Below are 114,535 nucleotides of genomic sequence, written 5' to 3' on the forward strand. Positions count from 1 at the left end.
AATGATGAAATTGTAGCGATTTATTGCCTCTGTGACGATATTCTCCGAGCGATGAATCATCAAGGTGATATACAGCAACAGATGAGTGATGCCGAAGTAATGACTACAGCTATAGTTGCAGTTGTATATTTTTGTGGAAATTTCGAGAAGGCAAGAAAACAGCTGTCAGAGTCACAATACATGCCAAATATGCTGAGTCGGAGTCGGTTCAATCGCAGACTCTATAGAGTTGAACTTGATGTTGTTTGAAGCTTTGGGACAAGCATGGAAACAACTGAACACCGAATCGGTTTACAGCATTGATAGTTTTCCGATCCCCGTTTGTGACAATATTCGCATATCAAGGTCAAAAATCTATGATGGAAATGAAGAGTATCGAGGCTATCAAGCCAGCAAGAAACGGTACTTTTAGAGACTGTCAAGTAAAATGTGTAAAGTCTAGAAGCTAGACGTGGAGACGATCCTCGAAGAGGATGGCAAAGCGATTAAGAGCAGGTTTCCAATCACGAATCGGCATCGTCCACTTCTTCGAGATATTCCGCATTGCTAAATAAACGAGCTTGAAAGCAGCATCATCAGAGGGAAAAATCTGTTGGGATTTAATCACCTTCCGCAAACTACTGTTCATCGACTCAATCGCATTGGTGGTATAAATCGCCCTGCGAATCTCGGTCGGGAAAGCAAAGAAGGGGATAATGTTTGCCCAATGACTGCGCCAAGACTTGGAGATTGATGGATATTGCTTGTCCCACTTTTCAGCAAAGAGTTCGAGATTAAACTCAGCCTCCGATTCCGTCGCCGCGCTATAAATAGCCTTGAGGTCAGCACAAACTTGCTTGCGTTGTTGCCAAGGTACAAAAGCGACCGAGTTTCTGACCATGTGGACAATGCATAACTGCACCTGAGTTTTAGGAAATACCGTCTCAATCGCATTAGGGAAACCAGTCAAGCCATCGACACAGGCAATCAAAATATCTTTGACCCCACGGTTGTGAATTTCGGTGAGTACTGACAACCAGAATTTCGCACCTTCATTCGGAGAAATCCACATACCCAGTAATTCCTTGTACCCGTCCATATTCACGCCCAAGGCAAAGTACAAGGATTTGTTAATCACTCTGCCATTGTCTCGGACTTTGATGACTAGACAGTCCAGAAAGACGATTGGATAGACTGCTTCAAGGGGACGGTTTTGCCATTGCTTCACCTCGTCAATTACTGCATCTGTAACATTGGAAATAAGTGTTGGTGATACTTCAACACCATACATTTCTTGCAACTGGGCTTGAATATCCCTGACACTCATACCTCGTGCGTAGAGAGCAATGATCTTTTCATCTAGTCCTGACAAGCGACTTTGTCCTTTCTTCACCATCTGCGGTTCAAACTCCCCTTGCCGATCTCGGGGGACTGCGATTTCGGCTACGCCAAAGTCACCTTGCACTTTTTTCTGGCTATAGCCATTGCGACTGTTAGTTTGTCCTTCTGGTCTTGGTTCATGTTTTCCGTAGCCCAGATGCATGGATAGTTCTGCTTCCAATGCTCGCTCCACTAATGCGGTCGTCAGTTGCTTCAGAATGCCTCCTTCTCCGAATAGGTCAGGTGGTGTTTTACATTCTTGCAGCAATTCGTCGAGCAATTCTTTGCGTATATTCATCAGTTTTAGTGTTGGTAATTGTGTGTCTAGATCATCTCTCTGTATATATCCCAGACTTTACACACTTCACTTTACACTCTCTACTTTTACGGTATTAAAATTCATTTGATGGCGACAGAGTCGGGAGAACCTGTGGAGTTTTTTCTAACTTCAGGCTCATTTGCTGATGTTAGAGGGTTGAAAGTATTTCCATTTGCTTTACCTGAAGGCTCTGTAGTCTATGCAGATAAAGCTTACAACGATTATGAAGTGGAAGATTTATTGCTTGAAGCCGAGAATATCCAGCTCTCAGCTATGCGAAAACGCAATTCAAAACGACCTGTACCTGCCTATGTTCAATTTCTCCAGCACCATAAGCGCAAAGTAATTGAAACCACTGGCAGTTTGATATCACAACTTTTACCTAAATCGATTCATGCTGTTACTGCCAAGGGATTTGAGCTTAAAGTCATGCTCTTTGTCCTTGCTCTTAGCGTTAATCTATGGGTAGCAACTTAGGTTAAATTAACAACTAATCACTAAATGGATATTAAAACATTCGTATTTCCCGCGATCGCTACCATCGGCGCATTGCTCGTTTATTTTGGATTAGGTATTGGTGTTGGCGTTGCCCGTGTTAAATACAAAATTTCACCACCACAAACCACAGGTAATGAAGACTTCGAGCGGGTTTATCGTGCCCACCAAAATACCCTTGAGCAGATTGTGATCTTTTTGCCATCCCTATGGCTATTCAGTATTTATGTAAATCCCAACTGGGGCGCAATTTTAGGTGCTGCTTGGATTGTGGGGCGAATTCTCTATGCTTGGGGCTATTACATTGAAGCCAGTAAACGCGCCCCCGGAAATGCGATCGCCTCTTTAGCTACCCTTGCTTTGATCTTTGGCACACTCTTTAATCTGGTACGCGGATTACTTTTTGCCAATTAGCCCAACTCAATTGTTATTTCGCTCACTACCCCGACGAAATAACAATTGATCTTACGTGGAAGGCTGTAAAGCCCTCACCCCTAGCCCCTCTCCCGCAGGAGAGGGAAGAAAATAATATCGGTCTTACTCCCCTTCTCCTGCGGGAGAAGGGGTTGGGGGATGAGGGTTCCACGTAAAATCAGTAACAATTAAGCCTTGCCATAACGTGAAATCAAAGTATTAACAACAAACCTCTTCAACTTGATGGATAGAAGTCTAGAGAATGAAAATGTCATAATCGACTGTGTATTAATACTCAGCGAAATTTGTAATACCAATTATGTCTAAACTTGTCGCGATCGCCGCGAGCTTATATTTTGTTACTCTTGCTTATTTCGGATTTGTTCCTGCGGCTTCGGCAAATTCCCTTACCCATACCCTAAATTCTGCGATCGCAACACCTATGGCACTTTTTTCCTTTTCTGGCACACGCCCCACTAATCTCGGCGTGACAAATGGCAAGCTTCTTGATTGCCCTAATTCCCCTAACTGTGTATCGAGCCAAAGCACCGATGCCGAACACAAAATCGCACCCTTGACCTATACAGGCGATCCCGCCAAAGCCTTGGCTGATCTCAAGGCAGTGATCGAGAGCTTGCCCCGCACCAAAATTATTACCGCCGAAGGTAATTATATTTATGCGGAGTTTACGAGCAAGCTTATGGGCTATGTCGATGACGTGGAGTTTTACTTAAATGCTGACAAGGGCATCATTGAGGTGCGCTCCGCCTCACGTCTTGGTCAATCGGATCTAGGCGTAAACCGCGATCGCATTGAAACCATTCGCACCAAATTTGCATAATAAATCCCACATTTGTGAGGGGCTGCGCTTCGCGCAGCCCCTCACAAATAGAGTAATTTGTGTGCTGTTTATTTTTTGTTATCGCGCAAATAACTGATACATATCATTCAATCGATACCATTGAGATTTATGATTGTGATTGGTAAAAAATCTAGAGAAAGTTTATGGGAATGGCAGTTGGTTTGGTCGAGGTGTTGGGGCATCCACCCGCACTCTCCGTTGCTGACACAATGGTTAAAGCTGCGAAAGTCACTTTTGTGGGCTACGAAAAAGTTAGTGGCGCTCGCCTCACCATCATCATTCGCGGGCCCGTGGGCGATGTCAAAAGAGCTGTTGAAGCAGGTGTAGAGGCAGCTAAAAAAATTGAAGTTCTAAGTTCTAAGGACAAAGCATTATTCCTTTCCGCAACCGTAATTCCTCGTCCCCACGAAAATCTCGAAGCAATTACGAAGACGATGCAGTTTAGTTCGGCTATGGATCAATTCCGCTAATCAAGGAAAAAGTTAAAAGGACAAAGAAAAAAAGAAGAATTAGATCAAATAATGAAAATTTTGGTTCTGCATGGGCCAAACCTCAATATGTTGGGCTTACGGGAGCCAGAGGTATATGGCAGCACCACATTAGCGCAAATTAACGATCGTCTAACTCAGGACGCGACAGAGTTAGGCGCAGAATTAACATTTTTGCAATCCAACCATGAGGGTGTTCTGATCGATACAATTCATGCTGCGTTTCAAGTGCAACAGGGGATTTTGATTAATCCGGGGGGCTTAACCCATACCAGTGTGGCGCTCAGAGATGCGATCGCCTCGGTGAATATACCTACCGTAGAAGTGCATTTAAGTAATATTCATAAACGCGAAGAATTTCGTCACCATTCGTTTATTGCTCCTATTGCGATCGGTCAGATTAGTGGCTTTGGCGCAGAGAGCTATCGCTTAGGACTTAGAGCACTAGTGACGCATATATCAAAGTTATGACAGAACCTTCGCATTATTGGATTGTTAATACACGCATTCCCAATTGTTTCATTGATAATACGATTCGGACTCAAGCTGTAGATCTGCCGCTCACTCCAACTTTACAACGCGATCGCCTATTTCCTTGTCATCTAGAAATCAAGAATGGTTTAGTTGCTTCCATCGTCCCTAATTCTCCCGATTCACTCACTTCCCAAATTCCTACCGAAAGCCTACCAATTGTTGATGCAAAGCAAGGACTGATGGTTCCCTGTTTTGCTGATTTGCATACCCATCTTGATAAAGGGCATATTTGGGAACGTAGTCCTAATCTAGATGGTACATTTCAAGGCGCACTCAAGGGGATTTATCGCGATTGCACAGAGAATCTCAACTGGAAATATGAAGATCTCTATCGCCGCATGGAATTTGGGCTGAAGTGCAGCTATGCCCACGGAACCAAAGCAATTCGTACCCATCTAGATTGTCCTCCCCATCAGTTTGAAACGACCTTCCAAGTATTTAAGGAACTGCGAGATAAATGGAAGGATAAAATTACTTTGCAAGCCGTATCTCTAGTAAAGCTAGCCTACTTTGAGACTCCAGAGGGTGAGCAATTTGCCGATGCAGTAGCTGAAGTTGGTGGCATCATTGGTGGCATTGCCCATATGATCCCTGAGTTTGATTGGTATCTAGAGCGGATTTTTCAATTAGCACGCGAACGTAATCTATCTCTTGATTTCCATACCGATGAGACCGATGATCCTGAGTCTCGTACATTGCATCGTGTTGCTGCTGCTGTGATCAAGCATGGATTTGAGGCTCAAGTTATCTGTGGACATTGCTGTAGTCTATCAGTCCAAGATGAGGCGATCGCTAATGAAACAATTCAGCTAGTCAAGCAAGCAGGGATTGGGATTGTCAGTTTACCTATGTGCAATATGTATTTGCAAGATCGGTTTGCTGATCGAACTCCTCGTTGGCGTGGGGTGACGTTGTTGCGTGAATTAGCTGCCGCAGGAATAACCGTTGCTATTTCTAGTGATAATTGTCGCGATCCTTTCTATGGATTTGGTGATCATGATTTATTAGAAGTCTTTAGCATGGGGACTAAAATACTGCACTTAGATACACCCTACGACAATTGGATAGAGACAGTCACTTCGCGTCCAGCCGCCCTAATGGGTTTAGATGACGTTGGCAAAATTGGGATTGGTAACACTGCGGATCTCGTTCTATTTAAGGCACGTAGCTATAGTGAGTTGTTATCTCGTCACCAAGGCGATCGCACTGTATTTAGAAATGGCATTGCGATCGATACGAACCTTCCTGACTATGCAGAACTTGACGATTTAATCTTTCATTAAAGAACTTTAATACAATAAAAATTGCTGAGTGAAGCGCACAAAAAGTTAGGACTTACGCATCGAGTGGATATAGCGCGGGCTTCGCCCGCGCTATATCCACTCAAAACCCAGTAAATTCGTTAGCATTGCGTAAGTCCTATACAATTAATGCAAGAATTGTTAGTATTCCTAAAAGGGAAAGGATTTATTGAGGTAAGGATTGGCGGCGCGAAGTGCTGCCAATCTTATCTATTTAGCTTTACCTTGGGGAGAAAAGATAAACGATGAATTTCGTTTAATAACTGATGTTACATTGGAAGGAATTCGCATGACCGAATCGGTATGGGGCTATTACGCTACCCGCAATTCTCTAAAGACTTAGGCAGAAACAAACATAGTGGATGCCCCCTGCTAACCTAATAGCAATAAACTCCTCATCTGTGTTCCACTTAGCATCAGTAATAGATAGGTTTTATAAATGCAATGCATACTAATTCATCTTCTCTAAATTCTTTTTTCTCAATCGATCTCGCAATTGACAAATATCCACTCAAAGTTGAGCCGAGTACTCTTGTCTTAGATGCGATCGCCTTTATGGGTCTATCCCGCAGTAAATGCTCACTAGAAGAAACAGACTGTAATCGATTAAATTTATTAGAATCGAGAGCTAGTTGTGTCATAGTCATCGAAGACGATCAGCTAGTTGGCATCTTTACAGAACGAGATGTTGTTAGACTACTAGCCAATGATGTCAAACTAGAGAATATCCATATTGAATCAGTCATGACTCGATCTCCAATCGTCTTAAAGCGATCGCAATGTCGTGATATTTTTGCATTTGTAAATTTATTCCAAAAACATCATATTCGGCATTTGCCAATTGTTGACGATCAAGGCAAGTTTGTAGGACTAGTCACCCAAGATAGTGTACGGCGCAATTTACAGCCAGTGGATTTATTAAGGGCGAGATCTATTGCCGAAATTATGTCGAAACAGGTGGTTTGGGCATTACCAAGTGAAACGATTACTGACCTAGCACTAAAAATGACTAACCATCGAGTTAGTTGTGTAGTTATCATCGAAGACCGTCGTCCCATCGGCATCGTCACCGAACGTGATATCGTCCAATTTCAGGCTCTGAAGTTATCTTTAGATGCAATTGAAGCTCACTTAGTCATGAGTTCGCCATTGTTTTGTCTCCAACCCGAACAAACTCTTTGGATTGCCCACCAAGAAATGCAACGCCGTAATATTCAGCGCTTAGTGGTCACAGACAATTCGGGCGATTTAGTGGGGATCGTCACCCAAACTAGCTTACTAGAAGTACTACAGCCAAAAGAACTTTATAGTGTCGTAGAAGCTTTGCAACGCCAAGTTGCAAGATTAGAATCGGAAAAAGTGCAAATCTTAGAAGAGCGGAACCAAGAACTAGAAAAAAAAGTTGAAGCTCGCACAGCCGAAGTATCAACAAAGTTAGAGCGCGAATATCTTATTGCTAGTGTATCCAACCAAATCCGCTATGCCCTGAGCATTGACAGCGTATTGCAAACAATTGTGCATGGGTTGCGGAAGTTGCTTAAATGCGATCGCGTATTGATATATCAGTTTCAGTCATCACGAAAAGGGATAATCATCTCAGAGGATTGTGCGAACCAAGAGATGAGCATTATCAATCATCAATTTTCTGACACCTGCTTTTATAACGAAAGTTCCGCTGAGTCCTTTAAAGATGACATACGAGCAATTAATGATATTTACACAGCAGATCTGGCAAGTTGTCATGTGCAATTACTAGAGAGATATTCTGTAAAAGCAAGCGTAATTGTGCCCATTTCAGTTAATGGAAAAGAACAGGAAGTAATCCCTTATTTACCAGGTGTTTTTTACAAGCCACAACTTTTGAATGAAGGATTCTGGGGATTATTAATCGCGCACCAATGTGATGCTCCAAGATCTTGGAAGTCTGGAGACTTAGAGCTACTGGATCAGTTGTCATCACAAATTTCCATCTCTTTGCAACAGACCTTAGCACAAGCCCAAAATCAAGCGGAATTATTAGAAAGAAAACGGGCTGAAGCGGCGTTAAAAGATAGCGAAGAACTCTTTCGCCAATTAGCAGAAAATATTCAGCAGGTATTTTATCTTACGGATATCAAAAACTCTAGTATTCTCTATGTTAGCCCCAGCTACGAGAATATCTGGGGGAAATCTTGCCAAAGTCTCTACGATAATCCGCGTTCCTATATCGAATCAGTGTATCCATCGGATCGGGAAATAGTGATTAATGCCCATCAACGTAAACTCTTGGGCGAAAACACAGCAGTAGAATATCGCATTATCCGACCTGATGGACAGGTTCGTTGGATTTTTGATCGTACTTTTACAATTCGCGATCGCAATGGTGAAGTATACCGCGTGAGTGGTATTGCCGATGATATTAGCGATCGCAAAAATGCCGAACTAAATCTCAAACAACTTAATCAAGAACTAGAATCGAGAGTCGCAGAGCGAACCCATGATTTGCAAAGTCAACTGGCGGCGATTGAAGCCAGTACTGACGGAATTGCAATCATTAATGAACAAGGCGAATATACTTTTATTAATGCTGCCCATCTGGAGATATTTGGTTGTCAAGATGCTGGCGAAGTAATAGGCAAAACTTGGAAAGTATTTTACTATCCTGAAGAAATTGAACGGATGGAAAAAGAAGTTTTTCCAATAATTGAGGCGAATCAAAAGTGGCGAGGGGAAGCGATCGCCAAACGCCGTGATGGTAGCACATTTGTAGAAGAGCTATCACTCACGATGGTAAAAGGTATTGGATTGATCTGTGTCTGTCGAGATGGTACAGAGCGAAAACAAATGGAGGAAAGTATTCGTCAAGCTTTAGCCAAAGAGCAGGAACTAAGCGAACTACGCTCTAGTTTTATTTCAATCGCATCCCATGAGTTTCGCACACCCCTGACTGTCATTTCTTCCTCATCAGTAATTCTCGAAACCTATAGTGATCGCCTAAGCGAAGAAAAGAAGAAAATCCATCTTCAACGTATAAATTCAAGCGTTAACCATATGGTGCATCTATTAGATGATGTCCTAACAATAAATCGAGCAGAAGCAAATAAACTAGAATTTAAGCCCAAAACAGTTGATTTGGTTTCTTTCTGTCAAAATCTTATTGCAGAACTCCAGATAACTACGACAAAGCACAAACTTATATTCGCGGTCTTGCAAAATAACGAGATAGAACCAACCTTAACCAGTCTTGATGCTTATTGTGACATCAAGTTACTAAGACAAATTCTCACGAATCTGTTGAGTAACGCGATTAAATATTCTCCCCAAGGTGGAATTGTTCATTTACGTCTAACCCAACAAGACAAAAACCTAACTTTACAAATTCAAGATAGTGGCATTGGTATTCCTATAGATTCTCAATCCCAATTATTTAGTTCTTTTTATCGAGCTGAAAACGTAGGCAATATTTCTGGGACTGGATTAGGTTTATCGATTGTAAAAAAATGTGTAGATTTGCATAATGGATTGATTACAATAGATAGTCAAGAAGGTAAAGGTACTACTTTTAATGTGACTATTCCATTTTTACTTGGCTGAGTTTGTATAATCAAAGCAATTGCCTTTTTTAAACATCAAGTAGTTAGACATAATTAAAAAATCAAACCAAAATCTGTGGCACACGCGCAGCGTATGTTACAGATTTTGGAGTTTTATATTTAATACACCTAGCTACTTAATTAGGACTTAAACAAATAAACTAAAAACTAAAGTTATTTGTTAAACGCCAAAGTCCATGGCATCAGACTAAAAAATAAGCTTAATTAAACTTTTTAACGGGTTTAAGCTTGTTGTCTAAAATTTATACATGGCTACACTAATTTCATCATCATTTATAGGTTTTATGAATAAAATTCTGGTCATAGAGGACTCCGTTGAAGTTCTTGACAATATTCAGCAAATCCTTGAGCTAGAAGGTTTTCTTGTAATTACTGCTGCCAATGGGAGTATTGGTATTGAACAAGCCAAGCAAAATTGCCCTGATTTAATCATTTGTGATGTCATGATGCCTGAGGTTGATGGCTATGGCGTACTAGTAGCTTTACAACAGAACATTACAACTAGTCAAATCCCTTTTATCTTTTTAACAGCTAAGGCTGAACATCAAAGTGTTCGGCAAGGCATAGAACTCGGTGCAGATGACTATTTAACTAAGCCATTTAATCCCGATGAACTGCTGAGAGCGATCGCCATTCGGTTACGCAAAAAGTCTTTCGCAAAGCAGCACTATACCCAGCAACTACAACAAGAAATCGAGGCGGCTAGACAAAATTTACCTTTTTCTACACCAAGTTTGAGCTTAGAAGAGATTGCGATCGCCAACGCCCTCAGACAAACACTAGAAAGCCCAGAATCAAACCAATTGTTACTCTATTACCAACCTCAAGTCGATCTTAAAACTGGAGAAATTATTGGTGCTGAAGCATTAGTCCGCTGGCAACATCCAGAATATGGTTTTCTCTTTCCAGACAAATTTATACCGATCGCCGAAACAACTGGACTCATCGTCCCACTCGGAAATCTGGTACTACAACTTGCTTGTCAACAAACCAAAAAATGGCAGTCAATCCGCAATAATCTGTCAATATCAGTAAATGTATCGGCTCATCAATTCAGCGACGCAAATTTAAAACTGACAGTTCAGAAAGTCATTAGAGATAACAATCTCAATGCTAATTTATTAGATTTAGAAATCACAGAAACTACTCTAATTCAAGATCCTCAGTTAACGAATGACATTCTAAATATATTCCGAAGTCTAGGTGCTCGCGTATCTATTGATGATTTTGGTATTGGATATTCCTCTTTGAGCTATTTACAAAAGTTTTCGCTTGATACAATTAAAATCGATCGCAGTTTTGTCAGTAATGTTGACACGAATACAGGGAATGCCGCTATAGTGCAAGCCGTGATCGAAATGGCTCACAAGTTAAATTTCAATATTGTCGCTGAAGGCGTAGAAACAAGAGCAGAACTAAATTTCTTAAGACAACATAATTGTGACATTATTCAAGGATACTTATTTAGTAAACCTTTGCCTGTCCATGAATTTGAGCAATTATTGATATCAGGTCGGAAATTAGATTGAATCATCTTAGGTAGTTCGGCATAATTAAATTAAAGATAAAACCCTAAAAATCTGCACCGCCAGCAGCGTGGGCGGTACAGATTTTTGGCTCTGGCTTTTTAATTATGCCAAACTACTTAAGAGATAGATGAGAGCCCAACTATCGTAAAAAGCTACAAATCGCCATTTAGCATATTATTCCACTTAAATCAATTATTATCCAAATTGTCATGCAACATATTTTAGTCATTGAAGATGAACAGGGAATTCGAGAAAATATCAAAGAAATTTTATCGTTAGAAGGTTTCTATGTGATTACCGCAGAGAATGGATCTGTTGGCGTACAGATGGCAAAAGAAGACCATCCTGATTTGATTCTATGCGATGTGATGATGCCAGAATTAGATGGATTTGGTGTTTTAAAAGCATTACGACGCAATTCTTTGACCGCGACTATTCCCGTTATCTTTTTAACCGCAAAATCTTCCCATAGTGATATGCGCGAGGGTATGGAACTTGGCGCGGATGATTATATAACCAAACCATTTACACCTTCGGAGCTATTAAAATCTATTGCTACAAGGCTTGAGAAATATGAAGTAGCTAAGAAAGAAAGCATAGCTAAATTAGATGTATTAAGGCGTAATATTGCTAACTCACTGCCGCACGAAATGTTAACGCCATTGAGCGGCATTTTAGGATTATCAGAAATAATTCTTAGCGATTATGACTTTCTATCAAAGGATGAAATTCTAGAATCAGTTCAGAATATCTATCTCTCTGGACAACGGTTACATAGATTGGCGCGAAATTTTATGCTCTTTGCCGAGCTAGAAGCAACTGCCGCCAGTTACCCAACATGGAAAGATGATCCCGATTGCAGTGCAGTGAAAGACATCATTGCTTCTGCCGCTTATGCCTGTGCCGAAAAAGCAAATAGAGTAGATGATTTAGAGATGGAGTTAGAAGAGGCGATCGTCAAAATTTTGCCCAAACATCTCACTAAAGTAATTGAAGAAATTGTCGAAAATGCTTTTAAATTCTCCACGGCAGGTAGTCCTGTAAAGGTAACCAGCAAAGTAGATGTTAATGCACAAGTTTTTAATCTGTATATTGTCGATCATGGTAGAGGGATGACGGACGAACAAATAGCCAACATCGGCGCTTACATGCAGTTCGAGCGCAAACATTATGAGCAGCAAGGCAATGGTCTAGGCTTAATCTTGGCAAAACGTATTGCCGAAACATACGGGGGAGAATTTTCAATTGAAAATATCCTTTCCAATCAAACGGTGGTCTGTATTAAGTTGCCAATGTGATATTTGCCAATTATTAGGATTTGTCCTAAACCAACCTTACATTGCTATATAGCTGCCGTCACTTATGTTAGGACAAGAAGAGAAAGGCGGCACGGCGCTCCGCCTTTCTCTTTTTATATTTTATGTCCTAATACACTTGGCGACAGCTATATAAGCAATCTTGAGAGTCGGGGCTGGCACGGGGGCACAGCCCCTACCCCAAATTTAAATTATTGTAGGTAGTCGCCATCCTCCCGTGGTTGCCCTGCTCTGCTAGCAGCAAGAAATTCATACCCTGAGTTCCACATAGCATCAGTAAGTAAGAAATTGACGCACTTTGTGCGTCAATTTCTTACTTATGTTGGTTGGATTGGAATACTTTAGCCACCAGATTGTATTCATTTTCAATCCTCAATACGAGGTCTTCAATCTTATTAATATCTACATTAGTATTGTGATGGAGTATATCTCTACATAGGTATTGCATCTCCTTACATAATCCACAAAGATAGGTAGCACCAAATATGCCACTACCTCCCTTGAGAGAATGATTTTCCGCTTCTAGCGTAACGATGTCGCTATTCTTGATCGCAGCTTTCATCTTCGCAATTGACAATCTAGAATGTTCTAAATATTCATCAATTAGCTGAGATAAGCCTTGTTCTCCAATCATCATTTCTATATTAGCGACTATCTCCATATTGATTGGATTATGGTTAGATTTATTGGTTACTCTTTGGAGCGCCGCCACTAAATCTTCAATTTGCAAAGGCTTTGTTAGATAGTCATCCATACCTACTGACAACGCCAAATCCCGCGATTCCGTAAAGGCATTCGCCGATAGACCAATGATCCAAGGACGTTGATTGGGCAATTGTCGGATATTTTGAGTTGTCGTCAGTCCATCCATCACTGGCATTTGAATATCCATAAATAGCAAATCATAGGATTGTTTTTGGAGAGATTGCAGCGCTTCTAGTCCATTACCCACCGAACTAGCTTGATATCCTAATTTTTCTAGCATCAATAGGAGAATCTGCTGATTGATCGGATTATCTTCCACCAAGAGAATACAGAAGGGATATTTTTTAGCAAAACTGGCATCTATGCTGGCATAAATAGCACTATTATGATCGCGGCTTGCGATCTGAGGAGGATGACTCGTGAATAAGTCGAAACAAGCTTTATAGAGTTTAGAAGCTGAAAGTGGTTTTGTGATAATCGAAGCAAAATTAGTTGTCATTGACTCCAGCGTCGCATTGGCAGGAGTTAAGAGAATTAAAGACAAGGTAGGAAAAATATCTTGAATGTTTTTGGCAAGATCTAGAGCATCAATCTCTCTTAATTGTCTATCAATGATTACGACATCAAAGTTCTCAGTAGACAAACATTGCAGAGCTTCATCCGCAGAATATACTGTCCGCAGACAAATTCCCCAAGGTTGTGTATACAAAGCGATCGCCTGTTGAGATGTTGAGTTCGTATTAACACTGAGAATACGTTTACCCTTGAATTCATGTGGTATTTGGAGAGCACTCGCAGTTGATTCTGAGTTATCCTCCATAGCCAAAATTGAGAAGTGAAAACATGAGCCTTTCCCAAGATTGCTTTCCACAGTGATCTGACCACCCATCAGTTCACATAGCTGCTTACAAATGGCTAATCCTAAACCCGTACCACCATATTTGCGATTAATTGAGCTATCCGCTTGTCTAAATGCCTGAAAAAGTTTAGCGATCGCATCGGGAGCTATGCCAATCCCCGTATCACGCACAGTAAAAACTATCTCATACTTTTTAGCATCTTGATCAACTTGATCAATTAAGTGAGACTCTACCGTAACAACGATCTCGCCATGTTCTGTAAACTTAATCGCATTACTAACTAGGTTGACTAAGATCTGGCGCAAACGATGATAGTCTCCATAAATCTGCCGTGGCACATCTAGATTAACCATAGCTAAGAGTTCGATCTCTTTCTCCGCTATGCGTGATGTCATTAAGTTGAGAACTTCATCAACACATTTTTGCAAATTAAATGGATGTTCTTCTAATTCAAAATGTCCTGATTCAATTCGTGAGAAATCCAGAATATTGTTAATTACTGATAGCAGTACTTCTCCACCTTGACGGATGGTTGATACATATTGTTGTTGTTGCGGCGATAGATCTGTATCTAGTAAAAGTCCTGTCATGCCAATTACTGCATTCATCGGTGTCCGCAGTTCATGACTCATCACCGCCAGAAACTCACTCTTGGCTTGGTTGGCTATTTCCGCCATGCGTGCTGCCTCTAGCTTGGCTTCAGTTTGCTTACGCTCAGTGATATCTTCTACATTAGCAATAATTTGGAGTGGTTTACCTTGCTCATCCTTCATCAAACTTACCCAGCTGATCGCATCAATCACATTACCATTCTTATGAATATACTGCTTCTCAATACGGATATTGGTGGCTACTTCCCTAACTAGATCCTGAAGTGCTACTAAGGTTTTATCGATTGAATCAGGGTGTGTGAGTTCAAAAGCAGTCATATTTAGTAATTCAGATACTGAGTATCCGTATATTTTGCAGAAACTTTGATTTACATTTAAGAATTTTCCTTCCAAGTCTAAAGTGGCAATGCCAACCGAAGCATTTTCGATAGTTAACCTTGATAAAGTTTTGTTCTGTCGGAGAATTGCTTCGGCAGCTTTGCGATCGCTAATATCTTGAGCAATACCATACAGTCTGACAACTTCTCCATGATCACCATATTTAGCGTGGCCAATGCCTTCGATATAACGGTAGGAATCATCAGTTTGAGCTAATCTTAATTCTAAATGGTATGACTCGCCTTGATGAATTGCTTTTTGCACTGCGTGATTTAGCTTTTGCTGGTCTTCTGGCACAAAGTATGACAGATGTTCATCATAGGTGGGGGTACCTAGACTCGGATCACGCCTGAAAATATGAAATAACTCTTCTGACCAAGTAATTTCATCAGATAGAATATCCCATTCCCAATTGCCAAGTTTCGCGACTCTTTGAGCCTCGGCAAGCATCGCTTCATTCTTGCGTAAAGCCTTTTCAATACCCTTGATTTCACTGACATCTCTTCCTTCAGGAATTAATAAAACAACCTTCCCAGATTCATCTTTGAGAGGACGTAAGGAAAAATCAATCGTGGTGGTTTGGTTGCCCGCTCCATAGATATCTATCTCATAGCGCACAAATTCACCTTGAGCCGCTTGCTTGACGGATTGCCGCATGCGCTGCTGTGTGGCTTCTGAAATAGATAGCCAATAGGTTTCCCAGATTGGTTTACCAATGACCTCTTCATGCGTCACGCCACCGAAGTCTAGAGCAGTTTGATTTGCTTCTAATAAAATTCCATCTGTTGATAGTAAACCAATAAATTGGAAGGTGTTGTCAAAAATTCCTTTAAATCGCAGTTCACTTTCTTTGCGATCGCTAATATCAAAAGCCGAACCACGAAGCACCTTAGTTTTTCCATCCGTTGCTAAGCCAACAGTGGCATTATCTCGTACCCAAATGACTTTACCTTCACGATTAATAAACCGATATTCACAACAAAAAGGTTCATTCGTTTCTATACTTTTTAGAACCTCTTGCTGAACGCGATCGCGATCTTCAGGATGGACATATTCTGCCCAAGTATTAAAAAAGCCTGCATCCCATTCTGAAGCTGGTATCCCTAAAAGATCTTGTATCTGGGGGCTGATATAGGCAAATTCTGGACTATTTGTAATCGGTGATACATAGGACACACTGGGGATTTGCTCCACTAAAGAGCGATATTGCTGAGTCCATCGATATAAAACTGTATAGGCTTGTTCTGCTTCTTCTACCTGTTCTAATATCCTGTTTTTGTAGTGTTTGCATTGCAAAGAGATTTCTATCTGCATGGCAATATTTTGCAGCATGATTACATCGTCTTGATCCCAGATGTTGTCGTCTCTATTCTCTAATGCAGAGCATTGATAAACGGTCAAAAATCCCCACAATGGCTGATTAGGATCAAGTTCAGGTAATAAAATTGGTACAAGTAAATAAGCTTTGCCAGTAAATATTTCTGTTAGGTTTAGATCACATTGTGTGATCCCTGCTGTGTAGTAATCAATAATTTTTGCTATGGCACTTTCCCCTCGTTGATGGTCTTCAAGTAGTATATTTTCGATTTGAATTTGTGAGCATGGCTCACAAAAATTTGCTTTTGATTCAGCAATGAATCTCCCCTTAACTTCTATCTTCTGATTGATGTCTATAGAAATGTTATTGAATGATTTGTTCAATTCATAGATAGCAACATGAACAGCATGAAGTGACTTACGTAACTTGGCTGTAATGGTATTTAAAATTTCTTCTAAATCGTCGGATTGACGTATAAATTGGAGGATTTCTCCATACAGCAACATTCTTTGTCTTACTTTTTCCATTTCTGAATGCAAAGCACTATGATCAATATTCGCTGATGGTACTCTGGTGTCTAAATTGTCAGTATTTAATTGGGAAGATGAGTTGCTCATACTTAAAATATGTTCGTAAATTTAGCAACAGGTGTCCATATGCTGTTTGATGTGAGTAGCCATAGCAACTTTTGACTTAGTATTTGATAATCATTTTCATTGTGCTTGTTATACAAAGATTTGGGTAGCTCAATAGAGTTATAAATAGCGCTAAGGATTGCTAAATATCGAAACGAGGTAAAATATCTACGAGATCAGAAAAAACAATAAAAATTGTTAAAACGCAAAGAATTCCCACCCTATACAATCACCTCTTAGTATAACTGATTCCTTGACGTTGCTAGATATCGTGATCTCCTTTAAAACACCAAAAACGAATTAATTCTCAGTTTAGCGGTGTCAACATAATAAATTTCTTACTTGTTTTGGTACACTTGCAGAAGAGAAGCAAACAGTACCGAGCATCTATACATGAGAAGCAATCTACTACTGACCAAAGAACTGCCAAGTCTACAATATTCGCCCGTTGGCGATCGCTTTGATGAAACATGGGAAGCACCGCTCTCGATCCTCTTGGGGCTTGGTCGGGCAGCAGGGGCAGATTTTGTAGAATTTTTCCTAGAACGTAACAATTACATTAGCTGTCTTGCCGAAGATGACACAATTACGAGCATCTCGCCAAGACTGTCCACAGGCGCAGGTATTCGTGCTTTTAAAGGTAAAGCTGATTGTTATGTCAGTACTAATGACCTGACTTTTTTGGGGTTAAAGTCGGCTCTGGAACGCGCCCTTTCCATACTTGGTTTACAACTTCCTTCTCAAAATTCCATTATCTCCTCAATTCAACTAGAACTTTTTCGTGACTATGCCACGAAAAAAGGTAAAGATTCATGGATTAGTCAATGCAGTCCAATGCGGGAAATGGGTGATATCCTCCTTGGTGCTAATCAACTCCTTGCTCAAAAAGGTAAACATATTCAATCAAGGCGATCGGGATATTTTCGAGATTGGCAAGAAATCTTGGTCGCCGCAAGCGATGGGACATTTGCTAGAGATATTCGCCTCACGCAATCAGTTGGCTCTAATCTTCTCTGCGCTGATGGTGCAAATCGTTCATCAATTAACAAGCGTGTTGGTGGTACTAGCGATCCCAGCTATCTCCGCAATTGGAATTATGAACCTGTCATTGATGAAATTGCCGAAGCTGCTGGCAAAATGCTCTATGCCGATTATGTTGAGTCGGGTTCCTATCCCATCATTATGGCTAATCAATTCGGTGGCGTAATCTTCCATGAGGCATGTGGGCATCTCCTTGAAACTACAGGCATTGAAGCAAAAACCACACCCTTTGCAGAAATGAAAGGTCAGAAAATTGCTCACGAAAACCTGACTGCATGGGATGAAGGACGCTCTGAGGAAGCCTTTGGCACAATCGATATGGATGACGAAGGAATGCCCACACAGCGAACGCTCTTAATTGAAAATGGAATCCTCAAAAACTTTATTAGCGATCGCGCAGGGGAATTACGCACAGGGCATCCGCGCACAGGTAGTGGTCGTCGCCAAAGCTATGCCTATGCTGCGGCTAGTCGGATGCGAAATACCTATATTGATGCAGGTGACTTTTCTCTAGATGATCTATTTGCCTCCGTCGATAAGGGCATCTATTGCAAAAAAATGGGTGGTGGCAGCGTCCTCCCTACTGGACAATTTAACTTTGCCGTAGACGAAGCCTATTTAATCGAAAATGGCAAAATCACCAAACCACTTAAAGGTGCAACCCTCATTGGCGATGCCAAAGAAATCATGCAGGAAATTTCTATGAGTTCGCGGGATCTAGAACTTGCCGCAGGGTTTTGTGGTTCTGTGAGTGGCAGTGTGTATGTCACCGTTGGGCAACCCCATATCAAAGTTGATGCGATTACTGTTGGTGGTCGTTAAAACTTGATAGTTTTGGAAACCTTTACGAAGCTTAGGTTTCCAAAACTTGTTTCATTGCTATATTTAAGTTGTTTTTTAGTGTTGTCTAGGGTATGCTCATTGGCTAGTTATATCTAGTTATATATAGTGCCAAGCAATGAGAGGAAATGCAGGCTTTATCTTCTAAGAACTGATTTGCGACTGCTATATCATAAAAAAACGGATGTATTTGATTAGGCTTTCTAGTAAGGTGATCGGGTCGTGCAATCAAATGTAATCGATGTTCCTCAATCCAAGATACTAGTTGTTGACGATGATCCAGATATTCGCCATGAGCTAGCCTCTGCGTTAATGGATCATGGCTATATCGCTAAAACAGCTAGTGATGGTAGTGAAGCTTTGCTATGCGTGAAATTACATACTCCTGATCTCATCTTGTTAGATGTATCTATGCCACAAATGAGCGGCTATGAAGTTTGCCGTATTCTTAAAGCAAATACAGATACAGAAGATATCCCGATCATTTTTATTAGTGCTAATGAAAGTATTCAAGACAAACTTCAGGCTTTTGCAAGCGGTGGGGCTGACTATATTACCAAGCCTCCACAATTAGCGGAGGTATTTGCTCGTGTGCATTTACATTTGTCTTTGAGGCATTTACAAATGCACCTTGCCCAAAAAAATCATGAGCTTTCCGATGCTGTTTTTGAAAGAGTGGGAATGCTCAGGGATTTGCAGCGTACAAATCTGCTACTCCATGCTCAAAAAGAAGCCTCGATTGATGGGATCTTTGCGGTTGACGAGCAAGGAAGAATTGCCAGTTTTAACCGTCGCTTTTGTGAAATGTGGGATATTCCCCATGATGTTCTGGTTGGGGATAATTATGCTGATGATAGTAATGGTTCTCCATTGGGAACATTTTTGATCAAGTCCCATCTACCTGAGGTCTTGGTCAATTTGTTAGAGACGACCTATGACGATCCTGACGTGATCAGACGTGGTGAAATCGTTTATGGCGATCGCATTTTTGACTACTACACCAGTCCTGTCAGTTCTAATCAAAATAAGTTTTTTGGCTTGGTCTGGTGTTTCCGCGATATCACCTCCAAAAAACAAGCGGAATTGAGACAATTGCAACTAATGGAAGATCTCCGTAAAGCGAAGGAAGAAGCAGAAGAAGCAGTTCGGACTAAAGCAGCATTTTTGGCAATGATGAGTCATGAAATCCGCACCCCTATCAATGGAGTGATTGGGATGACCCAATTGTTAGCAGGAACGGATCTAAATCCTGAACAGAATAAATTTGTGCGGACGATTCAGGTAAGTGGTGAAATGCTCCTTTCGGTGATTAATGATATTTTAGATTTTTCCAAAATTGAATCAGGTAAATTGGAACTAGACAATGCACCACTAGATGTTAGAGCCGTAGTGCGCGATATCTATGATGTCCAGTTGGTCAAAGCCAAGGAAAAGAAACTAAAATTTGAAGTAAGTATGCAGTCTAATGTTCCACCATACATTATTGGTGATGTGACTAGACTGCGACAAATTTTAGCAAATCTAGTTTCTAACGCTCTCAAGTTTACGGATACAGGGGCTGTGCGTATTAGTGTGAGATTGGCATCTGATCAGATGCCTACCCCTGATCATCCGTTTCAACTTTTGTTTTCGGTTAGTGATACAGGGATTGGTATAACTGATGAGCAGATGAAGCGTTTATTTCAGCCATTTTCCCAAGCAACGGCTGCGACTTCGCGTAAGTATGGTGGTACTGGCTTAGGCTTGGTGATTTGTAAAAGTTTGGTAGAAGTAATGGGTGGTAATATCCAAGTTGAAAGTAAAACCGATCAGGGTTCTACTTTTTCATTTACAGTTACTACCAGAATAGCTAAGGATGCGCCAAGTTATACGTTGCAGGATGCGATGAATAAATCTGTCTCTTCAGGGCGCATTGGCGATCGCTTACCCCTCAAAATCTTGATTGCTGAAGATAATTTAATTAATCAAGAATTAGCGATGGCAATGCTCATTAAGATGGGCTATTATCCCGATGTGGTAGACAATGGCTTAGCAGTATTGGAGGCAGTACAAGTCAATCACTACGACTTACTATTGCTAGATGTACAGATGCCAGAAATGAATGGCTTAGAGACTGCAACCTATCTAGTCAATCATTGGGATGAGCTACATGCGGGGTATGAACGACCCACGATTATTGCGATGACTGCTAGCGCAATGCAGGGCGATCGCGAGATGTGTTTACGTGCAGGCATGGATGACTATATCAGTAAGCCAATTATGATGGATTCACTCCAGCGAACTATTGAGAAATGGGCTGTGGGTGGTCAGGTTGATCTAGAGGATACGCTAGGCTCAGGGGTTGTGGAAAAATCTCATACTTCTTCAGTGATTGATCGTACTGCAATCAAAAATCTTGAGCAAATTAATCCTAATTTAATTGGACGGATGATTCATTTATTTACCCACGAAGAAGCTCCTGTTCTTTTGCAAAACCTCCGCAAAGCGATCGCCAATAACGATCCTCAAGAGATTAGTTATACGGCGCATACATTGAAGGGAAGTAGTAATATTTTGGGAGCTAAAGAGCTTGGAAAGCTTTGCCTAGAAGTTGAGCTTAAGGGTAAGCGGGGAGAAAATGTAGGTTTACCAGAATTATTAATAGAAATTGAAAAGCAATATCAAGCAGCTTGCCAAGAACTTGCTGAATTAGGAAGTTAGAATGGAAAAGCCAAGTTTTGCCATTCTAATTTTTACAATTTCCTATGCTTTCTATCCAGAACCTTTGCTATCATCCACCTGCCACCCCTGAGGCGATTCTCAAAAATATATCGTTTGAATTACAAGATCGCCAACTTGGTGTCATGGTTGGTCCTAGTGGTTCTGGCAAAAGTACATTGCTAGAGATTTTGGCAGGATTTGTGGAATGGACTAGTGGCGGCATTTATTGGAAATCCCAAGAACTCACTCCCGACCACCTCCAGCAAATATGTGGGTTAGTATTCCAGTTTCCAGAGCGGCACTTTTGCGGGAGTACGATTTTAGAAGAATTGCGCCTTGGCCATATTGATCTTGATGGCGATCGCATTCAGGGGGCTTTGAATGCTGTGGGTTTAAGCCATCTCAATCCTAGTAACTCACCACAATCTCTGAGTGGTGGACAACAGAGGCGGTTAGCACTGGCTGTGCAGTTAATTCGACAACCAAGTTTGTTATTGCTGGATGAGCCAACCGCAGGTTTAGACTGGTCAATGCGTAAACAAATATTAGGAATCTTAGAAGATCTCAAAAAAAATTGGACAATTCTTGTCGTCACCCATGAACCCGAAGAACTGGTTTCTATGGCAGATCAAACATGGGCGATCGCCCATGGAGAAATAGCTTAATTTTTATTGAATGTTCTTCAAACCCTTAATTGGTAATACTCTTAATCAAAACGTTAGTTTTTACTTGAGTGCAAAGTGCTAAAAGATTGACGTTTGCTATACACTATTGGCAGATAGTAACTAGATATTTCACTATGACCTTCACAACAGAATCGCCAATATCTCCTGTAGAAGCAGAATCTAGTTTTGCACCAGAGCCTAGTCACATTGTGCAAACCATCCAAACTGTTATTGCTAGTATGGATGCTGACAACTCTGCGCTTGAAAACCAGACAGAGGATACGTGGAAATTCCAATATGGCACTGTAGAGGTAGTTGTCAACATTACTGGAACTGAACCGAATGATACCTTTACTGTCTTTGCAACGGTACTAAATGCACCTTTCAAAGACGAAGCTAAGTTAACACGCTGGCTATTGGAAAAAAATGCTACGGATACTTTTGAGGCTCGTTATGCTATTCAAAATGATCAAGTGTTGGTCTTGGCTGCACGCTCTGTTGAAGATCTTTCCCCTGCGGAGATCTCACGTATCATCACCATTGTGGCAGCGATCGCCGATGATAACGATGAGTTTTTAAAAGAAAACTTTAGTGCTTAAACGCATTTCAGCCTAGAAATTACCTGATGGTAGATGTCCTTTGTTAAAAGCAAAGGACATCTGCTGTAGTAGAAATATATGAATAAATTATGGCAGCTTATCCCTTATTCTGAGACATCGGGAAAGCTGCATATGGAATTGGATAATTCTTTACTAGAGCGCCATAGTCAAGATCCGCAATTTCCATCAGTCTTAAGGTTTTATCATTGGAACCCATCCGCAATTTCGCTTGGATTTCATCAAAAGCAATATCCTGATTGTTGGAATGCGACCGCTCAGCACCACTATCTCGATATTGTGCGCCGTCCCAGTGGGGGGAGAGCCGTGTTACATCATGGCGATCTTACCTATGCTGTAATTACCAACGTTGCAGTAGATGGTAAAAGGCGATCGCACCGTGAAATTTATGAATATATTTGCGAATTTTTGATCCAAGGCTTTGACAAATTGGGGATTTCACTCACCTATGGACAATCAGGACGGGGGTATATTCACAATCCCAGTTGTTTTTCTACAGCAACTAATGCTGATTTAGTAATTTCTGATGGCAGAAAACTGATTGGTAGTGCTCAAGTCTATCGTCGTGACTCAGTTTTACAACATGGCTCCATTGCGATCGCCCCTGATCATCGCTTACTAACAGAGCTATTTCAAGCAGAAGTTCCGATCGTGGGTTGCGCCGAAATATTACAAAAACCCTATGAAGACTTAACTACAGAATTAATTAAAGTTTTAACGGAGTCGGCGAGGCAACACTTTCAGGCGGAGTTCTTGTAATTCTTGTTCAGTCAAGCTACGCCATTCTCCTACATTTAAATTATCTAAGCGTAAATGCGCGATCGCAACACGTACCAGTCGCAACGTCGGGAAACCCACGGCAGCCGTCATCTTGCGCACCTGACGATTTTTCCCTTCCGTTAGAGTTAACTCAATCCATGCTGTAGGAATGCTTGCACGAAAGCGAATGGGGGGATTACGTGGTGGTAATTCTGGCTCAGCGTCTAATAATTTGGCGATCGCAGGCTTAGTCCGATACCCTTGGATTAGTACACCATCCCGCAATTGCTGCAATGCCTCTTCCGTGGGAATTTTTTCCACTTGTACCCAATAAGTTCTTGTATGTTCAAATTGCGGGTCGATTAAGCGATGCTTTAACTGTCCATCATTGGTTAAGAGCAGCAAGCCTTCGCTATCAAAATCCAATCGCCCAACGGAATAAACCTCAGGGATATCAATATATTCTTTTAAGGTAGGACGAGGTGATGCACTGTCATCCGTAAACTGGCAGAGCACACCATAGGGCTTATAGAAAAGAATATATTTAGAAAGATATTGGCGATCGCGCATAAGTTTCATGCATTTAAACGCTGCTGAATAGAATTAAGAAGTTGCTTGATCTTAATGGGTTTAACTAGATAATCACTGACTCCTGCTGCCAAATAGCGATCGCGATCAACCACATCTCCCGAATCTGACATGGCAATAATAGGGATATCTTTAGTAATAGACTCTATCTGAATTTGACTAATACCATCCCAAGCAGACATTCCTGAAAGTTGGACATCAATAACTATCAAATCAGGTGGGGATAAATGAACATGCTCGATCGCTTGTTGCCAAGATATTGCCCATAGTAGACGATAGCTCTTAGCTTCTAAATAGCTAAAAAAGGTATTCATGGTTGCATTATTTTCCCCTATTAACAGAACTAAAGGCAAGCGAGAGGCGGCGGGGGCGCTAATTTGACTTTCTATGGCTTTGTGAGATCTTGATTGCTGAGGATCGAGAATATTTTTGGAATTAGGGCATAGCGTACAAGCACTTAGAGGTAAATCAATATTAAAACAGCTTCCCTGATCTACTGTACTCACTACACTTACATTACCGCCATGTAGTTCTACTACCTGCTTCACAAATACCAACCCTAATCCAGTGCCTTGATATTTACGATTGAAATCACTATCTATTTGGACAAAGGGCTGAAATAACTTGTTGATATTCTCTGGGGAAATACCAATCCCTGTGTCTATTATGGCAATTCGCACAAATCCATCTAGAAGCGAGTTTTGATGTGATGAATCTGGAGTAAATTGAGTGATTTCTAGGGTAATGCTGCCTCCCACTGGTGTAAATTTAATTGCATTGGTCAGTAAATGAACTAAAACCTGCTTAATCCGAACTTCATCTAAATGTATATCGGGTAGATGAGAGGGAAATATAGATATGCTTTGGAGGCGTTTTTGTAATATCTTGAGATTAACTAAACTAAGACTAGATTCGCAAACTTTTCTAATTGAAGTGCTTTTGCAATTCAATTTGAGTTCTCCTGCTTCAATCTTGGAGATATCAAGAATATCATTAATTAATTCTAGTAAATGATAGCCGCTCTTATCAATGGTATCTAAGGCTTGCATTTGCTGATTATTAATTGTACCTAAAGCTCCATTCTTTAGCCCTTCTGCCATGCCTAAAATAGAATTTAGAGGCGTACGAAGTTCATGACTCATATTTGCTAAAAATGAATCCTTAAGTCTTGTGACTTGAGTTAATTGCAGGTTAACTAGGGTTAATTTTTCATTTTGTTGGCGTATTTGTTCATCGGCTTGTTGTAAATCAATTAACTTCTGTTCAAGCTGTGCCGCTATATTTTGTTGTTTAATTACCTCTTGCTCTAAATTTCTTGATAATTCTCTAACTTGCAGATGCGTTTTAATACGCCTGACCAACTCTCTTTCATTAAATGGCTTCGTAATGTAGTCTACTGCTCCAACCTCAAACCCTCTGATTTTACTATCTACATCCGTTGATGCAGTCATAAAAATCACAGGTATTTGACTAGTTTGATCATTATTCTTGATCCTGCTACATACTTGGAATCCATCCAGTTTAGGCATATACACATCTAACAGGATTAGATCAGGTAATTTTCGAGATATCAATGTTAGAGCGCGTTCTCCATTATTTGCGATCGATATGTCATATCCTTCATTATTAAGAATTTCTGCAATAATATTCAGATTTGCCTGTTCATCATCAACTATCAGAACTAAAGCTTTTTCACTAGGTGACTGAGATAACATTTGCCTTCCTCCCGCCTAATACTTAGTTTTGTTTTTAACCCTTTATTGTCTTGATGTTAGACTTAGCTAATCTCAAGATATTTCAGAATAGTACTCTCAATTAATTCGCCTTCAAATTCCATTGCCATTTGGGTTAATTTCTGGATAAAAGGTTGATAGCGATCGCTCTTTTGGCTAATTAGTTCTAAATGTTGCGTAAATCTCAGAAACATTCCTTTTTGGGATAGCTCTAAGAGAATACGCAAATCCTCAGATGAAGGTGCAATTATCTCTAGATTACTGGCTTGATTCTCTGTAAAGTTAGGTAGTTTTTTTACTTCTTCATATTTCCATGTCAGTTGTAAATATTGAGAGATTAACTGTAATAAATAGTCAACGTCGATAGGCTTTGCCAAGAAAGCAGTACCGCCCATTTCTTCAGTTTTTTGTCTTTCTGCATCCGATACCGATGCTGAGGATACAATCACAACTAAATCCTTAATTGCCATGTCATTACGGATTTGTGTCAAAAGCTCAAAGCCATCCATAACTGGCATAATGATATCTGTAATGATCAGATCGTAAGACTGCTGCCTAATTTGAGTTAAAGCCTCTTGCCCATTCCCCGCTTCATCAACTTCAAAACCGATGGTTGTTAACAAATTAACAAGTACCGAACGATTTTCCCAACGATCATCTACAACTAGTAAACGTCGAGGTTCACCGTCATATCCCACTATTTGTCTACCATTCTCCGCCAATACTTTCTGTTCACTACTACTAGTTATTTCACAAACTATATCAAAGCTAAAAGTACTGCCTTGTCCTAATTCGCTACTAACTTCAATGCGACTTCCCATTAAACCTATAATTCTTTGACTGATTGCCAAACCTAAGCCTGTTCCTTCTACATGGCGTTTCTTGTTGCCAACCTGTTCAAAAGCATCAAAGATTTTTTCTTTATACTGATGATCAATGCCAATCCCCGTATCTTCTACTTGAAAACGAAGCAATACTTGTGTAGATATTGCAGATTGATCGTAGCTTGAGGATATTTGATTTGGAATATTTTGAGAGCTTAAATTTTGGATGCTAAGGGTGACATTTCCTTGGTCGGTAAATTTAATGGCATTACCGATTAAATTAATTAACACTTGTCGTAGCAACTTCTCATCAACAAAAATGCCCTCTGGTAGATCTTCATCCAAGTTAACAATAAGTTGAATCCCTTTTTTCTCTGCTCGTAATCGACATATCTCTACGACACCTTGCAAAAAGGATTGCAAATGAATCGCCTGCGAAGTGATTTCTAACTTACGCGCTTCTATTTTGGATAAATCTAAAATGTCATTAATAAGGGTTAACAGATGAGAACCACATTGATGAATAATATTAATCCCTTGACGTTCTTTTGAGGTGATCGCCTTCGAGCGACTGAGAATTTGAGTATAGCCCAAGATCCCATTGAGGGGTGTGCGTAGCTCATGGCTCATACTTGCCAAGAATTCACTTTTGGCTTGATTGGCGGCATCAGCTAGTTCTTTAGCCTGACTTAATTCAATGGTTCTATCCGCAACTCTTTGCTCTAGTACCTCAAAGGATTCTTTGAGTTGTAATGACATTTGATTAAAGGAGTTGGCCAAAACTTCCGCCTCTAAAATTCCCTGAGTATTTACTTCCTGCTCTAAGTCACCTTCGGCGATCGCTTTAGCCGCGATCGTTAGTTTTTTCATCGGTGCAACAATCAAACGCGAACTAAAGAACCCAATGCCAATAGTAGCCAATAACGTGAGCAGACAAAGCAATATGGTAAAAGTAGTATTTTTAACCCAAGTTGCTACCTATTAAAAATCGGCTCAAAACAAGTTAAAAACAGCCTCGCTAAGTCCAAAATGACGCTATTTTTATATAAAAATCTAGCATTTTTTATTTTAACTTTAGTCTTAAATGAATAGGTAGCAACTTGGGTTATTTTTATTGATTGTCTCCATAAAATCATCTTCAGGTACGACTAAGACAATAATCCAGTCAATACCACGCTGATCTTTGATGGGGAATACTTCCACAAACTGTCTTTTGCCATCAAGATCAAAATCTAGTTGTTGTCTCGCTGAAATCCCTCTAACTCCTTGCGAGGATTTAGTTAAATGTTTAATTGTAGATTGAAGTAGATAATCTGGGCTTTGAAAAGCTTGGATTTTAATTGCTTTATTGCCTTTAATAATGAATGGTTGTGAGATCTTAGAACTGGCAAGTAAATCTTCTGTTTCACGTTCAATCGCAAATACTTCACTATTTCGAGTAATTTGGAGATCTTTATCTTTGATGACACGAGTCAGATTTTCTAGATCCAAGGTTACACTTATGACCGCCAGCAAGTCCTGTTGATTAGCATTTCGATATAATGCTTGGCTCAAACTCAACCCCAATGCAGGTTTTTGAGAACGTGCTAGGGAAAAGATCTGAGTCCAACTAGCTTTTGTATTGTTGATTGCCTGTTTATACCAAGGGCGATCGCGAGGATCAAATTTTTCTTTGGCAATTAAGTCTGTACGTTGCCCTTGAGGATTAAGTTTATAGACAAACCGATTTGGTATGGTCGTTTGATCGCGAATCTTAACTATGTTCTGACCATCTTCTAATTTTTGATATAGGATAAAATCTCCATTGGGCTTTCCAACCTGCCAGAGTCCACTTGGTGCAATATTTACCAAATTTAATAGGTATTTATCTAAACTAGACAAATCATCAAAATACCCATCCTCATTAGCGAGATCAGCAACTACAAGATCGAAAAGAGAATACAACTGTTCAAAATAGTGGTTAAATTGGTTCTCAATATTATTACTTGCCTCAGTCCGTAGTTGAGAGGCAACATTATTTACTGCTTCTCTTCCATTTCGTAACGATAGCCAAGCAGTTAGCCCCACTGCCACAAATGTTTGCAGAACAAAGGGTATCACGATCAGCGATCGTAAAGGGATAGAAACAAATCCTGTACGACTAGATTGATTAAGTTTATTCTTAGATTTAAGATTTTTAGCATTCATAAATTCCCTCCTTCGACTATGTTTGTAAATTAAGGCATTGAGTCATCCTTCAAACTAGAAGTTGTTCCCTCCCCGTCGCCACTATCTACTTTGAATCATTGGTATAGCGCTTTTCAAGCAAGCTATTTACAGAGGATTGTGTCCTCGCCTTCGCCGAATCCTGTAATTCACTCGATTGGTATACGCTATATAACTTGATATGCAGATTATGGGAAACTCTCATCCCTTCTCCAAGGCTAGGAATAAGGGGCTAAAAATTTGCTAACCATTCCCTGAGCAAGCGAAATATTCCAGCATCAAGGATCTCTTCTCCTTATTAGCGATCGCCATATCATATGCCTTGATACTCAGAACCTTGATACAACCTATTGAGGTTTGAAATGATATCAAGCAATCGAGATATAGGTTTATTTCCCCACCTTTGGTGGGGAAATAAACCTAATACATCACTAGACTGGAAAATAATATAGAAAAATGATTGAAAGTACTACAAAACGATACTTTTAATCATTTTTCTGGGATTTGCCAAGGCTCAAAGTTCTGTAAGAAAGTTAAGATTAGGTTGCTTATCATTAACTATAGAACTTAAACTTTATGCATTATTCAACTCAACTAACATCTTGCTTTCCCTCAGCCAGATTAGGTTTAAATTGTTTGTATTTTTTAGATAATTACTATGATCTTATTCCGCCCCTTGTCGATTTATTATAATGCTATTAGTGCTAGTTTGTCCGCCAATATATAGTAGTTCTTATCATAAAGATTGGGTGATCATAAACTATCTTTGCAAGGGAGATTTACGAAGAAAATTACAAAGATATAAATCCTATTTAAATTTTGTGTAGTACAGATAAATTTTGATAAAGCACAAAGTGATGTAAAGTTTTTTAAATTTAGTAGGATAGGGGCTAGCTAGATGAAAAAGGAACTTAATCGCCTTGTCTGTAACTTATAAGATTGGAAAGCGCCATGCTTTTTATCTTCGTTTTCCTGATACTTGTATTTAGACAAAAGATTTATTTGGGGGCATTCTGTCTATGTGTCAGCTTTGAGGTTAGAAAATATTGATTTTTTGATAGTTGTTTCTGTCAATGACCTTAAATTAGCGATCGCTGAATGCTAAGCAGTTTGCCTAACTAGCAAAGCTATCCTCAACCAAGGCAATGCTGATTTAGGAAATAAAGATAGACTTTTGATTCATAGATCGAGAAAGAATGTAATATCGTATGGAAAATTCTGGATTGTTAAAGCAATAGCTAGACTATGGCGATTTAGGTAGATCGAAATGAAAGACGACCAAGAATATAAATCAATTGGCTGTTGGGAATGTACAAAAGGGGCGGGGTTGGGGTTTGACTTCACAATGGCATTTCAACCAATTGTTAATACTACATCTAAAAAAATTTTTGCTCAAGAAGCCTTAGTAAGAGGTACAAATGAAGAACCTGCTGGAGAAATTTTAGGGCGCATCAATGATGAAAATCGCTATCGTTTTGATCAGGCTTGCCGTGTCAAAGCAGTGCAATTGGGCGCGGATCTGAATATTGATTCCTTCATTAGTATTAATTTTTTACCCAATGCAGTTTATCGTCCTGAATTATGTATTCGCACAACGATTGAGGCCGCCGAAACCTTTGGATTTCCTGTAAAACAGATCATCTTTGAATTTACCGAAGGTGAAAAAATAACCGATCATGTCCATCTGCGTGAAATTATTCAATATTATCGAGATACAGGCTTTTTGACTGCGATCGATGATTTTGGTGCAGGCTATTCAGGACTTAACTTGTTAGCTGATTTTCAAACTGATCTCGTCAAGTTAGACATGGGTTTAATCAGAGATATTTCCCATAGTAAGAACCGCCAAGCAATTGTGAAAGGAATCGTTCAAGTATGTAATGAATTAGACATTAAGGTTATTGCTGAAGGCGTAGAAACCTATGAAGAGTTAACGATTTTACAATCTTTTGGGATAGAACTATTTCAAGGTTATTACTTTGCCAAACCCAAATTTAAGGGCTTGGCTATTATCAATAATTTATAAATGATTTGCTAAAGGATTGGCAATTTATTTTTGGGTTGAAAGTGGGATTAAAAGACTGTTGTATTTCGCAGAGCTAGTTAATATCCATTTGAAATCCATTATAAAATCAGCATAAATATAGTTTAAATACACTTTTTAACAGAACTTGACATTCATGCAACGTTTCTATGCCCATATATCACCCTATTTATAGATGACGATCCCCCCTAGTCAACCTAGTGTGAGATATCCATAGATTAAAAAACAGTAGAATTCAAGTATTAAGCATGATTCATCAATTAGCAGTTCGCTTAGGTGTGTCGTGTGTGCTGCTCGCAACTTTGCCTCTCGCTACCGACGAAGTCGTCAAGTATGTGCAAGCCCCACATATATTTTCAGGTATTGGCGCGATCGCCTCATGTATCGGAGCCTGCGTCCCAGTTTTAACTCTATTCCGTAATTCTGACTAAATTTTAGAAAGCACCACAAAAGCTATTGTTTGATTATGCCCAACGTCCAATCACAATTCTGATCGTGCCATCTTCTAATACTTCTTGCTGCTCGATCGCAAAACCCTGTTGAGTTGCACTTTGTAAAACTGTTTTAGTTGCATATCGCTGATTTAGTTCTCCTAAAAACTCCTCCACATTCATGACCACGCCCCACATATCAGCAATTAATTCATAGCGATCTCCAATCTTCCGAAAACCCAGATCATAGGCATTGGGCATGGGGATCACATATTCGGCATTAGTGGTATTGCCTAGATATCCACGTACTAAAGTATTTTGTTTGACGGGATAGCCAAGCTCTTCTAAGGCTTGTTTCAGCAAGTCCCCATTTTTGATTTCGATGGCGATCGTAGTGAAGTGGGACATAAAATCTCAAGTAAAAGGAGCGCTTTACGCTCCCTTTATTCTAAGTTAATTGCAAATTTTCTTAATTCTTGAAGTAATTGCTCATCATTAGAGGCAGTGCGTGCACCTGACTCCGCCGCCCATTGTTTGAGAGATTCGATTTGCTGAGAAGCGATCGCAGCTAGTGGCACTGTTTCCTCAATGGCACTAATGATATCTTCAGTGGTGAAGTCTTCGCGGTTGCCACTGCTGCCACGTCCAAAGGCTCGATGAATGCCATCAATAATCACTTGCTCGATCTCTGCCCCACTAAAATTTTTGGTGTGACGAGCTAGCAACATTAGGTCAAAATCACGTAACCGACTGGGGCGCAATTTTTGTAAATGCACTTTAAAAATTTCTTGGCGTTCTGATTCAGTCGGTAAATTCAAAAAGAAGATTTCATCAAACCGACCCTTTCGTAAAAGTTCGGCGGGCAAGATTCTGACATTGTTGGCAGTTGCCACAATAAATACAGGTGCAGTTTTTTCCTGCATCCATGTAATTAGTGAGCCAAATACCCGCCGACTTGCCCCAGAATCACCATCGATCGCCATATTTGTATTGCCAAAGGCTTTATCGATCTCATCAATCCAGAGAACACAGGGTGCTGTTGCTTCCGCGAGTTGAATCATCTGTCGCATCCGACTTTCGCTCTCCCCAACATAACTGCCAAATAGTCGCCCAATATCCAGCCGTAATAGGGGCAAGCGCCATTCGTTGGCGATTGTTTTTGCCGATAGTGACTTACCAGTGCCTTGAATGCCAACGAGTAGTACGCCTTTAGGTGTGGGAATGCCATAGCGCTTAGCTTCCTCGGTAAAGGCATCGCGGCGAATCCGTACCCATTGCTTGAGATTGTCTAACCCCCCTACATTTTTTAGGGATTCATTCACTGTAAAGAATTCTAAAATGCCTGTCTGTCTAATCGCCTGTTGCTTTTCTGCCAATACTGCATCAATATCTGAGTCATTAACCTGTTCTTTTTCGGCGATCGCCTTAGCTAAAACCCTTTGAATGCGGGTACGACTTAAACCCTGACAAGCTTTAACTAACTGCTCCAAAGCTAAATCCGATAAATTGAGTTTGTTGGGGGCAATTTTTTTCCTGATTAAATATTCAATTTCGGCGATCGCGGGTAAAGGAAAATCAATCGCTGTAATCTCTTCCGTTAATTCGGGTGGGATCTCTAATACATGGCTAGTAAGGGCAATAGTACGGCGGTCGAGCTTGAGATCTCGCGCCAAATTTTTTAGCTCACGAATAATCGAAATATTGCGATCGTGGTGGGGATATTTGAGGATTGGATGTAAGTCGCGCAATACATATAAAACGTTATCCCCATCTTTAGTAGCTTTATCTCTCTGGGCAATCCGTGACAAAGCCGCCATCACCGATCCCTTATCCGCATTATTATCACTCCAGCCTCGTGCAATGTCCCAAAACAAAATGCGACGACTGGGGCTAGATTGTAAAGCCATCTCTGTTAAGATTTCTTCGACTGGCTCCTCTTCAGCAGTAACTATATATATAAGTGGATATTTGGCACGTAGTAACAGATCAAACAGCTCTATAAGTGCTTGATAAACCCTGCTTTTGCTAGAAGAAATAGAATCTATGGATGACATGGCAGTATCGCAGTTTAGGTGCAGAGGATTGCTTAGCAATCCTCTCTGACGATGGGGCATCAGTAAGCAGAAATCTACTGATTTGCTCTCAAATACTAAGTAGCTGGGCGCAATTAAATATAAAACCCCAAAACCTGTAGCGCACGCGCAGCGTGCGCTACAGGTTTTAGCTCTATTTTTTAATTATGCCTAGCTACTTAAACTGCTGTAAGTACTTGTTCTTCAAGTTTAGCTAGACGATCTTTTAATAACTCCTCTAAGCTCACCAGTGCCTTGGCAAATCCTTTAATCCCCTCATCAAGTTTATCTGATGCCATACGATCGCTAGCGTGCATCGCATCAAAAGTTGCCTTATCCATAGGGATTTTGGCAATTTCTGAATGAGCAGCAATTTGGGGATCAAGTTTGCGGACTAGCTCACCCTGAGTGTGTTGCAATTCATCTAGTAAAGCAGGTGAAATCGTTAAGAGATCACAACCTGCTAGCTCGACGATTTCATCCATATTGCGGAAGCTTGCACCCATAATCTCAGTTTTATAACCAAACTTCTTGTAGTAGTTATAAATTCGTGAAACTGACAATACTCCTGGGTCTTCTTTAGCAGGATAGCTGTCACGACCTGTATCTTTTTTGTACCAGTCAAGAATGCGTCCGACAAAAGGTGAAATTAATTTCACTCCTGCCTCAGCACAGGCGATCGCTTGGTGTAATCCAAATAGCAAAGTCAAATTGCAATGAATGCCTTCCTGCTCTAACACCTCTGCTGCCTTGATCCCTTCCCATGTCGCCGCAATTTTAATTAATACGCGATCGCGGGAAATCCCGTGGTCTTCATATTGGTTGATCAAGTAACGTGCCTTGCTAATAGTTGCTTCCGTGTTGTAGGACAAACGGGCATCTACTTCGGTCGAAACTCTACCTGGGATAATTTTCAAGATTCTGAGTCCAAAGGCGATCGCTAAGCGATCAAAGGCTAAGGAAACCACCTGAGATGGTGGGGCATCTTTACCCAAATCTTTTCTGGCTTCTATGAGGGTCTCATCCACAATTTCCTGATATTGGGGCATTTGTGCCGCCGCTGTAATCAAGGATGGGTTTGTAGTTGCATCTTGGGGCTTAACTTGTTCGATTGCATGAATATCTCCAGTATCCGCAACAACGACAGTCATTTCGCGCAATTGATCGAGAAAACTTTTGGGCAAATCATTAGGCATAACATCCTCCATAGCACCAGTAATCACTGGCTACCTTTGCACGCCTATCTTAGCCTCAACAGTTTTGAAGATTCTTGAGATTTTAGAGTAATTACAAGATCGAGGGGCAAATGGGGCGCGAAGTACTGCTATTTATTAGCTAGATAAAGTTTTGTTAAGAAACCTTGAGGACTTATTCCCTAAATATGCTTAGCTTAAGCGTCCCAACTTATTACAGGATAAACGATGCAGATAATCAGAGTCATTCTAAACAATTGTTACAAACTTTCTGGAGCGACACAAACCTAAACCTATAATTACCTCATCGTGGCACAGCGACTCTTGTACAGCAGTACTTATCTCATTCATAGATTCAGCACTATGAGAGAGCTTGCCTAATCGTTTAATCTACTTTGTCTTAACAGTCTGAGAGAGGAAAATTTACATGACAATGACTCCTCAAAAGCCAGACACAGAGGTAAAGGTATCGGTTGATCGTGACGTAGTACCTACTTCCTTTGAGAAGTGGGGACAACCTGGTCACTTTGACCGCACCCTAAAGAAGGGACCAAAGACAACAACATGGATTTGGGATCTTCATGCCAATGTGCATGACTTTGACAGTTTCACAACCGAAGAAGATACTGCCCGTAAGATCTTCTCCGCTCATTTTGGGCATCTAGGTATTGTCTTCATTTGGCTCAGTGGTATGTACTACCATGGAGCAAAATTCTCTAACTACACCGCTTGGTTGTCTGATCCTGTCAGCATCAAGCCCAGTGCCCAAGTGGTCTGGAACGTTTTCGGTCAAGATATCTTGAACGGTGATGTTGGTGGCGGTTTCCAAGGTATTCAAATCACTTCTGGTTTGTTCCACCTTTGGAGAGCATCTGGTATCACCACGGAGTATCAACTCCTCTGCACCGCAATTGGCGGTTTGGTGATGGCAGGTTTGATGTTCTTCGCTGGTTGGTTCCATTACCACAAGTCAGCTCCTAAACTTGAGTGGTTTAAGAATGCTGAATCGATGATGAACCACCACTTGGCTGGTTTGCTCGGTTTAGGTTCTCTCGCTTGGGCTGGACATCAGATCCACGTTTCGATTCCTGTCAACTATTACCTTGACAAGGGCGTAGCTGCTAGTCAGATTCCTGCACCCCATGAGTTCATTCTTAATCCTTCCTTGATGTCGGATATTTTCCCTAGCTTTGCTCAAGGTGTAACTCCTTTCTTCACTTTGAACTGGGGCGCTTATGCAGACTTCTTGACTTTCAAGGGTGGTTTAAATCCTCAAACTGGTTCTTTGTGGTTGACTGACCAAGCTCACCATCACCTTGCGATCGCGACACTTTTCATCATCGCTGGACATATGTACCGCACCAACTGGGGTATCGGTCACAGCATGAAGGAAATCCTCGAAGCTCACAAGGGTCCTCTAACTGGTGAAGGTCACAAGGGATTGTATGAAATCTTCACAACCTCTTGGCATGCTCAACTTTCTTGGAACTTAGCTTTGATGGGTTCTTTGAGCATCATCGTTGCACAACACATGTATGCAATGCCTGCTTACCCCTACATTGCCACTGACTACGCTACTCAAATCTCTCTATTCACACATCACATGTGGATTGGTGGATTCTTGATTGCTGGTGGTGCAGCTCACGCTGGTATTTTCATGGTTCGCGATTACGATCCTGCTAAGAATGTAAATAACTTGCTTGATCGCGTAATCCGTCACCGCGACGCTATTATTTCCCATCTCAACTGGGTATGTATTTTCCTTGGCTTCCACAGCTTTGGTCTTTACATCCACAACGACACCATGCGTGCATTGGGTCGTCCTCAAGATATGTTCTCTGACACAGCAATTCAGTTGAAGCCCGTCTTCGCTAACTGGATTCAAGGCTTCCATGCTGCTGCTGCTGGTGTAACTGCTCCTTATGCAGGCGCTAGTGTTAGCCCCATCTTCGGTGGTGACACTATCGTTGTCGGCGGTAAGGTTGCTGCTGCGCACATGGCTCTTGGTACTGCTGACTTCTTGGTACACCATATCCATGCATTTACCATCCACGTTACTGTATTGATCCTCCTCAAGGGTGTTCTTTACGCTCGTAACTCTCGCTTGATTCCAGATAAGGCAGAACTCGGTTTCCGCTTCCCTTGCGACGGTCCTGGTCGTGGCGGTACATGTCAAGTTTCGGCATGGGATCACGTATTCCTCGGCTTGTTCTGGATGTACAACTGTATTTCCGTTGTTATCTTCCATTTCTCTTGGAAAATGCAGTCCGATATCTTCGGTACTGTCGATGCAAGTGGCACTGTCACCAACATGGCAGGTGGCAACTTTGCACAAAGCGCATTGACCATCAATGGTTGGTTGCGTGACTTCTTGTGGGCACAAGCTTCTAACGTAATTCAATCCTACGGCTCGGCATTGTCAGCTTACGGTTTGATTTTCTTGGGCGCTCACTTCATCTGGGCATTCAGCCTCATGTTCCTGTTCAGTGGTCGTGGCTACTGGCAAGAATTGATCGAGTCAATCGTATGGGCACACAATAAGCTCAACGTAGCTCCTGCTATCTCTCCTCGCGCTTTGAGCATTACTCAAGGTCGTGCTGTGGGTCTAGCTCACTACCTATTAGGTGGAATTGCCACAACTTGGGCGTTCTTCCTAGCCCGTTACGGTGCACTTGGGTAAACTGGCTTAAATTTAAACGGAGAAATTGAAGTAAAAATGGCAACGAAATTTCCTAAGTTTAGCCAGGCTCTCGCACAGGATCCTTCAACCCGTCGGATCTGGTATGCGATCGCCACAGCGAACGACTTTGAAAGTCATGATGGTGTCACCGAAGAAAGTCTTTACCAAAAGATTTTTGCTTCTCACTTCGGACACTTGGCAATCATCTTCCTGTGGACATCTGGCAACCTGTTTCACGTAGCGTGGCAGGGTAACTTCGAGCAATGGATCAAGAATCCTCTCACTACTCGCCCAATCGCCCATGCGATTTGGGATCCTCACTTCGGTAAGGCAGCAGTTGAAGCATTTACACAAACCGACGCTGCTGGTCCTGTAAATATCGCTCTCTCTGGCGTTTATCAGTGGTGGTACACCATTGGTATGCGTAGCAACCAAGAACTATTCGGCGGCGCAATTTGGCTGTTGATTCTTTCAGCTCTCTTGCTATTTGCTGGTTGGCTACACCTTCAGCCTAGTTTCCGTCCTAGCCTTTCTTGGTTCAAGAATGCTGAATCCCGTCTAAACCACCACTTGGCTGGTTTGTTCGGTGTTAGCTCCTTGGCATGGACTGGTCACTTGGTACACGTAGCTATTCCTGAAGCCCGTGGTGTTCATGTGGGTTGGGAAAACTTCTTGAGCGTACCTCCTCATCCAGCAGGTCTTGCACCTTTCTTTACTGGTAACTGGGGTGTATATGCTCAGAATCCTGATACCGCAGGTCATGTGTTCGGAACAGCTCAAGGTGCAGGTACAGCAATCTTGACCTTCTTGGGTGGTTTCCATCCTCAAACAGAAGCTCTTTGGTTGACTGACATTGCCCATCACCATTTGGCGATCGCTGTTTTGTTCATCATCGCTGGTCACATGTACCGTACCAACTTTGGTATTGGTCACAGCATGAAGACAATCATGGAAGCTCACAATCCTCCTAAGGGTACTCCTTTCGGCGGTATGATCGGCGAAGGTCACAAGGGTATCTATGACACCTACAACAACTCGCTTCACTTCCAACTTGGTTGGCACTTGGCTTGTTTGGGTGTTGTAACTTCCTTGGTTGCTCAGCACATGTACTCCATGCCTTCCTATGCGTTCATCGCGAAGGACTTCACCACTCAAGCTGCTCTATATACTCATCACCAATATATTGCTGGTTTCTTGATGGTTGGTGCGTTTGCTCACGGTGCGATCTTCTTCGTTCGTGACTACGATCCTGAAGCTAACAAGAACAACGTGCTTGCACGTATGCTTGAGCATAAAGAAGCAATCATCTCTCACTTAAGCTGGGTATCTCTCTTCTTAGGTTTCCACACCCTCGGCATCTACGTTCACAACGACGTAATGCAAGCTTTCGGTACTCCTGAAAAGCAAATCTTGATCGAGCCTGTATTCGCACAATGGATTCAAGCTGCTCATGGTAAAGCTCTCTACGGATTCGATGTTCTCCTCTCTAACGCAAACAGCGTAGCTTCTACGGCTTACCCCAACAGCGGTAACGTTTGGTTGCCTGGTTGGTTGGCTGGTATCAATGCTGGTGATAACTCCTTGTTCCTCACCATTGGACCTGGCGACTTCTTGGTTCACCATGCGATCGCTCTAGGTCTACACACCACCACCTTGATCTTGGTTAAGGGCGCGTTGGATGCTCGTGGATCTAAGCTCATGCCAGACAAGAAAGACTTCGGCTACAGCTTCCCTTGCGACGGTCCTGGTCGTGGCGGTACTTGCGATATCTCTGCATGGGATTCCTTCTACCTCGCTATGTTCTGGATGTTGAACACCATTGGTTGGACAACCTTCTACTGGCATTGGAAACACCTAGGTGTATGGCAAGGTAACGTTGCTCAGTTCAACGAATCCTCTGTCACCATCATGGGCTGGCTCCGTGACTACCTATGGCTCAACTCCGCTCAGTTGATCAATGGCTACAACCCTTATGGCATGAACAATATCTCTGTTTGGGCTTGGATGTTCCTCTTCGGACACCTTGTCTGGGCAACTGGATTCATGTTCTTGATCTCTTGGCGTGGTTACTGGCAAGAGTTGATCGAAACCCTAGTATGGGCGCACCAACGCACACCTCTTGCAAGTTTGGTTCAGTGGAAAGACAAGCCTGTGGCTCTCTCCATCGTTCAAGCTCGTTTGGTTGGCTTGGCTCACTTCACAGTCGGCTACATTGTTACTTATGCAGCCTTCCTGATTGCGTCTACGACAACAGCTTTCGGTTAATCTAGCTTGCTAGTTAATTAAAAAAATCCCTCACAGCAATGTGGGGGATTTTTTTATTAGTTGTATTTTTTGAGCTATTGCCCTGAGCTTATTTGAGCTACTGAAAAGTTCAAACTTTTTATTAATGCATTATGAGGAATCAGTGATTTCCGGTATTGGTCAGCTAAGAGGGGATAGATGCTGAAACGCCGATTTCATACCGACAAAAAAGACGCAAATACGTTGATCACGCTTTAACTGTCCAGTGCCCTTTCCGACTTTTAGCTGCACATCATATTTATATGGAATCATAGGTGATTTTTAAATGATATGATATTTAGGTGTTATTCATGTACTATTTTTTAGAAATGAGTACCAAAACTATCCCTAAGCTTTAGCGTAAAACATGGCTATTAGTAGAACCTCTCAAATCACAGGTATTCTCGAAAAAAGGCAACCTCTTGCGAGAAGAGTTGCAGAAGTAGAGTCGAATCTTAAAACTCTTGCCTTAGCATTACAGGATCTAGATAAATACCGTAGTCAATTAATATCAAAAATTGATGATCTTGATAGCATTGGACGCTTACAGGAAATAAACCTTACAGGTATCCAATCTAGTATCAATGAAGAACTGGGGGCTTTAGGTAAACTAAAAAATCGATTTTCACGCAATACGCTTAATATTGGCGTGATTGGAAGGGCGGGACAAGGTAAAAGTCGATTACTACAAAGGTAATTGCTCAACCTAGAAGAAATAAAGGTTTCAGCCATTTTGATGCATCAAAAAACACCTAAATGATTCCATTCTCATTAAGTAAACGATAAATTACTATTTTATTTATTAATTTATAAAGATAATCAGTAATTTGCCAGTTATATGAACACTGTTTTTTGTTGATTCTTCTAGGTTGAGCAGTTACCTACAAAGTTTATCAGGGCTATCTGATGAAATTCCTACTGGCGATCGCTCCCATTGCACAGGTGTTCGTAGTACGATTCATCACAATCCGAACGTAGAAACCTATGGGGAGATTTGGTTTCATTCTGAGCGATCGTTTTTGAATGAGGTAATCAATCCTTACTACGAAAAGTTGCGGTTAGGCGTTAAACCCTTTGCTTTAGATGAGTTTGCGAGAAATCCTTTGCCACCACTTCATCAAGACTTTTCAGGGCAAGCTGAGTATGGGGCAATGTATGAACATTTTCGTAAGTATCATACGAACTTTGACAAGTACAAGCACTTATTGAGAGAGGCATCACCCCATCGAATTTCTAAGGAGCAAATTCGTGAATATGTGGCTCAGGATGCTCCTGACGGTCAGAGAGTTTTCTTTAATTACTTAGCTGTTCAAGAAGCCAAAATAGTTTGTTCTTTTCCAAATACTGATGTTGGACAGATCACTTTAATCGATATGCCAGGTTTGGGGGATACGGGACTTGGCGATGCGGAACGATTGATCCAGATTTTGGGGCAGGATGTTGATGTTGCTTTGTTTGTGCGAATGCCAAGACCACCGAGAGATTATTGGGCGGATGTTGATGTCAAGCTTTACGATACAGCCCGTTCTGCTTTAACGGATTTACCGATTAATCTTTGGTCATTTATTGTTTTGAATAAGACTGATGCAACTTCTCGAATGGGCGACAATCTCGTTTATTGCGAGGATTTGGAGAATTCGCGAGAAGCTAGTCATATTAAGGTAGTTGATTGTATAACGGCTAATTGTGCGGATCGCCAAGAAGCAAATCAAAAAGTCCTCGATCTCGTGCTTGATTATTTGACGCTAAATATTATTGATTTAGATCAGCAGTACGCTTCTGCCTGTCAGGAGCGACTAAGCAGGTTACAGAGTGCTGCAAAAATAGAGATTGAGAAAGCTAAAACAGCTTTGGGGATTAGCGCAAAAGGAGATAGTTGGTTTCCAGTTTTTGTTAATTTGTTCGATCAACTTTGGGAAGATCTAACTGTAGGTTTAGAGGGTTTACTGCGAGAATTACGATATCAGCGTGACGCGCAGGATATTGATTTCAAAAATCAAGTCAATGCTGCGATACAGAAATGTAAAGAGGATACGGGGATTCCGTCTATTGCCGATATTAAGGCTCTCCGTGATAAGGAAGCTGCTTATGGTATTGCCTACAACAAGTATCTTCATGAAATACGCGCCCACTTGTCCCAACATTTCTTGACTTTAGATGATGGTTTGAAGCAATCGCTTGAAGGGATTAAGTCTCAGGTTGTAGATATATTGAGCAAACAAGGTAAGTTGAGTGCGTTAACCAACAATCAAGGCAGTGAATTCGAGAGTGTAAAGTGAAGTGTGTAAAGTCTGGGATATATACAGAGAGATGATCTAGACACACAATTACCAACACTAAAACTGATGAATATACGCAAAGAATTGCTCGACGAATTGCTGCAAGAATGTAAAACACCACCTGACCTATTCGGAGAAGGAGGCATTCTGAAACAACTGACGACCGCATTAGTGGAGCGAGCATTGGAAGCAGAACTATCAACCCATCTGGGATACGGTAAGCACGAACCTAGACCAGAAGGACAAACCAACAGTCGCAACGGTTATAGCCAGAAAAAAGTGCAAGGTGACTTTGGCGTAGCCGAAATCGCAGTCCCCCGAGATCGGCAAGGGGAGTTTGAACCGCAGATGGTGAAGAAAGGACAAAGTCGCTTGTCAGGACTAGATGAAAAGATCATTGCTCTCTACGCACGAGGTATGAGTGTCAGGGATATTCAAGCCCAGTTGCAAGAAATGTATGGTGTTGAAGTATCACCAACACTTATTTCCAATGTTACAGATGCAGTAATTGACGAGGTGAAGCAATGGCAAAACCGTCCCCTTGAAGCAGTCTATCCAATCGTCTTTCTGGACTGTCTAGTCATCAAAGTCCGAGACAATGGCAGAGTGATTAACAAATCCTTGTACTTTGCCTTGGGCGTGAATATGGACGGGTACAAGGAATTACTGGGTATGTGGATGAGACTGTCAAGTAAAATGTGTAAAGTCTAGAAGCTAGACGTGGAGACGATCCTCGAAGAGGATGGCAAAGCGATTAAGAGCAGGTTTCCAATCACGAATCGGCATCGTCCACTTCTTCGAGATATTCCGCATTGCTAAATAAACGAGCTTGAAAGCAGCATCATCAGAGGGAAAAATCTGTTGGGATTTAATCACCTTCCGCAAACTACTGTTCATCGACTCAATCGCATTGGTGGTATAAATCGCCCTGCGAATCTCGGTCGGGAAAGCAAAGAAGGGGATAATGTTTGCCCAATGACTGCGCCAAGACTTGGAGATTGATGGATATTGCTTGTCCCACTTTTCAGCAAAGAGTTCGAGATTAAACTCAGCCTCCGATTCCGTCGCCGCGCTATAAATAGCCTTGAGGTCAGCACAAACTTGCTTGCGTTGTTGCCAAGGTACAAAAGCGACCGAGTTTCTGACCATGTGGACAATGCATAACTGCACCTGAGTTTTAGGAAATACCGTCTCAATCGCATTAGGGAAACCAGTCAAGCCATCGACACAGGCAATCAAAATATCTTTGACCCCACGGTTGTGAATTTCGGTGAGTACTGACAACCAGAATTTCGCACCTTCATTCGGAGAAATCCACATACCCAGTAATTCCTTGTACCCGTCCATATTCACGCCCAAGGCAAAGTACAAGGATTTGTTAATCACTCTGCCATTGTCTCGGACTTTGATGACTAGACAGTCCAGAAAGACGATTGGATAGACTGCTTCAAGGGGACGGTTTTGCCATTGCTTCACCTCGTCAATTACTGCATCTGTAACATTGGAAATAAGTGTTGGTGATACTTCAACACCATACATTTCTTGCAACTGGGCTTGAATATCCCTGACACTCATACCTCGTGCGTAGAGAGCAATGATCTTTTCATCTAGTCCTGACAAGCGACTTTGTCCTTTCTTCACCATCTGCGGTTCAAACTCCCCTTGCCGATCTCGGGGGACTGCGATTTCGGCTACGCCAAAGTCACCTTGCACTTTTTTCTGGCTATAACCGTTGCGACTGTTGGTTTGTCCTTCTGGTCTAGGTTCGTGCTTACCGTATCCCAGATGGGTTGATAGTTCTGCTTCCAATGCTCGCTCCACTAATGCGGTCGTCAGTTGTTTCAGAATGCCTCCTTCTCCGAATAGGTCAGGTGGTGTTTTACATTCTTGCAGCAATTCGTCGAGCAATTCTTTGCGTATATTCATCAGTTTTAGTGTTGGTAATTGTGTGTCTAGATCATCTCTCTGTATATATCCCAGACTTTATACACTTCACTTTACACTCTCCCTTTTTGAAAGATTTCCAAACTAGATAACCTGAATTATAGGTCTGCACCAATGCTTAACCTTCTGGACATAAAGCTTTGAATTTATAAGCTCTTGGGCGATCGCACTTATGTGGCGATCACTATTTTTTGGACATCAAATTCTCAAAAGGATGACGACTTTTCCAGCGATAGGTATTAAAATCTCGAAAATCAATAGATAGAATTCGCCCATGCCCCAAATGTTCCGCCAGAATAATCAGTGAAGCGTCCGCCAAATCCATTGGTAGAGAACTATATTGATTCATCAATTCACTGATTCTTTTCCCATCTTGAACTTTGAGATCAAAAACCTCAAAAGCCCCAACTTCTAGACTATGAATGAACGTCTGTTGAGCATTGGTGCCTGTACGTTTCAAGAGAATATGACAAGCTTCTGTAATTACACACCATGTTGTAATCAAAGGCTCATCAATTGTATCTAAAACCTCTTGAGCGAGAACATGATAATCATCACGGCGGTTAATCAACGCGATCCAAAATCCCGAATCAACGATGACCATATTTTTCGTTAAGACTTTCAGTGAGATATTGCTTACAATTAACTGATAGATCAGAATCACCCTCAGCACAACCAATTAGCCCTGATTCTCTAAGGAGTTGCAAAGGTTTTACGGAGGATTCTTGATGTAATTTTTCGTAGTAAAGATCGATCGCCACTTTCATAATGTCAGATGCGCCTTGATTTGTACGCTGACGAATGTAGTTAAACTTACTAGCGCGATCGCGATCAAGCCTTGCATTAACTCTCATATCTTTGCTTGTCATAATCTTGTATGACAGTATACCTCGTAGGAGCTTTGAGGTGCAATATGTTAGACTGCATAGCTACTTTGGACAACTAAGTCAACATTAAATGCAATAGCAATTGGAAATTATGAGAAGGCGATCGCAAAATCAGCAATATCTTTCATCTTCTTTTGTCCGCATTACTATAATTACCGCTAGTGTATTTAGCTTTATTTCTCTAAATCTGGCTACTCCTAATGTTACTTGGGCAAAAAGTATCAGTAGTTCTGAGCGTTCGTCTAAGTTTCTGTTTATAGACTTGCAAAGTCATTGGGCCCGTAAGTTTGTTGAAGGATTATTGTCTAATCAGTCTTTAAGTAATTTGTTAGTTTCTCCTGATTCTATTAGCCAATTTCAGCCTGATCGCCCCATTACCCGTGCTGAACTTGCCAATTTATTAGATGCTGCCTTTGCTAATGGCAAAGCACCTAAAATTACAAATCGACTTAATGAACCAGCAACAAAAGCCGAAACCTTAGTCGCGATCGCTAGTCAACTTAATCTCAATATCAAAGCTACTAAGACACCACAGGCATATTTGCTATCGATGTATCGTGACGCTTCTCAGGTTCCTGACTATGCTATTCCTGCGATCGCCACGCTTACACAGGAAGGCTTAGTTACTAATTATCCAGATCCACGTATTCTTGCGCCTAAGGATACTATTTCTAAAAGTGAGCTGGCAGTGCTGCTGTATCAAGCACTTGCCTATCAGAAAAAACTACCATTATTAAAATCACCCTATACGATTAATCCCAATCGCCAATTGTGGGATCGTGAACTAATGCAGGTGACGAGTCTTGAAGTAAGCATTAGTCGCCGCACTGTTACTGCTTTTCATGGCGAAATTCCCCTCAAGACTTATCCTGTTGCGGTGGGGCGCGAAGGTTGGAGTACACCAGTAGGTAATCATCGGGTATTGCAAACTATTGAATATCCTGCTTGGCGCAACCCATTTACGGGGGATGTCATTCCTAGTAAAGATCCTGATAATCCTTTAGGCGATCGCTGGATTGGCTTTTGGACTGACGGCAAAAACTGGTCAGGATTTCACGGCACACCAAATCGTGCTTCTGTTGGACAAGCTGCATCCCACGGCTGTATCCGTATGTATAACGAAGATGTTCGTGAATTATTTAGCCAAGTGACTGTGGGAACTGTGGTGAAAGTATCACCATAAATCACCATAAAAAAAGGTGGCTTAGCGCCACCCTTTTTTATTTTTTGAGAACACGAATTACTGTGCTTTGCGGTAGGTTGCTGGCATTAATTTCTAAACTAGATCCATCTAATTTCTTGATACTATCGCTAGGCATGAGCGCGAGAAATTCATCGATAGATGCTAATTGACAAGACTTACTAGATTTATCGGTACGATAATAAGAGGGAATAACTATACGGGGATTTAGTTCTTTAACAATCGCCTGTGCTTCTGTCGGAGAATAGGACTTTGCTGCGGAGGGATCACTACTTTGCTCATTACCACCGATGGGTAAAATTAAGACATCGGGACGACCAATCAAAATTCTTTGTGCCGATGTGATAGGGGCAGCAGCGCTACCCAAATGAACTATAAAAATACCAGACTGTTTCCATTTCCATGCCACATTACGTCCAAACCTCCGACCACCGATGCGATCGTGATCCATTGATATTCCTTGAAGGTTAATCCCTTTGAGGTTGTAGGAACCTGGCTCAGACAAAACGCGCCGATCCTTCGGTAAATTCTCTAAATATCCTTCGTCGAGCAAGCGCGAACTAATCAAAACATAGTCAGATGATGCTGTGGGGGCAGGTAAATTGTTAGTACAACCAGCAGGACGAAAGGGATGGGTGAGGAACGTGACTCCATCGCCTGCGATTAAAAATGATAGATGCCCTAGCCATTCAAGTCTTAGTGTTGAATTAGTTTGTGAGTTCGCGGCATCAGCGATAATTCCTGCGGTAAAAGCTGAGATTAGTCCACCTTGAGCGAGTCGAAGAATTTGTCTGCGGCGCATGTTGTTTAGTTAATTGTTTACTTGGGATTAGGTGAGGATTGCCCCACAAAAATAATTGCAGCGCTTAGCGCTGAAACTCAATATTTAAGGTAGGTGGTATTTTGCGCCGCCTACCTTAAATATTAGGTTTTGACGCTTAAACCTTTTAAGAAGTTTCTCAGTAAGTCTTTGCCTGCCTCAGTCAAGATACTTTCAGGATGAAATTGTACGCCTTGAATGTGAGGATATTGCTTGTGTCGGACTCCCATAATTATGTCATCTTCAGTCCATGCAGTCACTTCTAGCACATCGGGGCAGTTTTGACGATCAATAACTAAGCTATGATATCGAGTCGCGGTAAATGGGTTAGCTAGTCCTTCTAAAATACCGACTCCAGTATGATAGATCTGCGAAGTCTTGCCATGCATCAAATAAGGTGCAGAGACGACCTTGCCACCGTACATCAAGCCCATACTCTGATGTCCGAGACATACACCTAAGATCGGAGTTTCTGCGCCCAGCTCTGTAATAATATCCAGCGATACGCCTGCTTCTTCAGGGCGACCAGGACCTGGTGAAATTACGACTCCTGCGGGATTAAGTTGCTTGACTTCTTCGATATTTATTTCATCGTTGCGCTTAACTAATATTTCACCTAATGCAGGAAACTCAGGAAGCAGTTCCCCAAGGTACTGTACTAGGTTGTAAGTAAAGCTGTCGTAATTGTCGATAACGAGAATCATGGTAACAGTTCTTGTATTTGCAAGGCTTGGGGCTTGAAGGCGATCGCCAATTTCTTACTCAATTTAGTCTTCTCAATTTAACATTCTTTGGCAAGTAGTCAGAAGTGATTCAGAAGTTGGCAATCTAGTAATGCTTGAGTTAGTTAGTCTCAAGAGATGAGTGGCTTGGCATTACATTTAGTTATTGCCAACTTCTGGATAGAGAAGGCTTAACCATAAAGTATAAAGTGCTGTAATATTTGTGGATTCGACTGGCATTAACACGAAATTTGCTTTTATGAAACCAGTTTTTGTCGTTTTCGCATCGGTATTGGTAGTTAGTACCTATGGGGCAGATATTGCGATCGCCCAATTGCGTCAAAAGCCACCTCAAAAAGTTCAGGTGCAACAGCAGATAGTTGTTCCTCCCAATGAAACTGCCGATCAACTTTTGGAGCGGGGGAATGCCTATGTGCGCCTAGGAAATCTAGAAGGAGCGATCGTTATTTTTCGGGCAGCGATTAAGAAAAATCCTGAACTAACTGCTGCCCATTACAATCTAGGTTTAGCCTATGCACAGGCAAATAGACTCAAGGAAGCAATTTATTCTTTTCAAAGAGCTACGAGACTCGATCCGAAGTTTGCGGTCGCCTATAGCAATTTAGGTGCAGCACAATTGCAAGCGGGCAATCCTAATCAAGCAATTCCCAATTTACAAAAGGCGGTGCGACTTGATCCTAATCTCTCGGTTGCCTATTACAATCTAGGTTTAGCACTTAAGGAAAAAAAGGATATTAATGGGGCGATTTCTAGTCTTAATCAAGCGCTGAAACTTAATCCTCAGTCTCCTGAAACTATTTATAACTTGGGTCTATTAATTCAAACCCAAGGCGATATTTCTAAGGCAATCACCTATTATTCTAAAGCTGTGCAACTAAATCCTGAATATGCAGAGGCTTATTACAATTTGGGAGCAGCTTTATTAATTCAAGGTCAAACGGAAAATGCGATCGGGCAGCTTGGGAATGCTTTGCAATTTCGGAAAGACTATGCCGAGGCTTTTTATACTTTGGGTGTAGCCCAGACAAGAGCGGGTAAAAAACAAGAGGCAATTCAATCTTTTATTCAAGCTCAGGCTTATTTTAATCAGCAAAAAAATACTACATGGGCGCAACAGAGTGATCGCCAGATTCAAAGATTACGGGGTAATTAAAAGCCAGAAAATCCCTAAATAACTATTTGATAACCAGCATTTTGTATGAAAATGAATCAAAAGTAACTTTCTGATAACTTCTCCTAGCTGACAAAGCGCACGAAAAGGTGAATCATATCTGTTAGTTAGATATTTCAGGAAGAAGAAGTGAATAAGTCATTTATTCAAAAAGTAGCTTCTGCACTAGTTGTAGCGTTGGGGGCGATCGCTACAGTTTTACCAGCACAAGCAGGAACTCTTGTTAATGGTTGGAACTATGCTAGGGATGACTATTCCTATGATGGATACAATAATGGAAACCTCAGTGCTACGAGTCAGTACGATATCTATGGCATTGGTATTAAGGAAGTTGGTAATGAGATTTGGGTAGGGGTTAGTGCTAGTACACCACTGACAGGTGTTTATTCTAGTGCTGCTGCTGATCATAATATTGGATGGGGCGACCTATTTCTAGACTTTAACTACGGTAAGCCAAATAATAGCTTTACGTCGGCTCAAGGATCTCTAATTGGTATTCGCTTTTCTGTAACTAATGACTCGGCTGCACCTACGACAGGCGTATATACAGGTGTTACTGCCAAGAGTGTTACCCAAGAAAATAGTGGTTTCTCTAGCTTGAATCAGTATGCAACCTATGTGCCAAATGCCAAAATCGGTGATTTGGCGTTGAATGATCCCTACTACTCTGGATATAAATATGCTCGTGTTCCTAATGTAATTAGTAGCTATTCATCGAGAGTGGGTGATGTGACTGCACTTTTACCAAGTGCTTTGGCTGATTTTCCTAATCCAGCTTTGGCAAGCAATAATCTGATCAAGTTTGGATTTAAGTTTGAACGTCCAGTTGGTTTTAGTGGCGAATATCTTGGTTCTTTGTTCCTTGAGTGTTTTAATGACTCAGTGGCGATTAGAGGTACTTCGAGATCTGTTCCCGTTCCTCCTGCGATCGCTGGCATTCTTGTTGCAGGGGCTTTAGGTGGATGGCAGATGGCAAAACGTAAAAAACAGCTCAAAGCTGTTGTCGCCTAGCCGATCCAGATAGTCAATTCAAATATTTAAGTCTTGGGGGGCATGCTTTGGCATCTCATAGAAGATATACAGTAATCTTTTGTGATGTTAGAAGCTTAGTTAAAAAGAGAGCATTCATGCTCTCTTTTTTATTTTTTTGATTATGGAACTCCCCATATATGAATATTGCAGTCTTCACCACCACTAACTAAGGTCTGTCCATCGCGACTGAGGGCGATCGCATTAATCAGATTGATATGTCCATTGAGAACTTGGATTGGTTCACCCGTTTCTAAATTCCATACGCGGATTTCTTTATAACTGGCGCTAATCAGTGTTTTGCCGTCGCGACTAATGATTAATGACTTGACCCAGCCCCAATGTCCTTCTAGGGTACGGATTGCTTTACCTGTCTCAAGATCCCAAACTTTGATGCGGGTATCGAGACTACCACTGACTAAGGTGCGTCCATCGGGACTAATGGCAAAGGAAAGAACTCTCGCTGAATGTCCAATGAATTCCCATCTTAGTTTTCCAGAGATGATATCCCATACCCGAATCGTGGTATCCCAACTGCAACTGGCGATCGCTCTACCATCGGGACTGAGGGCTACAGAATCTACTAGGCTTGTGTGACCATGAAGGGTGCGAATTTCTCTGCCTGTTTTGATATCCCACAGTTTAATGGTGGTGTCTTGGCTGCCTGTAACTAGAGTTTTCCCATCGGGTGTAATGGCTACAGAGTTGACATAGCCAATATGCCCAGTTAATGTCATCAACTCTTTTCCCGATCGCGCATCCCAAAGTTTAATCGTTTTATCACGACTGCCGCTTGCCAAGATTCTTCCGTTACGACTGAGGGCAATGGAAGTAACAATATGGTTGTGACCGCGAATTGTGCCAATCTGTTTACTGGGTTTTTGAGATGGATTTTCTCCTTTGCCTAAATCCCAAACCTTGATGGTGAAGTCGGCTCCAGCGCTATATAAAATGCGTCCATTGGCAGAAAGCGCGAGGGTCGCGATCGCCTCTTCATGCCCCTGTAGTGTATCGGTGATGTCAAATAAATGATATTGGCTATAGCTACTGATGGCTTGACGAATATGGGGTTCAGGTCTGCGCCAGAGTAATAACAGGGCAGTACGTTGGACTTTGAGAGATTCATCTTGGAGCCCCTGCAATACTAAATCTAAGCCTGTTTCACCGTAGTTAAGAGCTTCCCGTAGAGCCGAGATTCTAGGCGCGATCGCAGGACTAGCTAATCTTCTTCTGACTCCTTCAATTCCACCTAAAACTAAACCACCAAGTGGTGGCGGTGATTGACCACCAAGGACGGCATCCTGTGATTTTGGTAGCTGTTTCTGAGTTGAGATCATAACCTCAAGTTTAGATAATCTCCCACAAGGAGATTATCTAAATTTCTGTGAATGTGACTGCACAGGTGTTTGTGCCTTCGCCCATGCCTTTGTGATAAAAGGTCAGTTTGTAATTAGGAAATTTTTTGGATTTTTGAACCATGTCTGAGGCAATGAGCAATAAATGGCGATCGCTAGCGGGTAAATGCAGTAGTCCTCGTTTAATTCCTGTTTTGAGACCATATTCGATCGCTTCGGTTAGTCGTGCGATTACTCGATCTAATTCGAGGCGATCGATAATAATTTCTTCAGGTTCAGTTTCTGCTGGTAGATTATTGTCGAGATTTACCGCAGAAATATTTGATTCAGACATAGTGAAATTTTAATTTGCAAATTTGATGTGTAGAAAAGCGATGCTTTGCATCGCTTTTCTACATTAAGCCGCCTTGGCAAGAGCTTCTTCTAAGGAATGTTCAATATCCGAAAGTTGATATTCTCCATAAACTTCACAGGAGTTATTAGGACTCTCTATGAGTTTGATGCTATGTAACTTTGCCCCAATTTCGCGAATTGGCTGGGTGAGAACCTTTTGGATATAGACTGCAATGTTTTCGGCAGTCGGTACAACTTCAGCAAAGTAGGGAATATCTTTGTTGAGGAAGGTATGATCCATCGGATCTAGTACATATTGATCGAGAGCCTTTTGAAAATCACTCAAATCAGCAATCATGCCAGTGCGTGGATCGATTTCGCCAGAGATGGAAACTTCTAAATGATAGTTATGTCCATGTCCATTAACACGGGCGCATTTGCCATAAATAGCAGAATTCTCTTCTAGGGAAAGTGTATCTAGAGCGAGGCGATGGGCGGCGGAAAAGTGAGTACTAATTGTTAAATGTGCTTGCATGTCGTTACCTTGATAATCAGCCCAAAGTTCAGGATGTTCGTATAAGCGAATATTAACCAATGGTAGGTATGGAGCTAGTCGCTGCCAAATTACACGGGCGATATTCTCAGTCGTGGGAAGGGTTTGTTGAAATTCTTCCCATGCTTGATTGAGATAGGAAAAATTGAGTTGAGTTGTGATTTCATGGGCAATGATTTGCTTGACATCAGAAAGATTTAGCACCATGCCAGTATGGTCGATTTCTCCCTGCATCCCAACAAACAGAACGTAGTTATGACCGTGGGGCGGAAAGTTAGTACATGCGCCGAATTTTGCCAGATTTTCCTCGTCTGGAATTTCGGGTAACCAGTAGCGGTGACTAGCAGAAAATTCGGCTCGGCGATTAATTACACATTTAGCCATCAGGAATAAGCCACCAAAGACAAGGCTCAGTGAATTGTAAATTTATATGAATACGTTAACATTTTCAGCGTCCAAATCAAAACTCCGTCGGTTTGTCGCGATCGCTATAATTAAAAAATATCTTTAAAAGTCCTTTGCTGTCAGTGCGATCGCATTGCTTGACCGATGACACCAACTATTGCCACTGCTTTTGAGTCTATTCAACAGATTCCTAAGAATCAAGAAACACAAAAAGAAATATTTTATCCTTCTGAGGATGGTGAACCCTTGGCAGAGACATCTGTTCATGCTGATGCGATCATTGCGACAGTTGCAGTGTTACGCAATTATTTAGCTGAAAAGTTTGCTGAGCGATCGCCTGTTGTCCTTGCTGATCAATTTTTGTATTACGCGCAGGGATTTTCTAGATTGCGAGTTGCGCCTGATGTGATGGTAATTTTTGATATTCCGCAGCAGCCATATGATAATTACAAAATTTGGGAAACAGGACAAATCCCCAGCGTTATTTTTGAAATAACTTCTGCGAGTACGCAAGCCCATGACCAAGCTAAAAAAAGAGAGCTTTACGAAAGCATAGGAGTTTTAGAATATTGGCTTTTTGATCCTAAAGGTGAATGGATTTCTGAAAAGTTACGAGGCTATCGTCGTCAAGATAATCTGCCAGAAAATGATGAGGAATCTCTAGTTTATTCCGCGATCGCTGATGGTTTGAGTCAAGTTTTAGGATTACGTCTCGAAGTCGAAGACTCTCTAATCGGTTTCTATCGTCAGGACAATGGTGAAAAATTACTGATCCCCAGTGAGCTATTTGTAGCGTGGCAAGAAGAAATCCAACGGGCTGAGTCGGCAGAAGAACGGGCTAAATCGGCAGAAGAACGGGCTAGAGTTGCGGAACTGGAGGCTCAAAAATTGCGCGATCGCTTAGCTGAATTAGGTATCGAGCCATAAGGAAGAAAACTGCAAACGCCCAGATCTCCGACTTTTTCTTTGCAATCAGCAGATTACTTTTGTTTGTCACACAAAAAGTCGGAGATCTCAATCTCGGCTTTTTATGTGTTTTTAGGCTTAGTTACTTAACAACTATTACAGAAAATTTTGGAGAGTCATCGTAAAATTAATCCAAATTTCTGGAAGTTTTAAGGCTATGACCTCTACGGCGAAAAACTATGCTGGTCAAAATTTGCGTGGGCGATCGTTTAAGGGGCAAGACCTCTCAGACTCAGATTTTAGCGATGCAGATCTTAGGGGTACAGATTTTACAGATGCGATTTTGAGAGGGGCGAATTTCTCGAAAGCTAAGATGGGGGTGCAGAAACGGTGGTTAGCTTTCCAGCTAGTAATTTCCTTCATCATGTCCGCGTTATCAGGCTTTTTATCAGGCTTTGCTGGCGCGTGGGTAGCCGTTTTCTTTCAGCCTGCTAATATCCAGCGCTTCACGGTTGCTCCTGCAATTGCCATGATAGTTACCATAGCTGTGCTGTTTTTTGCCATTATCCGACAAGGTTTTACAGCAGAAGCTTTCGGTACTGTGGCTGGTACTGTGGCTGTATCTGGTGCTGTGGTTGTGTCTGTGGCTGTGGTTGTAGATGGTGCTGGTGTTAGTGCCATGGCTATGGCTGTGGCTATAGCTATGGCTATGGCTGTGGCTATGGCAGGGTCTATGGCTGTGGCTGATGTTAGAGCTATGGCTATGGCTATGGCTATGGCTATGGCAGGGGCAGGAGCTATGGCTATGACTGGCAGTGTAGCTAGAGCTGGGGCTGTAGCTGGGGCTGTAGCTGTAGCTGGGGTTACAATTTTATTAAGTATTTATGTTGTACGGCGTACTTTAAAAGGTGATACCAAGTTTGAGATATTGCTAAAATTTAGCATAGCGCTTGCCAGTATTGGCGGTACGAGTTTTCGTGGTGCAGATTTAAAGAATGCTAATTTTACAGAAGCAAATTTGAAAAGCAGTGACTTCCGTAATTACCGCGACAAGAATATTCCGAAGACTACAAATCTAACTTACACTCTTTGGAAGCAAGCCAAAAAACTAGATCGGGCAAGGGTTGGACAATCAATTCTCTCTAATCCCGAAGTTCGCGAACTATTAGTCAGAGGCACACCCAACCCAAGCAAATCCTACGAAGGATTAAACCTGCGCGGTGCAAACCTTGACGGTGTTTATTTAGAAAATGTCAACTTCAAACGCGCCATCCTCAGCGAAGCAAGTTTTCGTAAGGCAAATCTCGAAGGGGTAAACCTCACCGAAACCCAAGCCATTGGCACAGACTTCACAGGCGCACAAATGACAGGCGTATGTCTAGAAGGTTGGAGCTACGACCACACCACCAAACTTGATGATGTCGATTGTCGCTTTGTTTTCGAGCTAGAGCATCCCAACGCCAAAGGCGATCGCGAACGTCGTCCCCACGATCCTGACAAAGAATTTGCAGAAGGTGACTTTTCAAGACGCTACAGTGTCAGCCTCAACATCGTGCAGCTACTCATCCGCAACGGCATCAACCGCGAAGCCTTCATCGCCGCATGGGAAAAGTTGACAGAAGACTATCCAGATATAAATCCTGATGACATTCAAGAAATCAAGAAAAAAGGTCAAGATGTTGAATTAACGGTAGCCGTTCCAGAGGATACAGATAAAGGTAAATTTGAACGTAGCTTTGATAGTGGATACGAAACTAAACTCAAGGAAATTGAAGCAAAACATCAAGCTCAGTTATTAAAGGAGAAAGATCGCACTATTGAGACGATGAAAGATATGTACTTTGCTTTAGCAGAGGCAAAGAAAGGTGATGTTACAGTAATTACACAGACAGAGGCAAAAAGCATGACAGAACAAAATCCTGTAACTTTTACTGCGAGAGATATCACGAATAGCGTAGTTAATCTTGGCAAAATCAAAGGCAATGTCACTAATGCAATTAATCAAATACCAGTTCAAAATACTGGTGAGAGTCCTGATATCAAGACTCTCTTAACTCAACTACAAGAAGCAATTAGCGCCGAAAAAGATCTTACTGATGAAGACAAAGCCGATGCGCTAGAAAAAGTGGAAGAACTTGCCCAAATTGCCCTTAACGACAAACCCGAAGAAAAATCAACCCTTGCTAGTAAAGCAATTAGAGCCTTAAAGCGCATTATCAATACCATTCCCACCATCACCAAAATTGTCGAAACCATCAGCAAAGTTTTCGGTGCATAAGCGATCTAAAACTAAACAACATCCACCAAATCAATCTTGATTCGCTTACCTACAGCCCTTGCTGCCTTATCCAAAGTCCGTAAAGTTACGGACTCATACTCAGGATCGAGTAATCGATCTAGCGCTGCTCTGCTAGTCTGCATTGATTTCGCCATTTTGGACTTAGATAAGCCACGCTCTTTCATAGCTTGCTCAACTTGCCAAGCCAGTACCCGCTTCAGCGCAACTTCCGTCACCTCATTTAAAATCCCGTCATCTTCGAGGAAATCATCAAAAGAAGAACCTAAATAGCAATTATTAGTCATTTGTAATCCTTTACCCTGCTGCTAAATTTTGTTTCTAAACTCACTTTGTCGCTTAAACGCCAAATCTAAATCCTCTTTAGGCGTTTTTTGTGTCTTTTTAACAAATCCATGCAGAAGAATCATTTTATCGCCCTCTACGGAAAATAAAACCCGTGTAATTTTATTCTCAAGATTGGTACGGACTTCGTATAAGCCTTTCCCCATAGGACGACAGGTTGGCATACCTATAGGAAACCCAAATTCCACAGTTTTAATGTCTTCTCCAATCTTTGTCTCTCATCTTTAGGCAAAGACATAAGCCAATCCCTCACAGGCTCCTTACCCAATTCAGTTTTAAAAAAGATTGCTTTAATTCGTTTGACATTACTCATACTGGGAATATAGCAATCCTAAAAGATACAAAATTTTAATATGGAATGCTTTTGAGATTGAGCTTATTTAGCCATTGTACTATTTTTGATACATAAGCGATCGCCTGTCGCAGATCAATCAAGCTATCATTAACGTGAGTTCAACTAACAATGGAAAAACATTATGGACTTATGGAGTTTTGTGATTGGTGCAGGTGTCTTCTTTGGTGTAGGAAGCTCATCTTTTAAAATTGTCAATCAAGGCGAAGAAGCACTAGTCGCATCCTTTGGTAAATACAAACGCAAACTACCTGCTGGCCCCCACTTTATCCTGCCCTTTATTGACACTGTGAGCTATAAAGGATCGATCAAAGAGCAAGTACTAGATATTCCCCCGCAACAATGTATTACTCGCGATAACGTGTCAATTACCGCTGATGCAGTGGTTTACTGGCGCGTAGTTGACATGGAGAAAGCCTTTTATCGTGTGGAAAATTTGCGTCAAGCGATGGCAAATATTGTCTTGACTCAGATTCGCGCCGAACTAGGTAGTTTAGAGCTTGACGAAACTTTCACAGCGAGAAACAAAATTAATGAAGTTCTGTTACGTGACTTAGATGATGCCACCGATCCTTGGGGCGTGAAAGTAACAAGGGTCGAGTTACGCGACATCTTACCTGCTAAAGCTGTACAGGAAGCTATGGAAATGCAAATGACAGCAGAGCGCAGAAAAAGGGCTGCCATTCTCAACTCTGAAGGTGAGCGCGAAGCTGCTATTAATCAAGCGAAGGGTTTAGCTGAGTCGCAGCTACTGAATGCCGAAGCTTCACAGAAGTCTGCCATTCTAGAAGCTGAGGGACAGAAGCAATCACGAATTTTGCGAGCTGAGGCGGAACGTCAAGAGCAAGTACTCAAAGCGCAAGGTACATCTCAAGCAATGCAAGTCCTATTGCAATCGATGAAAGGAAATCCTCAGTCTCAGGAAGCACTACAATTTTTGTTGGCTCAAAGCTATATCTCAATGGCAACAACGGTTGGTTCTAGCGGTAGTAGCAAAGTGATGTTTATGGACCCGCGATCGCTACCTTCGACTTTAGAAGGTTTGAAATCAATAGTTGATACTCCTGTAGATTCGAGCGATTTACCAACTAAAGGTTGGAATACGTAAAAATAAAAAAGCTCGCTTAGCAAGCTTTTTTATACATCAGATCGGAATCCATAAAATAAAAAGGCTCGCTTAGCGAGCCTTTTTTATACAGAAGGACTGATCGGAATCCGTTTGAGTAAATGGTATTTACAACCTGCGGCGAGAATATGTACTCGTAGGTTGTGAATGGTTAATGGTGCTGAACCACTGACCCAGAGCTGATTGCTATAGGAGATTTCCCCTGGGTCAATAACGGTGACAGTGCCACGTCCTAAAACTCTCATAACATTATTCGGCTCAAAAATGGCGACCGTATCTTCGTCAATGCCAATACCAATGCGGTCAGGATGAGCCGCGATCGCTGTCATGAGACGTGCCATGCGATTACGGTTATGGAAATGCTGATCGACGACAATTTCAGGCAGGATATTCAAACCCGTACTCATATTGACCAGTTCCTTATGGGGAGACTCACCACTACTACCACCTGAAATCATGTGGTAGCCCATAGCTGCGGCTCCTGCACTTGTCCCAGCGAGAACTAACTTTTGTTCAGTGATGCGCTTGGCGATCGTGATTGCAAATGGGGTATCGGCGATCAGACCACAAAGACGTAGTTGGTCGCCGCCAGTCATGAATATGCCTGTAAAACGATCTACGAGGGCTTCGGCATCGGGGTAATCATAGTGAGGACGCTCACGAATATCTAACACCTCAACTACTTTTGCGCCAAGATCGGTAAAAATATCGTGATAAATTCTGCCAATAATATCTGGTTCTCTGGAGGCACATGGAATTATGGCAATTCGAGCTTGGGAGCCGCCAGAACTTTCTACAAAGGCTTTGAGAATCTTGCGGTCTTGGACTTTATCCTCTCCACCACCAATTACCATTACCGCCGACTTAATAATTTGAGTCATGCCCCTATCTATTGCCACATCTTCATCTAAGTTCAGCATATTAGCAGATTGGCTAACAAATTGTTTTAGGCGATCAATTGGGCTAACACTTTGACTCATTTTGTTTTTTGCTGACTCCCCAATGGTTTGGATGACCTCCATTGATGCGCTTACATGGCTAGCGAAAAGCTATACACAATCTAAATTGTATAACTTTACGTTGTATTTCTCAAAAAAAAGAGCGCTTTGCGCTCTTTTTTTTGCCTTAATCACTTTGCCAACATTCACGACTTAATAAATCACAAATGCGATCGCGCAATAGGTAATGATTTTCTTCTAATTCTCGTTCGATTTGACACCATTCGCGATCGCGGAAGAAGCTACAGAGGGTATGAATTGGCTGACTGCGTGTGAGTCTGCCACTTTCAAGTAAATGTCTTGCTTCGTCTTGAATAGCGCCAATTGAATAATAAAGTGAGTGCAACATAACCAGACTCTCTATGTAGGTTTTTGCTTAACATGTCAATGATTTACTCAATGACTAAAACTTATGGAGCAATAATTTGTGTCTGTGTAGAAGAATACAAACTGTGATTATCTTCCCATGTGATTTTCAACACTTCATAAAATTAAATGAAACTCAAGATAAAAAAATATTTCTTAAATTTCGGGTTCCTATGCAAAATGTAGCAAATTATACTTTTTGGACAAAGGTTTTACCTAATATTCCTTGAGGACGTACCAGTAAAACGATGAATAGTAGGGCAAAGGCAACGGCATCTTTGTAAGCTGATTGCTCGGATGGGACAAAGGACTCGGCAAGCCCCAAAACTACGCCGCCCACAACGGCTCCAGGGATATTGCCTAACCCTCCAAGAACGATCACCGCTAAACCTTTTAGCCCAAAGCCAATGCCAAAATAGGGGCCTGCAATACTGACACTAGAGCCAACAAGTGTTCCTGCGAGTCCACCAAGGAAACCCGACACAAAAAAAGTAAGCAGAATAAAAAAGTCCGTATTGATTCCTAACAGGCTGGCAGTGGTGGCATCTTCGGCGACAGCTTTCATCGCTTTGCCAAGTTTTGTGAAATTAATTGCGTAGGTGAGGATTGCTAAAATGACACCCGATACGCCAAAGATGACTATTTGAACGGTGCGAATGGCGATCGGCTTGTCGATAGAGCCGAAGTTGATGGCAGATGGTAGGTTGCCATAAATATTTGCGGGGAAATTATAGCTCTCTGCACCGACTAGATATTGAATGATATTCACGATCGCAACGGCTACACCCAAACTAGAAACTAAGGTGAGTAAGGGATCGGCTTTGCGATCGCGCAATGGTCGGAAAGCAATGCGTTCGATTAGGACGCTGACCCCACCCGCCATCACACTGCTGACAAAAATGGCAACAAAAAATGGTAAATGCAATTCTTTGGGTAGAGATAGATTTGCTAATATGCCGTTGAATCCAAATGCTCCACCACAGAGGATATAGGTAAAATATGCGCCAAGGGTAAATACTGCGCCATGGGCAAAGTTAATGATTCCTAAAATCGAGAATACTAGGGTGTAGCCGAGGGCAAAAATTGCGTAAACACTACCAATCGATAAGCCGTTTAAAAACTGCTGCAAAACTACGGAAAAGTCCATATATGAGATACGTTATCTCTAGAATTAAAAGCAAATGCTCCAAAGATTATATAGCGAGTGAACCCAGAGATTTAGAAGGGGGAAGCTATGCGCCCAGCTAATTACTTGTGACTTGATATGACTTTTATGAGCTTTTTTAGAAATTCGCTTACAGCTCTTGCCATTGCTGTTATGAGTACGACGATTTCTATGACAATTACACCTGCAACATCGGCAATCTCTACCCTTAAACGTCCTCATGCCAAGCAAAATATAGAGCAGAATCTCATTGCTACAAGTGGCACTTCTCAAGTAATTGAATTGCCCGATACAGGGGTACAAAATGATAGCTGGAGTTGTGGTCCTAACTCGGCGGCGCGGGTATTGCGCTATTACGGTCATGATGTGGACTATGCAATGGTGCGATCGGCTACGGATAAAAAGTTGTTTTTGCCGCAAAAGTTTCGGAATCCCTTTACTAATCAATGGATTGAAGTCAGAACTGGCACGCCTCCATTAACTTTGCAGCAGGTGATGCAACGCTGGGAAGGCAATCGTGTCAAGAAATCACCACAGACAAGTTTTAATCGTTTGATTAATTTAGTGCGTTCAGGCAAACCTTCGATCGCTTTAGTTAGAGTTGGCAGTTTCAAAATTCCCTATATCGGTTCAATTCCCTATTTGCATTGGATTGCTGTGACGGGAGCCGATCCAGTGCGCCAACAAATTTACTACACCGATACTAATAGCCAAATGTATTCGCTATCTTACAAAGATTTTCAGACCCGCTGGAATTTAGGTTTAGATCAAGATGTAAGTGCTGCGATCGCCAATATCCTCAAAAGCAATGGTGTGGAACCTAGAACCATTGTTTGGGTAGACCGTTAACAAAGCAGGACAAAGCACTGTAAGATAACAACTACACATCGGGGCATCCCAACTATGCCTGACTTTTTGCCATGACGATCGCCATGACACGCAATGACGACTTAACAATTTTAGATATTGAAGCATCTCCATTGAGTCCTTTGGATTTGCCACCCGAAGAGGAAATGCCTCTTCCTGATCCTGATGAAATGTTAGCGCTCCTCAATTCCGAGATTATCCTTGAGCGGATGCAGGCGGCTAGAGCTTTTTGTGAACTAGAGGATGAGCGAGCCATCCCCCGCTTAATTGAGCTACTACAAGATGAATGTCCTTTGGTGCGAGTAAGTGTTGCCTATGCCCTTGGGCGTAACAAAAGTGATCAAGCGATCGCGCCACTAATTAGTCAACTGAACCAAGATTGGAATGGTTATGTTCGCAAAGGTATTGTCTGGGCTTTAGGAACCTGTCGGGCAGCATTGGGCTTACAACCACTGATTTCGGCGCTCAAATATGACATTACCGCAGTGCGTCTGTGGGCGGCGAGCGCATTGGGACAACTAGGTGATCTTGAAGCGATCGAGCCTTTGGTAGAAGCTTTAACTAAAGATGCGGTTTCTGCTGTCCGTGGTAACTGTGCATGGTCGCTGGGTAAGCTGATTGTCCAGAAGCGCCGTGAATTTGATACCCAAGATGAAATTTATCATGATGCTGTAGATGCGTTAATTTATGCGCTCGATGACGATGACCTCAGTGTGCAGACCGATGCAAGGAATGCATTGCGGAAACTTGGCGATCCGAGAGGCTTAAAAGTACTTGATCGGATCGAAATGGATCAAGGATATTGTGAATTCTAAAAATCCAAATTTATTAGCTGCATTTCCCACATTTAATAAATTTGCAAGAAATGCTTTGACAATATCGTGATCGCTGCTATAGTTAATAACTGCGTAACCTTAATAAGCAATTGCGAATGTAGTTTAGTGGTAAAACCTCTGCCTTCCAAGCAGATGTTGCGGGTTCGATTCCCGCCATTCGCTTAATCAACAAAAAAAGAGACTCGCTTTGCGAGTCTCTTTTTTTTAAGTTAGATCACGAATTACGATACTTGCCATATTGATCCCAAACAGAGCAGGAATGTAGGAAATAGTGCCGTAGTAAGAGCGCTTGAAATTACTGCCATCCGTTAATTGCAAAGAATCTCGATTCACCAATTCCTCAGAATAAACCGCAGTAATATTTGCCTTGTCAAAACCCTTACGGCGTAGCCCTTTTCGTACCTTATAGGCAAAGCGACAACAATCCGTTTCAAAAATTGGTGCGATGCGTACCTTTTGGGGATCAACACGACCGCCAGCCCCCATACTACTTGCCACTTTTACGCCATTGGTGACGGCTGCCCCAAGGAAATAAAGCTTTGGTTGCAAACTATCGATGCAGTCAAGCACCCAGTCAAACTTAGTTGTCACTAGCTCCATCATTAGGTCAGGTGTGAGAAATTCCTTGATCGCAGTTAACTGAATTTCGGGATTAATGTCATACATTCGCGTTGCCATCACATCTGCCTTATGGACATCGACAGTGCTATTGAGTGCCACAATCTGACGGTTTTTGTTAGAAGGATCAACGCGATCGCCATCAACGATCGTCATTCGTCCAATCCCTGCACGGCATAAAAATTCCGCAGCAAAACTACCAACACCACCCATACCCACAACTAACACATTTGCCTGTTTGAGCTTGTTGAGTCCATCGGAACCAATCAGTAATTCTGTACGTTGCAACCAATCCGTCATGATAAAAATGAATATATACAACTAGGATAAATATTTAGAAGTGCTTTGTGCTTGCTAATATTTGCAGAAACAGATTATGACATTACCTTCTCATGCTGCATTAACCAAAGCAGAATTGCTAGACCGCTACGCAAAAGGCGATCGCAACTTTGAGCAAACCCATTTACATGATATCGATATGCAGGGGGTTGCACTCCACGGTATAGACCTCAGTGAATCCATCTTGACCCACGTTAACTTAAGTGGCGCTGATCTGCGTGGAGCCGATCTTGCTTGGGCGGATCTCAGTCGCGCTAATCTGGAAAAAGCAGATTTACGGGGCGCTATTTTGACAAGGGCTGACCTTAGCCGTGCTAATTTACAAGGTGCAAATCTCCTAAAGGCTGATCTGAGTTTAACTAAACTCGAACACACAAAATTTAGTGGGGCAGTTATGCCCGATGGCTCGATTCATGAATGAAAAAAGAATTTTCACCGTCTTAGACGATGAAAATTCTTTTTTTTATTGATAGCAATGGGTAAATTACTTTAATTTCTTCTTGATAAAATCTACTAGCTGCTGGAATTGTTTCTGCTGTGATAACAACTGGTGCTCTAAATTTTTCTGCTTAGCTTCTAGCTCTTCAATTCGTTTAACTAGTCCCTCATCTGCTCTGTCTGAAGTAGAGGCATCCGTTGTGACTGCTCCAGGAGAAATAACTGAAGCTGGAGGACGTTTTTGAGCTAAGACCATTGCCCGTTTGATCGCTGTAATCAGTTCTTTCTGCTCAAAGGGCTTTTCAATGAATACGAGATATTTATCTTCAAAGGGTTCCGCAATCTTACTCGTTACTTCTTCCTTACGACCAGACATCAAAACTAAAGGAATACGGCTTAGCTCTGGACTTTGCTGCAAAGCTTCATAAACCTCAAAGCCACTCATCCGAGGCAGTAAAAAATCTAGCATGATCATCCAAGGCTGCTGCTGCTGAATCATCTCCAGCCCTTTGATGCCGTCGGCTGCCTCTAGTACCTCAAAATTTGCTGGCGGGAGCATATCACGTACCATGTTACGGATTACGCGACTATCATCAATCACTAGTATCTTGTGAGCTGCCACTGCTGATAACCCCTCAGTTGGTTTGGTGTATGGACATATAGATTAGTTAGCTAGTTCCCTTAGTTATTACATTGCTGTCTCTGCAAGAATAGCTGCTTCTATAAAAATAATGATCGCAAGCCTTTGTTTATAAGGTAAAAGCACCAGATCAATAAAAGCTTACTAGTTTTTTGATAAATTTCGCTCATGATACCCCATGAGTAGAAAATTCCAACTACGGATTGTAAATCGTTAATGAGATTTTGAAACCCGCAATAATGTAGCATAAAGCGCTTTGTGCTGAATATTAAAAAAAGAGAGAGGTGTTGTTCTAATTATGCGCAGCTACTTATATTGTCTCTATAGAAATCCTAAATGGTTTGTGGAAACACACCCCGAAGGGGTGTGTTTCCACAAACCTAAAAATCTACAAATGATTTAGGACTGCTATATCTTAGGAAGACAATTGAGATTGCAGCTATTGCTGATGTTGATCCCTTGACTAGATCTGTATAATCTCAATGACAAAAGATCGGACATGGTTGACCTATGTCCAACTTTTTAAGAACAAAAAAGCGATCGCCCATGCTAAAACTGCCAACCAAGCCAAATTCCACATCAACTAACGAAAATCCAAATCGTACTCCCGATGCCAATGCTCCGAATAAGAAAAAGTCGGTGATCGTTAAATTAGAAAATGTTCGTAAGACCTATGCTAATGGTGCTGTGGGCTTACGGGATGTGAATATTGAACTTTATCAAGGGGATTTTAAATTTATTACAGGTCACTCAGGATCGGGTAAATCCACCCTACTAAAGTTGCTCTATGGAGCTGAGCAAGCCACAGATGGCGAAGTATTTGTCAATGGGTTTAATCTGAATGGTTTAAAAGGAAATAATCTGGCGATGTTACGCCGCAAGATTGGGATCGTCTTTCAAGATTACAAACTTGTCCCTAAGCGAACTGTTTCCGAAAATGTTGCCTTTGTGCTGATGGCACAGGGCTATACATATAAGGAAATCCAACGTCGTGTCCAGCCAGCCTTAAAAATGGTGGGTTTATCACACAAAGCTAATTGTTTTCCTGAAGAACTCTCTGGAGGAGAGCAGCAGAGGACAAGTATTGCCAGAGCGATCGTGAATACGCCCCCACTAGTACTTGCCGATGAACCGACGGGAAATCTCGACCCTGATAATGCATGGCAGGTGATTAAAATCTTAAAAAAGCTAAATTCCTTTGGGGTAACGGTGCTATTGACTACGCATGATGAACAGTTAGTTAGAGCTGCTAATCATCCTGTATTGCATTTGCAAAATGGTTATATTGTGTAGTTTTTGGCTATTAGCTGTTGGCTATTAGCTTTTAGCTTTGGTAATTGGTGATTGGTGATTAATTAGGTGTTAGTTATGGTGCAGGGAGTTGTTCGCTTTTTTACGAAGATTGATTATTTGCTGCGGGAGACTTTTTTAGGTTTGCGGCGTGGCGGTTGGATGAACTGGGCTGCTGTTAGTACGGTAGCGGTATTGTTATTTTTGTTTGGAGCAAGCTTACAAATTTCTTGGCAGTTAGAAAATGTACTAGGTCAGCTTGGTAGCCAATTAGAAATATCGGTGTATCTTGATGAAAATACGGTTGGTGAGTCGATGCAGTCGCGCTTGCTCCTTGTTGATGGTGTGGCTTCAGCAAGGCTCATTCCTAAAGAAGACGCATGGCAAAATTTGATGAAGGATCTCGGTAAAACTGATCTCACTCAAGCAACCCAACAACTTGGTGGTAATCCTTTAGTGGATGAGTTTAAGGTGCGGGCAGTATCGAGCGATCGCGTGCCTGATATTGCTAAGCGTATTTCTGGCTTAAAGGGAATTAATGAGGTGTGGTACACCAATGAGGTCGTAGAGAGAATTGGGCAGTTACGCCGTGCTGTAAGTAATAGTAGTGTGGCAATCGTGGCAATTTTTACGGTAATTGCGATCGCGGTAATTACAACCACTATTCGCCTCATTGTATTAGCGCGACGACGCGAAATTGAAGTCATGCAGTTAGTCGGGGCAACTGCTACATGGATTTATTTCCCATTTGTGTTGCAGGGAGTTGTGTTTGGCGTTACAGGTGCGGCTACTGCCTATGTGATGCTGATGCTAAGTATCAATCTATTAGGCGATGCGATCGTCAATCAGCCAGAATTAATCAAATCTCTCACTTTAGGTTTAACTACCGATCTGAGAGTGCAACTACTTCTACCTGCGGTATTAGTTGTTTTTGGCTCAGTAATTGGAGTATTGGGTAGTTTGCTAGCAGTTCGCCGATTTTCTTTTAATTCCTAAAGCCTTGAGCAAGATGTGTGCCGATCTCTTTGGCAGATAGACATCTTGTTTGTCTAAGTAGCTCGCCATAGTTATAAACGAAATCTATATTTCTGTACCGCCCGCGTAGCGGGCGGTACAGAAATATGGATTTTAAGTTTACTGATGCTTGACTATTTAAAAGGGTTTCCAATCGGGCGATCGCAACATTTTAAAATGTTCGAGACGTTGGTGGAAGTAGCTTGCATCGAGCTTGCTGTGGTTATGCACGATCGCTGACTTGACACTAATTGCCCATGACCAAATCTGGGCAGCCTGCATGAGAGGCTGCATACATGTTAATTCGATGTCCTCAAGGGGCTGGATGGACTGATAACCATGCAAAAAGGCTTTGCGGACGCTAGGGCTTATACCTGCTTGCAAAGTCACTTGCAGAAATTTAGCAATGTCAAAAGATCGCCAACCGTAACCGCACTGATCGAAATCAAACAGCGTAATATCGTTGTTTTCGGTGAAGTGGACATTGCCACTATGCGGATCGCCCCAGCAAACACTCCAAAGTGGAAATTCCTGTGGTAGGTCGCAAATTTGTTCCTTGATTTGGGCGATCGCTTCATAGGTATATGCTCGCGCCGCCTCATTAAAAAATGGTGATAGATCGCGCAGAGAATCATCTAGTAAATAGTTAATCGTCAGATGCGGACGTGCGGCATGGCATTGAAAATCTTGGGCAGTATTGTGGAGTTTTGCCAAGGTTTCCCCTAATCTTTGCGCTTGAAGCTTGTTGAGATCACCAACGGCAATTTGACCTGCGGCATGGGTAAAGAGAGACGCATAGCGTTTACCTTCAAGGGCGGGAATTTCGATCGCTAACTGTCCATCCTTGGTTGTGAGAGGATGGGCAACAGGAATGTAATTTTTATGGAGAAAGGTTAATAGCTCTAACTCAAATTCGATCTCGGCTCTAGAGCGCCAATGGGCGTGGGAAACGCGCAATACATAACGGTTGTCATGGGTTTCCACCAAATAAATATCGCTCAGCCCCCGCATCCAAAATACACAACTGGTAACTTCGCCCACTGCGTAGCGAGACAAAATCCGATCAACTAAGGCTTGCGGTGCAAGGGTGGAATAGGTGATCGGAAAGAAATGATCAGTCGTACTTGGGAAATTCTTGATAGACCAATCTGCGACAGTCATGGCGATCGATAACTTAGTGAATTTTGGGCGTTATTCCAGATATATCGCAGACTCAAATTTGAAAGTGTTTATCAAAAACCAAAAGATATTTTTGTTGAACCCAAAAAGCATAGGAGTGGGCAATCACCCTCTGCTTTTTGATTTATTCTGAATATTTGGCTATTCTAAATACTATGCAGCATAACTCCTCAAATCCTTCCATTAATTCAGCCGAACCACTAGTTGATCGTCCCAATATTCCCGATCGCATTGTCAATGTCACTAATGCAGGCGAAGTGATTGTCAATGTCACCAATGAAAATGTGTCACGACGGGCGCGGGTACGGGAACATGTAAATCCGCTTGCCAAAAAATATAGTGTGGCGATCGCGCCGCCAGTTTGGTCGGAAGTTTATGCTGATTGCTCAAAGCCCTTAAGCTTAGATATTGGCTCGGCACGCGGACGCTACATTTTGCAGATGGCGCAACTAAAGCCCGATTGGAATTTTTTGGGTTTGGAAATTCGGGAGCCATTAGTTGATCGCTGTAATGAAGTACGAGACGAATTAGGCTTAAAAAATCTGCATTACATTTTTTGCAATGCCAATGTGTCGCTAGCGGGACTATTAACTAAAGGCTCATTGCATGAAGTCACGATTCAATTTCCCGATCCTTGGTTCAAGCGTCGCCAACAAAAACGTCGCGCCGTTCAACCTGAGCTAGTTGCAACGTTAGCTGAGTTACTTGTGCCTAATGCCGATGTATTTTTGCAGTCCGATGTGTTGGAAGTAGCTGAAGATATGCGCCAACATTTTGATGCTAATGATAATTTTGTTAATCTTGCAGGAAAAGGTAATTTTGCAGATGATTCAATTTTTCCTACTCATATTCCGACTGAGCGTGAAAGTTCAGTAATTTCCCAAGGTTTACCCATTTATCGCGCTTATTTCAAACGGAAAGATTAATTAATTCCCTAGTTGTCTTGATTTCTCTGTTGTCGCCCCATTTTCTAGCCATACGAGAGCATTTTCTTCTGGTTTGTCAGGATTCACCCACATAATCTCATGCAATTCTTTTATAGATTTAGCAGCTTTATCAAACGGGTTTCGCGCTTTTTCATCTAGGGAAATAACGATCTTGTCAGTGGCGATCGCTGCTTCTAAAAGATGGCAATCTTTCCACATTGCCTCTCGCGGTTTATCACTTTCAGCAACTTTATCCAGTTTGTCTCTAAGTGTCTGATTAAAAGCTACATCTGCGCGATATTCTACCTTTCTCTTAGCGACCATGCTCGAACGCCACTTTTTTGCATAAATTGATTGATGTTTATCCCATTCTTCTTTGATGTTATCGGTTAACACCATGCGATGACAAATCGTCAATACTGCATTGAGAAAATCACGACAATTCTTTGATGTCGGAAAAGTTGCATTGGGAGCACCACAAGATCTTGCGATCGAGGCATCAATAACTAACAACTTAGAAACTTTAGCTTTCTTCGACATAATTTAGACTGCCATCAATTTAGACTCGGCAGCATCTAAATAACGACTCTCCTCTTGCAAAGAAATCTCGCTAAAGTCTTCTGGCCAGTCTCCAAAAGCTCCTGTTTCATCAAGTTCGGCTGTAGTTACTTTTGTAAAGCCATTATCGTCTTGACTAAACCAATGCAGTTTTACTTTTTCGGCAGCAATTTTATCTTCGGCAATAAGTGATTGTACTCGTCTAATTAATAACTCACTATGGGTTTCCACAACGACTCTAACACCTCGATTTGCGGCATCAACAAGTAGCTGAGCTAAGTTAGCTTGGGCGCGAGGATGTAAATGTATTTCTGGTTGTTCTAAATATACTAATTGCTCTGGTTCAGCGACTAATAAAGCAACAACAACTGGCAGAGTTTGTGATAATCCAAACCCAACATCAGCAATACTAACCATATCAGTAGATTTACTATTACCTTTATTTGTAACTCTAGCAACTCTTACTTCTACTTGCGTATCATCAATTTGTTTGGTATCAATCTTCCAAGTTAATCCTAAGACTTGAAGTGCTTCATTAAGTTGTTTTAGTCGTTTATCTTTATTAACTTTCCAATCATGAATAATACTAGCAACGTAGTTCTCGAATGTGCCAGTAAATTCATCACCTATAGAGCTAACAGGATATGTTCTCTCTGGATTTCCTCTTAATCCCGGAACATGAATTAACTGATGAATTTGTTCATCCATAATACTACATAATCCATTATGTCCAAAAAATCTAAACAAATTAGTGATCGCTATTGCGTCAGATGAATTTGATGATATAAGTAAGGACTCAGGGTGTAGAAAAATAGCATTAACATACAAAAAACATCTATAGCTTTCGACCGCAAATTCATACACATCCTTTGTAAGTTGGTTTAATTCATCTGAGAATGAGTTGAGAACTTCTCTGAGTTTATTTTCGCTTAAATCGTGATCATTTTGTCTTTTATAAGCAGTTTTTAGGTTGTTTTCAAGTATTTCTATATGATTTCTACTGTTTAACATCTGATAAAATTCTTGTAGATTTTCAGAAAACCCATTCAATATATTTTCATGATTCATGCCTATCTCTAATGTCATAGCAAAATCTTTGTACTTATACATTGAAGAAAAAACTTTTATTCCTCTGACTTTATTTTCTTTTTTAAAAGTATTTTTGATCATTATTTCTTCATCGAATCCTACGGAAACAGTAAAACTATTTGTTAGATGTAATGGCTTATCTATATTTTTTGTGAATATTTGATCTGTTGAAGTTAAGCGAACATTAGCACCATTTAATTTTAAAGAACCTGCATCATAAGTGGATTCTAAAGTTTGTTTCATGAGCAATAATGGCTGCATGATGCTAGATTTACCAGAACTATTTGCTCCAGAGAGAATAGTTAAAGGAGCTATTTCAATACTGCATTCCTCCGCAAGTGACTTATATCCCGAAACAGAAATTCTCGTAATTCCTTTTGGCTCTGAGATATTATACTGATCGTCTTTCAAGATAATTTTTGTTTTAGTCATAGACTTTATTTAATAGATTAACTTCGATAAAATCTTTCATATTTTAATTATAATAAAGCCTTTCAAGCAGTAAGATTAATTCCTTTACTTGAAAGGTTTTATATATTCCCAAATTTTTATAAAGGTGGCAAATAACCCATTGCATCTTTAACGGCATTAAGGGCTTTAAAAGCAGTCTCAGAGGCTTTTTCACGACCTTCTTTTAATACGTGATCTAGGTATCCTGATTCTTTTACCACTTCATTATACTTAGTCTGAATCGGCTCAAGATGAGCGATCGCCGCATCAGTAAGTACAGTCTTAAAATCACCCCAGCCGCGCCATGTCGCCGCCTCAGCTTGGACTTCTTCCTTAGTTTTATTTGCAAAAATTGCGTATAGACCAAGTAGATTATTCGCTTCAGGGCGATCGCTATCATCAAAGGCTAGCTCGCGCACCGCATCGGTCTTACACTTCTTGATCTTCTTAGCAATTTCATCGGGCTTATCGAGCAAATGAATCCGACTCATTTCCGAAGGATCAGACTTCGACATTTTTTTGGTTCCATCGGTGAGACTCATTACCCTTGCCCCTTCCTTCCGAATTAAGGGATTAGGCACTTTCAAAACTGGTGCAAACTGATCGTTAAATCTTCCCGCAATATCCCGCGTCAGTTCCAAATGCTGCTTCTGGTCTTCACCGACAGGAACTAAATCCGCTTGATACAGCAAAATATCGGCAGCCATCAGCACGGGATAGTCCAGCAGACCCACGCCCACATTTTCCCCTTGCTTGATTGCCTTCTCTTTAAATTGGATCATTCTCTCTAACCAATTTAACGGCGTGATGCAGTTGAGTAACCATGTCAACTCGGCATGGGCGGACACATGGGACTGCACAAAAATTGTGGAGATCTCTGGATCGATACCGCAGGCAATGTATAAAGCTGCAATGTCGCGAGTATTGCTAGCTAAGGTCTTGGGATCGTGAGGGACAGTTATCGCGTGCAGATCGACGACACAAAAGAAGTTTTCGTAATCAGCCTGAGTCTCTACCCAGTTGCGAATTGCCCCCAAGTAATTGCCAATATGGAGGTTGCCAGTTGGTTGTACACCAGATAGAACTCGTTTTTGCATGGGAAATTAATGTGTCAGTAGATTTAGAAACAAAGGGCTTACAGCAATTTTATCGATTAAACGAATAACAAAAGATTTTTGAAAAGTATTGCTCAGCAACACTTTCCAAAAATCTTTTGGTTTGGGGTTGAGCGCAAAGCGCTCTCTACAAGTTTAGACTACAGGTCGATAAGGTATTGATGGGGACAGGAGCAGGAAAAATAATGGTGCGACAAAAGGGCAAACTCACTTTTCCTAAGTCTTGTTCAAAAGCCTTTGGTATTGTACCAATTAGCGTTTCGACTATGCTCTTGCGCGGATCGGATGGTGCGACTTGATAGATTACACTCAAGGCATCGTCAGGAAACCATGCTCTAACTAAGGTTAATAATTCTGGTGCGGTCAGGGCGCGATCGCGATTATCAGGGGTTAAACGAATGCCCACTAAGCGATCGCTTTCAAAATAAATATTTGCCGTAAAGCCTCGTACATAAACTAGCTTGCGATCGGGCAGTGCATACAAACCTTCACCACCTGGTTGTAACTGGTGCATTGTAAATTCATTGCGATGGATCGTAGCGATCGCCGCCCAATTATTATCTTGAGCATATTCAAAAAACTGTTTCTCCAACATACCGAGATGTAAAGTCGTAGGCTGGAGGGGAGGACGTGCTCTGGTCTGCAAGCTAGGTAAAGTCCTTACTGTACCTAGCTTTTCGTTTGTATGCTCAGCCTCATTAGCTAGCGCCATAGGACGATCAACAATCATGGTGGTCAAGATTGTAGCGATCGCTAGCCCAGACAAGGTACAGGAATTTACGTTAATTGCCATATATTTCACTGATACGGCTGATACGTCATCAATTTTTCAATTACTACCTTAGCAAAAATTCTTATTTGCAATCACAAAAAAACGGCATTTTCTAGTAATTATCTCAGCATGACATCGCTTGACGAGTGGCAGCAATTTTCGCTACCACTCGCTTCTTAGGTTAATGCAAGTGACAATATCTAAGTGGCTGGGCATAATTAAAATCCAGAGTCAAAGGCTGTGCGTGCGCCACAGCCTTTGGGGTTTTATATTTAATTACGCCTAGCTACTTAGATAAATGATAGATGTCGAAATAACTAAAAATAAGGTAGAGTAGCTGTTTCATGCTATAGGTAATAATTAGCCGTTTCTTTGCAAATTTTGTTAGTTTATGTCCCTTAAACCAGAGTCAGAGTCAGATCGCGGGAAAAACAAAGCTTCCTCCAAAAGCTTTGAAGCGATGAGAAAGTTTTCCGAAAAATATGCCAAAAACACAGGGACTTTTTTTTGTGTAGATCCTAGTGTAACTAATGCCGTTATCGAAGGTTTAGCAAAACATAAAGAAGAATTAGGCTCGCCTCTCTGTCCTTGTCGTTATTATGAAGACAAAGAGGCTGAAGTCAAAGATACTTACTGGAATTGCCCCTGTGTGCCAATGCGTGAGCGCAAAGAATGTCACTGTATGTTGTTCCTGACACCAGACAATCCCTTTGCTGGTACAAAGCAAGAACTTGAGATCGTAGATATCGTATACGATGCTTAAAAAAATAGAGGTGGTACTTTGTATCACCTCTATTTTTTTGTAATAACGAAATGCAACAGATTTTTACAACTTTGCTATGATTGGCTTGAGTATTCAGTCAACTTGGAGAGACATGAAGTACGCTGGAAACGTTTGGGATAAAGACGCTCTAAAAAATCCAGAGACAGAATATCAAACCCTATTAGCTTTACTAAAGCAGAAACAAGGTTTTGGGATGCTTTTTGTTCGTTGTTCTCCTGCTGAGGGGGAGCAAATTATAAAAAGGACAAGATCAGATACCCTACAGCAAACAGTTCATGTACTAAGACTTAATCAGCCTGTCGCAGACTTTTATGAAGTACTTGTCGATAAGCCCGATGTCCATGATGCCAATGTGTTATTTATCACAGGCATCGAAGAATTTTTAGAAGGTGAAATTACAAATAATGTTGATGGTGAATTAGGCGAAAAGCTCAAGCATATTCCTCGTCCTCTTGCTCACTTGAGCCTGTTGCGGTCTAGGCTCCGAGAGAAGTTCGCAATTCGCTTTGTTTTTCTATTGCCATTGTTTGCCCTCAAGTTTTTTATTAACGACTATCCCGAATTGTTTGATGATGCCGTAGAGGTATTTGAGTTTCCTACGGATATGGAATTGTTGCGGCAGGAGACTTTTCGGTGGGTTGGTGGCGATCGCTTTGAAGCCTATGGTCAGCTTAGTGCCGAAGAGCGTGATCGTAAGTATGAAGATCTGCAAAAGTTGATTGATGCTCAACCATTAATATCTGAGCGCCGTATTGAGTTATTGCTAGAACAGGGGGGACTATTAGTCGCGGGTAATCGCTGCCAAGAGGCGATCGATAATTGTGATCTCGCATTACAGATTCGCAATGATAATCATTTAGCTTGGTATAACCGTGCCGTGGCTTTAGACCTAAGCGATCACCATGAAGAAGCTGTAGAGAATTATAGGCAAGCGCTTTCTTTCAAAGAAGATTTTTATGCGGCGTGGCATAACCTTGGGACTTCTTTGAGTATGTTAGGTCGCTACGAAGAGGCTATTAATAGTTACAATATCGCCCTCAGACATAAGCCTGATTACTACTATTCCTACGGTGGTAAGGGGCTAGTTTGTAGTGTGCTAGGCAAATATGACGAAGCGATCGAACATTGTGAAAAGGCTCTAGCCCTAAAGCCCGACTATGTACAGGGTTGGTTTAGTCGTGCCTATGCCCTTGAGAGTATTGGACAATATGGTGAAGCTGTAGCCAGTTATGACCGCGCCTTGGAGTACAAACCCCGCGATCATCAAATTTGGTATAGCCGTGCTAAGGCTCTGGAGCATTGGGGAAATTATACGGAAGCGATCGCTAGCTATGACCAAGCCCTAGAAATCCGCCCTGATGACTATTACGCTTGGAATAATCGGGGGCTAGTCCTCAACAAACTAGAACTGTATGAAGAAGCGATCGCCAGTCATGATCGGGCTTTAGAAATTAATCCTGATGACCATTTCGCTTGGTATAGTCGAGGTAATGCCCTCAGTGGAATTGGTAAACTAGAAGAAGCGATCGCATCCTATGATAAAGCCATTCAGATTTCACCCCAAGAAACTCAAGTATGGCAAAATCGTCGCTTAGCCTTGAGAACACTTGGTTTTGAATAAAAGAGCGTTGCATTCAAGCATTCTCAGATCAGCTTTGGCTGTGATAAAACCCAGACTATGACAACACCACACCTGCCTTCCCAAAATTCTAAGGTCGTCACCACTGGAGCCACACTCAGTTGTAAGAGTAATGGATTGAAAATACCTCTAATTCTGCTCATTACTGTGCCATTTTTGTTAAGCACATTTGGAATTGTTGGCTTAATTAGTTGGTTAACCTTCCGTAATGGATATGATGCAATCCTCAATCTTTCCAATCAGATCCATCGTAAGGTTACTGAGCAAGTTCAAGATCGCTTAAATTCATATTTAGAACTTCCTTACACACTTAATCAGCTTAATGCTAACAGTATTGATTTAGAACAACTCAATGATAGTGATGAACAGAAAGTCCAAACTCTCTTTTGGAAACAACTACAGGACTTTCCCCATATCAGTAATATTTATGTCGCTACTACTTCAGGTCAATATTTTGGAGCGAGAAGAATCAAAAATCGATTTGCAGTGGACAATGCCACTACCACTTATATGACCGATGAGTTTGGGCGACCCCAGACATTACTAATGGCAAAAAATCGTCTTAAGTTAAGCGATCGCCCTTGGTATCCAACCGTAGTTGATGCAGGAAAAAGTATCTGGAGTGAAGTATATACAGATTTTATTACAGAGGAACCTGCAATTACAGCAATTAAACCTATCTATAGCTCTTCTGGAGAACTTCGAGGTGTTTTAGGCGTATCAATGCGGTTGGGAGACATTAATCGGTTTTTGCAAGAAACAAAAGTTAGTCCAAGGGGACAAACATTCATTGTTGATCCTTCAGGAAAGCTCATAGCATCTTCTAACTTGGACGTTGCTATTGCTACACAAAATAATCAAAATAAGAAGCTTGAGCGAATTTTAGCAACCCAAAGCCAAGATAAATTAACTCAGACTGTGTCTGAGTGGTTAAATTTACAATCTGAAAATAATCATCATCGGATTTTACAATCGACGCTTAAGTTTAATGGAGAACTCCATTTCTTACAGGTCGGTCAACTACAAAATACCTCTAAATTAAATGGATTGGATTGGCGCATTATTGTAGTAGTTCCTGCCTCTGACTTTATGTCACAAATCAAGGAAAATGCTGCTTCAACGATCATGCTGTGTTTCCTTGCCCTAAGTTTGACCACTATATTTGGCATTATTTCCGCTCGTTGGATTAGCCGTCCAATTACGCAATTAAGCTATGCCAGCCAATCGATCGCTAATGGTAATCTGAGCCAAAAAGTTGAATATTCTTGCATTGTGAAGGAACTCGCAATTTTGGCAACATCTTTCAATCAGATGAGCCGCCAGATGCAAAAGTCACACACTAGGCTAGAGGAATATTCGCAACTGTTAGTGCAAAAGGTTGATGAACGCACACAGGCTTTACAGCAGGAAATCCTTGAACATGAAAGAACCGAGGCTGCTTTACGAGAATCAGAAGAAAAATTTGCTAAAGCTTTTCGGTCTAGTCCTGATGGAATGGCTTTAATCACTACTGGCACTAATAAGCATATTGATGTCAATGACAAATGGACAGAAATTACAGGCTATAGTCGCGAAGAGGCAATAGGCTTAGCTCCATCGGATTTGAACTTGTGGCTGGATCTGAAAGAGCGGGATCGGATGCTGCTAATTTTAGAATCACAAGGAAGAGTCTTTAACTATGAAGCGAGTTTCGTAACTAAGTCAGGCAAAATAATCACGGGGCTGATCTCTTCCGAAACTATTGAATTTGGTGGACAACTCTTTGCGATCTATGCGGTCAAAGATATCAGCGATCGCAAGAAAATCGAAGAAAATATTAAAGAGAGCGAAAAGAAATATCGCGATCTAGTGGAGTCTGCGAACTGTATCATTTTGCGATGGGATACCCAAGGTAATATCTGCTTCTTGAATGATTATGGGTTAAAATTCTTTGGGTATGAAGCGGAAGAAATAATTGGTTCCTATGTACTCGATACACTCGTATCTGCCCAAAGTGTTACAGGAGAAGATCTTCGCCAGATGATCGAGGATATCTGTCACTGTCCAGAAAAATACCAACTCAATGAGAATGAAAATATCTGTAAAGATGGACGGCGTGTCTGGGTAACTTGGTCTAATAAGCCGATCTATGACGATAAAGGACAATTAATTGAAATTCTATCTGTAGGGACAGATATTACCGATCGCAAACGTGCTGAGAAGGAACTCCAAGTTGCGAAAGAAGCTGCTGATACTGCCAACCGTGCGAAGAGTGAATTTCTTGCCAATATGAGTCATGAGCTACGGACTCCTTTAAATGGCATTTTGGGCTATGCGCAAATCCTGAAACGTAGTGATGACCCCCACAAGCATCGTTCGGGATTGGAAATTATTCAGCGTAGTGGTGAACATTTATTGACTCTGCTAAATGACATTCTCGATCTTTCCAAAATCGAAGCGAAGAAATTAGAACTTAATCCCAGTGAATTTGATCTTCCTAAACTACTGCAAAGTATTACGGATATTTTTCAGTTGCAAGTCCATGCGAAGGATGTGGAGTTAATCTATCAACCGCTTACGCCCATACCGACAATTATGTATGGTGATGAGAAACGGTTAAGACAGGTGTTAATTAATCTCTTTGGGAATGCCGTTAAATTTACTGATCTTGGCAGTGTCTCATTTTCCGTTAGCGCTCAAGCCTGTGAGCCTAGATCTTCTATATCTAGTGATGACAAAAATTATTATAAAAACTATAAAATCCGCTTTGCGATTGCCGATACGGGGGTAGGGATTGATCCTGACAAATTAGAGGATATCTTTTTACCATTCCAGCAAGTTGGTGATCGCGCCCGCCGTTATTCTGGTACAGGTTTAGGACTGCCAATCTGCCAAAAAATTGTGGAAATGATGGGAGGAAAACTCCAAGTTGAAAGTACCTTAAATCAAGGTAGTACTTTTTGGTTTGAAATTGAATTGGCGGAAGTTCCTAAACTTAATGCCACAGTACCTATGGATAGCCGCACAATTATTGGTTACTCAGGCAATCGCCGCAAAATTTTGGTTGTGGATGATAAGACCGAAAATAGAATGGTGTTAAGCGATTTGTTAACTCCATTAGGGTTTGTGGTGGCGGAGGCAAGTAATGGCTATGACTGCATTAATCAAGCCAAAATCTTTGCACCAGATTTAATCTTGCTAGATATGGTTATGCCGCAACTTGATGGGCATGAGACCACGAAGCGACTACGTCAGTTACCCATGTTCCAAAACACGGCGATCGTTATGGTCTCTGCAAGTGCTTTCAATCAAGATCGAGATCTGAGTCTGGAAGTAGGTTGTAATGCTTTTATTGCTAAGCCCGTAAATCCTGATACTCTTTTCCAAACCGTGCGATCGCTGCTCAATTTAGACTGGCGATACGAAGATACAGATCTTGCATCTGCTTCATCCATAAATACATTTGATGTGCGTTGTAATTCTGAGGCGAGCGTTCAGCCCTTGATCGCACCATCTAAATGTGTCCTAGAGAAGTTGCTCCAACTGGCGCGTATAGGCGATATTCTGGCGATTCAGGATGAAGTGATGCTGCTCCAAGAAACAGATCCTGTTTTCCGTCCCTTTGCGAGGCAAATTTTAGACTATGCCCGTGATTTTCAGATTAAACGCATCCGTGATTTTTTAATGTCTCAACAACAGTCTATAGAGGATTTATCTCCACTAGTATACGAGAGGATTGCTTAGTGCCTCTCGTATCTATGGTATTATTTTTATTCAGTATGGGTATGTAGCTCAGTTGGATAGAGCATCAGATTCCGGTTCTGAGGGTCGGGGGTTCGAGTCCCTCCATACTCGTAATAACAACAAAGTTTATTGAGCCTTGCAAGGTAAACTTTGCTAAGTATCTTGGCATAATTACAAGCCAGATCTAAAATCTGCGGCGTATACTTCGCGATCGCCGCAGATTTTAGGGCTTTATATTTAATTAAGCCTACTTACTTAGTACATAAACTGAATTTTCATCTATGGAACGTGGATTATTGTGGTTGCCTTTGCTGGTAGTTTTCTTTTGGCTAGCATGGTCAGGCTGGAATGAATACCAAAAAATTGAGTCCTATAAACGGTGGGCATCACAATTTGAGCGCCATAAATATGATATCTATGCTGTGCTAGGGCAGAAAGATGATCGTCTGACATGGGGTAAACCAACACGTAAAGATCCTGTGGATCTGCAAACCGTATCATTTGCCGATATTGCCCGTATTCGCTTTCGGATTGACAGTAAGTTTTTTGATGATCAAGATGCAGAGTTTCCCTTAAATGCGAAGACAATTGCTTTGGAATTAGTGCTAAAAACTGGTGAAATGCCTAGTATCAGATTTACGGATGTGGATATTGCTTCAAATTGGTATCGCTTTTTAAGCGATCGCTTAGAAACGCAGGGTAAATAGCCATTATTTAAAGATATAGCTATAGCCAAGTAAGTTAAGACATAAAAACCAGAAGAGAGTTGCGGCGCAAAGCGCCGCAACTCTCTTCTGGTTTTTGGTTTTGTCTTAACATAACTGGCTACGGCTATAATGGTGGTACTTCGCGCCGCCATTGTCTTTTTGGTGGATGTTCTAGGCAAAATTTATATGGCTATATTTGAAAGTCTTAAGTTTTGTTAAGTTCGACTTAAGACTTTTTTAACGATTTGTGGACATCTCAAGCGTATTTCCTTCTCAAAAATCGATCCTTAACCTTGATATAAACGCAACTTTAACTTCATCTCTTAGGCTTAAACCAAGTTGTGAGGATGTAATTTGGAAGCTATTTTAGAAGTTACTTTAGGATTGATTCTAGAGTTGATTAAGGCAATTACAGCAACAGCGCTGTTACTTCTGCTAGGCGACTTCTTCTCGACATTTTTCTATCATGTTCCCGAACATGTATTTGGTAAGTTTCACTCCATCGTGCATCATGGTAAAAACCGCAGCTTTCTCCATTATGCTGTTTTAACTAGAAATCCTCTCGTATTACTAGATGGTATTTTAGGAGCAGTTCCCTATTTTATATTCACGCCTTGGCTATGGCAATTGTCGGCTGTAGGAACGGTTATTGGACTTTTGCTAGGTGAGTTTCATGTTGTATGGAGGCATGTTTCCATTCTTGAATGGCAAACTCCTGAACCAGTTAAAGCATTTTGCGACTTCTTTTTTATCACTACTCCTGAAAGGCATTGGCTACATCATCAAAATGCTTTTGCTGCCTTCGGTGATATCTTCTCTTTTTACGAATATCCAGCCGAAAAATGGTTGCTTTTCTTACGTTTTGTCCGTCGTAAATTTAAGCAGTTCAATCAAGTAGATAGCAGTAAAATTATTAGTGCCTAATTACCTGACCGTAAAAAACTCGCGTAGCGAGTTTTTTACGGCAATATTAATTTCCTCCGTATTGCCTGCATACATAGAGCTACTCTCGTACTAGTAATATTCTCATCAAAGTAATCAATATCTAGTTTCATCTTCAGTCGGAGTATACAGTTCTGCACAGTTTTGAGAGAGAGATTCATTTCTTGAGCGATCGCTTTATCCGTTCGTGAATCTTTGCAAAGTAGAGATAGTACTTGAAGTTCGCGATCGCTTATTTCAATACCTTTGCGTAGCTCTTTGGGGATTTCCAGCTTTCCTTCTAGGGCATGTCTAGCTCCATCCAAAAAGGATTTGCGCCGCTCGATTTTACTAACAACGACAAAGCCACCTTGGTGACGACCCATGAGGTTTGTTAGGGGTTTGAGGTAGTCATATTCACTGGTGTAGATCAGAATATTCAGAAATGGATAATCTTGAAAGACTTTGTGTAAAAATTTCAGACTAGATACAGCATATTGCTCTCCCGTAAATGTGCTAAATAGCAAATCGACAGTAACTAAATCGGGTGTTTCTAATTTGAGCCGTTCTAGTGCCTCCGCATGGTTATTGCAGATGATGCAGAGAGCCGATGGTTCTAGTTTTTGTAAAAATAAACAGTTATTCTGAGCCACTTCAGGGTGATCTTCTAAGATGAGGAATAAGAGTGGCTTAGTCGTCTGTTGCACAAGTTTACTTACGTGTAACTATCAGACATATTATGCTCATTCATAGTAAAATCACAAGAATATTAAATAAGGTTAAGCTAAAAAGCTTTTAAATATCTGTTTAGTCAAAATTTTGTATTTATATGGCTAAATTCCAAGACAGTTGGACACACATTCCCCCTGCATCTAAATTAATTTTTTCAAATCTGCCATTGGGCAATTCAGAAGCGATCGTTTCCATGAGCTTCATGCCATAGCCGCCACGTTTGAACTGTTGAGGTATGCTTTCAATTATAGATTTATCTAATATTTCACCGTTGTTTTCGATGATCAATGTGCAATGTTGCGCCTGTTGCCATAGGTTGATCCTAACTTCAGTAGCTATCCCTTGAGGTGGTTGGGCATGATGAATCACGTTGGCGATCGCTTCATTAAAAAAGCGATAAATATCTTCGCGATCTTCGAGCCAGAGACTATTTAACTGAGGTTCTGTTAGTGGTTGTAGATTTTTAATAACATTGAGTTTTAATTCCCCAGACTCAACTAAATATTGTAATTTTTTAGTAATACCAATATCTAATCCTTCGCGAAGATCGGGTGTAATTTCTAGAGCAAGCTCGCGGGTCTGGTTGAGCTGTTGGCGGAGGCGATCGCCTAAATCTTCTAAGCGATCGAGAATGGGATTAAAGTTTCCATCAGGAGAATTCATTTGCAAAAATTCTAGTTGATCCATTACCAACTTTAGCTCTTGGAGTGGTCCATCATGGATATTGGCAGCAATGCGATGTAATAGTTTCCGAGCTTGAGAAATTACAGCAGCTTGTTCAATTGTATGTAGGCGATCGATTTCACATTGTTGCTCGTAAATCAAGTTTTTTTGCCAATTGAGTCTTAAGGAAAATAGAATCAGTAATCCGATGACTACTAATATTAGCAATGGAATGACTATGGGAATGTGCATTTGCGCCCAAAACATAACTACGCCTAGTATCCCCAAGCTGCTGAGCAGGATGAGGTGAAAAAGCCAAATTCTTTTGGCTTTGCGCTGCCATATTTTGCGAGGAATCATATCTCTTGTATCGAATAAAAATGATCAAAGATTATGCGATCAGAATGAACATAAATCTTAATACTCAAAAGTTCTAACATTCGACACATTCTATCTAAATACTTGGAGTTTCTCAATGTAGAGAATAGTTGTTTTATTTGCGGTTTAACGCAATTTTATTTGCATAAAATACCATTCTATTGCAGAGGTTATTCCAGTTAATCTTGCAGTAAGTTAGCGATCAGGATATGACTTCTTCATTCTAAATTAAATTGAAATCTTTTTCGTTGTAGATCGTCCACATAACTATGAAGATAGATGTTACTACTATTACCGAACTGGTGAAGTAATTTAATTGAGCATTGCTATCTTAGAGCGAGATTTGTAAAGGTAGCCTAAATATAGCGCAGGAGAAAATCATGAGTCAGCAACTTTTTGAGGATGATGTCAGATTTTTACAAAGATTTCTTAAATCAGCAGGTTTTAATCCAGGAATTATTGATGGTATTTGGGGTTCCAAAACAGATCGCGCTGACTAAATAAATCTCAGGAGATTGCTATAGCCTATGGCACATTTCATCAACGCTCTGAGCGCAATATCATGACGCTGCATCCTAAAGCACAAGAGGCAGCAAGACAATTTCTCAAGCGCTTAGGTGATGAAGGGATTAATGCTCGGATCATTTCTGGTACGCGAACCTATGCTGAGCAAGATGAACTTTATACAAAAGGAAGAACCAAACCTGGTCCCAAGGTGTGTAATGCCAAAGGAGGACAGAGCAATCATAATTTCAGTATTGCTTGGGATATAGGGATATTTGATGCTCAAGGTGCTTATCTTCCAGAATCCCCTCTTTATGAGAAAGCTGCACAAGTGGCTCTAGTTGGTAGCCTAGAATGGGGCGGCAATTGGCAGAGTTTTAAAGATAGACCTCACTATCAAATGATTACAGGTTTATCAATTGAGGAAGTTCGGGCGCGATTTGAACGAGGCGAACCTTACATCTAAAAGTGCTGACGAATTTTAATTTTTAGGAGAAAGATTATGTTATCAGTTAATTTTTCATTTGAAAGGCAAAAAATGTTGTCTCCGCTCTCAGTCAAAGGGTTAGCACTTCTATTGATTACTATTGCTTCTTTGTGTTCTCCTACCACGGTAAATGCTCAGCCTCGGGACGATAGGGGCAAGATTGGTGGGCAGGAATTTGTAGATAAGTATCCTTACGAAACTTCAAGGATAACTTTTATCTGTGCGAGAAGTGCCACAGGTAATGCTCGCTTTGCTTTTCTTGAAGCTGGCACTAATTACAGTCATGAGTTTATTGTTCAAGAATATTTCCGTACAGATCGAAAACTTCCTGAGGCTAATACTAATTGGAGTGGGATTTATGGCGCTGGTGTACGAGTTATTATTGATGTACGCAGTTTGGATGGTAAGGTGGCTATTAATTCTTTGTTTGGCTTAGGTGCGGATGCTGAAGCTAAAAAAATTACAGGAACTATTTCCCTCCAAGTCATGGGCATGGGTGGTCGAGTTGTGACTAATGCAATGGCAGTTCCAGTCAACCTCAGTTCTGAATCGATTTCTAACGCTTTGCAGACTATACAAACTCTGAAGACAGGTATCTTTGAAGCTGCTGATAAAGAGATAAACAGAGTATCCTCTGAGCCTGAAAAAGTGCCAGAGATACATATAATTCCGTCTACTATTGACCCTCCAAATCTTAGCAGCAAATGCCAGAACATAATCGACTGATATTCAGTCTCTCAAAACCGAGATCGCCCTTTAATTCTCAAACGAGAAGATTTGGGGCGATCGCTTCTTAATCTATATCATTACGGCAATTTTAATTGCTGGGCAGGGGTGAAAAATTGGCGTGTAACTAGAGTCGTTAATATTAATGCGGTGATGAGATTAGCAGTAGTAATAGCGAATAAAATTACTAACTGATAGCGCACTGCTAATAGTGGCGAAGTCCCGCTTAAAATTTGTCCTGTCATCATCCCTGGTAAAGATACGACCCCTGCTACCATCATCACGTTAATGGTGGGAATCATAGCGGCTCTAATGGCATCAGTTTGATAGTTAGAAATTGCCTGTTGGGGAGTGGCTCCTAAACATAAATGGGTTTCGATTTCCCGCGATCGCTTGACTAAATCCTGTGTAAATCTCTCGGCAGCGATCGCTGCACCATTCATCGAATTACCTAGGATCATGCCTGCGAGGGGAATTAGATATTGCGGTGAATACCAAGTATCGGGCTGAATCACTAAGAAGGTAGTGTAGGCAAGAATGGCGAGAGTACCGACGATCACCGATATCCACATAATCGGCAGAACGTAAGGTACTTTTTCACGCACACGGTTTTTAGCTTCACGGGCTGCCATTAGGCTCATTAAGAAAATGATGAAGAGAATTACGACGGGCTGTTTGATTTCAAATACGGCATCCAGTAAAAATCCCACCACAATCAATTGAATGATGCTGCGAAAGGTGGCGATGATTAAATTCTTGGCGATCGCTAATTTTTGCCAGACCGAAAAACTAACCGCGATCGCGATCATCCCCAGAGCGATCGCCATTTTCGGAATATTCAAATCAATAACAGCGGTCATAAGTAATTCACCGTAGAAGATTGCAGCACTTTTATTATCCACAGATATCCTAGGAAATAAGAAGCCTCGCTTAGCGAGGCTTCTTATTTCCTAGGATTGCAATGCTGCTAAGGTTTGGGAACCGAGGACTCCATCTACAGGCAAGCCATAAAAGGCTTGGGCTTTTTTGATTGCTTCCGTAGTTCGGGAACCTTGAATACCATCGATCGCACCATCATAAAAACCTAAATTGCTTAGGAGAGTTTGACCTTGCTTAATGGAATTATCGGAAACATTACTACTAGGCTGGGTTTCCGCAATCTTGACTTGGGGAACATTAGTATCTGCTTCCAACGCCGCAATGGTGATAGGTCCTGCAACACCATCAGGGATTAAGCCATAGGTTTTCTGGGCAAGAACGATCGCTTCTTGGGTCATGGGACCTTTAATGCCATCGATCGCACCACCATAGAAACCGCGATCGCTCAGCAATTGCTGTAAATTTTTAACTTCCGATGAACTAGATGAATTCAAGGAAATATTTTTTGTTGGTGTTGATTCTGCTACGGCAGATGTGGCAGAACCAGATTCGTAGGTATCTGATTGTAAGGCGGTGAGAGTTTGTGAGCCGATAGTTCCATCAGCTTCTAATTTATAAAATGTTTGGGCGGCGATGATGGCTTCTCTAGTTGTAGGTCCCATGACACCATCAATTGCACCGGGGTTAAATCCTCGTCTGGCTAACAGCTCTTGAATATTGGCAACTTCAGGTGTGTATGCAAAGGCAGCGATTGGCATCGTATTCATTGCGATCGCCCCTGCTGCTAGTCCAACACATACAACCGACTTTGCATGATGCGAAGACTTCGCGATCGATTCGAGCAATTGACAATCTAAAGTCTGATCTAGAGATTCGCCTTGCTGTAGGCGTTCACACATCATTTCACTGTGAAGATAAGCAACAAGTTCCATACATTCAGCCTCAATAAAAAAGTGCCGTTAGGCTAATCAATTGACTCTTCTAGATATGTAAAAAATGTGATTTCGCTTTTTTGTACCAGTTACTGCAAAGAGTAAGACCAAAAATTACAATCTAGAATTACAGTTCTAAAAGAGCCTATATGTTTATTGTATGGAAAAAACCAGTAAATGTCGGAACTTGCTTGTTTTCGTAATGTTTCAGTAAGGTGAGGTACTGTGTGTTTACTCCTAATTTAAGTTTCTTGAAGGATTTTGCCGATCGCTTCGGCTAAACCATCTAGGGTATATTCCATAGCTTCACAATCAACACGCCCCAGTAATTCATTACAAGTCTTAGAAGTCTGTGGTCCAATTGAGGCAATTTTTACCGAAGCAATCCATGCTTGCCAAGTGTCTATGGTCGTCACACGATCCAGCAATTGACAAAAATGTTTTACGGTCTTGGAGCTGGCAAAGGTGATCGCATCGAGTTGTTGATTTTGAATTGCAGCTAGGGCTATAGGATCGATCGCTTCAGGACAGCCCGACTCATAGGCAGGAATCGACTCGATGATTGCCCCATGTTGTTGCAACTGCTCCACTAAAACCTCACGCCCACCCGATTGCACTCGCGGGAATAACAACTTTTTGCCAGTTAAAACATGATTGCCTGTCAGAAAGGCATCAATCAAGGAATCAGCAATAAAATCTGCTGGTACTAAATCGGGCGTAATTCCATAATTTGCCAATACTTCGGCAGTCTTGCGCCCCACTACGGCAACTTTCAGGGAATGTAAGGCGCGGCTATCTTTGCCAGACTGTTGCAATCGTCCGAAAAAGCTCTCAACAGCATTTGCTGAGGTCAAAATCAACCAATCATGATTTGCAAGATCGGCGATCGCTTGATCCAACATTTCCCAACTGCTTGGAGGCACGATCGCTAAAGTTGGCATCTCGATCACTTTTGCACCTTGATTGGTCAGTAAATCTGTAAATTGGCTAGCCTGTGTCGCCGCCCTTGTCACTAAAATCCGTTTGCCCTGCAATGGTAATTTTTCCTTTTCTAGCTCAACAGTTATTCCAAAATTTTCCGATGATTGACCATACTGACGCGATAGTTGCTCATGAAACTTTACGACTTCCCCAATAATAATCACCGATGGCGATAGAGATCCTTCAGGTAATTTTGACTGGATATCTGTCAAAGTACCCGTCCATACCTGCTGCTCAGGTCTCCCACACCATTGCACGATCGCAATTTTTGTATCCCCAGATTTCCCCTGCTCCAATTTTGCCAACAATCCCGCCAGATTATTTGTCCCCATCAAAATTACCAATGTCGGAATTTGAGCGATCGCTTCCCAAGGCAACCGCTCCAAATCATGCCCCGTCATCACCGCAAAACAAGAACTCGCCTCTACTTCCGTAAGGGGTATCCCAGCTAACATGGGAGCGGCGATCACACTAGAAATCCCTGCGACTACTTCCCATGCACAATTAGCGGCTTGCAATGCTGAGATCTCAGGTAGCGATCGACCAAATATCCAAGGATCGCCACTCTTGAGCCGCACCACTTGCTTACCCTGCAAGCAATATTCCACCAGCATCTGATTAATTTCTGCTTGCTTGATGCTTTTCTGTCCACCTCGTTTACCCGCAATGATGCAATTACATTGTGGCGGCGCAAGGTCTAATAAAGTGCGATCGACCAGTGCATCACTAATAATTACTTCAGCAGTACATATCAGATCCCTAGCGCGAACCGTCAAAAACTCCTCGCCACCAATTCCCGCCCCCACAATAAAAACTTTACCTTTCATCCTGAATATTTGTTAGCGGAAACAAATTGTGTTACCACTTTTTATAACTTTTGCACAAATTCCGCCATCAGCAAACTTAGTAATTTTTGCAGAATATCCATCCACAAGTCCAATACCTTCTCCCTGCCAAGAGCGTCCTTTTGACTGAGGGCGTTCAATAACTTTTATTGTTGTTGTAACTTTATCACTCCACTCAAGATTATATTGCTCTTTTCCATCTGCTTGAGAAGTTGATACAAAACAATTTCGGTCTACAATTGAGTTAGACGGCTTATTATTGCCAGAATTGAAGTTGCAAGTAACTTTATAGCTTTGTGCATCTACTGGTGTAGAAATCATTATAATAGGCAAGATAACCAATGGTTTTAAATCAAACTGTGGCATATAACTAGTAGATATTTAGTGCATATAAATACTATATAACAATCTTTATCAAGATAAAAGATTAGATGTCAGAGCTAGGGAAAAAGAGTTGTCAAGATACTTTCCCATCCAAGTCAGTAGCATCACAGAATAATGAAAAAAGGTGATCGTTCTAAAAACTATTACAACTAACTTAATCTTAAATAACCCAAGTTGCTACTTATCAAAAATCGCCTTAAAACAAGTTAAAAATATCCTCGCCAAGTCATAAAAAATATTATTCTTATATAAATATCTAGTATTTTTTTTTGTTTTAAATTATGTTTTGTGTCAATGGGTAGCAACTTGGGTTAAATAGTCTCCAATTAAAACTATGAACTTGCAAGAATTACAAAAATATCGATTAAAGATTACTGACCTAGCGAAACGGTATCATTCTCATAATATTAGAGTGTTTGGTTCTGTTGCCAAAAATGAAAATACCGAAAATAGTGATATTGATTTTTTGATTGATCCTGATCCAGACCAAGATTTATTTGATGTAATTCGCTTACGTCGAGCATTACAAGAATTACTAAATTGTGATGTTGATATTGTCCATAGCACAGCCCTGCACCATACGATCAGACAAGAAATTTTGTCTTCAGCAATTCTCTTATGAGTTACCTCAATCTACAACGACTAAATACAATTCAAAAGTGAAATATTTAAGATTTAGTAGGCTCTAGTAGTTTTTTGCTTAATGCATTGCATATTAGAACTCTAATCCATACGCTCAAGCGTTAAGATATTGATTGGTTCGTAGATGCGGTTTCTGGGTTTCCCAAATCAATGGCTGTTAAACTTGCGCTGGATGAAAAACAAGAAATACTTCGCCTTTATCGCGACTCTGACGCGACTACGGTTAACTTGGCGAAGCAGTTTGGCATTAGTACGAGTACAGTTTCGCGACTGCTACAGGAGCTAATGCCTGCTGAGGAATATCGACAATTGGTAAGCCAAAAACAGGCTAAAGGGAAAAGAGGATCGCGAGTAAATCACGATCTTGGCAATTTTCAGGTAAATCAACTTGCATTGATTCCCGATGATTTGTCAATTATTCCCGATGAGATTAACAACTTTGAGCAAGGTGAAGAAACGGCGATCGCAATGGATGACCAGCAGCTAAATGACAATCTGAATATGACAGAAGCTAACTTTGAGGACACAGATCTAGACGATGACGATCTAGAAGATGTGGATCTAGAGGAGGATGACGATGAATCTGAAGATGATCTAGTCGATGAAGATAATCTTGACCTGAGTGAAGATGAACTAGATTTCTCTGAAGAAGATACAGAATCTAGCCTGACGATGTTTGCCGATTTGCATGGTACTCATAGTGCCAGCGAGCGCCTTGAGATCTTGCCATTAGACGAAGCTGATTTACCCTTGATTTGTTACATCGTTGTCGATCGCATTGCCGAGATCATCACGCGCCCTCTCAAGGATTTTAAAGATCTAGGTGCAATCCCTCCTGAAGAGTCACTATCTAAAACCATTCCCATTTTTGACAATCATCGTGTAGCGAGACGGTTTTCCCATCACAATCAGCGTGTGATCAAGTTTCCTAGCGATCTAATCCACATTACGCGCCCTAAGCTTGTGCAGAAAGGCATTACCCGTATTCTGTTTAGCGGTCAAGTATATACATTGAATTAATTATCGTGTTAAGTCTTTCCCCAGCGAGGCAAAAGTTTTGGCATATTGCCCATACCTCTGACTCTGAAATGACCATTAACCACTTGCTCGAAGGAGCATTGGCGATCGCATGGGAAGAATATCCCAAGATGGATCTCGAACATTATCGGGAAATTTTAGAGGGTATGGTTAGTGATTTACAGATTCGTATTGCCAAGATTTCCTATCCTCTTAAGATTGTGCAGGAGATCAACCAATATCTATTTGTTGAGCAAAATTTTTGCGGCAATGATGATGACTATTACAACCCCTGTAATAGTTTTATCACTGATGTTTTAGATCGCCGTTTAGGTATTCCCCTATCGCTATCGATTATTTATATGGTCATTGGCGATCGCTTAGGTTTTCCGATAGAAGGAATTAGTTTTCCTGGACATTTTATAATTCGTCCTCAACATCCCAATCTAGAAATTTTTATCGATCCCTACAACAAAGGTGAAATTCTATTTCCTGAGGATTGTGCGAATAAATTGGAACAATTATATGGGCAAAAAATTCCTCTGCAACCAGAATATCTAGCGCCTGTTAGTGTTCGGCGCATTCTAGATCGTCTACTTAATAATTTGAAACTAATTTATTTGCGCCGACGTGAACCATCTAAAGCCTTAGCCGTGATTGAGCGATCGCTAATGCTGAATCCTAATGTGCCGACTCAATGGCGCGATCGGGGTTTAATCTGTTATCAATTAGAACGCTTTACAGAATCTCGTATCGATCTTGAAAACTATCTACAACATATTCCTTACGCAGAGGATAGTCAAATCATCTTGCAATTAATTAAAGAAATGAATCTCTAGTTGTGCCATAAAAAACTTATGTCATAATGTTGTACCATATCGAACCATACTAAGCCAAAGCATCTTTTGGTTAATTAATTTGTTGTTGAGTGGTGGATATGCTATTTTCTAAGTCTTAAAATAGCTAGTGTTAGATATGTCCTTGGTATGAAGCTAGGTTACGCATTAATAAAATTTTCTATACATTACCCCTGCAATAATTATGAAAAACCTTGCTATATCGCTTAGAAATTTGAGCTTACTCAGTGGATTATCTGCAATTATCCTAAACACAACATTTGCCGTCGAATCCTCTTACGCGCTTGGGTTGGTTAACCCTAATTTTGAAAACAATCTGGTAGATCCCACACTTGGTTCACTCCCATTAACTGCTACCCCAGCTACTGTAGATGGCAGGATCCAACCCAATACTTTTAGTGGGACTAATCCAAACTTTGTGATCGTGACTAATAACTATATTGATGGTTGGAAGACGACGGCAACAGATCGAGGAATAGAAATATGGGAATCGGGATTTAGTCCTTCTGGGGCTACGGTGGTCGCAGCTCCTGGCAATGGAAGTCAGTTTGCAGAAGTCAATGCAACTACTGCTTCTGCTCTGTATCAAGATCTATTGGTTAGTGCGTCTGGTGGGGCTACCGAGCTATCTTTCGATTTTTGGCATAGAGCACGTATTGCCGCAGGTACAAGTGCAGGGAATGTACAAGTTAATGCGATTAGAGTGCGAATTATTGATGATGCTGGTACAGGTGCATCTCTTTTTGATAAAGTTTTCGCTACTCAGCTAGATCCTAATAGTATTAACGCTACTAATAAAGGCTGGGCGAACTATACTTCTGCAAGTGTTCTTGCTGGGCTTCCGTCGTTAGGAGGAGCTATTCTGGCACCTGCTAGAGGTACAGATCGTTCTGTTCGATTCCAGTTTGAAGCAACCTCTCTAACTAACCAAAAGGCTGATGTTTACACGACAACACTCACCTCAGGAAATGTGACTTCATACAATGTTGAAGGAATAAGTACCACTAACGCTAACCTTTCCTATGGTAACTTCCTTGATAATGCTAATTTACAGACAGTTCCCTTTGATTTTTCACCTAATTTAGGTATAGGTATTCTTGGTTGTTTATATCTAGGTAATAGATGCCTCAAATCTTTAAGGAATAAAAGAAGATCTGAGTCTTAGATTGTAATGACTTTTTATCACTACAGTAAAGGATAGGCGGCGTGAAGCACCACCTATCCTTAATTTTTATAAAGTTTGGAGTATAGTCGCTAATTTGGTTTTGTCTCTCCATCCTGCATAGGCACTATAAATACATCGATCGCCTGAGCCTTGATCGTTTGTTACTTCTTCGCTGACAAATACATGTAGTACCTGTAATGAATTTTTCCATGTCCAGAGCTTTGTACCATCTGGATAGGTTTGGATGACCTTGGCATTGGCAAAGTTTTGATGATCGATTTCGGTGAGGTCGATCGCCCTGAGTTTGGCAATTAACTGAGAAGCCGTATTGGTCGGTACTGTAGCGATCATCGGATTTGACCAAAATTGGCGTACTGCGGTAGCAACTCTGGGATGATTTTTGAGGGTGGGATGGCGCAAATTATCGAGATAGACCAAACTCGCATGGTTAAACTGTGAACAGCCGATGGGGACTGTGCCATCGGTATGATTACCAATATCACCCACGATTGATAGAGTCGGGATCTTAGCGGCGATCGCTTCAGCAATGGCACGGCGATTGGTTCCGAGATCCCGACCAATTAAGGGGAAGAGGCGTAATGGATCAAATAATCTGCCTAAATCTGAGCCACCGATGGGTGAAGCAATGAGGACAAGGCTATGGACTTTATGCCACCATTCTTGATGGCGATCTAAAACTTCCAGCCAGATTAAGCCGCCCATCGAATGTCCAATAATGCGTAATGGTAGATCTGGATATGTGGCGATCGCTTCGGTGGCGACTTGCTCAACTTTGGCAATTAGTGGGGCGATCGCCAGCCAAGTATTAATCCAACCGAGATCGGGGGTATAGATGGGGATATTTGCTTGAGATTGTGGCGATTGGGAATCTTCTACAAGCGATCGGGCTAGGTAATTAATATCGTGATAGGTGTCCGCCCATCCATGCTGTGCAAATAAGATGAAGTCTTGATTTTCAGGAGATGCTTGCGGCTGTGAATTGCTGCTGGACATGGATTTAGATTATTAGCGTCTAATCCTAACGCCTCGATACATTACTGTATTATCAGCTTTAGCATCAACTTTAGGCTTAGGTTTGATTTCAGAACCTGAGCTTACATTAATTTCACTAATTCGAGATAGCTCCGTTAGGGTACTCTCGTTTGATGCTATAGCTACAGGCTCTGCCCCTAAGCTGCTAGCGATTTTTTCTAAGGGATGAGTAATTAATGAACAACCGATTAAGGCAGTGATTCTCGCTACTTCAGATATTAAATTTCCTCGCGATAAGCGGGGTAAGACATCCGATGCTCCGCGCCTCAAGGCCCAACTATGTTCAACATCTTTGATACGTTCTTGTCTGGGGTTAAATAGGACAACTTTTACTGGAACCTGTTGCTTAGTTACCCATTGGCATACCGATGATGATTGCAAAGTTTCGGAATTAGGGCTTTTGAGTGCCATATCCATTAGTAGGAGATCGGGCAGATTTTGGCGATCACAGCTTCCTAAATATTGGACTAAGTCCTGTTTCGCATTTTCCCAAGTTACAGTCAATTGCTGAGTTTCCAAAGCTGCTTGCCACAATTGCCCTTGCTCTTGGTCGATGTGTACCATTAAAACAGCTTTTTTTTGCTCAGCCATATTCCTTACTTGTTTCCCCCATCAAGATGAGTTAACACTATTTTGATAACGTTAATTTTTGATTAAATCAACTTAACCGATTTGGTAAGTCCATTTTGTACCTTACTTAACTAAAATCTAGATTTATAAGCTGAGGTACACGCTGTGCGTGCGCCTCAGCTTATGGCTTGAGCTTAAATTTTAATAGTTGCCATGCCTTCTTGCCAATCAATGGGACAAACCTCATTTTCATGGATTTGGGTGTGTTGAATTGCTTTAAGGGTGCGGATTGTTTCATCAATGCTACGTCCGAAGGCAAGGTTATTGATGGTGGCGTGCTGCACGATGCCTGCCTTGTCAATGATGAATAATCCTCGCAATGCTATACCTGCGTTAGGATCAAGCACATTAAATTTAGTAGCGATCGCTTTAGTGAGATCCGACACAAGAGGGCATTTGATTTCTCCACCGAGTCCACCATCAGCAAGTGGTGTTTGAATCCATGCGAGATGGGCATATTTGCTATCAACGGAAATACCAATTACTTCCGTATTTAATTTGGAGAACTCCTCATAGCGATCGCTAAAGGCGAGGACTTCAGTGGGGCAAACAAAGGTAAAGTCTAGGGGGTAAAAGAAGAGAACGACATATTTTTTATGTTGATAATCGGAGAGTTTAATTTTGGTAAATTCCTGATCGATTACTGCATCTGCTTCAAAATCTGGTGCAGGATCGCCTACCCGTGAGAACTCAGCCATAGATGATTTAACCGATAAATCTAATAAGTTTATTGAGAAATTTATAGCAGTCCTAAATCATTTGTAGATTTTTAGATTTGTGGAAGCGCACCCCTTCGGGGTGCGCTTCCACAAACCATTTAGGATTGCTGTATTGAGAAATTTTGTTGGAAAATTTTGTTTAGAAATAAAACATTTTGTATGGAATTTTAAAGGATTGAATTACAGGCTAATCAATAGCTTGTACCCATTTACTTAGTCCACCAAGATTATTTAGCTTAGTGCTATTCTAGGAGCAGTTCAGCTTTCTAAGTTGCAAGTTATGTCACCAGTAAAAGAAGCTCCTGCCGCGATCGCAAGTTTAGCAAATCTCAACGGGGAATCGCCTCACACCACTGTAGAAAGACCTTGGGGTACATTTACCACCTTGGAAGAGGGACGTGGCTACAAAATAAAACGGATTGAAGTCAAGCCGGGGCATCGACTTAGTTTGCAAATGCACCATCATCGTAGTGAGCATTGGATTGTGGTTTCAGGGACTGCCAAAGTAACCTGTGGCGATAAAGAAACAATGATCAGTACTAATCAATCCACCTATGTACCTAAATGTACATCCCACCGTCTAGAGAACCCTGGCATTATTCCTTTGATTTTGATTGAAGTCCAAAATGGGGAATATTTGGGCGAAGATGACATTATTCGCTTCCAAGATGACTATGCACGGCACGAAAAGAAATAAAACTAAACTGAAATAATAAAAAAGATGTTTGCAAAGCAACCATCTTTTTTTATAGGAGTAGGCAATGCAATATTGAAAAGTGTCAACAATTTGTTGTCGCACCACACAAACATTTGTGCAATGATAAAAGAAAGCCCACTGTTTCCAGTGGGACTAGCATTTTTGTGTTGAGTGCGGATATCTTAAATCATTTTGTGGTCAAAGATATTAAGTTTTTTACCTGTTTGAATGAATTTTTTGTGATTTTAGGTCACAATCTGTAAAAGATAAGTAGTAACGCCAAGCATTGCTACTTATCTTTATTTATTTTTTAGTAATTTGATCGCGATCTAGAAGGGTACTAAGCAATGCCCCTCTCACCCTAGTTGCTATTTATGTTTAGATTTTGTTATTGATTTTGTAAGCCATCATATGTCTGAAGAAGCTAAACTTACCTCTCCTAACACCACACCGTCGCCTTTTAAAAATCTCACAGGAGCTGCGATTGCTGCCACCTTAGCTACTGCTCTCTACGCATTTACCAATATGGTGGCTAATAAGTTAGCGACTGCCCCTTTACAGACCACTAATACCCTCGCAAATCGTCTTTCTACCCTTGTCCGCACAATACTACTGGCTCTTGGTACGGGCATCACGATGATTTTTGCTGTAATTGCCTTGGGACTCGTTTTACTAACGATTAAGCAGGTATTTACGGCTATTTTTAGTAAACCAGATCTCTCAGAATAAAGGCGGCGCATTGCGCCGCCTTTATTCTTTACCAATCGAGCAACAGTCCTTGCGATCGCAGGTGGTTTTGTAACTCGCTAATTCTGCCCCGATCAAGAATTGCTTGTGGAGTCAAAGCAGGGTCATCCTGCACGATAATCCATGCTGCGGTTGCCCCTGCTGCTGCCCCCGCCGACCATTCACCAACATGGATACGAGTTGCGCCGTTAACAATGTGACTAACCGCGATCGCCTTGCCACCCATGAGTAAATTGTCAATCCGTTGGGGAATCAAACTCTCAAAGGGCAAAATAATGGGGCGTACCTTATCCTCATTAGCTGGAGCCGCACTGGGGGATTTAGATGGCTCCCAATTGCGATAGCGGCAACCATGCATATCGATCGCATAGTGGGTTAAGCCAATGGAAGTGGCATTAAATTTACGCCCACCTTCCATATCATTGCGAATGTCCTGCTCACGCATGAAAAATTCTGGCTGTCCATAGGCAGCGCGACCTAAAATTCTCCGACCTTCTCGAATGTAAGGATACATACTTAAACCCGATTGGGTTGGCATGGGACTATCTGGTCCTGACATCATTCTTATGGGAAACTCGGCTGAAGCATATTTATCCATGAGCCATTCTGCAAATAACAGTGCATGATTTTCCCCATCCTTGAGAGCCGTGGTATTTAAGCCGCCTAACCAATTTTGTTGTTGTCCAGAATCACGAATTTGCTTATCCGTCAAAATCAACGGAGGATTCATGATGCCCCAGTCATTGCCACGGTTCCAGTTAACAACGGTCATGTCACCCTTAGCAGGGGTCGCCTTAAATGGGTCATCACGCTTCATGCTGACAATACGGCGATAGTTAAACATGCTATTGCCTTCAAACATGGGGAATCTTCCCAAATCATAGTCTTTGCGATGTTCTTCACGCGAATAGCCCGGTTGAACTTTGCGGAGTTCCTTTAGCGATCGCCCCTCATCATCGGCAATTTTCAGTACAAAGGGGAAGGTAAATGCTTGGGTACATTCAGGATTATCCGCCACCGCATGGACTTCTCCTGTGGTGCTGAAACTTTCTGCCCCTAGACGATGGGGTATATTTGCCCATGCAATTAATTCCGCAGTATCGGTAGAATCAATGACGATCATCTGCTTACCTGCGGGAGCCTGTAAACGAATTGCTTTTTTGTCAAAGGTCTCATCAGAGTTCCAGTTGAACCAGCTTTTGAGTTCCCTTGAGAGACGACCTTGAACTAAGTAGTTAGGATCTCGAGGGATGCGTCTTACCGCATGGATTGCCGTAATGCGATTACCCTTGTCATTAAAACTTGCTCCCTTAAAGGCAACTTGGGTTTCCCATCTACTTTTTGGGGCAGACCGCTGTGACTCGCGCAAAAATTCTTCGGCAGCTAGTTCCCCTGAATAGGGTGTAAAGCAAAGATTGCCAACCCAGCAACTATTCGTATCCGCCACCACAGCCCCCGGTTTGAGATAGGAATATTTTTCGGGTAGGGCGGGTTGACTGGCAATAATATTTTTGAAATGCGTCCAACTCAAGGGGAATTGCTGGCGATAGCGCATGAGCAGTGATTCATCGATCGCACTAACACCCTGCGAACTTACCTGACCGCCTAGCATCGGTGTTAGTTCGATTAAGCAAGTAGTTGCCCCAGTTTTCATGGAGTGATAAGCGGCTGCAACACCACCTAAGGAACCACCAACGATCGCTACATCACATTCCCACACCTCAGCATCAGCAGGTGCTGGGGGATTTAGATTTGGAAAGCCATTGCGATCATAGGGTGGGATGGATGCGTCAGTACCTTGGGCGATCGGTTCTGACGATGGTTTGGGCTGACCGATAATTTGCCAAGTTCTTGCGGCTGCCCCACTCAGCACTACACCCAAAAACAACATTCCTAGAATATGGCTTAGTTTCGGTTTAAAAGTTGTTTTTGGTTGAAGATCTTTGTTTTGCTTAATGCGATCACTATTATCTTCTGTCTGCTTGGCTTTTGGATTTTCTGGTTGATCGCTCATACGCTTGCAATTACTAACTAAAGATTTGCCTGTCTTTGTGACAAACAAGTACACTCACATCACACATTCTTAAGATTAGCTTATAGTGCCAATCATTTAACATATTTTAGTGTACGCAAACTGGCTGACAAATTAAACTAAAAAATTATAGTGGACATATCAATTTATCTCTACTGAAACCATAGTAAAAAGCTGATCTACAAACATATACAATTGCTAACTCAATACGAATTTTTGTCAAGGTAAATGCTATACAAAAGCTTATTTAAGCTAGCAGAGATTTTCATTGTTTAAATTTACTACTGGCATATATCAATCCTAAATGATTTGCGGAAGCGCACCCCTTAGGGGTGCGCTTCCGCAAATCCGAAAATCTACAAATGATTTAGTCTTGCTATAGTTCAACTAATAATTTGATTATTAGCATTTGTAAATCAAGTAAAGAATATGAGATTTTTTTTAGTCGTAATTAGAACTGAAAAAGTTCCAATTTTTTCAGATAAAAGAAGCTAATAAAACGCGAGTTCGGGATAATTTGAAACTAGTTTTGAGAGAGGGTTTGCGTAGTAAACCCTCTCTCAAAACCCAAAAGTAAAAGCCTTGCTAAGCAAGGCTTTTACTTTTGGGTTTTGAAAATTTGCCAGCTTAATCCGAACTGGCGTTAATAAACACTATGAATTAGTAGTTTGACAACTCTTTCCTTCTAAGGCTTTTTATAAGGCTTTGCGGGTTTGCAAACCCGCAAAGCCTTATAATAGTAAGACACTTAGTAAGAATTGCCTATCTCACGCGAGGCAAGCACTGCCAAGCCATGCAAGGAGAATTTAAGTAGCTGTATGACTGATATCTTAGAAGATCGGATTATTCCAACAGACCTGCGCGGCGAAATGTCGCGATCCTATCTGGAATATGCCATGAGCGTGATCGTCGGTCGCGCCCTGCCCGATGCCCGTGATGGACTCAAACCCGTACACCGTCGTATTCTCTACGCCATGCACGAGTTGGGCTTGAGCGCCGATCGCCCCTTTAGAAAATGCGCCCGTGTTGTCGGTGACGTAATCGGTAAATATCACCCCCACGGTGACACGGCAGTGTATGAAGCACTGGTACGGATGGCGCAGGACTTTTCGATGCGCGATCGCATGGTCGATGGTCATGGCAACTTCGGCTCTGTGGATAACGATCCCCCTGCGGCGATGCGATATACCGAATGTCGTTTGACCCGCATTGCCCAAGTGGGTCTGATTCAAGATATCGAGCGCGATACGGTTAACTTTGGCGATAACTACGATGGTTCGCAACAAGAACCGCTAGTCATGCCAGCGCGAATTCCCCAGTTATTGCTAAATGGCTCCGCAGGGATTGCCGTGGGGATGGCAACAAATATTCCTCCTCATAATTTGGGTGAGTTGGTGGATGGTTTGGTAGCTCTAATTGCCGATCCTAGCCTTGGTGATCTAGAGCTGATGAAATATATCCCTGGCCCTGATTTCCCAACGGGAGCATTGGTTTTAGGCACAGATGGTATTCGTGAAACCTATACCACGGGACGCGGCTCGATTACGATGCGGGCAGTGGCAAGCTTTGAGACCATCTCAGCATCGGGACGGCAGGATCGTGAGGCGATTATTATCACGGAAATGCCTTACCAAACTAACAAGGCTTCGCTAATCGAGAAAATAGCGGAAATGGTCAATGAGAAGAAACTCGATGGCATTTCTGATATTCGTGATGAAAGCGATCGCGATGGAATGCGGTTAGTCATCGAACTAAAGCGTGATGCCTATCCCAAAGTGGTATTGAATAATCTCTACAAATCCACACCTCTGCAATCGAACTTCAGTTGCAATTTGCTTGCCCTTGTTGATGGCGAACCAATTACGCTGACTTTGCGCCATGCCTTGCAAGTCTTCCTCGACTTCCGTTATGAAGTAATTACGCGCCGCACTCAGTATGAATTGAAGAAAGCACAAGAACGCGATCATTTATTACAAGGTCTATTAATTGCTCTCAATCATTTGGATGCCGTAATCGCTTTGATTCGGGGAGCCGATGATAGCAGTGCTGCGAAGACAGGCTTGATCGAAAACTATGGATTGTCCGAAGCACAAGCTGATGCGATTTTGGCGATGCAGTTACGCCGCTTGACTGCTCAAGATGCCGACAAGATTCATGATGAGCATAATCAGTTAGTTGCTAAGATTGCTGACTTGCAAGATATTCTCCAAAATAGAGAACGTATTCTCACGATTACCCGTGAAGAATTAGAAGCGATCAAAGCGGAATTTGCGACACCACGCCGCACTCGCATTCTTCCTAATGAAGGTGATATTGATACTGCCGATTTGATCGCCAATCGCGAAACGATTGTGATGGTGACGCAGCAGGGATATATCAAACGGATGCCCGTCGATACCTTTACGGCGCAAAATCGGGCGACTAGGGGTAAAGCAAGCGCTAATGTCAAGGATGATGATGCGATCGCTCATTTCTTTGCCTGTCGTAGTCATGACAAGGTTCTCTTCTTTACCGATCGCGGTAAGGTGTACGGAGTCAAGGCTTATGAAGTTCCTGAATCAGGTCGGGCAGCGCGTGGTACGGCAGTCGTGCAGCTATTACCGATCGCTGCCGATGAGAAAATCACCACCGTATTACCAATTAGTGAATTCAGTGAAGATGAGTATCTAGTCATGCTTACGGCTGGAGGCTACATCAAAAAGACGAAGCTTCCTGCCTTTGCGAATATTCGTTCTAATGGATTAATTGCGATCGCTCTTGAAGAAGGCGATCTCTTGCGCTGGGTGCGTCGCGCTAAAGCCGATAACACGATCATTGTCGGTTCTCGTCAAGGGATGTCCATCCGCTTCCGTACTGACCATGAGCAGTTGCGCCCAATGGGACGTGATACTCGTGGCGTGCGATCGATGCGTCTGACAGGTGATGATGAAATCGTAAGTATGGATATTCTCCCCGCAGGACTTGCAGAAATCGAGGAAGTTGAAGGTTCTGAAGAAGACATCGATTTGACAGTTACCGCCAATGAAGATGAGAATTTGGAAGCTGATACGGAAGCCAATAACGAGAAATATCAAGGACCTTGGGTACTGGTAGTCACCAGAGGCGGCTATGGTAAGCGCGTTCCCGTCAGTCAGTTCCGCATTCAAAAACGTGCAGGTAAAGGATTGCGAGTGACTAAGTTCAAAACTGGTCAAGATCAGTTAGCTTCCCTCTGTTTAGTCGATGAAAAGAACGAGTTAATGATCGTTACCAGTCGTGGCATCGTCATGCGTCAGTCCACTGATGCGATCGCTTGTCAGTCTCGCACAGCAAGAGGTGTACGTCTACAAAGACTAGATGCTTCCGATGCGATCGTGGGTGCAACTTTAGTTCCTCCTGCGTTAGAAGAAGAGATTGAAGAAGCGGAACTTCAAAGTGGTGATGTGACAGTGACTACTATAGAAACTGTTGCGGAAACTTCTGAAGAAACCGAAGATTAGAGATATAAAAAAGGGAGGTGACACTTTGTGTCACCTCCCTTTTTTAATTACATCCAGTCATCATCGTCATCGTAGGAAACTCTAGTATTGGGACGACGGCGATCGTCTTCATCTTTGCCGCGTTTATTGCGACTGGCAAAACTACCAATGCTTTCGAGAATGCCGCCGAAGAGATCGTCATCCTCATCATCGTAATATTCTTCTTCAGCATAGAGTTCGCTAGACAAAGCATAGAGTGCCTCTTGAAGTTCTACTTGAGCGCGATCGATTAGAGCATCATCTTCCTTAGAAATGGCATCCTTCAGTTTCTTAATCGAACCTTCGATTTGTTTGCGCCGCTCATAGCTGAGTTTATAGCCATAGTTGAGAGCGAGATCCTTGAGTTGACGCTCGGCTCCCACTGCCAAGTTGTCAGCGCGATTTAATTTCTCAATGCGCTCTTTCTTTGCCCGATCTCGATCGGCATATTGCTCAGCTTCTGTGACCATGCGCTCGACTTCTTTTTCATCTAGGGTCGAAGCACCGCGAATGGTAACGCGACGTTCTACACCTGTGCGGCGATCGCTAGCTGTCACTGCCAAAATGCCGTCGGTATTCAAATCAAAGGTGACATCCACCTGCGCCATACCGCGAGGTTGGGGATCGAGTCCACTAAGTTTAAAGCGACCTAACGACTTGTTATATTCCGCTAGATCCCGTTCACCTTGCACCACATGAATTTCTACCGAGGTTTGATTGTCTTCGGCAGTGGTGAACAATTCCATCTTGCGACAGGGAATTGTTGTGTTTCTGGGAATTAATCGCTTAACTACGCCGCCCGATGTTTCCACACCTAAAGATAAAGGCGTGACATCCAGTAATAAAACATCTTTAATTTCGCCAGATAAAATCGCTGCTTGGATCACAGCACCGATCGCAACGACTTCATCGGGATTAACACTTTGGCTTGGTGGTTTACCGATCGCTCTTTCTACCATTTCCTGCACTGCGGGAATACGAGTAGAGCCACCAACTAGTACTACTTCATCGATTTGGCGCGGACTAATTTGAGCATCACGCAACACGCGATCGAGGGGAATTTGTAAACGCTCTAGCAAATCGGCACTGAGTCGCTCAAATTGCGATCGCTTTAAACTCGTTTCTAAATGTAGAGGTCCTTCGGCGGTTGCGGTAATAAAAGGCAAGTTAATTTCAGTTACGCCCACTGTCGAAAGCTCAATTTTTGCCTTTTCGGCAGCCTCAGTTAATCTTTGCAAGGCTTGGCGTTCTTTCCGCAGATCTACACCATCGGACTTGAGAAATTCTTCGGCGAGGTAATTCACAATTTGGCGATCGAAGTCATCCCCTCCCAATTGGGTATCCCCTGTGGTTGCCTTGACTTCAAACAAGCCATCACTGACTTCTAGTACCGACACATCAAATGTGCCCCCACCAAGGTCAAATACTAAAATTTTCTTGTTAGATTTCTTATCTAGTCCATAGGCTAGGGAAGCTGCTGTCGGTTCATTTAAAATGCGTTTGACTTCGATCCCCGCAATTTTGCCTGCATCCTTGGTGGCTTGACGCTGAGAATCATTAAAATAGGCAGGAACCGTAATTACTGCACCCGTTACAGGTTCTCCTAAATAGCGACTCGCTTCATCCACAAGCTTGCGAATAACCATAGCCGAAATTTCTTCGGGCGCAAAATCTTTTTCGAGACGAGAACTGCGTAACTTGATATTACCCTGTTCATCCCGACGGACTGTATAGGGGACGCGCTTAGTTTCTGCCGAGAGTTCACTATGCTTGCGTCCGATAAAACGCTTTACAGAATAAAAAGTATTGTCAGGATTTAGCACCGCTTGACGACGTGCCATTTGCCCGACAAGGCGCTCACCATCTTTAGTAAAGCTAACAACTGAGGGAGTGGTTCGGCTACCTTCTGAGTTCGCAATTACTATGGGCTTGCCACCTTCCATAACGGCTACCACAGAGTTTGTCGTACCCAAATCAATACCTACAATTTTGCCCATGCTTGACGTATATCCCTCTTCGCTTCCCAAAACTGCTTAGTAAACAGCTTATTAATTGTTTATTTTGCCTTACTTTATCAATATCCTAGCTCTAAACACACTGCTATAGACAAAGGGCTTTAGCCCCTCGTCTGTTGATTAGCAGGTTTAGCCTAGCCGAAAACTTTATTTTTCCAAGCCGTGATTGTGTCAATTAATTCTTTGCGGGTATTGGCGAGTAGTAAGTAGCGGTAGACAAACCAGATCGAATAGCCAAATCCAACTAGTTCAAAGATACTAGGTAGTATAGGTAATTTATCTAAAAATTCTAAAAGTGTAGAAGCGGCAATCAATACAGGAATAATGGCGATAACTGTAAGGGCAAGAGTCACATTAGACTTTTTACCTTCGCCAAAATATTCTTCCCAAGTAGCCGTGATTTTATTCCAAAGCTCAGTGGTAAGTTCAGGTGTGTTTTGGGGGATAGCAACTTCAGTGCTAGGTTCTGTTGTTGACGGAGCTACCTCAGGTGCAGATACTGCTGAATTAGTAGCTGGCTTGGTAGTTTCTTGTGCAGTGACTGGGGGCTTTGCTGCTACTTCGACAGATTCGACTAAACTTTCTGTGGCTGCTTCAACAGTAGTTTCTTTAGGTTCCATGATTTGGTTGAGGGTTCTAAGTTAGTTACTAGTCAATATTATGGTGAAATTTTAACAACATTTGTATCGCTTAGTAGATCAAAAAACTAAAGGCAACGCTTAGCGCTGCCTTTAGTTGGTGAACTTTAGAAGTATGATTAAACTTTTCGTAGTGATTGTTCAAATTGATTACGATTTTCAAATACATCAAATAAATCCTTCATTGATGTGGCTTCTAGCAAAAATTCGACATATTCGCTGAGCGAACAAAGTGCAAATTTACATCCTGTGGCTTCAGCACTGCGTAATACAAAGACTAAAGCTCCTAAACCTGAACTATCCATCTGTTTGAGGTGCTTGAGATCAACCAGCAATACATCGGGTTTGCGGTCTAAAACATTGCTGGCTTGCTGACGAAAATAATTAGTGCTGTTTGCATCAAGATGCCCCGTTGGTTGCATAACTTCAATACGCATTTCTCTTCTCTCCTTTCCCCTATTCGTGAGGTGTTACAGATATCTAAAAATATTGATTTGCTTAAATCTATATGAAAATTTAGTTATTAAAATTGGTTGGAATCTTTGGATAAATGTCTGGATAATCACTTTAAGGAAAATTTTAAGTTGAGAACCTATTTCTAGTATTTAGAAAATAAAATCTCTAAATAAAAATATGTGGCTGCACAACCATAATCTTTTACTTAATAAATACTACTTCCTCGTTTAAGTATTTGTTTAATCAAAAGTTATGCAAAGGTTATTAATCTGATGGATTAAGTGAAGAAAAAAGTTATTTATATTTATTTTCGGGATACTGAAAGGCGATCGCGTAAGTACCAACGCCAAGGAAGATCGATCCCCTGTGTAATGCCGATGCGAGTTGTTTGATGAATTGGTTCTTTAAAATGTGGTGATCGCGCCTCTAGCCATAAATCAAAATCTGGATGCAGAGTAATACCGTCAAGTTGGCGATCAATTTTCAAGAGGCGACAAAGTTTACCTGGTCCTGAGCCTGCGCGATGGGGTTTATCTTTGGGATTGCTCCAACTGGGTAAGCGATCGCATTCGATGGCACGAATGAGTACCGCACTGCAAAAATCTTGGCGATCGGTGACGATATTAACGCAGTGATAAATGCCGTAAATTAAATAAACATAGGCTGTACAGGGTGCTCCAAAAATTGCCCCGTTGCGTTTGGTCTTGCGACGATAACCATGACAAGCAGGATCAGTAGCATCATAGGCTTCAGTTTCCACAATTAAGCCCCGATATTCAATGCCATCGATTCTGCGTACTATGGTGCAGCCCAATAGATCGGGGGCAACCTCATAGGCTGGTCGTTCAAAAAAAGCTTTTTCTAGCAACATAGCTCATTAAAAAAGTTACAGCGCTTTGCGCTGTAACTTTTTTATATAGGACAATTTACCCAACTGCTGACCCCATCTAACCAAAATTCTTTTTTCCAGATGGGAGCATCTGTTTTTAATGTATCGATCGCATAGCGACAGGCTTCAAAAGCTTCGGCGCGGTGGGGCGAACCCACGGCAACTAAAACACTGATTTCCCCAACTTTGAGCTTGCCTAGTCGATGGTGAATGACGACTTCGGTAATATCAGGAAATTTTGTTCGACAGCGATCGCTAATATCTTGAAATACTTGTAAAGCCATTGCTTCGTAAGCTTGATAGTCCAGATAATCAACGGCTCTGCCCCCCGTCTGGTTGCGTACCATACCACTCATGAGTACAACTGCCCCATTACGAGCATTGTCTGCGATCGCATAGACAGTCGCTACATCTAAAACATCATGGGTGAGGCGAAAATTCTTAGTCATGGCTTATGCGTTTAGATAAGCAGTGCTTTGCGCTGCTTATCTGTAAGCTAATCTTCGTGTTCTTCAAACTGATCAACTAAGTCCTTATTTGGTGGTCCAAATGCCACATATATTGCGTAAGCCGTTAAGACGATCACGGTTACAGCAATAGTAACTGCGATCGAAGTTGCGTTTTCCATGAATTGAACCAATGTTTTAAGTTATTGTTACGATTATACTATTTACTAACAATCGTTTTTAATAGACAAACTTTATGTCACAACGTACTTGGCTTGGCGATATTCTCAGACCACTGAATGCAGAATACGGTAAGGTTTCTCGCGGTTGGGGAACCACCCCTCTAATGGCTGTATTCATGGCATTATTCCTTGTATTTCTGGTCATTATCCTCCAGTTGTACAACTCTTCCTTGATTCTTGAGGGTGTTAACCTCAACTGGGGCGGCTAATTTCTAGTTAGGCGCGATCGCAATATCAAAGGCACGCTCTGCGTGCCTTTGATCTATTACAAAACTAAGTTGTCTATACATAAGGTCATTCCCCATGAATATTTTTGGTATTGGCTTGCCTGAGATGATTTTGATCATGTTAGTGGCGTTGCTGATTTTTGGTCCCAAAAAATTACCAGAAATCGGACGCAGCATGGGCAAAGCGATTAAAGGTTTTCAAGATGCTTCCCGCGAGTTTGAATCAGAATTTAAGCGTGAAGCCGATCGCTTAGAACAGACTACTGAAGCCGCTAAGGCTCCAGCGTCATCAACCACTGAAGTTGTCGCCACCCCAGTAGCATCTGCCCCATCCGAAGCAGTTAAGGAAGTAGCAAACGCCACGGATGCTTGAGAATCAGTCTATTTCCCTAATTGTTGGTCTGGGTAATCCGGGCCCAGAATATGAACGTACCCGCCATAATATTGGTTTTATGGCGGTTGATGCCTTAGCTAAAGATTGGAGTATCTCCTTAGGCAAGGAAAAGAGGTTTTATGGGATCTTTGGTGAGGGGCGTTTATCTAGCTCATTAGCCCATAATGGCAAAATCCGTTTGCTCAAACCTACGACCTATATGAATTTATCAGGACAGGCAGTTCGTGCCTGTGCCGATTGGTTTAAATGTAGTCCCGAAAATATTTTGGTTATTTACGACGATATGGACTTGCCCCTAGGTAAGCTGCGATTGCGTCCCTCTGGTTCCGCAGGTGGTCACAATGGCATGAAGTCCATCATTTCGCATTTGGGTACGCAAAACTTTCCCCGTCTGCGTCTTGGAATTGGGCGTGGAGGTAATAAAGAAAATCAGGCGATCGCTACCAAAGCTAATCAAAATGTTACTAACCACGTCTTAGGGGGATTTACGGCTACAGAAAATAAAGTTTTACCTGAAGTCCTAGATCTTGGTAATTCCACAGTAACGAGTATTTTGAGGGACGGTTTAGAAAAGACGATGAGTTTGTATAACAGTCGTAGTATCGATTTTTAGAGTTTGAGGAAGATGCGGTGGGCATTATGCCTATGACCATATCCTTCTAGAGACTACCTAACAAGGTATGATAAAACCAACTTTCAGGCATTTTGAATGTACTTTTTGAATTGCTGGGACATGCAAGTGAGATTTCATCATAGTGTGAGGAGACCATAAGTTATGAAAGCCATGATTCTGGCGGCGGGTAAAGGTACGAGGATTCGCCCCATCACAAATATCATGCCTAAACCCATGATCCCGATCATGCAAAAGCCTGTTATGGAATTCTTAGTTGAATTGCTTAGACAGCATGGCTTTGATCGCATTATGGTTAATGTGAGCCATCTGTCCGAAGAGATCGAAAACTATTTTCGGGATGGTCAAAAATTTGGCGTGCAAATGGCTTATTCCTTCGAGGGAACTATTGTCGATGGTAAGTTACAAGGTAGCGCCCTTGGCTCTGCAGGTGGGCTAAAAAAAATCCAAGATTTCTCGCCATTTTTTGATGATACGTTTGTCGTTCTTTGTGGTGATGCTCTCATTGATCTCGATCTCACCTATGCCATTAACTGGCATCGCCAAAAAAAATCTTTAGCAACCATTATTACCAAGACAGTGCCTAGGGATCAGGTTTCCAGCTATGGTGTGGTTGTGACAGATTCTGAAGGAAGGATCAAGCAGTTTCAGGAAAAGCCCAGTGTCGAAGCGGCTCTTAGCAATACGATCAACACAGGTATTTATATTTTTGAGCCTGAAATTCTGGACTATGTGCCATCAGGCGTGGAATTTGATTTAGGTAGTGATTTATTCCCTAAGCTAGTGGCAGCCGATCTACCATTCCATGCGATTTCGATGGACTTTCAATGGGTGGATATCGGAAAAGTACCCGACTATTGGCAAGCCATCCAAGATGTTTTATCCAATAAAATCAAAAATGTGAATATTCCCGGACATGAAGTACATCCAGGCATCTATACAGGTTTAAATGTTTCCGTTAATTGGGACAAAGTTGATATTCGTGGACCTGTTTATATTGGTGGGATGACCCAAATCGAGGATGGCGCAACTATTATTGGTCCAACGATGATTGGTCCTAATTGCCATGTTTGTAGTGGTGCTGTGGTTGAGCGGAGCGTAATTTTTGAATATTCGCGCCTTTCGGATGTGCGATTAGTTGATAAGTTAGTGTTTGGGCGCTATTGCGTTGATAAGACGGGGGCAACAATTGATCTCCAAGCGGCTGCTTTGGACTGGTTGATTACTGATGCCAGACATCAACAACAGAAATCGCAATCGCCTTTAGAGTTTGCTAAAGTTCTGTCTTAAAAACAACAGAAATCGCAATCGCCTTTAGAGTTTGCTAAAGTTCTGTCTTAAAACAAAGGGTGGCATGTGCCACCCTTTGTTTTGCTCCGTGTTTTTATCTGCGAATTCGTATAAACTGATCGATACCTTTTGCGATCGCCTCAGCCATCCGCTTCTGATAATTGGGATCACTGAGATTTGCAGCTTCTCTAGCATTGGTCACAAATCCAGTTTCTACCAAAATTGCAGGCATCGAAGTTCGGGCAAGTACATAAAAACCTGCGGCTTTTGCCTTACGATCATTGGCTCCTGTACTAGCAATAATTTGTGATTGGACATAACTCGCCAATTCTCGCCCCAACGTAGAGCCACGCGCATGGAAAGTCTCAACACCATTAACAGCACTATTGAGCGAGGCGAGGGAATTTGCATGAATGCTCACAAAAACATCAGCATTGACCCGTTCAGCTAGAGCAACACGGGGTTCGAGATCAATTTCTACATCATTGGTGCGAGTGTAATAAACGGTGTAGCCCATACTTTGCAGGCTTTGACCTAAAATTAAGCTGATAGGTAGTACGATGTCCTTTTCGCGGACTCCATTAGCGACTGCGCCAGGGTCGCGTCCACCGTGACCAGCATCAACGAGAATTACACCACGGCGGCGATCTCCAGTATTTTGTGGCAATGGTGTGGCATTGCTGTTAGGCAATGGTATTGGATTAGTCTGCGAGATCGGTTTGGGAGATTGTAAAACGCTATTGAGAGAAACTTGTAACTTAATCTGCTGATTATTTAAGCGTTGAGTTTCACGTATTTGCCAACCAGCGATCGTTTTAATACTAATTTCTAAGGAGTTTCCAACTTGCTCGAGGCGAATTCTTTCAATAGGGCTATTAGCAGCTAAAGTGGGTCTCTGAAAATTAGCTGCAATTTTGGCATTAGGGATAGTTACTTTGTACATCCCAGAAGTTCGATCAATCGTAGTTTGATAGCTTAACGATTGATTAGCCTCGATTATGACTTGACCATTAGCACTAAAACTCAGTCTTGTAATTTCCAAATGTCTATTACTGACTTCTACAAGGACTGGACGCGGAGTGTTAGGAGTTGATTCTATGGGGATCGTTTGGGTGAGGCGATCTCGTGTGGTGTGAAATGATAGTTCATGAGCTTCTATTTTTGAGCTAAAGATAGTTTCTATGTAGCTACTAGCAATGCTAATGCACACTCCAACTGCTAGTTGACGATATTGCAAAATAATTCTCCCAATGGCTTAAATATTCGCAGATTGAGCTATTTAATAGCTAGATTGTTGTTTCTGTAAAATTTTTTGAGCATCTATCTTCGGTTAGATTTGAAAAATTGATCGATGCCTTTAGCGATTGCCTCAGCCATCCGCCTCTGATAATTGGGGCTAGTCAAATTTGAAGATTCGGCTGGATTAGTAATGTAACCCGTCTCTACCAAAATCGCAGGCATAGAAGTCTTGGCAATTACATAAAAACCTGCCCCCCTGATATTGCGATCGCTTGCTCCTGTACTAGCAATAATCTGAGAATGCACATATCTAGCTAGCTCTTGCCCAACCGTTGAGCCACGAGCATGATAGGTTTCTACCCCACTGACGCTAGATGCATTCACGTCTAAGGAATTAACATGCACACTTACAAATGCATCAGCTCTGGCATTTTCCGCAATTTGTACCCTTGGCTCTAGATCTAGGTCAATATCGTTAGTGCGCGTGTATATAACGGAATAGCCCATTTGCTGTAATATTCCGCCCAAATACTTACTAATTTCTAAATTGATATCCTTTTCATAAATCCCGTTTCTCGTAGCACCCACATCAGGTCCCCCATGCCCAGGATCGACAACGATGACTCCTAAACCTTGTCTGTTTGGGGCTGGCAATGACTCCGAAGGATTATTACTGGGTAAATTGGATGCAACTTGTAAATTGATTTGTTGATTGTTTTGGCGTTGGATTTCACGTATTTGCCAACTGGGACTAGTTTTAATTCCAATTTCTACTGCATTTCCTACTTGAGATAGGCGAATTCTTTCAATGGGGCTAGTAGCTAAAAGGGTAGGGCGCTGTAAAGTTGGTGAAATATTAGCGTTGGCAACTCTTAAATTAAAGGTTCCCGAAACTCGATCAAGACTAGTTTGATAGTTAACAGGTTGATTTGCCTCGATTATCAATTGTCCTGTATTACTAAAGCTCAATCTTTGGATTGAGGCTGGTTTGCTGGTATTTATAGGATTACTGCTTACAGGAATTGGCAAACTAGTTGTTACAGGAGTTTGAGCGAGATTGGCTGGAGTGAGCAATAAAGTATTGGTTGCGGCGATGTACTGACTTTGCCAAGCAACCTTGCTATTGGGATCATTACTATCGAGGTCAAAAACTAAACGCGCGATCGCAGGATTATTTTGAAATTGGGCAATTCTGACCTGTTTGACTCCAAAGCGATTCATCAGCAGGCTAGATTTGTGTAATTCCTTCACCACCGCAGTATTTTGCAAATCAACAATCAAGCGATTGGGATTAGCTTCACGTTGAATACGGATTTCAGGATTAGCATTCAACGTCAGCATCAAGCCATTAGTCGTAGGACGAATACTATTGAGTCTAATGCTATTGGATAGGTCAGATGTATTTTGGGCAATTGCAGGTGCTAGTAAATTGCTTGGCTTCGCTGTTTGATTAGTCCCTGAGACTGTTGGCAAGGTGTGAGAGTCTAACCCATAAGCCACTCGACTGGAAGGGTTTCCCAGATTCCATGCATAGTTAGTAGCCATGCTCACACAAATTCCCAATGCTAGTTGTCGATATCGCAAAATATTTCTCCCAATGGCATAAAGATCCGCAAGTTGAGCGATCGCACAGCTAGATATTTAACTATTTGTAATTGCTTGATGAGCTATCTTCGATAGGATTTTAAGAATTGATCGACCCCTTTAGCGATTGCCTCAGCCATTCGCTCTTGATAAGAAGGATTCACCAATCTTGCTGCTTCCGATGGATTGGTAATATACCCAGTCTCCACAAGAATGGCAGGCATCGAAGTATTGCGAATTACATAAAATCTAGCTGACCTCACACCACGGTCATTTGCACCTGTACTAGCAAGAATTTGCTCATGTACCAATTCTGCAAGATTCTTTCCTAGAGACGCACCTGGAGCATGATAAGTTTCAATGCCATTGACTTGAGAGGATCTTGCATCAAGTGAATTCACATGCACACTAACAAATACGCTTGCTCTAGACTTCTCTGCAATCTGAACCCTTGGTTCCAAATCTAGATCGATATCTTCAGTGCGAGTATAGACCACCGCGTATCCCATTTGCTGCAATATCCTACCTAGATGTTTACTCATTAATAGGACAATATCTTTTTCGTATATGCCATTGCGAGTAGCACCAACATCGGGACCGCCATGTCCTGGATCAATCACAACTAACTGCCGACCAGTATTATTGCCATAGATTTGTTGTGGTTGAGAGCGTGGAATTCTAGGGACGCTAGTATTAACTACACCAACACTCACTAACTGTAAAGCGATCGCCTGAGCATTAGTTCTAGGAGTTTCTCTTATTTGCCAGCCTGAAATTGTTTTAATACTAATTACAACCGATTCGCCAACTTGATTAAGCCGAATCTGCTCAATCGGACTATTGGCTCCTAAGATTGGACGGCGTAGTTGTGCCGAAATCCTTGTAGCGGGAACAGTAAAGCTATAAATATTATTCGCCAAGTCTAAGCTGCTACGGTAAGTAATTGCTCGACTTGCTTGAATTACCAGTTGCCCATACCCATTAAAGGATAAACCATCAATTGTTGTAGGTATATCGATCGGTAATGATGCTACTGATGGATTTTTAGTTGTGTCACTAGCTTCTGATGACAAACCTGTTATAGGTTTCATCAATACTCCCTGATCTGTATCAAAGGAGCTTTGCCAAATCTTGGGTTGGGGATTATCAAGATCAAAGCCCAATCTTGCGATCTCAGGGGATTTTTGAAACTGCACTACTGTTAGAGGGCTTACGCTATAAGGATTTTCAGGCGCTGAAAATTTAGGTGACAGTTGTGTATCCTCGTTTATCTGTAAGCCCAGAATATTGCGTTTTACATTAATTGACCGTGAAACGTTGATCTGAGGATTACTATCCTTAAATAACAACCCATCAGAATTGATTTGGGTATTACTTAGTCTCAGCGTCTGTCCACTAGATAATATCTGTGCTCGTAGAGAAGTCTTCTGTAGTGATTGAGCAAGAGCATCCTTTGCCTTGGTTTCCTGCACATACAGAAGGTTACTACCCAATAAGCACATCAAACAACATAGCGATCGCTTGTAATGTTGGTTCAGTTGGTTCAAGAAAAAATACTCCCATCAAATCGACTAGAGAGTGCCTATCAAAACTTTAAGACAGCAATTCTACAGGAGATAAGGCAACTTTTTCCACTAAAGGCAACTTTCCTAACCATCGGCGCGATACTTGAGCAAAACGATCAGGTTCACCACTCACAAAAAAGCGAGTTTCAGCACGTCCACAACGATTGTCTAGACATTTTAAGCCCATCAAATCTAACTCCTGTGCCGCTGCCCTCACCACATAGGATGCAGGATTTACTAAAGCCACATGGGATGGCAAAATTTGACGTAAAACTCCAGATAAATGGGGATAGTGCGTGCAGCCTAAAACCAAAGTGTCAATATTTGCTTCGATTAGTGGCTGTAAATACTGCTTTGCAACTTGCATTGTGTAGGGATCTTGAATGCGATCTGACTCAATCAAAGGGACAAACTCTGGACAGTCCATTTGAAAAACCTGTGCTTGGGGATCACTCTCACAAATTGCCCTGACATAGGCTTCACTCTTCACAGTTGCCGTCGTCGCAATTACTCCAATCCTTTTGCCCTTGCCTACAGCCGCTCTTGCCCCTGGCAAAATTAGCCCTAAGATCGGGATATCAAAATCTTTTCTAACGATATCTAAGGCTAATGCCGAACTCGTATTGCAAGCCATGATTGCCATCTTGACCCGCTCAGACTGCATCCAGTGCAAAATCTCATAGACATATTCAATAATTTCCGCAGGCGATCGCTTTCCGTAAGGCAATCTCGCTGTATCACCAAAATAAACCACTGACTCATTAGGCAGTTGGCGATGAACTTCTTGTAAAACCGTAAGTCCCCCAACCCCGCTATCAAAAACACCAATAGGGAACCGAGCTTCCTGCTGCAAAACCATGCACATCCTCACACTTCACATGCATCACAGTAAAGCATATTTTTTCAAAAGTGCGTATCAGACTAACTAATTAACCGTAAAAACAATTGCCCTAGACACTTATACTTTTTCTAGGTAGACAGCAATTTGCTATGCGATCGCTGGTTGACCAAAACACGTCAAACATATACATAAGTAACAAAAAACACCTAAAGGATCATCGTTATGGATTTATCTCTTATCCCACCACAACCTAAAGCAGGCATCCTCAATGTCTTGATCGAAATTCCCGCAGGTAGCAAAAACAAGTATGAATTTGACAAAGACCTCAATGCCTTTGCTTTAGACCGTGTCCTATATTCCTCTGTCCAATATCCTTACGACTATGGCTTTGTTCCTAATACCCTTGCCGATGATGGCGACCCCCTTGATGGCATGGTCATCATGGATCAACCCACATTCCCTGGTTGTGTGATTCCAGCCCGTCCTATCGGAATGCTCATCATGATCGATGGTGGCGATCGTGACGAAAAAATCCTCTGTGTCCCTGCCAAAGATCCCCGTTATGCTGATGTCAAGACATTGTCTGATATAGCCCCTCATCGCCTTGAAGAAATTGCTGAATTTTTCCGTTCCTATAAAAATCTAGAAAAGAAGGTCACTGAAATTAGAGGCTGGGAAGGTGTAGAAGCAGTTCAAGCTCTTGTAACTAAGTCTATCGAAGCTGCTTTACCTAAATCTTAAAAAACTTTTCTCCCCTGAAACCCTTATTTAGCAAGGTATACAAGCAAACAAGAAAAGGAAAGTTAAACAAATTTCGGAAAAGTAGTTGACAAAGGGATTTAAGGTAGCTATATTAATAAAGCGCTGAAGGGGAGCCAAGCGAAAGCGAAGCGAACCGAACTGAAAGGAAAGGCGCGAGAACCTAGACAAAAGAATAGTTTGAAAGCTTTAAGAAACCAATAAACCTCGTCAAGAAAATAAAGACTGGATTATTGAAAAATAACCAGCTATCCGACAGGATAAGCGAAAAGCAAAAAAAAGTCAAACCCATCCGAAAGGAAAAAAGCTAGAGGGAGTAGAGAGAAATCTTGAAACTGATAGACACCATGGAGAGTTTGATCCTGGCTCAGGATGAACGCTGGCGGTATGCTTAACACATGCAAGTCGAACGGGTACTTCGGTACTAGTGGCGGACGGGTGAGTAACGCGTAAGAATCTACCTATAGGTTCGGGACAACAGTTAGAAATGACTGCTAATACCGGATGTGCCTTCGGGTGAAAGTTTAAATGCCTGTAGATGAGCTTGCGTCCGATTAGCTAGATGGAGTGGTAACGGCACACCATGGCGACGATCGGTAACTGGTCTGAGAGGATGACCAGTCACACTGGAACTGAGACACGGTCCAGACTCCTACGGGAGGCAGCAGTGGGGAATTTTCCGCAATGGGCGAAAGCCTGACGGAGCAATACCGCGTGAGGGACGAAGGTCTGTGGATTGTAAACCTCTTTTGTTAGGGAAGATAATGACGGTACCTAACGAATAAGCATCGGCTAACTCCGTGCCAGCAGCCGCGGTAAGACGGAGGATGCAAGCGTTATCCGGAATTATTGGGCGTAAAGCGTACGTAGGCGGTTTTATAAGTCTGTTGTCAAAGCCCGAGGCTTAACCTTGGAAAGGCAATGGAAACTGTAAGACTAGAGAGAGATAGGGGCAGGAGGAATTCCAGGTGTAGCGGTGAAATGCGTAGATATCTGGAAGAACACCAGTGGCGAAAGCGTCCTGCTGGATCTCAACTGACGCTGAAGTACGAAAGCTAGGGGAGCGAATGGGATTAGATACCCCAGTAGTCCTAGCCGTAAACGATGGGTACTAGGTGTTGGCCGTATCGACCCGGTCAGTGCCGTAGCTAACGCGTTAAGTACCCCGCCTGGGGAGTACG

General features: G+C 41.8%; 102 protein-coding genes, 2 tRNA genes, 1 rRNA gene and 2 pseudogenes (2 of these 107 only partly in view). 58 read left to right on the forward strand and 49 right to left on the reverse strand.

The features are described from left to right. On the forward strand, window positions 1-249 hold the 3' portion of the coding sequence (locus tag NMG48_RS11600; protein ID WP_271251717.1) for a hypothetical protein. 3 nt of this gene lie to the left of the window's left edge; the window shows 249 of its 252 coding nt (coding positions 4-252); the start codon falls outside the window, past its left edge; it ends in the stop codon at window positions 247-249. Further along, a complete protein-coding gene (locus NMG48_RS11605) occupies window positions 239-412 on the forward strand; it encodes a hypothetical protein (RefSeq protein ID WP_271251718.1) in 174 nt (57 codons plus the stop codon). The genes NMG48_RS11600 and NMG48_RS11605 overlap by 11 nt, the downstream gene beginning before the upstream one ends. 33 nt (window positions 413-445) lie before the next feature. Here NMG48_RS11605 and NMG48_RS11610 read toward each other — a convergent pair whose 3' ends face one another. Next, entirely contained in the window at window positions 446-1,657 is a 1,212-nt protein-coding gene (locus tag NMG48_RS11610; protein WP_271251719.1) for an IS256 family transposase, read from the reverse strand. 108 nt (window positions 1,658-1,765) lie between these two features. Here NMG48_RS11610 and NMG48_RS11615 point away from each other — a divergent pair, with 108 nt between their 5' ends. The 9 genes from NMG48_RS11615 to NMG48_RS11655 all read left to right on the forward strand — a co-directional run bounded on the left by NMG48_RS11615 (window position 1,766) and on the right by NMG48_RS11655 (window position 12,192). Next, complete coding sequence (locus tag NMG48_RS11615; protein WP_271251720.1) at window positions 1,766-2,155, forward strand: hypothetical protein; 390 nt, start codon at window positions 1,766-1,768, stop codon at window positions 2,153-2,155. 24 nt (window positions 2,156-2,179) lie between these two features. Continuing rightward, the gene (locus NMG48_RS11620) at window positions 2,180-2,587 is read left to right on the forward strand and encodes an MAPEG family protein (RefSeq protein ID WP_271251721.1); all 408 of its coding nucleotides are present in this window, start codon (window positions 2,180-2,182) and stop codon (window positions 2,585-2,587) included. Between the two features lie 442 nt (window positions 2,588-3,029). Continuing rightward, window positions 3,030-3,428: a DUF1499 domain-containing protein gene (locus NMG48_RS11625; protein ID WP_169364578.1), complete on the forward strand. Its 399-nt coding sequence runs from the start codon at window positions 3,030-3,032 to the stop codon at window positions 3,426-3,428. A 164-nt stretch (window positions 3,429-3,592) separates the two neighbouring features. Beyond that, window positions 3,593-3,919 (forward strand): carbon dioxide-concentrating mechanism protein CcmK, encoded by a 327-nt coding sequence (locus tag NMG48_RS11630; RefSeq protein ID WP_126385322.1) that lies wholly within the window; start codon window positions 3,593-3,595, stop codon window positions 3,917-3,919. A gap of 51 nt (window positions 3,920-3,970) precedes the next feature. Continuing rightward, window positions 3,971-4,408 (forward strand): type II 3-dehydroquinate dehydratase, encoded by a 438-nt coding sequence (aroQ, locus tag NMG48_RS11635; RefSeq protein WP_271251722.1) that lies wholly within the window; start codon window positions 3,971-3,973, stop codon window positions 4,406-4,408. Beyond that, window positions 4,405-5,754, forward strand: coding sequence for a cytosine deaminase (locus NMG48_RS11640; protein ID WP_271251723.1), 1,350 nt, complete (start codon window positions 4,405-4,407; stop codon window positions 5,752-5,754). Before aroQ ends, NMG48_RS11640 begins: the two co-directional genes overlap by 4 nt. A gap of 462 nt (window positions 5,755-6,216) precedes the next feature. Continuing rightward, complete coding sequence (locus NMG48_RS11645) at window positions 6,217-9,345, forward strand: CBS domain-containing protein (protein WP_271251724.1); 3,129 nt, start codon at window positions 6,217-6,219, stop codon at window positions 9,343-9,345. 304 nt (window positions 9,346-9,649) lie between these two features. Beyond that, window positions 9,650-10,894 (forward strand): EAL domain-containing response regulator, encoded by a 1,245-nt coding sequence (locus NMG48_RS11650; protein ID WP_271251725.1) that lies wholly within the window; start codon window positions 9,650-9,652, stop codon window positions 10,892-10,894. A gap of 209 nt (window positions 10,895-11,103) precedes the next feature. Next, window positions 11,104-12,192: a hybrid sensor histidine kinase/response regulator gene (locus NMG48_RS11655; RefSeq protein ID WP_271251726.1), complete on the forward strand. Its 1,089-nt coding sequence runs from the start codon at window positions 11,104-11,106 to the stop codon at window positions 12,190-12,192. Between the two features lie 331 nt (window positions 12,193-12,523). On the opposite strand, the gene NMG48_RS11660 is transcribed toward NMG48_RS11655, so the two are convergent. After that, on the reverse strand, window positions 12,524-16,699 hold the full coding sequence (locus NMG48_RS11660) for a PAS domain-containing protein (RefSeq protein WP_271251727.1): 4,176 nt from the start codon (window positions 16,697-16,699) through the stop codon (window positions 12,524-12,526). 411 nt (window positions 16,700-17,110) lie between these two features. Here NMG48_RS11660 and NMG48_RS11665 point away from each other — a divergent pair, with 411 nt between their 5' ends. The 5 genes from NMG48_RS11665 (at window position 17,111) to NMG48_RS11685 (ending at window position 23,339) form a co-directional block, all read left to right on the forward strand. Next, window positions 17,111-18,580: a TldD/PmbA family protein gene (locus tag NMG48_RS11665; RefSeq protein WP_271251728.1), complete on the forward strand. Its 1,470-nt coding sequence runs from the start codon at window positions 17,111-17,113 to the stop codon at window positions 18,578-18,580. A 240-nt stretch (window positions 18,581-18,820) separates the two neighbouring features. Further along, a complete protein-coding gene (locus NMG48_RS11670; RefSeq protein WP_271251729.1) occupies window positions 18,821-21,298 on the forward strand; it encodes a response regulator in 2,478 nt (825 codons plus the stop codon). Between the two features lie 44 nt (window positions 21,299-21,342). Continuing rightward, the gene (locus NMG48_RS11675) at window positions 21,343-21,963 is read left to right on the forward strand and encodes an ABC transporter ATP-binding protein (RefSeq protein WP_271251730.1); all 621 of its coding nucleotides are present in this window, start codon (window positions 21,343-21,345) and stop codon (window positions 21,961-21,963) included. Window positions 21,964-22,097: 134 nt separating this feature from the next. Further along, window positions 22,098-22,562 carry a YbjN domain-containing protein gene (locus tag NMG48_RS11680; RefSeq protein ID WP_126385334.1) on the forward strand — a complete coding sequence of 155 codons (465 nt, stop codon included), beginning with the start codon at window positions 22,098-22,100 and terminating at the stop codon, window positions 22,560-22,562. A 78-nt stretch (window positions 22,563-22,640) separates the two neighbouring features. Next, window positions 22,641-23,339, forward strand: coding sequence for a lipoate--protein ligase family protein (locus NMG48_RS11685; protein WP_271251731.1), 699 nt, complete (start codon window positions 22,641-22,643; stop codon window positions 23,337-23,339). Here NMG48_RS11685 and NMG48_RS11690 read toward each other — a convergent pair. The 4 genes from NMG48_RS11690 to NMG48_RS11705 all read right to left on the reverse strand — a co-directional run bounded on the left by NMG48_RS11690 (window position 23,295) and on the right by NMG48_RS11705 (window position 28,671). Continuing rightward, window positions 23,295-23,909, reverse strand: coding sequence for a pseudouridine synthase (locus NMG48_RS11690; RefSeq protein WP_271255269.1), 615 nt, complete (start codon window positions 23,907-23,909; stop codon window positions 23,295-23,297). The genes NMG48_RS11685 and NMG48_RS11690 overlap by 45 nt on opposite strands. Before the next feature lie 5 nt (window positions 23,910-23,914). Next, window positions 23,915-25,642 carry a response regulator gene (locus NMG48_RS11695; protein ID WP_271251732.1) on the reverse strand — a complete coding sequence of 576 codons (1,728 nt, stop codon included), beginning with the start codon at window positions 25,640-25,642 and terminating at the stop codon, window positions 23,915-23,917. Window positions 25,643-25,704: 62 nt separating this feature from the next. Continuing rightward, window positions 25,705-27,354: a response regulator gene (locus tag NMG48_RS11700; RefSeq protein WP_271251733.1), complete on the reverse strand. Its 1,650-nt coding sequence runs from the start codon at window positions 27,352-27,354 to the stop codon at window positions 25,705-25,707. A 210-nt stretch (window positions 27,355-27,564) separates the two neighbouring features. Then, complete coding sequence (locus tag NMG48_RS11705) at window positions 27,565-28,671, reverse strand: hypothetical protein (protein ID WP_271251734.1); 1,107 nt, start codon at window positions 28,669-28,671, stop codon at window positions 27,565-27,567. A 1,285-nt stretch (window positions 28,672-29,956) separates the two neighbouring features. Between NMG48_RS11705 and NMG48_RS11710 the strand changes: the two genes are divergently transcribed. Both NMG48_RS11710 and NMG48_RS11715 read left to right on the forward strand, forming a co-directional pair. Beyond that, window positions 29,957-30,715, forward strand: coding sequence for an EAL domain-containing protein (locus NMG48_RS11710; protein ID WP_271251735.1), 759 nt, complete (start codon window positions 29,957-29,959; stop codon window positions 30,713-30,715). Window positions 30,716-30,981: 266 nt separating this feature from the next. Next, window positions 30,982-31,164 carry a hypothetical protein gene (locus NMG48_RS11715; protein ID WP_169363705.1) on the forward strand — a complete coding sequence of 61 codons (183 nt, stop codon included), beginning with the start codon at window positions 30,982-30,984 and terminating at the stop codon, window positions 31,162-31,164. 33 nt (window positions 31,165-31,197) lie between these two features. Here the strand turns inward: NMG48_RS11715 and NMG48_RS11720 are convergent, their stop codons facing one another. The 3 genes from NMG48_RS11720 to NMG48_RS11730 all read right to left on the reverse strand — a co-directional run bounded on the left by NMG48_RS11720 (window position 31,198) and on the right by NMG48_RS11730 (window position 34,432). After that, window positions 31,198-31,572, reverse strand: coding sequence for a DUF1257 domain-containing protein (locus tag NMG48_RS11720; RefSeq protein ID WP_271251736.1), 375 nt, complete (start codon window positions 31,570-31,572; stop codon window positions 31,198-31,200). 35 nt (window positions 31,573-31,607) lie between these two features. Beyond that, window positions 31,608-33,218, reverse strand: coding sequence for an AAA family ATPase (locus tag NMG48_RS11725; RefSeq protein ID WP_271251737.1), 1,611 nt, complete (start codon window positions 33,216-33,218; stop codon window positions 31,608-31,610). A 197-nt stretch (window positions 33,219-33,415) separates the two neighbouring features. Then, complete coding sequence (locus tag NMG48_RS11730) at window positions 33,416-34,432, reverse strand: transaldolase (protein WP_271251738.1); 1,017 nt, start codon at window positions 34,430-34,432, stop codon at window positions 33,416-33,418. A 424-nt stretch (window positions 34,433-34,856) separates the two neighbouring features. Here NMG48_RS11730 and psaA point away from each other — a divergent pair, with 424 nt between their 5' ends. The 5 genes and pseudogenes from psaA to NMG48_RS11755 form a co-directional block, all read left to right on the forward strand. Beyond that, entirely contained in the window at window positions 34,857-37,109 is a 2,253-nt protein-coding gene (psaA, locus tag NMG48_RS11735) for a photosystem I core protein PsaA (RefSeq protein WP_271251739.1), read from the forward strand. 36 nt (window positions 37,110-37,145) lie between these two features. Beyond that, complete coding sequence (psaB, locus tag NMG48_RS11740) at window positions 37,146-39,374, forward strand: photosystem I core protein PsaB (RefSeq protein WP_271251740.1); 2,229 nt, start codon at window positions 37,146-37,148, stop codon at window positions 39,372-39,374. Window positions 39,375-39,759: 385 nt separating this feature from the next. Next, window positions 39,760-40,089 carry a hypothetical protein gene (locus tag NMG48_RS11745; RefSeq protein WP_271251741.1) on the forward strand — a complete coding sequence of 110 codons (330 nt, stop codon included), beginning with the start codon at window positions 39,760-39,762 and terminating at the stop codon, window positions 40,087-40,089. Window positions 40,090-40,261: 172 nt separating this feature from the next. Next, on the forward strand, window positions 40,262-41,671 hold the full coding sequence (locus NMG48_RS11750; protein WP_271251742.1) for a hypothetical protein: 1,410 nt from the start codon (window positions 40,262-40,264) through the stop codon (window positions 41,669-41,671). Between the two features lie 66 nt (window positions 41,672-41,737). Beyond that, window positions 41,738-42,352, forward strand: a pseudogene (locus NMG48_RS11755) (IS256 family transposase); the annotation flags it as partial. Window positions 42,353-42,385: 33 nt separating this feature from the next. On the opposite strand, the gene NMG48_RS11760 reads toward NMG48_RS11755, so the two are convergent. From NMG48_RS11760 to NMG48_RS11770, 3 genes are all read right to left on the reverse strand, one after another. Further along, on the reverse strand, window positions 42,386-43,597 hold the full coding sequence (locus tag NMG48_RS11760) for an IS256 family transposase (protein WP_271251743.1): 1,212 nt from the start codon (window positions 43,595-43,597) through the stop codon (window positions 42,386-42,388). 202 nt (window positions 43,598-43,799) lie between these two features. Beyond that, window positions 43,800-44,219, reverse strand: a complete 420-nt coding sequence (locus NMG48_RS11765) for a type II toxin-antitoxin system VapC family toxin (RefSeq protein WP_271251744.1) — start codon at window positions 44,217-44,219, stop codon at window positions 43,800-43,802. Beyond that, window positions 44,206-44,484 (reverse strand): CopG family transcriptional regulator, encoded by a 279-nt coding sequence (locus NMG48_RS11770; RefSeq protein ID WP_271251745.1) that lies wholly within the window; start codon window positions 44,482-44,484, stop codon window positions 44,206-44,208. The genes NMG48_RS11765 and NMG48_RS11770 overlap by 14 nt, the downstream gene beginning before the upstream one ends. 109 nt (window positions 44,485-44,593) lie before the next feature. Here NMG48_RS11770 and NMG48_RS11775 point away from each other — a divergent pair, with 109 nt between their 5' ends. Then, on the forward strand, window positions 44,594-45,685 hold the full coding sequence (locus tag NMG48_RS11775; RefSeq protein WP_271255270.1) for a L,D-transpeptidase family protein: 1,092 nt from the start codon (window positions 44,594-44,596) through the stop codon (window positions 45,683-45,685). A 37-nt stretch (window positions 45,686-45,722) separates the two neighbouring features. On the opposite strand, the gene NMG48_RS11780 is transcribed toward NMG48_RS11775, so the two are convergent. Together NMG48_RS11780 and NMG48_RS11785 are read right to left on the reverse strand one after the other, a co-directional pair. Next, complete coding sequence (locus NMG48_RS11780; protein WP_271251746.1) at window positions 45,723-46,505, reverse strand: MBL fold metallo-hydrolase; 783 nt, start codon at window positions 46,503-46,505, stop codon at window positions 45,723-45,725. A gap of 122 nt (window positions 46,506-46,627) precedes the next feature. After that, window positions 46,628-47,227 carry an anthranilate synthase component II gene (locus tag NMG48_RS11785; protein WP_126385356.1) on the reverse strand — a complete coding sequence of 200 codons (600 nt, stop codon included), beginning with the start codon at window positions 47,225-47,227 and terminating at the stop codon, window positions 46,628-46,630. 277 nt (window positions 47,228-47,504) lie between these two features. Here NMG48_RS11785 and NMG48_RS11790 point away from each other — a divergent pair, with 277 nt between their 5' ends. Together NMG48_RS11790 and NMG48_RS11795 are read left to right on the forward strand one after the other, a co-directional pair. After that, window positions 47,505-48,419 (forward strand): tetratricopeptide repeat protein, encoded by a 915-nt coding sequence (locus NMG48_RS11790; protein ID WP_271251747.1) that lies wholly within the window; start codon window positions 47,505-47,507, stop codon window positions 48,417-48,419. Window positions 48,420-48,566: 147 nt separating this feature from the next. Further along, window positions 48,567-49,448 carry an XDD3 family exosortase-dependent surface protein gene (locus tag NMG48_RS11795; protein ID WP_271251748.1) on the forward strand — a complete coding sequence of 294 codons (882 nt, stop codon included), beginning with the start codon at window positions 48,567-48,569 and terminating at the stop codon, window positions 49,446-49,448. Between the two features lie 140 nt (window positions 49,449-49,588). Here the strand turns inward: NMG48_RS11795 and NMG48_RS11800 are convergent, their stop codons facing one another. From NMG48_RS11800 to NMG48_RS11810, 3 genes are all read right to left on the reverse strand, one after another. Next, on the reverse strand, window positions 49,589-50,803 hold the full coding sequence (locus NMG48_RS11800) for a WD40 repeat domain-containing protein (protein WP_271251749.1): 1,215 nt from the start codon (window positions 50,801-50,803) through the stop codon (window positions 49,589-49,591). A 37-nt stretch (window positions 50,804-50,840) separates the two neighbouring features. Next, window positions 50,841-51,155 (reverse strand): hypothetical protein, encoded by a 315-nt coding sequence (locus NMG48_RS11805; RefSeq protein ID WP_271251750.1) that lies wholly within the window; start codon window positions 51,153-51,155, stop codon window positions 50,841-50,843. Between the two features lie 63 nt (window positions 51,156-51,218). Then, window positions 51,219-52,091, reverse strand: coding sequence for a 6-carboxytetrahydropterin synthase (locus NMG48_RS11810; protein ID WP_271251751.1), 873 nt, complete (start codon window positions 52,089-52,091; stop codon window positions 51,219-51,221). A 165-nt stretch (window positions 52,092-52,256) separates the two neighbouring features. Between NMG48_RS11810 and NMG48_RS11815 the strand changes: the two genes are divergently transcribed. Both NMG48_RS11815 and NMG48_RS11820 read left to right on the forward strand, forming a co-directional pair. Beyond that, entirely contained in the window at window positions 52,257-53,039 is a 783-nt protein-coding gene (locus NMG48_RS11815) for a Uma2 family endonuclease (protein ID WP_271251752.1), read from the forward strand. A 196-nt stretch (window positions 53,040-53,235) separates the two neighbouring features. Continuing rightward, entirely contained in the window at window positions 53,236-55,296 is a 2,061-nt protein-coding gene (locus tag NMG48_RS11820; protein WP_271251753.1) for a pentapeptide repeat-containing protein, read from the forward strand. Between the two features lie 11 nt (window positions 55,297-55,307). On the opposite strand, the gene NMG48_RS11825 is transcribed toward NMG48_RS11820, so the two are convergent. Beyond that, window positions 55,308-55,601 carry a helix-turn-helix domain-containing protein gene (locus NMG48_RS11825; protein WP_271251754.1) on the reverse strand — a complete coding sequence of 98 codons (294 nt, stop codon included), beginning with the start codon at window positions 55,599-55,601 and terminating at the stop codon, window positions 55,308-55,310. A gap of 21 nt (window positions 55,602-55,622) precedes the next feature. Then, window positions 55,623-55,972 (reverse strand): annotated as a pseudogene (locus NMG48_RS21705) (type II toxin-antitoxin system RelE/ParE family toxin). Window positions 55,973-56,135: 163 nt separating this feature from the next. On the opposite strand from NMG48_RS21705, the gene NMG48_RS11835 reads away from it, so the two are divergent. Continuing rightward, on the forward strand, window positions 56,136-57,119 hold the full coding sequence (locus NMG48_RS11835; RefSeq protein WP_271251756.1) for an SPFH domain-containing protein: 984 nt from the start codon (window positions 56,136-56,138) through the stop codon (window positions 57,117-57,119). Between the two features lie 83 nt (window positions 57,120-57,202). Here the strand turns inward: NMG48_RS11835 and NMG48_RS11840 are convergent, their stop codons facing one another. The 3 genes from NMG48_RS11840 to NMG48_RS11850 form a co-directional block, all read right to left on the reverse strand. Further along, on the reverse strand, window positions 57,203-58,117 hold the full coding sequence (locus tag NMG48_RS11840; protein ID WP_271251757.1) for a cyanophycinase: 915 nt from the start codon (window positions 58,115-58,117) through the stop codon (window positions 57,203-57,205). A gap of 145 nt (window positions 58,118-58,262) precedes the next feature. Further along, the gene (locus NMG48_RS11845; RefSeq protein WP_126385367.1) at window positions 58,263-58,484 is read right to left on the reverse strand and encodes a DUF4327 family protein; all 222 of its coding nucleotides are present in this window, start codon (window positions 58,482-58,484) and stop codon (window positions 58,263-58,265) included. Between the two features lie 207 nt (window positions 58,485-58,691). Continuing rightward, window positions 58,692-59,648 (reverse strand): branched-chain amino acid ABC transporter permease, encoded by a 957-nt coding sequence (locus NMG48_RS11850; protein WP_271251758.1) that lies wholly within the window; start codon window positions 59,646-59,648, stop codon window positions 58,692-58,694. A gap of 171 nt (window positions 59,649-59,819) precedes the next feature. On the opposite strand from NMG48_RS11850, the gene NMG48_RS11855 reads away from it, so the two are divergent. From NMG48_RS11855 to NMG48_RS11865, 3 genes are all read left to right on the forward strand, one after another. Beyond that, on the forward strand, window positions 59,820-60,515 hold the full coding sequence (locus NMG48_RS11855) for a C39 family peptidase (RefSeq protein WP_271251759.1): 696 nt from the start codon (window positions 59,820-59,822) through the stop codon (window positions 60,513-60,515). 71 nt (window positions 60,516-60,586) lie between these two features. Next, entirely contained in the window at window positions 60,587-61,348 is a 762-nt protein-coding gene (locus NMG48_RS11860; protein ID WP_271251760.1) for a HEAT repeat domain-containing protein, read from the forward strand. A gap of 112 nt (window positions 61,349-61,460) precedes the next feature. Continuing rightward, a tRNA-Gly gene (locus tag NMG48_RS11865) sits at window positions 61,461-61,531 on the forward strand. 42 nt (window positions 61,532-61,573) lie between these two features. On the opposite strand, the gene NMG48_RS11870 is transcribed toward NMG48_RS11865, so the two are convergent. Continuing rightward, complete coding sequence (locus NMG48_RS11870) at window positions 61,574-62,287, reverse strand: tRNA threonylcarbamoyladenosine dehydratase (protein WP_271251761.1); 714 nt, start codon at window positions 62,285-62,287, stop codon at window positions 61,574-61,576. Between the two features lie 76 nt (window positions 62,288-62,363). Here NMG48_RS11870 and NMG48_RS11875 point away from each other — a divergent pair, with 76 nt between their 5' ends. Beyond that, window positions 62,364-62,747 carry a pentapeptide repeat-containing protein gene (locus NMG48_RS11875; protein ID WP_271251762.1) on the forward strand — a complete coding sequence of 128 codons (384 nt, stop codon included), beginning with the start codon at window positions 62,364-62,366 and terminating at the stop codon, window positions 62,745-62,747. A 63-nt stretch (window positions 62,748-62,810) separates the two neighbouring features. Here the strand turns inward: NMG48_RS11875 and NMG48_RS11880 are convergent, their stop codons facing one another. Further along, window positions 62,811-63,386, reverse strand: a complete 576-nt coding sequence (locus tag NMG48_RS11880; protein WP_271251763.1) for a response regulator — start codon at window positions 63,384-63,386, stop codon at window positions 62,811-62,813. A 564-nt stretch (window positions 63,387-63,950) separates the two neighbouring features. Between NMG48_RS11880 and ftsE the strand changes: the two genes are divergently transcribed. Continuing rightward, window positions 63,951-64,697 (forward strand): cell division ATP-binding protein FtsE, encoded by a 747-nt coding sequence (gene ftsE / locus NMG48_RS11885; RefSeq protein ID WP_271255271.1) that lies wholly within the window; start codon window positions 63,951-63,953, stop codon window positions 64,695-64,697. Between the two features lie 75 nt (window positions 64,698-64,772). Then, window positions 64,773-65,690: a cell division protein FtsX gene (locus NMG48_RS11890; RefSeq protein ID WP_271251764.1), complete on the forward strand. Its 918-nt coding sequence runs from the start codon at window positions 64,773-64,775 to the stop codon at window positions 65,688-65,690. 156 nt (window positions 65,691-65,846) lie between these two features. Here the strand turns inward: NMG48_RS11890 and NMG48_RS11895 are convergent, their stop codons facing one another. After that, window positions 65,847-66,869 (reverse strand): homoserine kinase, encoded by a 1,023-nt coding sequence (locus NMG48_RS11895; protein ID WP_271251765.1) that lies wholly within the window; start codon window positions 66,867-66,869, stop codon window positions 65,847-65,849. Window positions 66,870-67,042: 173 nt separating this feature from the next. Between NMG48_RS11895 and trmB the strand changes: the two genes are divergently transcribed. Then, a complete protein-coding gene (trmB, locus tag NMG48_RS11900; RefSeq protein WP_271251766.1) occupies window positions 67,043-67,813 on the forward strand; it encodes a tRNA (guanosine(46)-N7)-methyltransferase TrmB in 771 nt (256 codons plus the stop codon). On the opposite strand, the gene NMG48_RS11905 is transcribed toward trmB, so the two are convergent. The 4 genes from NMG48_RS11905 to NMG48_RS11920 all read right to left on the reverse strand — a co-directional run bounded on the left by NMG48_RS11905 (window position 67,814) and on the right by NMG48_RS11920 (window position 71,818). Further along, window positions 67,814-68,353 carry a hypothetical protein gene (locus tag NMG48_RS11905; RefSeq protein ID WP_271251767.1) on the reverse strand — a complete coding sequence of 180 codons (540 nt, stop codon included), beginning with the start codon at window positions 68,351-68,353 and terminating at the stop codon, window positions 67,814-67,816. It lies immediately after the preceding gene. A 3-nt stretch (window positions 68,354-68,356) separates the two neighbouring features. Continuing rightward, window positions 68,357-69,892, reverse strand: a complete 1,536-nt coding sequence (locus NMG48_RS11910; protein WP_271251768.1) for an AAA family ATPase — start codon at window positions 69,890-69,892, stop codon at window positions 68,357-68,359. A 116-nt stretch (window positions 69,893-70,008) separates the two neighbouring features. Further along, on the reverse strand, window positions 70,009-71,007 hold the full coding sequence (trpS, locus tag NMG48_RS11915) for a tryptophan--tRNA ligase (protein ID WP_271251769.1): 999 nt from the start codon (window positions 71,005-71,007) through the stop codon (window positions 70,009-70,011). Window positions 71,008-71,152: 145 nt separating this feature from the next. Then, entirely contained in the window at window positions 71,153-71,818 is a 666-nt protein-coding gene (locus tag NMG48_RS11920) for a hypothetical protein (protein WP_271251770.1), read from the reverse strand. Between the two features lie 370 nt (window positions 71,819-72,188). Here NMG48_RS11920 and NMG48_RS11925 point away from each other — a divergent pair, with 370 nt between their 5' ends. The 6 genes from NMG48_RS11925 (at window position 72,189) to NMG48_RS11950 (ending at window position 79,574) form a co-directional block, all read left to right on the forward strand. Beyond that, window positions 72,189-72,560: a ferredoxin-thioredoxin reductase catalytic domain-containing protein gene (locus tag NMG48_RS11925; RefSeq protein ID WP_126385380.1), complete on the forward strand. Its 372-nt coding sequence runs from the start codon at window positions 72,189-72,191 to the stop codon at window positions 72,558-72,560. A 112-nt stretch (window positions 72,561-72,672) separates the two neighbouring features. Then, window positions 72,673-74,202: a tetratricopeptide repeat protein gene (locus tag NMG48_RS11930; RefSeq protein ID WP_271251771.1), complete on the forward strand. Its 1,530-nt coding sequence runs from the start codon at window positions 72,673-72,675 to the stop codon at window positions 74,200-74,202. Window positions 74,203-74,259: 57 nt separating this feature from the next. Then, complete coding sequence (locus tag NMG48_RS11935) at window positions 74,260-77,943, forward strand: PAS domain S-box protein (protein ID WP_271251772.1); 3,684 nt, start codon at window positions 74,260-74,262, stop codon at window positions 77,941-77,943. 37 nt (window positions 77,944-77,980) lie between these two features. Beyond that, window positions 77,981-78,054: transfer RNA gene (locus tag NMG48_RS11940), tRNA-Arg, on the forward strand. A 170-nt stretch (window positions 78,055-78,224) separates the two neighbouring features. Next, window positions 78,225-78,650, forward strand: a complete 426-nt coding sequence (locus NMG48_RS11945; protein ID WP_271251773.1) for a hypothetical protein — start codon at window positions 78,225-78,227, stop codon at window positions 78,648-78,650. Between the two features lie 363 nt (window positions 78,651-79,013). Next, window positions 79,014-79,574 carry a sterol desaturase gene (locus NMG48_RS11950; protein WP_441339190.1) on the forward strand — a complete coding sequence of 187 codons (561 nt, stop codon included), beginning with the start codon at window positions 79,014-79,016 and terminating at the stop codon, window positions 79,572-79,574. 35 nt (window positions 79,575-79,609) lie between these two features. On the opposite strand, the gene NMG48_RS11955 is transcribed toward NMG48_RS11950, so the two are convergent. Both NMG48_RS11955 and NMG48_RS11960 read right to left on the reverse strand, forming a co-directional pair. Continuing rightward, window positions 79,610-80,278, reverse strand: a complete 669-nt coding sequence (locus tag NMG48_RS11955) for a response regulator transcription factor (RefSeq protein ID WP_271251775.1) — start codon at window positions 80,276-80,278, stop codon at window positions 79,610-79,612. 118 nt (window positions 80,279-80,396) lie between these two features. Further along, entirely contained in the window at window positions 80,397-81,326 is a 930-nt protein-coding gene (locus NMG48_RS11960) for a sensor histidine kinase (RefSeq protein ID WP_271251776.1), read from the reverse strand. Window positions 81,327-81,724: 398 nt separating this feature from the next. Here NMG48_RS11960 and NMG48_RS11965 point away from each other — a divergent pair, with 398 nt between their 5' ends. The 3 genes from NMG48_RS11965 to NMG48_RS11975 all read left to right on the forward strand — a co-directional run bounded on the left by NMG48_RS11965 (window position 81,725) and on the right by NMG48_RS11975 (window position 83,061). Then, window positions 81,725-81,844 carry a peptidoglycan-binding domain-containing protein gene (locus tag NMG48_RS11965; RefSeq protein WP_271251777.1) on the forward strand — a complete coding sequence of 40 codons (120 nt, stop codon included), beginning with the start codon at window positions 81,725-81,727 and terminating at the stop codon, window positions 81,842-81,844. A 62-nt stretch (window positions 81,845-81,906) separates the two neighbouring features. Beyond that, window positions 81,907-82,314, forward strand: coding sequence for a M15 family metallopeptidase (locus tag NMG48_RS11970; protein WP_271251778.1), 408 nt, complete (start codon window positions 81,907-81,909; stop codon window positions 82,312-82,314). Window positions 82,315-82,386: 72 nt separating this feature from the next. Continuing rightward, complete coding sequence (locus tag NMG48_RS11975) at window positions 82,387-83,061, forward strand: hypothetical protein (protein WP_271251779.1); 675 nt, start codon at window positions 82,387-82,389, stop codon at window positions 83,059-83,061. Window positions 83,062-83,141: 80 nt separating this feature from the next. Here NMG48_RS11975 and NMG48_RS11980 read toward each other — a convergent pair whose 3' ends face one another. The 4 genes from NMG48_RS11980 to NMG48_RS11995 form a co-directional block, all read right to left on the reverse strand. Then, window positions 83,142-83,921 carry an ABC transporter permease gene (locus NMG48_RS11980; protein ID WP_271251780.1) on the reverse strand — a complete coding sequence of 260 codons (780 nt, stop codon included), beginning with the start codon at window positions 83,919-83,921 and terminating at the stop codon, window positions 83,142-83,144. 90 nt (window positions 83,922-84,011) lie between these two features. After that, entirely contained in the window at window positions 84,012-84,872 is an 861-nt protein-coding gene (locus tag NMG48_RS11985; RefSeq protein ID WP_271251781.1) for a peptidoglycan-binding domain-containing protein, read from the reverse strand. A 242-nt stretch (window positions 84,873-85,114) separates the two neighbouring features. Then, window positions 85,115-86,680, reverse strand: coding sequence for a uroporphyrinogen-III C-methyltransferase (gene cobA / locus NMG48_RS11990; protein WP_271251782.1), 1,566 nt, complete (start codon window positions 86,678-86,680; stop codon window positions 85,115-85,117). 12 nt (window positions 86,681-86,692) lie between these two features. Then, entirely contained in the window at window positions 86,693-87,064 is a 372-nt protein-coding gene (locus NMG48_RS11995; RefSeq protein ID WP_271251783.1) for a hypothetical protein, read from the reverse strand. Window positions 87,065-87,416: 352 nt separating this feature from the next. Between NMG48_RS11995 and NMG48_RS12000 the strand changes: the two genes are divergently transcribed. From NMG48_RS12000 to NMG48_RS12015, 4 genes are all read left to right on the forward strand, one after another. Continuing rightward, entirely contained in the window at window positions 87,417-87,704 is a 288-nt protein-coding gene (locus NMG48_RS12000; protein WP_271251784.1) for a nucleotidyltransferase family protein, read from the forward strand. 170 nt (window positions 87,705-87,874) lie between these two features. Further along, a complete protein-coding gene (locus NMG48_RS12005) occupies window positions 87,875-88,744 on the forward strand; it encodes a helix-turn-helix domain-containing protein (protein WP_271251785.1) in 870 nt (289 codons plus the stop codon). A 5-nt stretch (window positions 88,745-88,749) separates the two neighbouring features. Next, window positions 88,750-89,580 carry a SirB1 family protein gene (locus tag NMG48_RS12010; RefSeq protein WP_271251786.1) on the forward strand — a complete coding sequence of 277 codons (831 nt, stop codon included), beginning with the start codon at window positions 88,750-88,752 and terminating at the stop codon, window positions 89,578-89,580. A 202-nt stretch (window positions 89,581-89,782) separates the two neighbouring features. Continuing rightward, a complete protein-coding gene (locus NMG48_RS12015; RefSeq protein WP_271251787.1) occupies window positions 89,783-90,763 on the forward strand; it encodes a PFE-CTERM domain-containing protein in 981 nt (326 codons plus the stop codon). A gap of 66 nt (window positions 90,764-90,829) precedes the next feature. On the opposite strand, the gene NMG48_RS12020 is transcribed toward NMG48_RS12015, so the two are convergent. The 3 genes from NMG48_RS12020 to NMG48_RS12030 form a co-directional block, all read right to left on the reverse strand. Then, on the reverse strand, window positions 90,830-91,777 hold the full coding sequence (locus NMG48_RS12020) for an alpha/beta hydrolase (RefSeq protein ID WP_271251788.1): 948 nt from the start codon (window positions 91,775-91,777) through the stop codon (window positions 90,830-90,832). Window positions 91,778-91,789: 12 nt separating this feature from the next. Beyond that, window positions 91,790-92,407 (reverse strand): hypothetical protein, encoded by a 618-nt coding sequence (locus NMG48_RS12025; RefSeq protein ID WP_271251789.1) that lies wholly within the window; start codon window positions 92,405-92,407, stop codon window positions 91,790-91,792. A gap of 173 nt (window positions 92,408-92,580) precedes the next feature. Continuing rightward, complete coding sequence (locus NMG48_RS12030; protein ID WP_271251790.1) at window positions 92,581-93,144, reverse strand: peroxiredoxin; 564 nt, start codon at window positions 93,142-93,144, stop codon at window positions 92,581-92,583. 301 nt (window positions 93,145-93,445) lie between these two features. Between NMG48_RS12030 and NMG48_RS12035 the strand changes: the two genes are divergently transcribed. Next, window positions 93,446-93,862, forward strand: a complete 417-nt coding sequence (locus NMG48_RS12035; RefSeq protein WP_271251791.1) for a phosphomannose isomerase type II C-terminal cupin domain — start codon at window positions 93,446-93,448, stop codon at window positions 93,860-93,862. A 411-nt stretch (window positions 93,863-94,273) separates the two neighbouring features. Continuing rightward, window positions 94,274-94,591, forward strand: a complete 318-nt coding sequence (locus NMG48_RS12040) for a DUF3082 domain-containing protein (RefSeq protein ID WP_271251792.1) — start codon at window positions 94,274-94,276, stop codon at window positions 94,589-94,591. Between the two features lie 28 nt (window positions 94,592-94,619). Here NMG48_RS12040 and NMG48_RS12045 read toward each other — a convergent pair whose 3' ends face one another. Next, window positions 94,620-96,623 carry an FAD-dependent oxidoreductase gene (locus NMG48_RS12045; protein WP_271251793.1) on the reverse strand — a complete coding sequence of 668 codons (2,004 nt, stop codon included), beginning with the start codon at window positions 96,621-96,623 and terminating at the stop codon, window positions 94,620-94,622. Between the two features lie 836 nt (window positions 96,624-97,459). Here NMG48_RS12045 and gyrA point away from each other — a divergent pair. After that, entirely contained in the window at window positions 97,460-100,120 is a 2,661-nt protein-coding gene (gene gyrA / locus NMG48_RS12050) for a DNA gyrase subunit A (protein ID WP_271251794.1), read from the forward strand. Window positions 100,121-100,167: 47 nt separating this feature from the next. Here gyrA and dnaK read toward each other — a convergent pair whose 3' ends face one another. The 6 genes from dnaK to psbN all read right to left on the reverse strand — a co-directional run bounded on the left by dnaK (window position 100,168) and on the right by psbN (window position 104,764). Then, complete coding sequence (dnaK, locus tag NMG48_RS12055; RefSeq protein WP_271251795.1) at window positions 100,168-102,135, reverse strand: molecular chaperone DnaK; 1,968 nt, start codon at window positions 102,133-102,135, stop codon at window positions 100,168-100,170. Between the two features lie 152 nt (window positions 102,136-102,287). Beyond that, window positions 102,288-102,773, reverse strand: coding sequence for a CAAD domain-containing protein (locus NMG48_RS12060; RefSeq protein WP_271251796.1), 486 nt, complete (start codon window positions 102,771-102,773; stop codon window positions 102,288-102,290). A gap of 137 nt (window positions 102,774-102,910) precedes the next feature. Further along, window positions 102,911-103,228 (reverse strand): STAS domain-containing protein, encoded by a 318-nt coding sequence (locus NMG48_RS12065; RefSeq protein WP_271251797.1) that lies wholly within the window; start codon window positions 103,226-103,228, stop codon window positions 102,911-102,913. Between the two features lie 323 nt (window positions 103,229-103,551). Next, complete coding sequence (locus tag NMG48_RS12070; RefSeq protein ID WP_271251798.1) at window positions 103,552-104,118, reverse strand: DNA-3-methyladenine glycosylase; 567 nt, start codon at window positions 104,116-104,118, stop codon at window positions 103,552-103,554. A gap of 41 nt (window positions 104,119-104,159) precedes the next feature. Further along, the gene (locus NMG48_RS12075) at window positions 104,160-104,585 is read right to left on the reverse strand and encodes a molybdenum cofactor biosynthesis protein MoaE (protein ID WP_271251799.1); all 426 of its coding nucleotides are present in this window, start codon (window positions 104,583-104,585) and stop codon (window positions 104,160-104,162) included. A gap of 47 nt (window positions 104,586-104,632) precedes the next feature. Then, the gene (gene psbN / locus NMG48_RS12080; protein ID WP_271251800.1) at window positions 104,633-104,764 is read right to left on the reverse strand and encodes a photosystem II protein N; all 132 of its coding nucleotides are present in this window, start codon (window positions 104,762-104,764) and stop codon (window positions 104,633-104,635) included. 74 nt (window positions 104,765-104,838) lie between these two features. On the opposite strand from psbN, the gene psbH reads away from it, so the two are divergent. From psbH to NMG48_RS12100, 4 genes are all read left to right on the forward strand, one after another. Further along, a complete protein-coding gene (gene psbH, locus NMG48_RS12085; protein ID WP_271251801.1) occupies window positions 104,839-105,033 on the forward strand; it encodes a photosystem II reaction center phosphoprotein PsbH in 195 nt (64 codons plus the stop codon). Window positions 105,034-105,127: 94 nt separating this feature from the next. Beyond that, complete coding sequence (locus NMG48_RS12090) at window positions 105,128-105,424, forward strand: TatA/E family twin arginine-targeting protein translocase (RefSeq protein WP_271251802.1); 297 nt, start codon at window positions 105,128-105,130, stop codon at window positions 105,422-105,424. After that, the gene (gene pth, locus NMG48_RS12095) at window positions 105,417-106,058 is read left to right on the forward strand and encodes an aminoacyl-tRNA hydrolase (protein WP_271251803.1); all 642 of its coding nucleotides are present in this window, start codon (window positions 105,417-105,419) and stop codon (window positions 106,056-106,058) included. The genes NMG48_RS12090 and pth overlap by 8 nt, the downstream gene beginning before the upstream one ends. Before the next feature lie 162 nt (window positions 106,059-106,220). After that, window positions 106,221-107,366 carry an NDP-sugar synthase gene (locus tag NMG48_RS12100; protein ID WP_271251804.1) on the forward strand — a complete coding sequence of 382 codons (1,146 nt, stop codon included), beginning with the start codon at window positions 106,221-106,223 and terminating at the stop codon, window positions 107,364-107,366. A 94-nt stretch (window positions 107,367-107,460) separates the two neighbouring features. Here NMG48_RS12100 and NMG48_RS12105 read toward each other — a convergent pair whose 3' ends face one another. From NMG48_RS12105 to murI, 4 genes are all read right to left on the reverse strand, one after another. Continuing rightward, window positions 107,461-108,603, reverse strand: coding sequence for an N-acetylmuramoyl-L-alanine amidase family protein (locus NMG48_RS12105; protein WP_271251805.1), 1,143 nt, complete (start codon window positions 108,601-108,603; stop codon window positions 107,461-107,463). 83 nt (window positions 108,604-108,686) lie between these two features. Then, complete coding sequence (locus tag NMG48_RS12110; protein ID WP_271251806.1) at window positions 108,687-110,150, reverse strand: N-acetylmuramoyl-L-alanine amidase; 1,464 nt, start codon at window positions 110,148-110,150, stop codon at window positions 108,687-108,689. Window positions 110,151-110,272: 122 nt separating this feature from the next. Next, window positions 110,273-111,736 carry an N-acetylmuramoyl-L-alanine amidase family protein gene (locus NMG48_RS12115; RefSeq protein ID WP_271251807.1) on the reverse strand — a complete coding sequence of 488 codons (1,464 nt, stop codon included), beginning with the start codon at window positions 111,734-111,736 and terminating at the stop codon, window positions 110,273-110,275. A 46-nt stretch (window positions 111,737-111,782) separates the two neighbouring features. After that, the gene (gene murI, locus NMG48_RS12120) at window positions 111,783-112,613 is read right to left on the reverse strand and encodes a glutamate racemase (protein WP_271251808.1); all 831 of its coding nucleotides are present in this window, start codon (window positions 112,611-112,613) and stop codon (window positions 111,783-111,785) included. 204 nt (window positions 112,614-112,817) lie between these two features. Here murI and NMG48_RS12125 point away from each other — a divergent pair, with 204 nt between their 5' ends. Next, on the forward strand, window positions 112,818-113,336 hold the full coding sequence (locus NMG48_RS12125) for an inorganic diphosphatase (RefSeq protein ID WP_271251809.1): 519 nt from the start codon (window positions 112,818-112,820) through the stop codon (window positions 113,334-113,336). Between the two features lie 362 nt (window positions 113,337-113,698). Beyond that, window positions 113,699-114,535 (forward strand): 16S ribosomal RNA (locus tag NMG48_RS12130) (it continues 649 nt past the right edge of the window).

The sequence above is a fragment of the Pseudanabaena sp. Chao 1811 genome (genome assembly GCF_027942295.1).
In the GTDB taxonomy this organism is placed as follows: Bacteria; Cyanobacteriota; Cyanobacteriia; order Pseudanabaenales; family Pseudanabaenaceae; genus Pseudanabaena.

Excerpts from the sequence above, each read along its gene's own strand:
- NMG48_RS12005 (WP_271251785.1), top strand. The coding sequence starts at position 87,875 with ATGGCTGTTAAACTTGCGCTGGATGAAAAACAAGAAATACTTCGCCTT.
- NMG48_RS11985 (WP_271251781.1), bottom strand. The coding sequence starts at position 84,872 with ATGGAACTTGTTGCTTATCTTCACAGTGAAATGATGTGTGAACGCCTA.
- NMG48_RS11680 (WP_126385334.1), top strand. The coding sequence starts at position 22,098 with ATGACCTTCACAACAGAATCGCCAATATCTCCTGTAGAAGCAGAATCT.
- NMG48_RS11930 (WP_271251771.1), top strand. The coding sequence starts at position 72,673 with ATGAAGTACGCTGGAAACGTTTGGGATAAAGACGCTCTAAAAAATCCA.
- NMG48_RS12065 (WP_271251797.1), bottom strand. The coding sequence starts at position 103,228 with ATGCGTATTGAAGTTATGCAACCAACGGGGCATCTTGATGCAAACAGC.
- NMG48_RS11910 (WP_271251768.1), bottom strand. The coding sequence starts at position 69,892 with ATGACTAAAACAAAAATTATCTTGAAAGACGATCAGTATAATATCTCA.
- NMG48_RS11645 (WP_271251724.1), top strand. The coding sequence starts at position 6,217 with ATGCATACTAATTCATCTTCTCTAAATTCTTTTTTCTCAATCGATCTC.
- NMG48_RS11855 (WP_271251759.1), top strand. The coding sequence starts at position 59,820 with ATGAGTACGACGATTTCTATGACAATTACACCTGCAACATCGGCAATC.
- NMG48_RS11925 (WP_126385380.1), top strand. The coding sequence starts at position 72,189 with ATGTCCCTTAAACCAGAGTCAGAGTCAGATCGCGGGAAAAACAAAGCT.
- NMG48_RS11845 (WP_126385367.1), bottom strand. The coding sequence starts at position 58,484 with ATGTTGCACTCACTTTATTATTCAATTGGCGCTATTCAAGACGAAGCA.
- NMG48_RS11875 (WP_271251762.1), top strand. The coding sequence starts at position 62,364 with ATGACATTACCTTCTCATGCTGCATTAACCAAAGCAGAATTGCTAGAC.
- NMG48_RS11610 (WP_271251719.1), bottom strand. The coding sequence starts at position 1,657 with ATGAATATACGCAAAGAATTGCTCGACGAATTGCTGCAAGAATGTAAA.
- NMG48_RS11790 (WP_271251747.1), top strand. The coding sequence starts at position 47,505 with ATGAAACCAGTTTTTGTCGTTTTCGCATCGGTATTGGTAGTTAGTACC.
- NMG48_RS11615 (WP_271251720.1), top strand. The coding sequence starts at position 1,766 with ATGGCGACAGAGTCGGGAGAACCTGTGGAGTTTTTTCTAACTTCAGGC.
- NMG48_RS12015 (WP_271251787.1), top strand. The coding sequence starts at position 89,783 with ATGAAAAACCTTGCTATATCGCTTAGAAATTTGAGCTTACTCAGTGGA.
- NMG48_RS11775 (WP_271255270.1), top strand. The coding sequence starts at position 44,594 with ATGAGAAGGCGATCGCAAAATCAGCAATATCTTTCATCTTCTTTTGTC.
- NMG48_RS11820 (WP_271251753.1), top strand. The coding sequence starts at position 53,236 with ATGACCTCTACGGCGAAAAACTATGCTGGTCAAAATTTGCGTGGGCGA.
- psbN (WP_271251800.1), bottom strand. The coding sequence starts at position 104,764 with ATGGAAAACGCAACTTCGATCGCAGTTACTATTGCTGTAACCGTGATC.
- NMG48_RS11780 (WP_271251746.1), bottom strand. The coding sequence starts at position 46,505 with ATGCGCCGCAGACAAATTCTTCGACTCGCTCAAGGTGGACTAATCTCA.
- murI (WP_271251808.1), bottom strand. The coding sequence starts at position 112,613 with ATGGTTTTGCAGCAGGAAGCTCGGTTCCCTATTGGTGTTTTTGATAGC.
- gyrA (WP_271251794.1), top strand. The coding sequence starts at position 97,460 with ATGACTGATATCTTAGAAGATCGGATTATTCCAACAGACCTGCGCGGC.
- NMG48_RS11640 (WP_271251723.1), top strand. The coding sequence starts at position 4,405 with ATGACAGAACCTTCGCATTATTGGATTGTTAATACACGCATTCCCAAT.
- aroQ (WP_271251722.1), top strand. The coding sequence starts at position 3,971 with ATGAAAATTTTGGTTCTGCATGGGCCAAACCTCAATATGTTGGGCTTA.
- NMG48_RS11660 (WP_271251727.1), bottom strand. The coding sequence starts at position 16,699 with ATGAGCAACTCATCTTCCCAATTAAATACTGACAATTTAGACACCAGA.
- NMG48_RS12075 (WP_271251799.1), bottom strand. The coding sequence starts at position 104,585 with ATGACTAAGAATTTTCGCCTCACCCATGATGTTTTAGATGTAGCGACT.
- NMG48_RS11770 (WP_271251745.1), bottom strand. The coding sequence starts at position 44,484 with ATGACAAGCAAAGATATGAGAGTTAATGCAAGGCTTGATCGCGATCGC.
- NMG48_RS12035 (WP_271251791.1), top strand. The coding sequence starts at position 93,446 with ATGTCACCAGTAAAAGAAGCTCCTGCCGCGATCGCAAGTTTAGCAAAT.
- psbH (WP_271251801.1), top strand. The coding sequence starts at position 104,839 with ATGTCACAACGTACTTGGCTTGGCGATATTCTCAGACCACTGAATGCA.
- NMG48_RS11835 (WP_271251756.1), top strand. The coding sequence starts at position 56,136 with ATGGACTTATGGAGTTTTGTGATTGGTGCAGGTGTCTTCTTTGGTGTA.
- NMG48_RS11715 (WP_169363705.1), top strand. The coding sequence starts at position 30,982 with ATGATTCATCAATTAGCAGTTCGCTTAGGTGTGTCGTGTGTGCTGCTC.
- NMG48_RS12090 (WP_271251802.1), top strand. The coding sequence starts at position 105,128 with ATGAATATTTTTGGTATTGGCTTGCCTGAGATGATTTTGATCATGTTA.
- NMG48_RS12025 (WP_271251789.1), bottom strand. The coding sequence starts at position 92,407 with ATGGCTGAGCAAAAAAAAGCTGTTTTAATGGTACACATCGACCAAGAG.
- NMG48_RS11675 (WP_271251730.1), top strand. The coding sequence starts at position 21,343 with ATGCTTTCTATCCAGAACCTTTGCTATCATCCACCTGCCACCCCTGAG.
- trpS (WP_271251769.1), bottom strand. The coding sequence starts at position 71,007 with ATGCAAAAACGAGTTCTATCTGGTGTACAACCAACTGGCAACCTCCAT.
- NMG48_RS11630 (WP_126385322.1), top strand. The coding sequence starts at position 3,593 with ATGGGAATGGCAGTTGGTTTGGTCGAGGTGTTGGGGCATCCACCCGCA.
- NMG48_RS12040 (WP_271251792.1), top strand. The coding sequence starts at position 94,274 with ATGTCTGAAGAAGCTAAACTTACCTCTCCTAACACCACACCGTCGCCT.
- NMG48_RS11785 (WP_126385356.1), bottom strand. The coding sequence starts at position 47,227 with ATGATTCTCGTTATCGACAATTACGACAGCTTTACTTACAACCTAGTA.
- NMG48_RS11655 (WP_271251726.1), top strand. The coding sequence starts at position 11,104 with ATGCAACATATTTTAGTCATTGAAGATGAACAGGGAATTCGAGAAAAT.
- NMG48_RS11815 (WP_271251752.1), top strand. The coding sequence starts at position 52,257 with ATGACACCAACTATTGCCACTGCTTTTGAGTCTATTCAACAGATTCCT.
- NMG48_RS11935 (WP_271251772.1), top strand. The coding sequence starts at position 74,260 with ATGACAACACCACACCTGCCTTCCCAAAATTCTAAGGTCGTCACCACT.
- NMG48_RS12070 (WP_271251798.1), bottom strand. The coding sequence starts at position 104,118 with ATGTTGCTAGAAAAAGCTTTTTTTGAACGACCAGCCTATGAGGTTGCC.
- NMG48_RS11980 (WP_271251780.1), bottom strand. The coding sequence starts at position 83,921 with ATGACCGCTGTTATTGATTTGAATATTCCGAAAATGGCGATCGCTCTG.
- trmB (WP_271251766.1), top strand. The coding sequence starts at position 67,043 with ATGCAGCATAACTCCTCAAATCCTTCCATTAATTCAGCCGAACCACTA.
- NMG48_RS11685 (WP_271251731.1), top strand. The coding sequence starts at position 22,641 with ATGAATAAATTATGGCAGCTTATCCCTTATTCTGAGACATCGGGAAAG.
- NMG48_RS11800 (WP_271251749.1), bottom strand. The coding sequence starts at position 50,803 with ATGATCTCAACTCAGAAACAGCTACCAAAATCACAGGATGCCGTCCTT.
- NMG48_RS11705 (WP_271251734.1), bottom strand. The coding sequence starts at position 28,671 with ATGAATGCTAAAAATCTTAAATCTAAGAATAAACTTAATCAATCTAGT.
- NMG48_RS12045 (WP_271251793.1), bottom strand. The coding sequence starts at position 96,623 with ATGAGCGATCAACCAGAAAATCCAAAAGCCAAGCAGACAGAAGATAAT.
- NMG48_RS11860 (WP_271251760.1), top strand. The coding sequence starts at position 60,587 with ATGACGATCGCCATGACACGCAATGACGACTTAACAATTTTAGATATT.
- NMG48_RS11720 (WP_271251736.1), bottom strand. The coding sequence starts at position 31,572 with ATGTCCCACTTCACTACGATCGCCATCGAAATCAAAAATGGGGACTTG.
- NMG48_RS11995 (WP_271251783.1), bottom strand. The coding sequence starts at position 87,064 with ATGCCACAGTTTGATTTAAAACCATTGGTTATCTTGCCTATTATAATG.
- NMG48_RS12110 (WP_271251806.1), bottom strand. The coding sequence starts at position 110,150 with ATGGCTACTAACTATGCATGGAATCTGGGAAACCCTTCCAGTCGAGTG.
- NMG48_RS12030 (WP_271251790.1), bottom strand. The coding sequence starts at position 93,144 with ATGGCTGAGTTCTCACGGGTAGGCGATCCTGCACCAGATTTTGAAGCA.
- NMG48_RS12020 (WP_271251788.1), bottom strand. The coding sequence starts at position 91,777 with ATGTCCAGCAGCAATTCACAGCCGCAAGCATCTCCTGAAAATCAAGAC.
- pth (WP_271251803.1), top strand. The coding sequence starts at position 105,417 with ATGCTTGAGAATCAGTCTATTTCCCTAATTGTTGGTCTGGGTAATCCG.
- NMG48_RS11725 (WP_271251737.1), bottom strand. The coding sequence starts at position 33,218 with ATGTCATCCATAGATTCTATTTCTTCTAGCAAAAGCAGGGTTTATCAA.
- NMG48_RS11605 (WP_271251718.1), top strand. The coding sequence starts at position 239 with ATGTTGTTTGAAGCTTTGGGACAAGCATGGAAACAACTGAACACCGAA.
- NMG48_RS11700 (WP_271251733.1), bottom strand. The coding sequence starts at position 27,354 with ATGAAAAAACTAACGATCGCGGCTAAAGCGATCGCCGAAGGTGACTTA.
- NMG48_RS11690 (WP_271255269.1), bottom strand. The coding sequence starts at position 23,909 with ATGCGCGATCGCCAATATCTTTCTAAATATATTCTTTTCTATAAGCCC.
- NMG48_RS11870 (WP_271251761.1), bottom strand. The coding sequence starts at position 62,287 with ATGACGGATTGGTTGCAACGTACAGAATTACTGATTGGTTCCGATGGA.
- NMG48_RS12100 (WP_271251804.1), top strand. The coding sequence starts at position 106,221 with ATGAAAGCCATGATTCTGGCGGCGGGTAAAGGTACGAGGATTCGCCCC.
- NMG48_RS11920 (WP_271251770.1), bottom strand. The coding sequence starts at position 71,818 with ATGGCAATTAACGTAAATTCCTGTACCTTGTCTGGGCTAGCGATCGCT.
- NMG48_RS11765 (WP_271251744.1), bottom strand. The coding sequence starts at position 44,219 with ATGGTCATCGTTGATTCGGGATTTTGGATCGCGTTGATTAACCGCCGT.
- NMG48_RS11965 (WP_271251777.1), top strand. The coding sequence starts at position 81,725 with ATGAGTCAGCAACTTTTTGAGGATGATGTCAGATTTTTACAAAGATTT.
- NMG48_RS11695 (WP_271251732.1), bottom strand. The coding sequence starts at position 25,642 with ATGTTATCTCAGTCACCTAGTGAAAAAGCTTTAGTTCTGATAGTTGAT.
- NMG48_RS11975 (WP_271251779.1), top strand. The coding sequence starts at position 82,387 with ATGTTGTCTCCGCTCTCAGTCAAAGGGTTAGCACTTCTATTGATTACT.
- NMG48_RS11970 (WP_271251778.1), top strand. The coding sequence starts at position 81,907 with ATGACGCTGCATCCTAAAGCACAAGAGGCAGCAAGACAATTTCTCAAG.
- NMG48_RS11665 (WP_271251728.1), top strand. The coding sequence starts at position 17,111 with ATGAGAAGCAATCTACTACTGACCAAAGAACTGCCAAGTCTACAATAT.
- NMG48_RS12125 (WP_271251809.1), top strand. The coding sequence starts at position 112,818 with ATGGATTTATCTCTTATCCCACCACAACCTAAAGCAGGCATCCTCAAT.
- NMG48_RS11710 (WP_271251735.1), top strand. The coding sequence starts at position 29,957 with ATGAAAGACGACCAAGAATATAAATCAATTGGCTGTTGGGAATGTACA.
- NMG48_RS11850 (WP_271251758.1), bottom strand. The coding sequence starts at position 59,648 with ATGGACTTTTCCGTAGTTTTGCAGCAGTTTTTAAACGGCTTATCGATT.
- NMG48_RS12000 (WP_271251784.1), top strand. The coding sequence starts at position 87,417 with ATGAACTTGCAAGAATTACAAAAATATCGATTAAAGATTACTGACCTA.
- NMG48_RS11960 (WP_271251776.1), bottom strand. The coding sequence starts at position 81,326 with ATGATTCCTCGCAAAATATGGCAGCGCAAAGCCAAAAGAATTTGGCTT.
- NMG48_RS11825 (WP_271251754.1), bottom strand. The coding sequence starts at position 55,601 with ATGACTAATAATTGCTATTTAGGTTCTTCTTTTGATGATTTCCTCGAA.
- NMG48_RS11905 (WP_271251767.1), bottom strand. The coding sequence starts at position 68,353 with ATGTCGAAGAAAGCTAAAGTTTCTAAGTTGTTAGTTATTGATGCCTCG.
- NMG48_RS11945 (WP_271251773.1), top strand. The coding sequence starts at position 78,225 with ATGGAACGTGGATTATTGTGGTTGCCTTTGCTGGTAGTTTTCTTTTGG.
- NMG48_RS11895 (WP_271251765.1), bottom strand. The coding sequence starts at position 66,869 with ATGACTGTCGCAGATTGGTCTATCAAGAATTTCCCAAGTACGACTGAT.
- NMG48_RS11840 (WP_271251757.1), bottom strand. The coding sequence starts at position 58,117 with ATGAGTCAAAGTGTTAGCCCAATTGATCGCCTAAAACAATTTGTTAGC.
- NMG48_RS11620 (WP_271251721.1), top strand. The coding sequence starts at position 2,180 with ATGGATATTAAAACATTCGTATTTCCCGCGATCGCTACCATCGGCGCA.
- NMG48_RS11890 (WP_271251764.1), top strand. The coding sequence starts at position 64,773 with ATGGTGCAGGGAGTTGTTCGCTTTTTTACGAAGATTGATTATTTGCTG.
- psaB (WP_271251740.1), top strand. The coding sequence starts at position 37,146 with ATGGCAACGAAATTTCCTAAGTTTAGCCAGGCTCTCGCACAGGATCCT.
- NMG48_RS11650 (WP_271251725.1), top strand. The coding sequence starts at position 9,650 with ATGAATAAAATTCTGGTCATAGAGGACTCCGTTGAAGTTCTTGACAAT.
- NMG48_RS11745 (WP_271251741.1), top strand. The coding sequence starts at position 39,760 with ATGGCTATTAGTAGAACCTCTCAAATCACAGGTATTCTCGAAAAAAGG.
- psaA (WP_271251739.1), top strand. The coding sequence starts at position 34,857 with ATGACAATGACTCCTCAAAAGCCAGACACAGAGGTAAAGGTATCGGTT.
- NMG48_RS11730 (WP_271251738.1), bottom strand. The coding sequence starts at position 34,432 with ATGCCTAATGATTTGCCCAAAAGTTTTCTCGATCAATTGCGCGAAATG.
- dnaK (WP_271251795.1), bottom strand. The coding sequence starts at position 102,135 with ATGGGCAAAATTGTAGGTATTGATTTGGGTACGACAAACTCTGTGGTA.
- NMG48_RS11625 (WP_169364578.1), top strand. The coding sequence starts at position 3,030 with ATGGCACTTTTTTCCTTTTCTGGCACACGCCCCACTAATCTCGGCGTG.
- NMG48_RS11810 (WP_271251751.1), bottom strand. The coding sequence starts at position 52,091 with ATGGCTAAATGTGTAATTAATCGCCGAGCCGAATTTTCTGCTAGTCAC.
- cobA (WP_271251782.1), bottom strand. The coding sequence starts at position 86,680 with ATGAAAGGTAAAGTTTTTATTGTGGGGGCGGGAATTGGTGGCGAGGAG.
- ftsE (WP_271255271.1), top strand. The coding sequence starts at position 63,951 with ATGCTAAAACTGCCAACCAAGCCAAATTCCACATCAACTAACGAAAAT.
- NMG48_RS11805 (WP_271251750.1), bottom strand. The coding sequence starts at position 51,155 with ATGTCTGAATCAAATATTTCTGCGGTAAATCTCGACAATAATCTACCA.
- NMG48_RS12060 (WP_271251796.1), bottom strand. The coding sequence starts at position 102,773 with ATGGAACCTAAAGAAACTACTGTTGAAGCAGCCACAGAAAGTTTAGTC.
- NMG48_RS11760 (WP_271251743.1), bottom strand. The coding sequence starts at position 43,597 with ATGAATATACGCAAAGAATTGCTCGACGAATTGCTGCAAGAATGTAAA.